At 63.1% G+C, this 115,343-nt stretch carries 91 protein-coding genes and 1 pseudogene (2 of these 92 running past the window's edge); 46 read left to right on the plus strand and 46 right to left on the minus strand.

What is annotated here, in order from left to right:
• Both KBB96_RS14555 and KBB96_RS14560 read right to left on the minus strand, forming a co-directional pair.
• On the minus strand, nt 1–172 hold the beginning of the coding sequence (locus KBB96_RS14555; RefSeq protein WP_211630173.1) for a glycine zipper domain-containing protein. 485 nt of this gene lie to the left of the window's left edge; 172 of the gene's 657 nt are visible here — the first part of the coding sequence; the start codon lies at nt 170–172; its stop codon lies off the left edge, out of view.
• 257 nt (nt 173–429) lie between these two features.
• Nucleotides 430–3,642, minus strand: a complete 3,213-nt coding sequence (locus KBB96_RS14560; RefSeq protein ID WP_211630174.1) for a protein kinase domain-containing protein — start codon at nt 3,640–3,642, stop codon at nt 430–432.
• 209 nt (nt 3,643–3,851) lie between these two features.
• Here KBB96_RS14560 and KBB96_RS14565 point away from each other — a divergent pair, with 209 nt between their 5' ends.
• Nucleotides 3,852–4,154 carry a hypothetical protein gene (locus tag KBB96_RS14565; RefSeq protein WP_211630175.1) on the plus strand — a complete coding sequence of 101 codons (303 nt, stop codon included), beginning with the start codon at nt 3,852–3,854 and terminating at the stop codon, nt 4,152–4,154.
• Here KBB96_RS14565 and KBB96_RS14570 read toward each other — a convergent pair.
• The 9 genes from KBB96_RS14570 to folP form a co-directional block, all read right to left on the minus strand.
• Nucleotides 4,151–5,113, minus strand: a complete 963-nt coding sequence (locus KBB96_RS14570; RefSeq protein ID WP_211630176.1) for a reverse transcriptase family protein — start codon at nt 5,111–5,113, stop codon at nt 4,151–4,153. The genes KBB96_RS14565 and KBB96_RS14570 overlap by 4 nt on opposite strands.
• A 175-nt stretch (nt 5,114–5,288) precedes the next feature.
• A complete protein-coding gene (locus tag KBB96_RS14575; protein WP_211630177.1) occupies nt 5,289–6,017 on the minus strand; it encodes a hypothetical protein in 729 nt (242 codons plus the stop codon).
• On the minus strand, nt 6,014–6,511 hold the full coding sequence (locus KBB96_RS14580) for a hypothetical protein (protein WP_211630178.1): 498 nt from the start codon (nt 6,509–6,511) through the stop codon (nt 6,014–6,016). The genes KBB96_RS14575 and KBB96_RS14580 overlap by 4 nt, the downstream gene beginning before the upstream one ends.
• A gap of 11 nt (nt 6,512–6,522) precedes the next feature.
• Nucleotides 6,523–9,393: an ATP-binding cassette domain-containing protein gene (locus KBB96_RS14585; protein WP_211630179.1), complete on the minus strand. Its 2,871-nt coding sequence runs from the start codon at nt 9,391–9,393 to the stop codon at nt 6,523–6,525.
• Between the two features lie 91 nt (nt 9,394–9,484).
• Entirely contained in the window at nt 9,485–10,291 is an 807-nt protein-coding gene (locus KBB96_RS14590) for a hypothetical protein (RefSeq protein WP_211630180.1), read from the minus strand.
• Between the two features lie 56 nt (nt 10,292–10,347).
• Nucleotides 10,348–10,551 carry a hypothetical protein gene (locus tag KBB96_RS14595; protein WP_211630181.1) on the minus strand — a complete coding sequence of 68 codons (204 nt, stop codon included), beginning with the start codon at nt 10,549–10,551 and terminating at the stop codon, nt 10,348–10,350.
• A 40-nt stretch (nt 10,552–10,591) separates the two neighbouring features.
• On the minus strand, nt 10,592–11,146 hold the full coding sequence (locus KBB96_RS14600; protein WP_211630182.1) for a hypothetical protein: 555 nt from the start codon (nt 11,144–11,146) through the stop codon (nt 10,592–10,594).
• Nucleotides 11,147–11,193: 47 nt separating this feature from the next.
• Complete coding sequence (locus KBB96_RS14605; RefSeq protein ID WP_211630183.1) at nt 11,194–12,033, minus strand: hypothetical protein; 840 nt, start codon at nt 12,031–12,033, stop codon at nt 11,194–11,196.
• A gap of 74 nt (nt 12,034–12,107) precedes the next feature.
• Nucleotides 12,108–12,971 (minus strand): dihydropteroate synthase, encoded by an 864-nt coding sequence (gene folP / locus KBB96_RS14610; protein WP_226373549.1) that lies wholly within the window; start codon nt 12,969–12,971, stop codon nt 12,108–12,110.
• 84 nt (nt 12,972–13,055) lie between these two features.
• On the opposite strand from folP, the gene KBB96_RS14615 reads away from it, so the two are divergent.
• The 13 genes from KBB96_RS14615 (at nt 13,056) to KBB96_RS14675 (ending at nt 27,600) form a co-directional block, all read left to right on the plus strand.
• Nucleotides 13,056–13,787 carry a superoxide dismutase gene (locus KBB96_RS14615; protein ID WP_211630184.1) on the plus strand — a complete coding sequence of 244 codons (732 nt, stop codon included), beginning with the start codon at nt 13,056–13,058 and terminating at the stop codon, nt 13,785–13,787.
• Between the two features lie 127 nt (nt 13,788–13,914).
• Nucleotides 13,915–14,988, plus strand: a complete 1,074-nt coding sequence (locus KBB96_RS14620) for a DUF3500 domain-containing protein (RefSeq protein ID WP_211630185.1) — start codon at nt 13,915–13,917, stop codon at nt 14,986–14,988.
• A 26-nt stretch (nt 14,989–15,014) separates the two neighbouring features.
• Nucleotides 15,015–15,212: a hypothetical protein gene (locus KBB96_RS14625; RefSeq protein WP_211630186.1), complete on the plus strand. Its 198-nt coding sequence runs from the start codon at nt 15,015–15,017 to the stop codon at nt 15,210–15,212.
• A gap of 121 nt (nt 15,213–15,333) precedes the next feature.
• Nucleotides 15,334–16,812, plus strand: a complete 1,479-nt coding sequence (locus tag KBB96_RS14630; RefSeq protein WP_211630187.1) for a Wadjet anti-phage system protein JetA family protein — start codon at nt 15,334–15,336, stop codon at nt 16,810–16,812.
• Nucleotides 16,809–17,438 (plus strand): DUF4194 domain-containing protein, encoded by a 630-nt coding sequence (locus tag KBB96_RS14635; RefSeq protein ID WP_211630188.1) that lies wholly within the window; start codon nt 16,809–16,811, stop codon nt 17,436–17,438. Before KBB96_RS14630 ends, KBB96_RS14635 begins: the two co-directional genes overlap by 4 nt.
• Nucleotides 17,439–17,450: 12 nt before the next feature.
• Nucleotides 17,451–20,768, plus strand: a complete 3,318-nt coding sequence (locus KBB96_RS14640) for an SbcC/MukB-like Walker B domain-containing protein (protein ID WP_211630189.1) — start codon at nt 17,451–17,453, stop codon at nt 20,766–20,768.
• A gap of 85 nt (nt 20,769–20,853) precedes the next feature.
• A complete protein-coding gene (locus KBB96_RS14645; protein ID WP_211630190.1) occupies nt 20,854–22,755 on the plus strand; it encodes a DUF4178 domain-containing protein in 1,902 nt (633 codons plus the stop codon).
• 10 nt (nt 22,756–22,765) lie between these two features.
• Nucleotides 22,766–22,915, plus strand: coding sequence for a hypothetical protein (locus KBB96_RS14650; protein WP_211630191.1), 150 nt, complete (start codon nt 22,766–22,768; stop codon nt 22,913–22,915).
• Between the two features lie 12 nt (nt 22,916–22,927).
• On the plus strand, nt 22,928–23,140 hold the full coding sequence (locus tag KBB96_RS14655) for a DUF350 domain-containing protein (protein WP_211630192.1): 213 nt from the start codon (nt 22,928–22,930) through the stop codon (nt 23,138–23,140).
• Nucleotides 23,141–23,148: 8 nt separating this feature from the next.
• Nucleotides 23,149–24,678 (plus strand): polyamine aminopropyltransferase, encoded by a 1,530-nt coding sequence (locus tag KBB96_RS14660; RefSeq protein ID WP_211630193.1) that lies wholly within the window; start codon nt 23,149–23,151, stop codon nt 24,676–24,678.
• Nucleotides 24,671–26,194 (plus strand): flavin monoamine oxidase family protein, encoded by a 1,524-nt coding sequence (locus KBB96_RS14665; RefSeq protein WP_211630194.1) that lies wholly within the window; start codon nt 24,671–24,673, stop codon nt 26,192–26,194. Before KBB96_RS14660 ends, KBB96_RS14665 begins: the two co-directional genes overlap by 8 nt.
• A gap of 54 nt (nt 26,195–26,248) precedes the next feature.
• Nucleotides 26,249–26,632, plus strand: coding sequence for an adenosylmethionine decarboxylase (gene speD / locus KBB96_RS14670; protein ID WP_211630195.1), 384 nt, complete (start codon nt 26,249–26,251; stop codon nt 26,630–26,632).
• Nucleotides 26,633–26,688: 56 nt separating this feature from the next.
• The gene (locus tag KBB96_RS14675; protein WP_211630196.1) at nt 26,689–27,600 is read left to right on the plus strand and encodes a ThuA domain-containing protein; all 912 of its coding nucleotides are present in this window, start codon (nt 26,689–26,691) and stop codon (nt 27,598–27,600) included.
• Between the two features lie 216 nt (nt 27,601–27,816).
• On the opposite strand, the gene KBB96_RS14680 is transcribed toward KBB96_RS14675, so the two are convergent.
• The 7 genes and pseudogenes from KBB96_RS14680 to KBB96_RS14710 form a co-directional block, all read right to left on the minus strand.
• On the minus strand, nt 27,817–28,473 hold the full coding sequence (locus KBB96_RS14680; protein WP_211630197.1) for an EF-hand domain-containing protein: 657 nt from the start codon (nt 28,471–28,473) through the stop codon (nt 27,817–27,819).
• 443 nt (nt 28,474–28,916) lie between these two features.
• Nucleotides 28,917–29,195, minus strand: a pseudogene (locus tag KBB96_RS14685) (discoidin domain-containing protein); the annotation flags it as partial.
• An 18-nt stretch (nt 29,196–29,213) separates the two neighbouring features.
• A complete protein-coding gene (locus KBB96_RS14690; RefSeq protein ID WP_211630199.1) occupies nt 29,214–29,570 on the minus strand; it encodes a LamG-like jellyroll fold domain-containing protein in 357 nt (118 codons plus the stop codon).
• Nucleotides 29,567–29,896 carry a hypothetical protein gene (locus KBB96_RS14695; protein ID WP_211630200.1) on the minus strand — a complete coding sequence of 110 codons (330 nt, stop codon included), beginning with the start codon at nt 29,894–29,896 and terminating at the stop codon, nt 29,567–29,569. Before KBB96_RS14695 ends, KBB96_RS14690 begins: the two co-directional genes overlap by 4 nt.
• Before the next feature lie 273 nt (nt 29,897–30,169).
• Nucleotides 30,170–31,552 carry a basic secretory protein-like protein gene (locus KBB96_RS14700; RefSeq protein WP_211630201.1) on the minus strand — a complete coding sequence of 461 codons (1,383 nt, stop codon included), beginning with the start codon at nt 31,550–31,552 and terminating at the stop codon, nt 30,170–30,172.
• 81 nt (nt 31,553–31,633) lie between these two features.
• Nucleotides 31,634–36,721, minus strand: a complete 5,088-nt coding sequence (locus tag KBB96_RS14705; protein WP_211630202.1) for a PVC-type heme-binding CxxCH protein — start codon at nt 36,719–36,721, stop codon at nt 31,634–31,636.
• Between the two features lie 204 nt (nt 36,722–36,925).
• Complete coding sequence (locus tag KBB96_RS14710; protein ID WP_211630203.1) at nt 36,926–49,018, minus strand: autotransporter outer membrane beta-barrel domain-containing protein; 12,093 nt, start codon at nt 49,016–49,018, stop codon at nt 36,926–36,928.
• 333 nt (nt 49,019–49,351) lie between these two features.
• Between KBB96_RS14710 and KBB96_RS14715 the strand changes: the two genes are divergently transcribed.
• Nucleotides 49,352–50,329: an alpha/beta hydrolase family protein gene (locus KBB96_RS14715; protein ID WP_211630204.1), complete on the plus strand. Its 978-nt coding sequence runs from the start codon at nt 49,352–49,354 to the stop codon at nt 50,327–50,329.
• A 48-nt stretch (nt 50,330–50,377) separates the two neighbouring features.
• Here the strand turns inward: KBB96_RS14715 and KBB96_RS14720 are convergent, their stop codons facing one another.
• Both KBB96_RS14720 and gnd read right to left on the minus strand, forming a co-directional pair.
• A complete protein-coding gene (locus tag KBB96_RS14720; RefSeq protein WP_211630205.1) occupies nt 50,378–51,310 on the minus strand; it encodes an endonuclease/exonuclease/phosphatase family protein in 933 nt (310 codons plus the stop codon).
• A gap of 178 nt (nt 51,311–51,488) precedes the next feature.
• Nucleotides 51,489–52,907 carry a decarboxylating NADP(+)-dependent phosphogluconate dehydrogenase gene (gene gnd / locus KBB96_RS14725; protein ID WP_211630206.1) on the minus strand — a complete coding sequence of 473 codons (1,419 nt, stop codon included), beginning with the start codon at nt 52,905–52,907 and terminating at the stop codon, nt 51,489–51,491.
• Between the two features lie 99 nt (nt 52,908–53,006).
• Here gnd and pgsA point away from each other — a divergent pair, with 99 nt between their 5' ends.
• Nucleotides 53,007–53,597 (plus strand): CDP-diacylglycerol--glycerol-3-phosphate 3-phosphatidyltransferase, encoded by a 591-nt coding sequence (gene pgsA / locus KBB96_RS14730; protein WP_211630207.1) that lies wholly within the window; start codon nt 53,007–53,009, stop codon nt 53,595–53,597.
• On the opposite strand, the gene KBB96_RS14735 is transcribed toward pgsA, so the two are convergent.
• The gene (locus KBB96_RS14735) at nt 53,586–54,356 is read right to left on the minus strand and encodes a CHAD domain-containing protein (RefSeq protein WP_211630208.1); all 771 of its coding nucleotides are present in this window, start codon (nt 54,354–54,356) and stop codon (nt 53,586–53,588) included. The genes pgsA and KBB96_RS14735 overlap by 12 nt on opposite strands.
• Before the next feature lie 143 nt (nt 54,357–54,499).
• Between KBB96_RS14735 and nagA the strand changes: the two genes are divergently transcribed.
• A complete protein-coding gene (gene nagA / locus KBB96_RS14740) occupies nt 54,500–55,651 on the plus strand; it encodes an N-acetylglucosamine-6-phosphate deacetylase (protein WP_211630209.1) in 1,152 nt (383 codons plus the stop codon).
• Between the two features lie 41 nt (nt 55,652–55,692).
• Here nagA and KBB96_RS14745 read toward each other — a convergent pair whose 3' ends face one another.
• Complete coding sequence (locus tag KBB96_RS14745; RefSeq protein WP_211630210.1) at nt 55,693–56,553, minus strand: carbon-nitrogen hydrolase family protein; 861 nt, start codon at nt 56,551–56,553, stop codon at nt 55,693–55,695.
• 93 nt (nt 56,554–56,646) lie between these two features.
• Between KBB96_RS14745 and KBB96_RS14750 the strand changes: the two genes are divergently transcribed.
• Nucleotides 56,647–58,377: a cation:proton antiporter gene (locus KBB96_RS14750; RefSeq protein WP_211630211.1), complete on the plus strand. Its 1,731-nt coding sequence runs from the start codon at nt 56,647–56,649 to the stop codon at nt 58,375–58,377.
• Here KBB96_RS14750 and KBB96_RS14755 read toward each other — a convergent pair whose 3' ends face one another.
• Nucleotides 58,378–58,965, minus strand: a complete 588-nt coding sequence (locus KBB96_RS14755; RefSeq protein WP_211630212.1) for a sugar O-acetyltransferase — start codon at nt 58,963–58,965, stop codon at nt 58,378–58,380.
• Nucleotides 58,966–59,105: 140 nt separating this feature from the next.
• On the opposite strand from KBB96_RS14755, the gene KBB96_RS14760 reads away from it, so the two are divergent.
• The 5 genes from KBB96_RS14760 to KBB96_RS14780 all read left to right on the plus strand — a co-directional run bounded on the left by KBB96_RS14760 (nt 59,106) and on the right by KBB96_RS14780 (nt 65,126).
• A complete protein-coding gene (locus KBB96_RS14760; RefSeq protein ID WP_211630213.1) occupies nt 59,106–60,056 on the plus strand; it encodes a ThuA domain-containing protein in 951 nt (316 codons plus the stop codon).
• A 183-nt stretch (nt 60,057–60,239) separates the two neighbouring features.
• Nucleotides 60,240–60,512 (plus strand): WXG100 family type VII secretion target, encoded by a 273-nt coding sequence (locus KBB96_RS14765; protein ID WP_211630214.1) that lies wholly within the window; start codon nt 60,240–60,242, stop codon nt 60,510–60,512.
• A 27-nt stretch (nt 60,513–60,539) separates the two neighbouring features.
• A complete protein-coding gene (locus KBB96_RS14770; protein ID WP_211630215.1) occupies nt 60,540–61,073 on the plus strand; it encodes a hypothetical protein in 534 nt (177 codons plus the stop codon).
• Complete coding sequence (locus tag KBB96_RS14775) at nt 61,070–61,282, plus strand: hypothetical protein (RefSeq protein WP_211630216.1); 213 nt, start codon at nt 61,070–61,072, stop codon at nt 61,280–61,282. The genes KBB96_RS14770 and KBB96_RS14775 overlap by 4 nt, the downstream gene beginning before the upstream one ends.
• Entirely contained in the window at nt 61,266–65,126 is a 3,861-nt protein-coding gene (locus KBB96_RS14780) for an FtsK/SpoIIIE domain-containing protein (protein WP_211630217.1), read from the plus strand. Before KBB96_RS14775 ends, KBB96_RS14780 begins: the two co-directional genes overlap by 17 nt.
• Nucleotides 65,127–65,179: 53 nt before the next feature.
• Here KBB96_RS14780 and KBB96_RS14785 read toward each other — a convergent pair whose 3' ends face one another.
• Complete coding sequence (locus KBB96_RS14785; RefSeq protein WP_211630218.1) at nt 65,180–65,893, minus strand: hypothetical protein; 714 nt, start codon at nt 65,891–65,893, stop codon at nt 65,180–65,182.
• 207 nt (nt 65,894–66,100) lie between these two features.
• Nucleotides 66,101–66,856, minus strand: a complete 756-nt coding sequence (locus KBB96_RS14790) for a hypothetical protein (RefSeq protein WP_211630219.1) — start codon at nt 66,854–66,856, stop codon at nt 66,101–66,103.
• A 144-nt stretch (nt 66,857–67,000) separates the two neighbouring features.
• On the opposite strand from KBB96_RS14790, the gene hemL reads away from it, so the two are divergent.
• From hemL to KBB96_RS14835, 9 genes are all read left to right on the plus strand, one after another.
• Entirely contained in the window at nt 67,001–68,290 is a 1,290-nt protein-coding gene (gene hemL / locus KBB96_RS14795; protein ID WP_211630220.1) for a glutamate-1-semialdehyde 2,1-aminomutase, read from the plus strand.
• 264 nt (nt 68,291–68,554) lie between these two features.
• Nucleotides 68,555–68,890, plus strand: coding sequence for a hypothetical protein (locus KBB96_RS14800; protein ID WP_211630221.1), 336 nt, complete (start codon nt 68,555–68,557; stop codon nt 68,888–68,890).
• A gap of 427 nt (nt 68,891–69,317) precedes the next feature.
• A complete protein-coding gene (locus KBB96_RS14805; RefSeq protein WP_211630222.1) occupies nt 69,318–69,596 on the plus strand; it encodes a hypothetical protein in 279 nt (92 codons plus the stop codon).
• Between the two features lie 45 nt (nt 69,597–69,641).
• Complete coding sequence (locus KBB96_RS14810) at nt 69,642–70,421, plus strand: SDR family NAD(P)-dependent oxidoreductase (protein ID WP_211630223.1); 780 nt, start codon at nt 69,642–69,644, stop codon at nt 70,419–70,421.
• 49 nt (nt 70,422–70,470) lie between these two features.
• Nucleotides 70,471–71,034, plus strand: coding sequence for a DUF1287 domain-containing protein (locus tag KBB96_RS14815; protein WP_211630224.1), 564 nt, complete (start codon nt 70,471–70,473; stop codon nt 71,032–71,034).
• A gap of 139 nt (nt 71,035–71,173) precedes the next feature.
• Nucleotides 71,174–71,548 carry a VOC family protein gene (locus KBB96_RS14820; RefSeq protein ID WP_211630225.1) on the plus strand — a complete coding sequence of 125 codons (375 nt, stop codon included), beginning with the start codon at nt 71,174–71,176 and terminating at the stop codon, nt 71,546–71,548.
• 63 nt (nt 71,549–71,611) lie between these two features.
• Nucleotides 71,612–73,441, plus strand: coding sequence for a hypothetical protein (locus KBB96_RS14825; protein ID WP_211630226.1), 1,830 nt, complete (start codon nt 71,612–71,614; stop codon nt 73,439–73,441).
• A gap of 24 nt (nt 73,442–73,465) precedes the next feature.
• Nucleotides 73,466–74,521, plus strand: a complete 1,056-nt coding sequence (locus KBB96_RS14830; RefSeq protein ID WP_211630227.1) for a ferritin-like domain-containing protein — start codon at nt 73,466–73,468, stop codon at nt 74,519–74,521.
• A gap of 98 nt (nt 74,522–74,619) precedes the next feature.
• The gene (locus KBB96_RS14835; RefSeq protein ID WP_264177000.1) at nt 74,620–75,117 is read left to right on the plus strand and encodes a metal-dependent hydrolase; all 498 of its coding nucleotides are present in this window, start codon (nt 74,620–74,622) and stop codon (nt 75,115–75,117) included.
• 3 nt (nt 75,118–75,120) lie between these two features.
• Here KBB96_RS14835 and KBB96_RS14840 read toward each other — a convergent pair whose 3' ends face one another.
• The 3 genes from KBB96_RS14840 to KBB96_RS14850 form a co-directional block, all read right to left on the minus strand.
• Nucleotides 75,121–75,486: a VOC family protein gene (locus KBB96_RS14840; protein WP_211630229.1), complete on the minus strand. Its 366-nt coding sequence runs from the start codon at nt 75,484–75,486 to the stop codon at nt 75,121–75,123.
• 160 nt (nt 75,487–75,646) lie between these two features.
• Nucleotides 75,647–75,967, minus strand: a complete 321-nt coding sequence (gene trxA, locus KBB96_RS14845; RefSeq protein WP_211630230.1) for a thioredoxin — start codon at nt 75,965–75,967, stop codon at nt 75,647–75,649.
• 200 nt (nt 75,968–76,167) lie between these two features.
• Nucleotides 76,168–76,821: a hypothetical protein gene (locus tag KBB96_RS14850; RefSeq protein WP_211630231.1), complete on the minus strand. Its 654-nt coding sequence runs from the start codon at nt 76,819–76,821 to the stop codon at nt 76,168–76,170.
• 192 nt (nt 76,822–77,013) lie between these two features.
• On the opposite strand from KBB96_RS14850, the gene KBB96_RS14855 reads away from it, so the two are divergent.
• From KBB96_RS14855 to KBB96_RS14865, 3 genes are all read left to right on the plus strand, one after another.
• Nucleotides 77,014–77,460 (plus strand): DUF3592 domain-containing protein, encoded by a 447-nt coding sequence (locus tag KBB96_RS14855; protein ID WP_211630232.1) that lies wholly within the window; start codon nt 77,014–77,016, stop codon nt 77,458–77,460.
• Between the two features lie 62 nt (nt 77,461–77,522).
• Nucleotides 77,523–79,040 (plus strand): proline--tRNA ligase, encoded by a 1,518-nt coding sequence (proS, locus tag KBB96_RS14860; protein ID WP_211630233.1) that lies wholly within the window; start codon nt 77,523–77,525, stop codon nt 79,038–79,040.
• Between the two features lie 95 nt (nt 79,041–79,135).
• Complete coding sequence (locus KBB96_RS14865) at nt 79,136–79,822, plus strand: LURP-one-related family protein (protein ID WP_211630234.1); 687 nt, start codon at nt 79,136–79,138, stop codon at nt 79,820–79,822.
• A gap of 109 nt (nt 79,823–79,931) precedes the next feature.
• Here the strand turns inward: KBB96_RS14865 and hemB are convergent, their stop codons facing one another.
• The 3 genes from hemB to KBB96_RS14880 are packed head-to-tail and all read right to left on the minus strand — an operon-like array spanning nt 79,932 to nt 82,661.
• Nucleotides 79,932–80,918 (minus strand): porphobilinogen synthase, encoded by a 987-nt coding sequence (gene hemB / locus KBB96_RS14870; RefSeq protein ID WP_211630235.1) that lies wholly within the window; start codon nt 80,916–80,918, stop codon nt 79,932–79,934.
• A gap of 22 nt (nt 80,919–80,940) precedes the next feature.
• Nucleotides 80,941–82,329: a cysteine--tRNA ligase gene (cysS, locus tag KBB96_RS14875; protein WP_211630236.1), complete on the minus strand. Its 1,389-nt coding sequence runs from the start codon at nt 82,327–82,329 to the stop codon at nt 80,941–80,943.
• Between the two features lie 38 nt (nt 82,330–82,367).
• A complete protein-coding gene (locus KBB96_RS14880; RefSeq protein ID WP_211630237.1) occupies nt 82,368–82,661 on the minus strand; it encodes a hypothetical protein in 294 nt (97 codons plus the stop codon).
• 105 nt (nt 82,662–82,766) lie between these two features.
• Here KBB96_RS14880 and KBB96_RS14885 point away from each other — a divergent pair, with 105 nt between their 5' ends.
• Together KBB96_RS14885 and KBB96_RS14890 are read left to right on the plus strand one after the other, a co-directional pair.
• On the plus strand, nt 82,767–83,288 hold the full coding sequence (locus KBB96_RS14885; RefSeq protein WP_211630238.1) for a hypothetical protein: 522 nt from the start codon (nt 82,767–82,769) through the stop codon (nt 83,286–83,288).
• Between the two features lie 50 nt (nt 83,289–83,338).
• Nucleotides 83,339–84,046, plus strand: coding sequence for a hypothetical protein (locus KBB96_RS14890; protein WP_211630239.1), 708 nt, complete (start codon nt 83,339–83,341; stop codon nt 84,044–84,046).
• Here KBB96_RS14890 and KBB96_RS14895 read toward each other — a convergent pair.
• The gene (locus KBB96_RS14895; RefSeq protein ID WP_211630240.1) at nt 84,006–84,605 is read right to left on the minus strand and encodes a hypothetical protein; all 600 of its coding nucleotides are present in this window, start codon (nt 84,603–84,605) and stop codon (nt 84,006–84,008) included. The two genes, KBB96_RS14890 and KBB96_RS14895, sit on opposite strands and share 41 nt — an antisense overlap.
• 86 nt (nt 84,606–84,691) lie before the next feature.
• Nucleotides 84,692–86,629, minus strand: coding sequence for a potassium transporter Kup (locus KBB96_RS14900; protein WP_211630241.1), 1,938 nt, complete (start codon nt 86,627–86,629; stop codon nt 84,692–84,694).
• A gap of 289 nt (nt 86,630–86,918) precedes the next feature.
• Between KBB96_RS14900 and KBB96_RS14905 the strand changes: the two genes are divergently transcribed.
• The 3 genes from KBB96_RS14905 to deoC are packed head-to-tail and all read left to right on the plus strand — an operon-like array spanning nt 86,919 to nt 88,810.
• Complete coding sequence (locus KBB96_RS14905; protein WP_211630242.1) at nt 86,919–87,557, plus strand: OmpH/Skp family outer membrane protein; 639 nt, start codon at nt 86,919–86,921, stop codon at nt 87,555–87,557.
• 4 nt (nt 87,558–87,561) lie between these two features.
• A complete protein-coding gene (locus KBB96_RS14910) occupies nt 87,562–88,080 on the plus strand; it encodes a hypothetical protein (protein WP_211630243.1) in 519 nt (172 codons plus the stop codon).
• Entirely contained in the window at nt 88,073–88,810 is a 738-nt protein-coding gene (gene deoC, locus KBB96_RS14915; protein WP_211630244.1) for a deoxyribose-phosphate aldolase, read from the plus strand. Before KBB96_RS14910 ends, deoC begins: the two co-directional genes overlap by 8 nt.
• A 17-nt stretch (nt 88,811–88,827) precedes the next feature.
• Here the strand turns inward: deoC and KBB96_RS14920 are convergent, their stop codons facing one another.
• Nucleotides 88,828–91,605 (minus strand): phosphoenolpyruvate carboxylase, encoded by a 2,778-nt coding sequence (locus tag KBB96_RS14920; protein ID WP_211630245.1) that lies wholly within the window; start codon nt 91,603–91,605, stop codon nt 88,828–88,830.
• A 197-nt stretch (nt 91,606–91,802) separates the two neighbouring features.
• Here KBB96_RS14920 and KBB96_RS14925 point away from each other — a divergent pair, with 197 nt between their 5' ends.
• From KBB96_RS14925 to KBB96_RS14950, 6 genes are all read left to right on the plus strand, one after another.
• A complete protein-coding gene (locus KBB96_RS14925) occupies nt 91,803–92,150 on the plus strand; it encodes an aspartate 1-decarboxylase (RefSeq protein WP_211630246.1) in 348 nt (115 codons plus the stop codon).
• Between the two features lie 78 nt (nt 92,151–92,228).
• Nucleotides 92,229–92,780, plus strand: coding sequence for a preprotein translocase subunit SecG (secG, locus tag KBB96_RS14930; protein ID WP_211630247.1), 552 nt, complete (start codon nt 92,229–92,231; stop codon nt 92,778–92,780).
• A 12-nt stretch (nt 92,781–92,792) separates the two neighbouring features.
• On the plus strand, nt 92,793–93,971 hold the full coding sequence (locus KBB96_RS14935; protein ID WP_211630249.1) for a rhomboid family intramembrane serine protease: 1,179 nt from the start codon (nt 92,793–92,795) through the stop codon (nt 93,969–93,971).
• 144 nt (nt 93,972–94,115) lie between these two features.
• Nucleotides 94,116–95,420 (plus strand): aspartate aminotransferase family protein, encoded by a 1,305-nt coding sequence (locus tag KBB96_RS14940; protein ID WP_211630250.1) that lies wholly within the window; start codon nt 94,116–94,118, stop codon nt 95,418–95,420.
• Between the two features lie 77 nt (nt 95,421–95,497).
• Nucleotides 95,498–96,754 (plus strand): C39 family peptidase, encoded by a 1,257-nt coding sequence (locus KBB96_RS14945; protein ID WP_211630252.1) that lies wholly within the window; start codon nt 95,498–95,500, stop codon nt 96,752–96,754.
• Entirely contained in the window at nt 96,751–97,422 is a 672-nt protein-coding gene (locus tag KBB96_RS14950; protein ID WP_211630254.1) for a 16S rRNA pseudouridine(516) synthase, read from the plus strand. The genes KBB96_RS14945 and KBB96_RS14950 overlap by 4 nt, the downstream gene beginning before the upstream one ends.
• A 150-nt stretch (nt 97,423–97,572) precedes the next feature.
• Here KBB96_RS14950 and KBB96_RS14955 read toward each other — a convergent pair whose 3' ends face one another.
• The 12 genes from KBB96_RS14955 to KBB96_RS15010 all read right to left on the minus strand — a co-directional run.
• Nucleotides 97,573–99,456 carry an ABC transporter ATP-binding protein gene (locus tag KBB96_RS14955; RefSeq protein WP_211630255.1) on the minus strand — a complete coding sequence of 628 codons (1,884 nt, stop codon included), beginning with the start codon at nt 99,454–99,456 and terminating at the stop codon, nt 97,573–97,575.
• Nucleotides 99,457–99,508: 52 nt separating this feature from the next.
• Complete coding sequence (locus KBB96_RS14960; protein ID WP_211630256.1) at nt 99,509–102,604, minus strand: hypothetical protein; 3,096 nt, start codon at nt 102,602–102,604, stop codon at nt 99,509–99,511.
• A 49-nt stretch (nt 102,605–102,653) separates the two neighbouring features.
• Complete coding sequence (locus KBB96_RS14965; RefSeq protein ID WP_211630258.1) at nt 102,654–103,364, minus strand: 16S rRNA (uracil(1498)-N(3))-methyltransferase; 711 nt, start codon at nt 103,362–103,364, stop codon at nt 102,654–102,656.
• An 11-nt stretch (nt 103,365–103,375) separates the two neighbouring features.
• Nucleotides 103,376–104,530, minus strand: coding sequence for a molecular chaperone DnaJ (dnaJ, locus tag KBB96_RS14970; RefSeq protein ID WP_211630259.1), 1,155 nt, complete (start codon nt 104,528–104,530; stop codon nt 103,376–103,378).
• Nucleotides 104,531–104,542: 12 nt separating this feature from the next.
• Nucleotides 104,543–105,103: a nucleotide exchange factor GrpE gene (grpE, locus tag KBB96_RS14975; protein ID WP_211630261.1), complete on the minus strand. Its 561-nt coding sequence runs from the start codon at nt 105,101–105,103 to the stop codon at nt 104,543–104,545.
• Between the two features lie 110 nt (nt 105,104–105,213).
• Nucleotides 105,214–108,579 carry an autotransporter outer membrane beta-barrel domain-containing protein gene (locus KBB96_RS14980; RefSeq protein ID WP_211630263.1) on the minus strand — a complete coding sequence of 1,122 codons (3,366 nt, stop codon included), beginning with the start codon at nt 108,577–108,579 and terminating at the stop codon, nt 105,214–105,216.
• Nucleotides 108,580–108,837: 258 nt separating this feature from the next.
• On the minus strand, nt 108,838–110,850 hold the full coding sequence (gene recG, locus KBB96_RS14985) for an ATP-dependent DNA helicase RecG (protein WP_211630264.1): 2,013 nt from the start codon (nt 110,848–110,850) through the stop codon (nt 108,838–108,840).
• A gap of 14 nt (nt 110,851–110,864) precedes the next feature.
• A complete protein-coding gene (locus KBB96_RS14990; protein ID WP_226373552.1) occupies nt 110,865–111,173 on the minus strand; it encodes a gamma-butyrobetaine hydroxylase-like domain-containing protein in 309 nt (102 codons plus the stop codon).
• Nucleotides 111,174–111,187: 14 nt separating this feature from the next.
• Entirely contained in the window at nt 111,188–111,886 is a 699-nt protein-coding gene (locus KBB96_RS14995; RefSeq protein WP_211630267.1) for a YggS family pyridoxal phosphate-dependent enzyme, read from the minus strand.
• Nucleotides 111,887–111,896: 10 nt separating this feature from the next.
• Complete coding sequence (locus KBB96_RS15000; RefSeq protein ID WP_226373553.1) at nt 111,897–114,044, minus strand: carboxy terminal-processing peptidase; 2,148 nt, start codon at nt 114,042–114,044, stop codon at nt 111,897–111,899.
• Nucleotides 114,045–114,238: 194 nt separating this feature from the next.
• Nucleotides 114,239–114,958 (minus strand): PDZ domain-containing protein, encoded by a 720-nt coding sequence (locus tag KBB96_RS15005; RefSeq protein WP_211630270.1) that lies wholly within the window; start codon nt 114,956–114,958, stop codon nt 114,239–114,241.
• Between the two features lie 51 nt (nt 114,959–115,009).
• A protein-coding gene (locus KBB96_RS15010; protein WP_211630271.1) for a polysaccharide biosynthesis/export family protein crosses the window boundary here: on the minus strand, nt 115,010–115,343 show its 3' portion. Its footprint extends 230 nt past the window's final position; only the last 334 of its 564 coding nucleotides appear in the window; the start codon falls outside the window, past its right edge; its stop codon occupies nt 115,010–115,012.

The raw sequence follows: 115,343 nt of genomic DNA on the forward strand, positions 1-115,343 counted from the left end.
CGATCAGGCCACCGAGGGCCGCACCACCAAGGGCGCCGATACCGGCACCCTGGGCTTGCGTCAGACGGCCGTCCTGGGTGTCAGCGCAACTGGTGAGAAGAAGCGAAGTGGCGCCCACAAGCGAGGTGCAGAGCATCACGGAGCGACGGGCAAGGGGATTCTTGGGGTTCATCGTTTTATATGTTAGAAACCGATAGGTTATGCTCGGAAGACCAAGCATTTGTCAATTCCGTTCGTGATGCGTTCCGGTCACGGACAAAGGGCGAATTGCAATGCACCAGTCGGGTAGCCGGAGTCGTAAGACTTCGGGCTGGGGAGATTTCCCTCTACCCCCCTACGCGCCAATTCGACTGATCGTCATCGAACTGGAGGTGCATGAAACTCCGCAGCCCGACCCAACCTGAAGTCTCACGACTTCAGCTACCTCTCTCACTCTGCCGTATTCCCCTCGCGCGCGACCTGCCCGGCATTGTCCAGGACAATGGCATCATCCACCGGCCCCGGCGAAACCTTGTTCGACTTCGCGCTGCCGCTCGCGCCATCCGCGAAGATCGCCGCCACCGAATTCCCGGTGAAGGTGCTGTTGGAAAGGTCCGCCTTCACGCCCGCGAAAACCACGCCACTGTCGCCGTGCTTCGCGAACTCACAGCGATCCACCTTCACCGCCGCGCCGCCGCCATCAGCGAACAAGCCGGTGAGACCGTTTTCGAAACGCGAGCTCTCCACCGTGATCGCCCCGCCCTTCTCGGCATGAATGCCGTGCTCGCGGTTGCGCTCAAGCTGGCAGTCGGACAGCTTCAAAATCGCGGCACTGCCGGATTCGATGCCACTGGTCTTGTTGTCGCAGATCGAGGTCTTGCCAGAAGCATTCAGGGATGAACCTTCACCGGAGACGAGAATGCCGCAACCGGACTGGCTGTTCGACACCTCGCAGCCGACCAAATGCATCCCCGCACCACCGCTGACCTCAATGCCATTGCGGCTGTTCCGCGAAACGATCGAGCCGGAGCTGATGCGAACCGTCGTGCCCGGATCGGAGGCGAGGATGCCGCAGCGGTTTTCCGAAACCGATCCCTGGTCGAGATCGACCGAGGCCCCCGCACTCGCTTGAAGACCGCACCAGCGGTTGCGCAGCACACGGCAACCGGACAGACGCACCGTGGCCTTGTTGATCATGGAAACGCCGCTGCCCATCCCGCCATCGATCACGCAACGGTCGAGCGTGGCATTCGCCCCGTCCGCCACCAGCACCAGCGGCGGCGAGCTTTCCGGGCTGCCGGTCGCCTCGCGGCGCGCATCGCGGATGACGAGGCCGGAAATCTTCACCTCCACCTTGCCCTTGATCGCGACGAGGCTGTTGGTCGCCGCGGCGTTCTCGATCACCGCGCCATCGGAAGCATTCAAGGTGATCGCCTTGGTGATGGAGATGGCTTCCTTGTAGGTACCGCCCGCGATCTCGATGGTGCCGCCGGGCGCACACTTGGCCACGGCTTCCGCCAGCGTCGCGGCCTGACCGGGAACCTTCACCTGCTTCAGCGAATTATCACTGGCAGTCGGCGGTGGCTGGGACGGCGTGGGATCGTTCCTCGTCGGAGTGGTCGTGGTCGGAACGTTCTGCTGTGGAGTGTTGGCAACCGTTTGCTTGGCCACCTGCGACGGCTTCTTGAACCACCACCATGCCACCGCACCGCCAACCCCGATCACGCCCAGCAGCAGCACCGCGGCGATGGCCACGATCAGCTTCACCGGCTTTGGCTTGGCAGGCACCGCAGTGGCGGTCGCCGTCGCACCGGCCACCGGTGGCGGCGTGGAAACGGACGCGGACGCCCCGCCCGGAAGTTGCGGCGGCTTCGCCAGCGTCTCCATGCTGCGGGCCACGGTGGCTCCGGCGGACATGCTCACCGAAGGCGAATACATCGAGCGGCTCACTGTTTCCGACGCCATGCCGGTCACGCCGGGGAGGCGTTCTTCCATCGACAGCCGATCCACGATCTCGCCGCACGAACCCGCCGGATTCAGCCCGGAAACCACCTGGCCGAGATAGCGGTTCGAGCGTTCGGAAAGACGCGGCACCGCCGGATAGGCGCGGTTGTTGAGAAACGCGGCGGGCGGCAGCGGACGACCGCCGAGCAGGTGGTAAAGGCAGGCCGCGAAGCGGATCGGCAGCGGCGCATTCACCGAGCCGCTGATGGTGCTGGCCGTTTCCCGCGAACTCTTCTCCGCGGTCACGGACGGCAGGAAGACGGCGATGGCGAAGCCGGTGGCCTCCGGTTGCTCCGGCGACTCCAGCAGGTGCAGCAGCGCCGGGTGCATCTCCATCGCATCCAGTCCATCGCGCCCCACCAGATCCAGCCCGGTGGCCAGTGCCCGGATGCGCGGCAGCAGGTCGGACGCGGGCGGCACGCCACCGAGGCGCAGCCAATCCAGCGCGTCCTTGCCGGTCAATGCGGGCCATGCGACCGAAAGCCAGCCCTCGCCGCGATGCAGCACCACCCGGCCAAGCCCCAATGCGGCCGCATGGCGCTTGAGCAGATGCCCCTGCGGCACCACCAGTTCCTCGATGGAAGGATCGGGCTTTTCAAAAAGCTGCACGTCCCAGGTCCCCTCCTCCTTCGGCGAGGTGGCCTTGAACAAAATCCGGCAACCGTCCGCCGCGGGTGCATCGACCGCCGACCACACGGTTCTCCAATCCGCGGCATCCGCCTGCTCCCAGGCATCCGCCGGGTTCTCCGGCACGGCGGGCGTGGCAGCGGCGGACTCACCGCCGATCACCGACCACGGTACCGGCTGCACCGGGAAATCGGCGGCGAAAGCGCGCTCGATCACCGCCACGGCGGCGGCACCATCGGCCGGGCGTAGCGCCGGGTCCACCTGCAGGAACGCCCCGATGGCCTCCTGCCACGCGGGCGGCAGGTTCACCAGCAGCGGCGCATAGGTTTGCGCGGCGAGGCGGCGGTCCAGCACCTGCGACAGATCGCCGGTATCGAGGTGGGAACCGGTCAGCAGCCACAGGAAAGCCGCGCCGAGCGAGAATACATCGGACGCCTTCGCGGCCTGGCCGCGGAGCTGTTCCGGCGCGGCGAAGAGCGGCGTGCCGATCACCGGATCATTGGCCGGATTGCCGGATTCGGTGTCCGTTTTCCCGGCGAGGCCGAAGTCGATGAGCTTCAGCGAAGCCGCATCGCCCTCGCGCGCGATCAGCAGGTTCGAGGGCTTGATGTCGCGGTGGAGGATGTTCTGCGAGTGGGCATGGCCCAGCGCGGCGGCGGATTGGTGGAACCACGCCAGCGCCACGGCGGGCGGTGGAGTGCCCTTCGCATTCCGGAAATCCTCCAGACTGCCGCCCTCGCAGAGATCCATCACGTAGTAGAGCAGTCCGGCGTTCTCGCCGAAATCGAGGATGCGGGCGATGTGCGGATGCGTCAGCGAGGCCGCGGAACGCGCCTCCGCCAGGAAGCTCTGGCCCTGCCGCGAATCCGCCTGCGCCCGGCGGCGCAGGATCTTCAGCGCGGCGATGGTATCGAGGTGGACATGCTTCACCTTGAGCGTCGTCCCGCCCGAGCCGGAGCCCAGGACGTCCGCCGCTCCGGAAGGGTTGGAAAGGACCTCGTAATTGCCGAATTTCTCGCCGGGTTGGACCATGATGCGCGTGGGGTGAAGCAAGCCGGAGGCCAGAGCACAGGCTTAGCGTCGCGATGCTAGCCTGCGAATGGAGCGAACGTCAATGCGGGGGGCTATTCGGAGGCCACTTCAGATGTTTATAGTTTATGCCCGCGACCTCTTTGTGGTAAGAGTCTTTCATTCGGCATCTCTACTTAAAAACAATTCCCGCCTCTTTACAGAGCATCAAGATGAAAACATATGCAATAATCTATCGCGGAGAAAAACAAGATAGAATTTACGCCATCTACGAAACAATATCAAAATTATTTAACGTCATCAGTTGTGAGTTCGATGACGGAATTTGCTTCGTAAAAACAAATGAATCGCCCGAGCGCTCACTTGAGCGCATCGCGACAAATATGGAGCTGAATTTAGCCGACACCATATACATATTCAGAATATCCAAAGAATATACCGCAGCGGGAACAACCAAAACAATACGCGCTCTCGATGCCGCTCTAGAAGAAGACAGCCAACACACTCATTCTTAAGAACCCAATCCAAATCTCTCGACTGATTTGGCATAAGACAAGTGCCCCAATGCGACATCCTCAGATTCCGGGCTCAGCTTGCCACTATTTTCAAGATGTCGCAAAGCTCGGATTCTATTGCGATATCCCTTCGTTAGACGAGGCACATCCCCACTGACGAGCAAACCGTAAACCTTAAGTCGATTGGGACGCCTTGAAAATCGGGTCTTGGAGCTGGATATCGACCATCCCGCAGCAGTCACGATTTCCAGAATCTTATTTTCGAGATCAGGAGGGGGATTTCCCCGTCCCGAAATCACAATATCGTCTGCATATCTAGTATACACCAGCTCATTGTCCAAAGAATAATTTTCAATCAAAACATCAAACTCCGAAAAACATATATTCGAGAGCACTGGACTACAAGGTGCGCCTTGAGCCAAGTTCCCATTCAGGCAAGAAAGTTTAGAAAAAAGCTCGGCTCCTTCGGCAGGAAATCCAAATTTGATCAAGCTTTGCGTAACTCGCGATTGGGCTGTCGTTTGAAAAAAGTTCTCAATGTCGGTGGAAAATACCCAGTCTTGCGAGCAATGCCTCGCAGCTCCGTCAATAGCGGATATTTTAGGAATGAACCCAACGACGGATGGGGATAATTTTAGATTATTAGCCAGATGAAAACCGGCCCATTTTTGAATTACTTTAAGGGCAACCCTTGGAGCATCAATTCGTCTAAACTTGCCATTACCCTTCGGCAAATAAAATGTCCTATAGTATCTATCAGGGTTTTTGCACATTGCGCCAATGAATCTTGGCGAATAGCCAAAAAGCACTCCCAATGTTGCTTTTGAAACAATCGGTGGAAATCCAATTTCCACAAGCGCAGACAAAGAGCTCGCAGCCGAAGAATTATCTTCTACCCCACAAGCGAGAAAAAGACGGTGGAGCGAATCGAAAGAAACAAGGAGTGGCGGTGCGTTCACGGGTCAAAAGCGAAGTGTTGAGAACTTCCGTTGAGATCCGGCGGCCATGCGGCGATCCGAACCGAAGGGGCGGTCGCCGCATGGCCGCCGGCCCTTCTGTCGTAGACCTCTGCTAATGAGGATGATGCACCCTCTCGCAGTAGAGAGATGCGCACCGCCACTCCTTGGGAAATCTCTACCATTTTTTCCTCGCTAGTTCAAGAGCCCTTTTTACATCAGAAGAACTTCTCGATCGATGAGAAGCAAAAATGTACAAAGAAGCATGAGTCGGCACATAGTTTCCCGATTCTTGCCAAATGACCCATTTCTTCTTTCGAAGCCGATCTATGACCAACAGAACTTGGGCTACCGAAATCGCGGATGATCGAGTCGACTGAAAATTCAATGCACTACATATTTTCTCCGCAGAAACAGGAGAATTCCGCAATATGATTTGGAGTACCTCTGCTTCAGCTAAATGATCTGTAAATCTTGCTTCAAAGAGGATATTCGTATTGCGATATTCAAGAGACTCGAAAACCGAGTTTGCTACTTTGGTGATTTTTTTAGTTGTTTCCTTTGTTAGCTCATCTTCATGGCAAAGCAGTGAAATCGAAACAGTTGGTTTAAAGGATCTAAGATTTTCAAGATTGATCGAATCGACTAAAATTCCAACAGCCTCTGCAATGAGTGCCCCAAGACTTTGCGTGATCGTATCGCGCAGCCTATCCGCGTGCCGAACGATCATGACTTCGGAATCAATTAACTGAGACACTTTGCTACGTAATGTCGAAATCTGCCTTTCCGTTGCTTGAACTGTGTCGTCAATGATCAAGAATGTCACTTCCGGGCCTTCTTCTATTTTAGAATTCTTATACCGACCTCGCGAAAAATCGCGAATGAATTCCCTGATAAGATCATTCATAATCCTAAGATAATTCTGCACTCGGATAGAATCCCTACATGTTTTCTCATTTCGGAGTGCAAAGTTTCTATTGTTGAGAGCTTATGATTATTCAGAATAAGAGCTCCATTTACTAATTCCGCTTTAAATTCCGGGCTATAATCAGCAATACATCTAATAGCGTAACCTGCTGTGAGTAGCTTGGCCATCTCCATGATGGAATGTTCAATTCGCCCTCTGAGTCTGCCGTATTCTTTCGCGGTGACTAAACTTTTTTTTCGAAGGTGTTCTAACTGCTCGATAGATTCCTTTTTGACACTTGATTTTAAATAATCCGGAAGGGCTTTGTGTCCGATTTTAAGCCAATTTTTATGAATATTCGGAAGAGTTGTTCTTAATTCCCAATAACAAGCGTAATAAAATCGATTGAATGCACTGCGTCCAAAGGTATCGATTTTTGCTGCCGCATCTAAACCGCTAGCATAATCTTTAAGATGTAAAGCTACGTCCAGCATCTTTCACGAAGTTAGCTCCCCGACTGCTTGAACGCCAGTCCTCCGACCGTGAGGATGTAACCCAGCAACGCCCAGGCCGCGAGGGTGAGGGCGGCGGTGGCGGCGGGGTGGAGGTTGGAGAAGATGGTGCCTTTCAGGTACATCACGTCGTCGCGCTTCTTGACGGAGTCGCGGATGATGGTCGTGAAGGTGCCGGAGACGGGGGTGGTCTCCTGCTTGTGCTGGCCGCGGATTTCCGGGTAGACCAGCAGGTTCTGCATGGACCGGTTGAAGGGCGAGATCTTGTCGTAGTCCTGGTTCAGCTCCTCGCCACGGGCCTGCCATTTGACCGTTTCCTTCGCGCCATCCGGGGTGAGGAAGACGGGGGTCTTGGTGCGGTTGGCGAAGAACGGGGTGGCGCGGCCGAAGACGTGGGAGACATCGATGAGGCGCTGGGCGGCGAAGCTGGGCACCATCTGGGAGAAGGCGCGCGCGGACTTGGTCATTTCCGGGAACGGGATGACGAAGCCGCCGAAGAGGATCTGCGGGATGAGGATGAGCGGCACCCACATGACGGCCTGGGTGGGGCTGCGGACGAGCGCGGAGATGGTGAGGCCGAGGACGACACCGATCATGGCGGCGGCGAGCAGGCCGCCGAAGCGCAGGCCGAGGGTGGTGACGAGCACCTTGCTGATAGGGATGCCGGAGAAGGTGAGCAGCTTCCCATCCTTGCCGCGGGCGCGCTCGCCATTGGTGAGCAGGAGATCGCGCGGGCCGCTTTCGACGATGTTCGGCTCGAGGTAGAACCACTTCGAGATGAGGGCTAGGCGGTTCTTGGTGCCCTCGGACGGCGGGGCCGGGGGTGCCTGTTCCTTCGGTGCGACGGCGGCGGTTTTCTTGGCGGCGGCACCCTCCTCCTCGCCCCCGACGACATCGAAGTCATCGTCATTGGCGGGCGCGGGGTCCTCCCGGCCGGCGACGGCGGTGACACGCTCGGTGAGGCGGCGGTCGAACTCGGTGCGGTTGAACTCCTCCGGGTGCCAGACGTGGCCGAGGGTGTGGGCGCAGGCGAAGAGCAGCAGCGTCTGCACGGCGGTGAGCGCGCAGAGGAACATCCCCTTGCTGAGGTAGTAGGTCTGGAGGCCGAGGCCGCAGACGCGCTCGCGGCGGAAGATCATGATTTCCCCGATGATCTGCTGGGCGGCATTCGAGCAGCCGAACCACATGGAGGCGACGACGGCGAGGAACATGCGCATGCCGATGTCATCACTGACCCAGGCGATGAGCACGGCGATGACGACGGCCTGGGCGAGCAGGAAGGCGAGGTTCAGCGGGTCCGCAATGAGGACCTTCCACTGGCGCTTCAGAAGGATGTAGAGGGAGACGAGCGAGGGCACCTTGCGGGCCTTGTCCGGCTTCACCGGGCGGGCGACGACGTCCTGGCGCGGGGTGACGGAGGCGGCGTAGGGCGATTGCTGGAAGGCCTGCTCGAGCTGCTCGCCGGTGTGCGCGCCATCGGCGAGGATGGCGTAGATTTTTTCCAACGGGGCCTCCACCTGGCCGGGGTGCACGGTTTCCCCGCCGAGGAAGTGGGCGCGGGCTTCGTCGCTGTTCCCCGCGAAGACGAGGCGGCCGTCCTGAATGAAGAGGAGGCGGTCGAAGAGGTAGGCCTTCTGGAGGACGTGGGTGGTGCAGACGATGGTGATGCCGGTGAGCGCGAGGCGCTGGAGCAAGGACATCAGGTTTTCCTCCGTGGCGGGGTCGAGGCCGGACGAGGGCTCATCGAGAAAGAGGACGGAGGGGTTCGAAAGCAGCTCGATGCCGATGCTGACACGCTTCCGCTGGCCGCCGGAGAGCATGTAGACGCGTTTGTGGCGGTGCGGCTGGAGGCCGAGCTGGTCGATGATGCGGTCGATGCGGGCCTTGATGGCGGCGAGCGGCAGATTCAGGCGCAGGCGGCCGCTGAGCAGCAGCGCGTCATCCACGGTGAGTTCCTTGTGGACGATATCGTCCTGCGGCACGTAGCCGACGCCGAGATCGCGGATGCTCTTGCGGTCCGTGAGCGGTTGGCCGCTGATGCGGACCTCGCCCTCCGAGGCGGGGACGATGCCGCAGAGGGCATTGAGCAGGGTCGATTTCCCCTGCCCCGAGCCGCCGAGAATCCCGACGAACTCGCCGGGGCGGATGTGCATCGAGACCTTGTTGAGGATGGTGCGGCCGCCGGCGCGGCGGACCAGACCGATGGCCTCGATGGTGCCGGAGGAGGCATCGTCCAGCCAGCGGAGCGAGCGGCCATCGTACTCGAAAACGTAGTAGCCGATCTGGAAGCGGTCGCCGTAGACGAGCGGAGCCTTCGAGAAGGCGGAGCCATTGAGGGTGGTGCCGAGGCGGCTGACGTCCTCGATGACGGCCTCCTTGCCCTCGATGCGGATCTTGACGTGCTCGCTGGAGACGCGGTGATCGTCCGCATCCAGATCCACACGGACGGCGGACGGCGCGGCCCCGGCATCGGCGGCGCGGCCGATGACCAGCTCGCCCTTCGCGGGCATGGGAATGGTGGTGACCGGCTGGCCGTTGTAGAGCGGCGGGGCGGGTGCGACCTGGAAGCGGATGGGCAATCCGGCGGCGCGGATTTCATCCCCGGACTGGAGCGGCATGCCGCCGGGCGAAGGCAGCAGTTCGTTTCCATTCAACCACACCGGGCCGGTATTCGGCAGCGGCCGGACGGTCCAGGTGGAGCGCGACGGCTGGAAGGCGAACTCCAAGAGCGAACCCATGTTCGGCGGCAACGCCGTGACGCGGATCTTGTCCGAGGGGGAGTTGCCTAGGGTGGCGAGATCCTTGGGGAGCTCCGCATCGAAGCGGTTGCCATTCGGATCGGTGACGGTCAGCCGGGCGAGCATGAAGAGAGGACGCGGAGGGTCTTGTTAGAGGGAGCCTGCGGCTCTGGATGACAGAGACGGAGGTCGGGCGCTTGGAAAGCGCCGCCACGGTTCAGCGGTCGAAGTCGATGATCACGTCGCGGTTGCTCGGCATCGGCTTCACCGGTGGCTGGCCCGCGGGCTTTTGCGCGGGGGGCTGCGGGGTCGGCTGCGGTTGCGGCGTGGGATTGGCCGGGCGCTGCGGCTGCGGAGCCGGAACGGTGGGTTCGTCCCAGCCGACCTGCACGGTGCGGTTCGCGCCCATCACGTCATTCGGCGTACGGTTCGGCTGCGGTTGCGGACGAGTTGGCTGGGGCTGCGGCGTGGGAGTCGGCGCGGTGCCGGTATTGTCCGCGACGGCGGGCATGGACGAGAGCGACTTGCGGAACTGGGCCGCGATTTCATCGCCGGTCGGTTCCTTCCACTCGCCCGCGGCATTCGCGACGAGCGGGACGACGATCTCGGCTTTGCGACCGTTCTTCGCGAGAATGGTGAAGCCGACCTTCGAGGAGATCGGGTAGTCCGGATCGGGGCCGGTCACGGGGAAAACCGAGGCACGGTCCACCGCGCCATCGGAGCCGAGCGACTTCGCCAGCGAGGCCTGGATGGTCTCGACGGCGGCAAGGTAGCTCTGGCGGGCCTTGGCCGGATCGGCTGCGGCCGGTGCGGAGGACGACGAAGACGAGGACGCGCTGTCGGCTTCCTTTTCCTTCTTCGAGATCTCCTCCTTGAGATTCTTCAGCGAGTCATCGCGCTGGGAAAGTTCCGCTTCCAGAAGCGAAACCCGCTCGCGCAACCCGGGATCGCCCTGGCGGTCGCAACTGGAAAGCCCACAGGCGCATACGGCGGCGATTGCCGCGATCTTGGTGGAAGCGGTCATGGCAAAGACAACCATGCCGGGCCTTTGCAGGCCCGGCAAAGAAAAGTTGTCGTTTTTCAGTTCGAGTAGGAACCGGGCTTGCTGACGGCCTCGAAGCCTTCGGCGGATTCCCGTTTCGGCTTCACCACGACGGTGGTGGTTTTGGTGGTCTTCTTCGGCTGGACCGGGACGTAGTAAACGACGTCACGGCGCGGCTCCGGGCAGGAAGTCAGGAGCATCGGAGCGACCACGGCGGAAGCGAGGATGGTGAGGTATTTCATTTGAGTAAAAGGGAAGGTTGTTTTCAAACGAGGGCGGAGATCACGGACCACCGGCCGGAGATTCCTTCGTGGTGGCGGGAGCCGTGCCACCGGGAAGAGTCGGGTCGGTCACGAGCGAGCCGTCCGGATTGGTGGTCTCGTTCTTGTCACGCACGGCGCCGCGGCGGCCGACGAGCACGGAGTAGGCACCCATGCCGTTGGTCTGGCGGAGGTGCAGGTAGACCTGCACGGTGCCGTTGTAGCCGGAGCGGAACTGGACACCGGCACGGCGCGTCGGGCGGCGGTCGTCGAGGATCAGGTTGCCCACTTCGTCATAGACGTAGATGTCGATGTCGCGGACGAAATCATCGATGCCGGCGAGGAAGACATAGTCCAGGCCGCGGCTGACGGGGACGATGAAGCGGATCAGCGTGCCACCCGCGCCGACACCACTGGTGTTGGTCGGGGCCATGGCGTAGCCGCGCTGCGTGTATTTGACGGCCATCTGGTAGGCGTCGTCTTCGGCGGAGGCCGGATCGGCGAATGCTCTGCCAGCCGGCAGGATGAGGGCGGCGAGGCCCAGGGCAAACAATGCCAGCGATGATTTGGTTTTCATGGGAGTCTACTGGATCGGGGAAAGATCGGTTCGGAGACGGGCAGGTCTTACTTCGAGACAATGCCCTTGATGCAATCGGTGGCGAGCGTCTGCAGCTCGTCCACGTTTTTCTTCGCGATCGGCTTGTCGATGCCGACGTTGACGATCTCGTGCATGCGCGGGAGCGCCGACGCGATCTTCGCCACGGAAGGTGCCTTCTTGATGTCCGCAGGCAGCTTGTCGATCTTCGCCTGGAGGGCGGCGACAAGCAGCGGCTCGCGCAGGATGTTGGAGCTGGCGTCGCTGTAGTGGGCGGAGATCAGCTTGCTGGAGTAGCGGCTGCCCTGAACCCAGCCGGTGACCATGAGCAGGGAGCTGCGCGGATCGTTCGGCTTTTCCTCGAGCTTCTTCATGATGTCCTGCTGGAGGAATCCGAGCTCGCGGAAGACATCCATCCACTTGCCTTCGTTGGCCATGGTGCGGACGCGCTTGGCGCGGGAGAGATCGATTTTTTCATCGAGCTTGTCGGCGAGCTTCTCGATGTCCGAGGCGGCCTTGCCGAGCATCTCGGCGTCCTTCGCCTGGATGGCCATCACGCCATCGGCGATGCGGATGCCGAGCAGTTCGGGAATGAGCACATCCTTGTCGGTGTACTTGTCCGGATCGACGTCCACGGCCACCGCGTTGAAAGTGCCGTTCCAGTCGATGTCCTTGGTTTTCACCAGGAGCGTGAGGGCAAGGAACTTGTCGAGCGGCGTGGGCATGGCCACTCCCTTGTCGACCGCGTTTTTGATATCAATCGGCGGATTCTTCGCGCCGGACTCCTCCTTCTGGGCCTGGACGTTGCCGATGAGGGCGAGACACGAAAGCGAGGCGGCGAGCGCCGGTGTTAGAGAACGCAAGTTCATTGCCCGATGCGCATATCATCCGGCATCCGATCAAAGCAAGATCAAAATGGTTCAGGAACGGCCACCAATCCTTGCTACTGCAATGCAAACAGCACGGTGACCGCCTGCCAGGCGGCGGCCACATTGTGTACCCGCAGCACATGCGCGCCGCGCGAAACAGAGGCGGAAATGCACGCCACCGTCCCGGCATCACGGGCAGATGGATCGGAAAGGTGAAGCACTTCCCCGATCACGGTCTTCCGCGAGACAGGGACGAGGATCGGGCAGCCGAACTGTTGGAGACGATCCAGTTCGCGGAAAACGGTGAGATTGTCATCACGCTGCTTCGCGAAGTCGATGCCGGGATCGAGAATCACCTGGGAGCGGTCGAGTCCGGCGGCATCACAGACGGCGAGTTTGCCTGCGAAGAATGTTTCCATGGAAAACATGACATCCTCCCACTGCTGGTGGAGATGAGGAATCTTCGGCTCGCCGACGCTGTGCATGACGAGCAGCGAGGCTCCGGACTCCGCGCAGAGCCGGGCATTGCGGTCATCGGGGAGGCCACCCATGTCATTGACGAGTTCGACATGGGGATCGGTGACGATGGCGGCGACGACTTCGGGGCGCCAGGTGTTGATGGAAAGCACCGGCGGCCAGACCTGAACGGCATCTCGCGGCTGGCTGCGGACGACGAGATCCTCCCAACCAGCGAGGAAGGAACGCAGACGCGCGATTTCCTCGTCCACGGAAATGGCGGTGCGGTTGGTGCGGGCGCTTTCCGCTCCGGCGTCGATGATGTCCGCGCCGTCCGCGATCTGCTGGCGGGCGATTTCCAGAGCTGCGGCGGCATCCAGCGTGCCATCGCCGCAGAAGGAATCGTCGTTGATATTGACGATGCCCATCACCAGCGGTCGCCGAGGGAAAAGGATTTCGCGGTCGCGCAGGCGCCAGATCATGCGGCGGATCCAACCAGCGGCCGGTGCGCTTGCCGAGAATCGATTCCATTTGCGCGCCTAACATCCCGCGCTAGCTTGCAGGGCATGAATCCGGAATTCAACCGCCGCACTTTCGTCAAACTCGGCGCGCTCGCCGCCGCCTCCACCGCCCTCGTTCCCGGCAAAAGCAACGCCGCCGAAGTGATCGTTCTGCCGGATCTGCCTTATGCGAAGGACGCGCTGGAGCCGCACATCGACGCGCTGACGATGGAGATCCATCATGACAAGCACCACGCGGCCTACATCGCCAAGTTCAACGAAGCTCGTGCCAAGAACGAGGAACTGATGGCCGAACCGCTGATCGACACGCTGCGGACGCTGCCCAGCATCAATGACGAGGCGCTGCGCACCACGCTCCGCAACAATGGCGGCGGCCATTGGAACCACAGCTTCTTCTGGGAAACGCTCGCTCCCGCCGACAAGTCCGGCAAGCCGTCCGACGAGCTGGCCAAGGCGATCGACAAGGCCTTCGGTTCCTTCGATGCCTTCAAGACCGCCTTCGCCGAAGCCGCCACCAAGCGCTTCGGCTCCGGCTGGGCGTGGTTGATCGCCACCGCAGATGACAAGCTCAAGGTGGTGAGCACCCCGAACCAGGACAACCCGCTCATGAAGGGCATCGTCCCGGCCGCGGACCAAGGCACACCGATCCTCGGCCTGGATGTCTGGGAGCACGCCTACTACCTGCACTACCAGAACAAGCGCCTGGACTACATCAATGCCTGGTGGAACGTGGTGAACTGGTCGAAGGTGAACGAGCGGTTCAAGAAGACCGTTTGATCGATCCACCAAACATTTTCCTGAAAACACCCGGCCACTCGCCGGGTGTTTTTGTTTCGCAAGGGAATCTTCCCGCTAGAAAACGTCGGCACGGAGCGTCTATAAGGGTCGATTGCATTCCATTGCCATGAAACCCTCCTCGAAGTCCCTCATTCCCGTGCTATGCGCGGCGGCCCTGGTCCTGCCCGCGTTCTCCGAAGTCGCGGAGGCTCCCGCGAAACCCGCACCCGCCGAGGCCAAGCCCGCCGCAGGCATTCCAATGGCTCCGGACATGGCGCGCTCCGCCAAGGCTTTCCTTGCGCTGCTGAAGCCGGAGCAACTTCAGAAGGCCACCTATCCGATGGATGCGGACGAGCGGTTGAACTGGCACTTCATCCCGAAACCCCGCAACGGCATCCCCTTCAAGGATCTCGATGAGGCCCAGAAAAAGGCGGCGCTGGAACTGCTCCACGCCGCGCTCAGCGACAAGGGCATGGCCAAGGCGGAGACGATCATGTCGCTGGAAGCCGTGCTGGCGGGCATCGAAAACAACCCGAAGCTGCGTGATGCGGGCCTTTACTGCGTGACTGTCTTCGGCACGCCCGGCGACAGCAAGGGCTGGGCTTGGCGTTTCGAGGGTCATCACATTTCCGTCAACATGACGCTTGGGGGCGGCAAGGTCGCCATCACGCCGACGTTCATGGGCTCCAATCCCGGCGAGGTCCGCGTCGAGGGCCCGAAGAAAGGCACGCGCGCACTCGCGGGAGAAGAAGACAAGGCCCGCCAACTGGCAGCGGCCCTTGCGGAAGCAGGCAAGCCGGTGGTGTTTGATCCCAAGCCGCCCTCCGAAATTCTCACCGCTGCCGAGCGCGAAGTGAAGCATTTGGAAGCAGTGGGCGTGCAGGCGTCCGACATGACCGAGGCGCAGGAACTCGTCCTCCAACAGCTTCTTGGCGAATACATCGACCGCTATCGCCCGGAGATCGCCGCAGCGGAGTGGAAGGAAATCCGCGATGCCGGGTTGGAGAAAGTCCGCTTCGGCTGGGCCGGCGGCCTGAAACCCGGCGAGGCCTTCTACTACCGCATCCAAGGCCCTACTTTCCTGATCGAAACCGCCAACATCCAGAACAACGCCAACCACATGCATACCACATGGCGTGATTTCAAAGGCGACTTCGGCCGGGATCTGCTCGCGGAGCACTACAAGGGCCACGAGGAGTAAACCGGTGATTTCCGGAAACCGCACCCATGAAACTTCACGCCGCCGGAATCGAAGCCTATGGCGAGGCGCTGACCAAGCGGGCTCATGCGATTCTGGAACCGCGCCTGGATCGGCGGCTCGCACAGCATCGGGCGGCGCGAATTCTCCCCCGCGTCGTCCGGTCGTCGTTGGCATGGATGCTGATCTGCCTTTCTCTCCAGCGGAGACTCTCACGGCTGGTTTAACCATAGGCCGGGATAGCACAATTTCTCAATCCATTCAATTTGAGCAGGTTTCGTGAAATCCCCCTCCCGGACTTGGCAGGGCGGTGGCGCGGGCTAGACTGCGCCTCCCAGCCGCTCCCGCATGTCCCGCGATTCCCTCAGCCACCGCCTCCTCGACTCGGTTTCGCGGGATTTTTTCCGTCCCCTTTCTAGGGCTTCGGCGGCGCTCTACATCGACTGCGCGGACCGGATCGCGGACACCGCCGGGGATGCCGGGCGCGTCCCGCATGCCGAAGCCATCGCGGTGATCCGCGAGACGCTGGCCGCTCATCCGGGGATCGTGCTGGATGAGGACGAGGGCGCGTCCCTCCGCGATGCCCGCCAGAAGGCCGGCCAGATTTTCAACCGGCTTTGCGATGCGGGTTGGATCGAGGATCAGCAGCTCGGCCTGCATGAACGCTGGGCGCTGGTCTCGCCCGGGCTGCGTCCGTTGCTCCGCCTGCTCCGCGAACTAGCAGAGGACGAGATCGCCGAGCTCACCACCTTCGCCGATACCGTCCGCGGCGTATGCGAAACGCTGGAGCGCGAGGACATTCTCGATCCGCTGCTGCGCACCGCCGATGAACTGCGCGCGACCGTCACTGATCTCAACGCACGTCTTGAGAACGCGGTCATCCAGCTCCACGGCGTGGAGAAACTGATCTCGATCTTCGACCAGCGCCAGCGCGCCAGCGAATCCCCCGCCGAGACGCTGCGGCTGCTCTATGCGGAGTTCGGCGCGGGCCAGCACATGGTGTGCTACGATGCCCTTCGTAGAAACGGCCTGCTGCCGCGCCTCCAGGTTGCCCGTTCCAAGGTGGGCGACAGCCGCGACCAGCCGATGGTGAAGGAACGCCTCGCCGAGGGGCTCGCCGCCCACTACGGCTGGCCAACCGATGAAGCTTACGCCCGTGCCGAGCGCGCGCTGCGTGATCTCGAGCGCCGCCTTGCCGCGATCCGTCTCGTCGCCGATGCGATCGACGCGCGCATGGCGAGCTTCAACCAGCTCTCCCAGCAACGCTACCGTTACCAGACCGAGCTGCGCGGACGCCGCCCCGAAATCATCAAGGCCTACTGCGATGCGCTCAATGCCGCGCATGCCGGTGGACGTCTCGGCGCGATGCGCGATACCGCGCCGGACTTCGCACCACTGGTGCCGGAAATGCGCTGCTTCTATGGCATCGGTTCGCTCGCCCGCACACGCCGGATGAAGACGCCCGCAGACCTTTCCTTTTCCCAAAGTGGCAACCGCGAGAATGACGAGGACGACACGCTCGCCGCGCTGCGCGAGCGCCAGCGTCTCGCCCTCACGCCCCAACGCGCCGCCCGTCTCGTGGCACGTCTCGCCGACAAGCTCGCGGCCACCACCGGCACCGATCAATTCACCGCCTCCTCGGTGGACGAGATGCTCGATCTGCTGGCCACCGCCGCCTACGACCACGCCACCACCATGGATGGAAAGACCATCCGCTGGAAGGTGGAAGGCCACCGCCGCGCCAACGGGCTCGATCCCGAAACCATCCCTCACGACGAACAAGCCGGCTGGCGCATGGAGCGCTTCGCCATCACCCGCCACGCATGAACGACTCCGATCCCAACTGGCCGCGTTTCTGGGCGGACGTGCCCGATACCGACCGCGCGCCGCTGCGCGAAATCCTCGCCGACCTGCTCGGCCGCGGCACGATCATCGGCACGGAAGGTGGCAACCGCGATCTGTTCCTGCTGGCGCGCGATCACTACCGCGAGCATCTCAGCGACTATCTCGCTCCGCTCGGGCTCGAGCTGATCGTCGATGATGACTTCTTCCTCCTCCAAGCACGCCCGCGCCCGGAGACCTGCCTGCTGCTCAGCCAATTCACCAAGGATGAAACGCTGCTCCTCCTGGTGCTGTGGCGCGCCTGGGACGATCATCGCACCACCCAGATGTCGTCCTCCGTCGTCATCACCGTGGACGATCTGTGGAACCGCTTCCGCAATACCTTCGACCAGATCGAGCCGCCGGAAAAAACCCACCTCGATGCCCTGCTCGCGCGCCTGAAGCGCCATCGCCTGATCCGCACCCACAAACCGGATGGCGTCACCCAACTCGGTGAAATGCTCATCGAGGTCCTCCCCAGCCTGCCCCGTGTGATCCCCTTCGATTCCATCGAGGATTGGCTCGCCCGCGCCGCGCTCTATCAGCCCACCGCTGAAGCCTCTTCCAATTAGTCATTTCTCTCCATGCGCGTTCATCTCAGTCGCATCCTCGCCGTGAACTGGTACGGCTACCGCCAGTTCATTGATGTCTCCGGCCTCACACTCATCACCGGAGCGAATGGCTCGGGCAAGAGCGCGTTGCTCGACCTGTTGCAGTTCGTGATGCTCGGCGAAGCGGGCAGCCGCTTCAACAAGGCAGCGGCCGGCGCAGGCAGCGGACGCACCCTGCGCGGCTACTGCCTCTGCGACACCAACACCGTCGGCAAGGACGGCCAGGAGCGTTTCCTGCGCCCCAGCGGCGTGACACTCGCCGGTCTGGAATTCGCATGGCCACTACAAGCTGGTGAACCCGAACCGCGCCGCGAGACCTGGGGCGCTCGCATCGAATACGAAGGCCCGACCGCCAAGCCACGCACGCTGTGGTTCACCGTTCCCGGGCGACTCGAAAAGGAGGACTTCCTCGCCCAACAGCTTCTCGATGACTCGATCGCCTTCCTCTCGGAGGAGGAGTTCCGCGTGCACCTGAAGCGCGATCTCGAAGGCGAGGCATGGGACCGGCAGGCCAGCTATCTCGAAGAGATGGCCTCGCGCTCGCATCTCGGCTTTGACCGGCCGCAGATGAACAAGACGCTGCCGAACTCGATGGCGTTCCAGCCGGTGGACAGCTTCGAGAAATTCATCCGCGACTATCTGTTGGAGCCGGGCCTGCCGGATGTGAAGGCCGTACGCGCCAGCGTGGATGCACACCGCCGTGCCCAGGAACGGCTCGATACGATGCATGACCAGCACCAGCGGCTGGTCCGCATCTGCGACCAGCATGCTGCCTATCACGAGGCCCGCCGCGAGGCCCGTCTCTACGCCCATCTGCGCGATGCCCTCGCCCATGAGGACAAGCTGGAGAAACTCACCGGTCATCGCACCCGCATCGATCAGCTCCGCCTTCAGAACTCCGAGCAACGGGCCGACTACGAATCCGCGGTCGCCGAACGCAACGAGCTCGACCAGCAGCTCGCCGCCGTGCGCCTCGTCGCGGGCAATGATTCACAGATCGCCCACCTCGCGCAGAACCGCAGCCGCCGCGATGAACTCGGTCGCGAGATCGACGCGCTGCGCGAAGCCGCCAAGCACGCGCGCGAATTCCTCTACGAACGCACCCAGCACTGGAAGCACTGGCTGGAACTCGCGAAGTCGCTCGGCCTTGAAGAGCCATCGCAGGCACGCGATTGGATGAAGCAGATGCAGGACACCGAGGAAGCGCCCGCCCTCGATGCCGCCGCGCGCATGACCCGCATCTATCAGATGCTCGTCAATGACGGCCAGGATCAGCTCCGCCCGCTTGAGGAAAAGATCAAGGATCTCGAAGCCCGCGAGGCCCGGCTCCAGCGCGAACTCGATGATCTCGATCGCAAGGGCAGCGCCGCTCCGTCACCATTGCTGGATGCATTGAAGTCACGCGGCCAGCGTGCCGTCGCACTTGGCCGGGTGATCGAGGTAAAGCCCGAAGCGGAACCGTGGTGGCCGCTGCTGGAGTCGCTGCTCGGCCCGAATCGCCAGGCGGTGCTCGCGGAAGATTTCACCGCCGCGTGGGATCAGGCCCAGCGCCTCGGTCACATCGATGAGCCGCTGGTTCATCCGGAGGAACTCACCAAGCGCGAAGCAAAGGCGGGTTCCGTCGCCGACTTTTTCGAAACCGCCAACGATGATGCGAAGGCCTATCTCCGTCATCTGTTCGGGGATGTCGTGGCCGTTGAGAAAGCCCGCCAGCTCGACAAGCATCCGCGCGCGCTTTCACGCGATGGCTGGCTGAAGGATCCGCCGCTGCGGCTGCATCTCCAACCCTCAAAGGAATTCACCATCGGTGAAGAAGGCTTGCGTCGTCTGCGCACGCTGCGCGAGGACGAGTTGGAGCAGGTCCGCGAGGAACTCGTGCGCCTGCGCAATGCCCGCGATGGCTGGAAGCTGTGGCTGCACCGCGGTCAGGAGTGGCACCTCGACAAGGCGGACGCGCCCAGCGGCACCGGTGGTCTTCATCAGCTCCCGCGTTTGAAGAAAGAAGCGCAGTCGCTGGATGAAACCATCCGCCTGCTCGCCACTCCGGAACGTGAGGAGACGGTGGAGAAACTCCGCGTGCTGGAGAAAACTTTCCACGGCGTGATCGAACGCATCGGCCGTCTCGATGCGACCTTGTCGAAATTCTCCCAACAGGAGCGCGAGCTGCTCGACTCCATCGCCTCGGCGGAGGAAGACGAGCGCAGCGCCCTGCACACCCGCCAGTTCAGCCGCGAGTTGCTCGAAGGCGTGCGCGAGGCGGAGATCGCCTCGCAGATCGAATCGGTCTGTGACCAGTTCCCGAAATGGCAACAGCGTATCGACGCCGCCAAGGTGGTCGCGGACACCCGCAGTCACGATGCGGAAAAGGCCCGCGACATGCGCGACATCGAACGCCGCGCTTTGGCCGAGAAGCATCCGGAAACCGCCGAGGTCTTCGATCCCGCGGACGAATCCAACGACCGCTACGAGGCACGCCGCAGGGAGCTGGAGGAACATGAACTCGAACGCTTCCGTGCCGCGGCTGAAGACGCCCGCCGCGAGTGGGAGGATCGCCTCCAGCACCAGGTGCTCGATGTGCTCAAGGAGAAGCTCGATGAAGCGGAGCGCACCAAGCGCGAACTCAATCGCGCCATGGATCACGACATCGGCGGCTGGCGCTACCAGCTCTCGATGCGCGCCGACCGCACCCACAGTGCGATCTGGACGTTGGTCGACAAGGGCCTCAATCCCGGCCTCGAACTTTTCGCTGCAGGCGGCAAGGAGGACATCGAGCGCGCCAAGCAGGCGCTGATGACCGCCATCGAGAATGCCGAGGATCCTCGTCATCAGAAGGCACTCGATTACCGGTTCTACCATCACTGGGATATCCAGGCCACCCCCACCGGCAAGGGCGAAGGCGCCGCGATCTCGCTCAACAAGAGCGCGAAGAAACAGAGCGGTGGCGAAAACCAGGCTCCGTTCTTCGTCGCCATGCTCGCCGCCTTCCAGCGCGTCTATGACATCGGCCGCAAGGAAACGCGCCAGAACCTCGGTGTGGTCATCATGGACGAGGCCTTCTCGAAGCTCTCCGGCGACCGCATCGACGCCTGTCTCGCGCTGGCCCGGAACTTCGGACTCCAGCTCATCATGGCCTTCCCCGAAGACCGCCTGCCGACGATGATCCAGCACGCCGAAACGGTGGTGCAGGCCCGCGTCGAGCGCGCCTATGATGACAAGAGCGGCAGCGTGACGAACATCGAGAACTGGTGCGTCAAGGTCGACCGTGGGAAGCTCGCCGAGGCGCTTGCGTAAGTAGGACGAGTTTCCAACTTGTGCTACTTATCTGCCCCCGTTTTCTCATTGGCCGCGCTAACAAAACCCGCCATCATGCGCGAAAATGCGCCAGTTCGATTGTCCACAGTGCGGGGCACCGGTTCCCTTTGAAACACCGGGCGCGGTGTTCGCGGTATGCCAGCATTGCCAGTCGATGGTGGTGCGCAAGGACGCCTCGGTCGAAACGATCGGCAAGATGGCCGATCTGCCGCCGGACGTCACCCCGCTGCAGATCGGTGCGAGGGGCGATCACAATGGCCGCCCATTCCGCCTGATGGGCCGTCTGCGTGTCGGCTGGACGGATGGCACGTGGAATGAATGGTACGCGGACTTCGGCGGAGACCGCTACGGCTGGATCGCGGAGACGCAGGGCTTCTTCATGATCTCGGAGGCCGCGCCGGTGCCGCCGGGTTTCAAGTTCGACAAGATCGCGATGCTCGGTCCCGAGTCGTCCATCGCGATCGGCCAGGACGCCTATCGAAAGACGGATCACAAAAAAACCCGCGTCATCGCCGGCGAAGGCGAACTGCCTTTCATCGCGAAGCCGAACGACGAATGGGTCGGCATCGACCTCGTTGGCCCGGGCCGGAAATTCGCAGGACTCGAAAGCGACGGCCCGGAAACGCGCTTCTACCTCGGTCTATCCGCCCAGCCGGAGGAAATCGCTTGGGAAGGCCTGCGCCCCGTGCCCGGTTGGAACGGTGAACCGGTACCGGTGGAGAAGCGCAATACCGACGCAGTCGGCTGTCCGGAATGCGGCGGAGTCATCCAGGTGAAGGCCGCCGGTCTGACCCAGAGTCTCGTGTGCGGTCACTGCGGTACGCTGCTGGATGCGAAAGGAAGCAAAGTCGCCGTTGCCCAGAAAATCGAAGCGGCCTCGCGCTTGGAACACCCGCCACTGCCGCTCGGCACGCGTGGAACGCTGAAGGGCATCGAGTGGGAAATCATCGGCTGCGTAAAGCGCCGTGATCAATACTCCCAGTGGACTGAAGGCCTGCTCTACAATCCATGGCACGGCTTCGCATGGCTGACCGAGTGGAACGGCCATTGGAACTACATGCGCCGCGTGCTGGAATCACCCGATCCGATGTCGCCCGTCTTTGAGGGTCGCCGCTACAAGCTCTTCGCCCGCGAGGAATCGATGGTCGTGGCGGTGGCGGGTGAGTTCTACTGGCGGGTTCGCATCGGTGAAAAATCCACCGTGGCGGACTACATCAATCCGCCACGTATCCTGTCCTCCGAGATCTATCCGGAGCTCGAAGAAGTCACCTGGTCGGAAGGCGAGTATATTTCCGGCCCGGAGGTCGGTGCCGCCTTCGGGATGAAGAACCTCGCGTTCGCCAGTGGCGTCTATCTCAACCAACCGAACCCGTGGGCGACCCGCGCTCCCACGCTGAGCCGCTACGCATGGATCGCCACCGCTGCTTTGCTCATCATCCAGATCGTCGGCATGGCCGGTGCGGGTAAGAAGGTGGTGCTCAACCAAGACTTCACCTATGAGAAGCCTGTTGCCGGAGCGCCTCCCATGCCCGCGCTGGTCTCGCCTTCATTCGATCTCGATGGCGGCCAGAGTCCCGCACGCGTGGAAGCGGAAGCCGCGGTCGACAATTCATGGATCGGCCTCGATGCCGACCTCGTCAACGAAACCACCGGCCAGACCTATCCGGCGGACATCTCCGTGGAATACTACCATGGCTACGATGATGGCAACTGGACCGAAGGCAGCCAGAAGGCGGGCAGCGACATCCCCGGCGTGCCTCCCGGACGCTACCATCTCCAACTGGCACCGGATGCCGATCCCGCACTGGCGAAGATGCCCTTCCATATCACGCTGAAACGGGGCGGCATCTTCTGGTCGAACTTCTTCCTGTGCCTCATCGCCATCTGGATCTGGCCGCTGTGGGCGAAGATCCGGAATTTCTCCTTCGAAGCCCGCCGCTGGAGCGAAAGCGATTTCACCTCATGACCTGCCGCCGATGAAACACCTCATCTACCTAGCCTGGACGGCGGCCGCCGCCGGTTACCTCTTCTTCGCCAATTCGCGTGGCTGGAGTCTCATCCACACGATGTCCCCCGCCCGTTTGTTTTCCTCGTCCGGACATGGTTCCGGCTTCCATCACAAATAAAAACGCCCCGCCATGGACCTCATCAACCTCAAGGACGTCGTCGCGTCGCTGCTCTATTCGATCATCGGCATCATCATCTTCTGCGTGTCCTTCATCATCGTGGACAAGCTCACTCCCTATGACCTGTGGAAGGAGTTGATCGAGCAGAAGAACCTCCCCCTGGCCATCGTCGTCGCCGGAGTGGGCCTCGGCCTGTGCATCATCATCGCCGCCTCCATCCACTGATCCCGCGGATGGAATCGCGCGGCATGCGCCTGCTGCTGCTGGCATCGGTCTTCACCATCGCCACCTGCGGGCTGATTTACGAGCTGATCGCCGGCACGCTGGCGTCGTATCTGCTCGGTGATTCGGTCACGCAGTTCTCGACCGTCATTGGTGTCTATCTCTTCGCCATGGGCGTGGGCTCGTGGCTGTCGAAGTTCGTGAAAGACAAGGTGCTCGCCACCTTCATCCGGGTGGAGTTCCTGATCGGTCTGATCGGTGGGTTTTCGGCGCTGCTGTTGTTCGCACTGTTCGATCAGGTGGCATCGTTCCGCGTGCTGCTCTATGGGCTGGTGTTCATCACTGGCGCGCTGGTAGGGCTGGAGATTCCGCTGCTTCTGCGATTGCTGAAGGATCAGTTGAAGTTCGAGGACCTGGTGTCCCGCGTCTTGTCCTTGGACTACATCGGCGCGCTGGCGGCCTCGTTGCTGTTCCCGCTGATCCTGGTGCCAAAACTGGGATTGGTCCGCTCTTCGTTCTTGTTCGGGCTGTTGAATGCAGGTGTCGGCCTGCTGGCCTTGCATTTCCTGCGCGCGAGCTTGGAACGCCAGCGCGCGCTGTGGGCGGGCGGCATTCTTTCCATCGTGCTGCTCGGCGCCGGCTTCGCGGGAGCCGACCACTGGCAGGCATGGGCGGAACGATCCGCCTACAACGAGAACATCATTTTCGCCCACAGCAGTCCTTACCAACGCCTGATCCTCACCCGTCATCGTGACGACCTGCGGCTCTACCTGAATGGCAATCTCCAGTTCAGCTCACGCGACGAATACCGCTACCATGAGACGCTGGTGCATCCGGTGCTGTCGCGGATCGAAAAGCCGAAGCAGGTGCTGGTCCTCGGCGGTGGCGACGGCCTCGCTGCTCGCGAGGTCCTGCGCTACCCCGCGGTCGAAGGCATCACGCTGGTGGACCTCGATGCGGAAATGACGCGGCTGTTTTCCCGACAACCGCTGCTCACCACGCTCAATGCCGGATCGCTGATCTCACCGAAGCTCCATATTGAGAACGCCGATGCCTTCACCTGGCTGGAAGAGGCAGCCAAGCGCGGCCTGAAATTCGACGCCGCAATCATCGACTTCCCTGATCCTTCGAACTTTTCCATCGGCAAGCTCTACTCGACCGCCTTCTACGAGAAGCTCCGTAGCGTGCTCTCGCCTTCCGCACTGATCTCGATCCAATGCACGTCACCGCTCGCGGCGCGGAAGTCCTTCTGGTGTGTGGATGAAACTCTGCGCGCCTGCGGCTACAGTACCGCGCCCTATCACGTCTACGTGCCATCGTTCGGCGAATGGGGATTCATTCTCGCCGCGCCTGAACCTGCCACCCTCACCGATGGATCGCCGCATGCCTTGCCGGAAGGACTGCGTTACCTCACGACGGAAACGCTGGTGCAGTGCTTCCGCTTTCCTCCGGACATGTCCGCGGTGCCCGCCGGGGTGAACCGGCTGAACAACCAGATCCTCGTGCGCCACTTCGAGGAGGAATGGGGGCGCTATGAATGACCGCATCAGCCGCCGCGTGTTTCTCGCCGGATCGCTCACGCTCGGCGCGTGCGGTCGGACCACGCGTGCCGGCGGTGATCGTGGCTGGACCGGCGGCATCGTCGGAGCCTCCCATCAAACCGGCCACCTGCTGCGGCAGGGGATGACTGGTCCACCGGTGCAGGCGGAAACCGCGGATGTAATCGTCGCCGGTGGCGGTATGTCCGGATTGATCGCCGCGCTGCGGCTCAAGCAAGCCGGACGACGCGTGAAGGTGATCGAACTGGAAGCCAACGTCGGCGGAAATGCTAGCAGCAGCCGCAATGCCACATCCGCTTATCCCTGGGGTGCCCACTATGTGCCGGTGCCGTCCGAAGACATGACCGATGTGTGCGCGCTGCTTGCGGAACTCGGTCTCGGCAAGCCCGGCGCGTGGAAGGAGGAAACCCTCTGCCACGATCCCTCCGAGCGACTATGGATCCGCGGCCACTGGCAGGATGGCCTGGTGCCATCCTATGGAATCTCTGCCGAAGAACGGCAGCAGATCGAACGCTTCTTCGCCCGCATGGAGACCTACAAGTCCCGCCGCGGCAGCGATAACAAGCGCGCCTTCGCCATTCCGGTGGATCACAGCTCGCGCGATCCGGAATTCACCACACTCGATGCGATCACGATGGCGGAGTGGCTGCAGCGCGAAGGTTTCACCAGTCCCGAGCTGTTGTGGCACATCAACTACGGCTGCCGCGATGACTACGGCGCGGGCATCTCGCTCGTCTCCGCATGGGCGGGCATCCACTATTTCGCCTCGCGGGATTCACAGGAACTTTTCACCTGGCCGGAGGGCAATGGCTGGATCGTGAACCGCCTGCGCGAACAACTCGACGGCGACATTCTCACAGGTCATCTGGTCACCCGCCTCACTCCGGATGGACGCGTGGAAGCCATCGAGGCCTCCACCGGCAAACGCCTCGCCTGGCAGGCGGATGCCATCGTCTGCGCGGCTCCGCGTTTCATCGCGAAGCATCTCGTCCCGGAACTCGCCACCAGTCCGGCTCCCGACTACTCGCCATGGATGGTGGCCAACCTCACACTCACCGGCCCCATCTCGGAAACATGGGACAATGTCCTGCGTGACAGCCGCGCGCTGGGATACGTGGTCGCCACCCACCAGAGCCTCTATCCGGCACAGGGACCGACGGTCATCACCTACTACCAGCCGCTCGATCACCTGCCGCCCCCCGCCGCACGAGAAGAGGCGCTGAAAACCAGCTACGAGAGCTGGTGTGAAAGCATTCTCACCGATCTGGAGCGACCTCATCCGGACCTTCGGGATCATCTCACCCACCTCGACATCTGGCTGTGGGGCCACGCCATGAGCCGCCCGCTGCCCGGAGTCATTCATGGCGAAACACGCGCCCGGATGCGAGAAACGCTCGGGAAAATTCACTTCGCCCACAGCGACATGAGCGGCCTGTCCATTTTTGAAGAAGCCTGCCATTGGGGTCACGAAGCGTCCCGGACCATTCTCTCCGTTTAACGACCTCCCTCATCCGATTTGAAATCTCAAATTTGATCTTTGAAATCCTCTCTCATGACCCTCGCCTGGCATACCCTGATCGACTACCACGATTGCGACTCCGCCCGCCTGACCGATCCCGGGGGCCTGCGCACCGTGCTACTGGAAGCGATCTCTGCCGCCGGAGGGACCTACGTGACGGATGTCTTCCATCAGTTCAGTCCGCACGGCCTGAGCGGCGTGGTTGTGATCGCGGAGAGCCATGTGGCCATCCACACTTGGCCGGAGCACCGGTTCGCCGCCGTGGACATCTTTTCATGCAGTCCCTCGCTCGATCAGGAAGCCGTCATTGTCCGCCTCGGCGCATGGTTGGGCGCGGAATGGCGGCGGATCGACCCACGGGAGCGGGGATTGCACGTCCACCGCGCTCCCACGGATTGCGGCAAAAAAGACGGGTAATTTTTCCCCTTTTCCCACGTAGTATCCCTCTCACAACCCACTCATCTGTTCTATTCATGCACCTGAGAAACTCCCTGCTCGCCATCGCAGGCGCGGTCACCGCGCTGCTCCCGCTCGCCAACACGGCGAAGGCCGAGGACGCCAAGAAGAAAATCGTTTTCGTCGCCGGACGTCCCAGCCACGGCCCGGGCGAACATGAGCACCGCGCCGGCTCCATGCTGCTGGCCGATCAGCTCAACAAGAGCGGCCTGCCGGTCCAGGCCACCGTGGTGGACAACGGCTGGCCGCAGGACACGTCCGTTTTCAATGGGGCTTCGGCCATCGTCATCTATTCGGACGGCGGTGGCGGTCACCCGGCTTTCAAGCACCTCGATGAACTCAAGGCCTTCGCCAAGGCCGGAGTCGGCATCGGCTGCATCCACTATGCGGTGGAAATCCCGAAGGGCGAAGCGGGCAATACTTTCCTCGACCTCGTGGGCGGCTATTTCGAGACCGATTGGTCCGTGAACCCGCACTGGAACGCCTCCTACACGCTGCCGAAGCACGCCGTTACCCGTGGCATCTCGAACTTCAGCATGCTGGACGAGTGGTACTACCACATGCGCTTCCGCGACAAGATGGCCGGTGTCACCCCGATCCTCACCGCACTGCCGGGCCCGGAAACCCTCACCCGCAAGGATGGCCCGCATGAAGGCAATCCGGAGGTCCGCGCCGCCGTGACCGAACGCAAGGAACCCCAGCACACGATGTGGGTCTACGAGCGTCCGGACTCCGTGGGCAAGGGTCGCTCCTTCGGCTTCACCGGCGGCCACTTCCACAAGAATTGGCAGAACGACGATTTCCGCCGCGTGGTGCTCAACGCCATCGTCTGGACCACCGGCCTCGAAGTCCCGGCCAAGGGCGTGCCGTCCAAGACCCCGACCGACGCCGAGATGCAGGCCAACCTCGACCCGAAGGGAAAGAAGTAAGCCGGGTTTTCCAACAGTTCTGAAACCAAAACGGCCGAGAGGAATCCCGGCCGTTTTTATTGCAATCATTCTTCGCTTGCCAAAAGCGGACAACCGGTTTCGCTCCAAGGAGCCTCTCATCCATCCATGCCCCCATGGTCCGGAATGGAGGATGGACTGCTGCTCCGCGCGAGAACGGAGATCAACGCAGAACAGGGCAATTCGCCCCGTTCTTCATCATCTGCCCTCGCGGATGAACTCCTCCAGACCAAGGCTGCCGTTCTTGTCCTTGTCGTACTTGTCAAAGAGCTGCCCTGCCTTTTCCCGCTGCTGCTCCTTCTCCGGAGCGAGGTAATCCTCTTTGGTAACGCTGCCATCCTGATCCCGATCCAGGGTTTTGAACGCGGCTTCACGGCGCGGCTTGTCCTCCGCCAGAACGTCCGCAATCGCTTGCTCGAGATTCGGGATGGGCTTGTTGCCCGAGAAGAGGAATTCTTCGAGGCTGAGCAACTTGTCCTTGTTCCTATCGAATTTCCCGAACTCCTTCTCGCCGTCGATCTTGTCCTTGCGGTCGCTCAGAAACTCCTCCGGCGCAAGCTGCCGGTCCTTGTTCTTGTCGAGCCAGTTGAAGTAGCCCATGCGTTCCAAGAGATACTTCGCCCGGCCCGGGGAAAGGATCTCCGGGCGCTTGGCATCGGCCTCGATCTGGGCGGGCGTCTGCCAGACGCGGACATAGTCAATGGTGAATGCATCCGGCAGGATGGCTTCCTCGATCTTACCGCGCCATTTCTCCACCTCGCATGACAGGATCAAGTGTTGCGGACGATCGGACATCGGCGCTTTCGTCAGGCGGCCGGTCTCCACGCCGTCGGTGATTGTACCCAGAACGCGCACCAGGCGCCCTTCGTGTTCAGAACCTTGGCGCGCGCTTCAAATCAGGGTGAGGGCGGATAGTAACCTCATGGGACGGAATCAAGTATGAGGAGAAAGCAGGCGGAGCAGGGAAAATGACATGCGCCGGTCGCTCCAAAGGACCAACCGACGCATGCCATGGTCTTCCGTGTCGACCTCCCACCGGAGCCGGACACTGGCAGGATTGCCGGGTCGGGTCATGAGCTGACCATACGAATCCGGTAGCGGGGAGGTGAGTTGGGAAAAAGTTGAGCCTATTGCAGCCGGGGTGATTTGCGCCGGCTCTGGTCCCCTTTGAACAGAACCGGCGCATGCATTGCACCCCGTGGCAGGCCTCCCCCGAGGCCCGCCACAAACCTGGAAGCCGATGCCTTGGCGGATCACGGCGATACCACCACCCGGACGCGGGCGAAGAGCTTCAGTGATCACCTGCCGGCACGCTTCAAGACTTCCAATTCGAAAACCGAATAGCCCCACACGGTCACGGGCTCCTTCATCACGACCCGCACCTGACGGGCCTTGATGGTCTGGAATCCGATGCGGGTCCGGTCGCCCCCCACCTTGGCTGCGGCCACTTGCTTCCATGTCCCGCCATCGGTCGAAATCTCCACCTCAACCCGTGCCGGACGCGCTGTTTCCCACGCGATATCGAGGGTATTGCATTCCTTCGCTTCGCCGAGATCCACCACTAGCCATTGGTCCGCCTTGGTCTGCCCGGAGGATCAGCGGCTGGATGCATCTCCGTCCACCGCTTTTTCCGGCACCAGATCATGTTCGCTGTCCGAAGCGGACGCGCTCGCCGTGTGTCCATCGGCCAGATTGTCCGGCAAGTCCAAACCCGTCGCGCGACCGATCTCCCTGGCGGTGAAAACGCGGTTGAAGACTTTCAAATTCCGGATCACTCCGACAAATGAATTGCCGTTGGGGCTGCCCAACAGGGCGAGCGGACACAACATCTGGTTGTTGCTCTCGCCGGTTTTCACGCCATTTACGAAAACCGTCGTATGTCGCTGGTCCCCCACGATGGCGATCTTCACCCACGGATCCTTCGCCGGAGCTGGCGCGTAAACGCGGCTCACGTCATCTGCAATGTGTAGGACAATGCCGGATCCTTGCCCGGCGTACCTACGGCACGCACCACACCGATCCCTTCCACCGTTTCTTTGGTCGTGGACTCCTTCCCATCCGGGCCCTTCATTTTCCGGGTTTCGATGCGCGAATAGTCCGAACAGATTTCCGCCTGCCCGGAAGAAAGGATCACTCCCCGCTTGTCCGTGACGGCCGTCTTCCGGATCTCCATCGTCAAGGTCCAAGGGCATTCCAGATCCGCCCGGCCACGGGCAAACGCGAGCGACTCCCGCGCATCCACCGAAGCGAGGACATGTTCGCCGGGCAAATCGAGCACCAGACCGCCCGCCCTTGGTGCCCCACAATTTTTCAGCGAAGACCTGCATGCTGGGAAACGCAAGGCCCGCGATCTCCGTCATGGTATAGCCCGTCGGCCCTTGATCGTTCCACACATGCAGCTTCCCTCCCAGCAACGCCGGATCTCCTTCCACCGGATTCTTCGCCGGGTCCGAGCTGATCCTCCAAGGCTGCCAGTTCTGATACACGCCGCCGTTGCTCACGCCGTAGTAGTGGGCTCCGGGAACGATGTAGGTGGCACCAGATATCCGTGTCACTCCATTCCGAGACGTTTCAGGTTTCCGGCTTTCCACTCCGCATTGAGCTCTTCCAGGGTCTTTCCGGTCCACTGTTTCCAAAGATCCTCCGAGTAGCCCGTGTGGGTGACCACGTTCATCTTGCGGATGAGATCCTTGTCATAAGTCCGCACCACCCAGTCGAGGAAGTTGGCGGTGACCCGGTAGCTGTCCGAGTATTTGGCATTGCGGACATTGCCTTTGGTGATCTCGGCTCCCTTGCTCTGCGGTTCGTAGAGGAACCAACGGATGTAGTCGGCGAGACCTTCGGTGAACCAAGTGGGGGGACGCGGGATGTTGGTCCGGCCCATGTTGCCGAACTGGACGATGTGGACGATCTCATGCACCGCGCAGCCGATCGCTTCTCCTGTCGCATTCTGGCGCATGAAGGTGGCGTTCAGCGTGATCGAGTTTCCCGTCGCATAACCGGGGACGCCCTGGGCGTGGCCGGGCAGCGTGGTGGCATTTTTCAGAGTGAAGCGGATGGTGTCCGTCGGCGTGTAGCCGTCCACCGGAATCATGCCGATGATCTTCGGATACCACTCTTCCATCACCGGCATCAGCTTCTCCTCGCACCATTTCGCCAGGTCCGGTGCCTCCGTCGCATCGAGGATGAAGTGATACTTGCCATCCTTCGAGTGATACGTGCTGACCACGCGCTCGTAGTACTTCGGCTCCGGTCCGTTGGCATCGATCACATCGATCTCGCTGAAGAAAGTGTTGCCGTGGCCGCTCGGATCCGCGTTGGCCCGGATGTCGAACAACAGATGGCGGAATTTGCCAAGCGGAGCGCCGCTTGCCGTGGCGATCGAGACCGCTTGCTGGCCCGTTCCCTTGTCGTGGGTGTCCACTTCCGTGATGAACTTCCAGCCGACGGTGGCCGGATCGACTCCCTGGCCGGGTTCGGTTTGGAAGCCTGCGGCAGCACCATCGGCACCGTAAAGCTTGTACACCTGGCCCGCACGCGGACCGGGGTGCCAGGAAAAGCTCGCCACGTTCTTCACGTCGATCACGCTTCCCAGATCCATCGTGAGACGGCCACCCGGGCCGCTGAAGAAAAAGTTGTTCCCGGGAGCGTCCTCGTCATTCGGCCCGCGCCCGTCACGGATCACATCCAGCACGCCGCAATTCGGATCCGCATTGCCGGAGACGATCTTCAACGAGGCCTTGGTGGCGGCATCGTTGGTGGCGATGCCCGGAATGCCGCCGATCTTGAAAGCGGCATCCGTGGCGCTACGCCCGGTGGTGACCTTGATCTCCGGCGCGGGGTCCGCGGCCAAGGCGGATGAAGCGGCGGCGATGAGACAGGCGGCCGTCAGACGACCGAACGGCAGGGTAACAATAGTGTGCAAATGATTCATAAGCAATGCACCGGGATTCCACCGGCGAATCGTGCAGCGAAACCGGATGGCGGTTTTATCTAACATCGCCTCTCTCCTTCTTCATTTTCCCGCGCACCACAGTACGGAGTTCTTGAGGAGCGTGCGGTATTCCGGCAGATTGTGGGCGCGCTCGTCGTGGCCGAGGGTGATGCCGACCACGCGGGATTTCGGATGCTTCACGATGAAAACCTGTGGAAAGGTCTTGCCGGTTTTCGGGCTGGTCGCGGTGGCCAGTACTGCGATGGGCGTGGCCTGCGGGTCCGGGATGTAATTGTAAAGCTCGTCCACAATCTGGAATTCCGCGGTGACGCCCTTGGTGACCGGGTGGTTGGAATTCACGACCTTCATCGGATAGGCACCGAGAGCGTCATGACCGCGGGTGCCGCCGCCGATGATCTCCTTGTTCCACTGCGGGAAATCCTCCCATGCATACCAGGTGCCTGGATGGAGGGCGACGATGCCCTTGCCGGAGTTGGCGAAATCGATCAGAAGCTTGCGGGTCTCCGGGGAGATCGCCTGATTCGCGCTCCACACAAGGACGTCCACGTTCTTGAGAATATCCGCGAGTCCGTTGGCATTCTGGGTGAAGCCAACCCAGCCCACGACTGGTTCCAGCGTGGCCTTGTCGGTGTCTCCGAAGAACTTCACGAAGTCATGCGAACTGCCACCGCCGACCAGCAGCACGCGCGGCCCCTTGGCACTGAGCGGAGGCACCGGCACGGAATCGTTGAACTGCGGCTTGAAGCCCGGCTTGGTGTTCACCGCAGCGGTTGGTGCGGGCAATGGTGCGGCGTTGGCATCCGCGAGCTCGGCGGTGATGGCGGCCAAGGTCGGCGCGGCACCGGTGGCGAAGCTTTCGATGGCGAGGCGGTCGATCGGGCCGGCGCGCTTGAGTTGCTTGCTGAAGAAGCGGATCTGGTGATCCCTGAGCACATCCACGTATTTCGAGCCTGGCACATCGGTGCGACGGTAGTAGTCGGCGAACTCGATGCCATTCTGGAACACCAGCTCCTCGCTTCCACCATCGGCGTAGAAGACGGTCACCTTCATCACGGGCGAAGGATCGCCGCCACCCTGATAGCCCCAACCAGTGACCCCACCGAGGAAATGCAGACGGTTCGCCTTGAAGCCGCCAGTCTTCACTTCAACCTTCCGCGCGAGACCTGCAGAGAACGTGCCCGCACCGCCGCCCTTCAGGACGAGGATGTTGTTGCCATTGGTGCTCTTGCCGGGATCGATGACATTGAAGGGAACCTTCTCGATTTCCTGAGTACCATACTTGCGGAACACCAACGTGTCCCCCGTGGCGGCCTGCGATTGATAGAGGCCCTTGCGCGTGTCCGCGGTGAAGACGCCACGCAGATCGAGCGTGCGATACCTCGCCGCGTCCGTTCCGCAAAGATAAGCGAGGATGTCGCGAAGCGATTCGCCGCCGAGACCTTCAAGACCTTCCGGCATCAGCGAGCGTCCGGTGTTCACGCGGCTCTTGATGTCCGCGATGCGGATTTCCTCCTGTCCGGCGAGACTCTTCAACACGAGGCTGGCGGGATTCTCGCGAGCGATGATTCCAGCATGGAAACGACCATCCTTGGTCTCGATGTTCCAAGCGGCGAAGGAAGGATCGACCTCACGGTTCGGATCAACGATGGCCGTGAGCAGTTCGGAAATGCCATGCGAACCCATGCCGGTGAGGGCCGGCCCGATGTCCGCGCCTTCGTCTCCATACTTGTGACAGATGGCGCAGGTGGCGGTGAAGAGCTGTTTGCCTCTCACCGGATCTCCAGGTTGTTCGACCACCGCCGAGAGCTTCGCGAGAATCTCGCCCTTGGCCTTCAGGGAGGGTCCCATCAGTTCATCGAGAATGGCCGAGGCACGCTTGGAGATCTCGCCATCCGGATAGGTGCGTAAGCGGGCGAGATTGGCCGGGCCGAAGATCGCCACATCGACCTGTTTCTTCGAAAGCGCATCCAGAAGGGCGAGCGCGCGGTCGCTGCGCTGGAGCAGCACTTCAAATGCGGCGGCCTGAGCCTCGGTGGGCAGCTTGCCCAGCGACGCGGCAAGAGGACCGCCAATGGGCGCGTCGCCACTGTCACCGAGAGCAAGCACCAGTTCGCGTTTGAACGCGGGGGTGCCTTCACCATTCAGGGCCTTGAACACAGCCTCCACGGCTTGCTCGGCGCGCAGATCCAGGAGCGTACGGGCCGCAGCCAGCTTCTGGTCGTCGGTGCCTCCTTCGAGACGCTTGAACAACTCCGCCGTCAACTTGGTGATGGACGGCTTGAGCACGCCCGCCTTGTCCCACTTCGCGGCGAGCGGCAGGGTGCTGCCACCGGCACCGCTGAGCAACAGCGTATCGAGCGCCTTGGCCAGCGGCGGGTTCACCTCCGGCGAAGCCTTGAGCGAACGGACGAGCGTATCGAGAATGCCACGCTTCATCGCATCGGAGGAAGCAGGCTTGGAAGCGAGGGCGATGACGAGCTTTGCCGCAGCGGCGGTATCGTTCTTTTCAGCAAGACCTTGGGCAAGCTGCGAAGCCAGTGGCGCGAGCGATGCATCCGTAGTGTCCAGCAACGCGGCGATGGCCGAGGCCGGATCGCGGGCAAGCGCGCCGAGTGCGGCACTGCGCTGGAAATCATCATCGAATTTCGCCCACTGGCTGAGGATGGCGGCGGCATCCGCATCGGTGGCGGGAACCGCGGCCACGGCACGCAGAGCGGCGAGACGCACCGGCGCTTCCGAATCTCCGATCAGCTTCAACAAGGCGGCTCCCCCGCCCTGTCCGGCGGCTTCCACCACGCCCGCGGCATTGCGGCGCACGGCGGCATCGGCATCCGTCATGACGGTCTCGATGACTCCCGGCTTGATCGCGCCGAGGCCGTGCAGCGTCCACATCGCGGCGATGCGGGTGTCGGACGACTTGCCCTTTTCCATCTGCGCCTGGATGGCGGCGATCACCTCCGGCTTGCTTTCCTGGCGGTCGATCAGCAGGCGGCTGGCCAGCAGGCGCACCGCGCGGTTCGGGTGATCCAGCGCGGCAGCGATCTGCACCGGCGTGGCCTTGGCTAGATCCGGTACGGTCAGCTTGGTGGCTTCCTTGTGATCGATCTTCCAGATGCGACCGAAGTAGTGGTCGCGGTCGGGACGCACGGCGGCGTTCACCTTGTTATGATCCGGTCCGCGGGTGTCGTTGTGAATGACGGCCTGGTTGTAGAAGTCGGCGAGATACACCGCGCCATCCGGACCCACGCGCACCTCGACGGGACGCCACCACATGTCCTTGCTGCGGATGAACTCCGTCTCCTCCCGGCCGGACAGTTTGTGGAACGTGTAGCTGGAACCTTCCGGTGTGAGACGTGCGTGGTGGACGATGTTGATCGTCGGCTCCGTGGTCAGGTAGTCGCCCTTGTATTCCGCGGGCCACGAGCCGCCGTCATAGATCACGCAGCCTGCCGCCGCGGTGAAGGAACCGACCCAGTCGATTTGTCGATAAGCCTGCTGCTCCCAGCTCATCAGCGGGAAGGTCTTCTTCGAAGGCTCGACCACGTGATAGCTCGCAGTCTTGCCGACCTTGCCGCGTGCCAGCGCGTATTCCGGCAGCACGGTCTGCATCAGCAGCTCGCCGCTCGTCGGCTGGGTCCACATCACGCGGTTGTCACCGGTGATCTCGAGACCCCAGGTATTGCCGCCCTTGGACGAGTATTGCTCGATCACCGAGCCGTCCGGCTTGAAGCGCACCACGCCGCTGCCGATCACCGGCATCTTCTCCCCCTTCGCGTTCAAGACATGGTCGGAACCACTGTAACCCTGGGTTGCATAGATCCAGCCATCCCAACCCCAGCGCGGGTTGTTGATCACCGCATGGGTGTCACCGGTGCCGAGGCCGGTGAAGAGTTTCTCCACCTTGTCCGCCTTGCCGTCATGATCGGTATCGCGCAGCCACAGGATGTCCGGGGCCTGGGTGACGATCACGCCGTCCTGATAGAAGACGAGGCCGGTGACCAGTTCGAGGCCCTCGTAAAAGACCTCCTTCTTGTCCATCACGCCATCTCCATTGGTGTCGGTGAGAATGGAAATCTTGTCGATGGCCTTGCGGTTCTGCTGGCCGGGATCGGGATCAACGCCGCCGTGATCCTTCCACTCCCTGCCGCGATAGTCCGGGCGCATGCCGCGGCGACCGTTCGGATACTCCGGAGTCTCCGCCACCCACATGCGGCCGGAGGCATCCCAATCGAAGTTCATCGGCTTGGTGATCAGCGGCTCGGCGGCGATCAGCTTGAAATTGAAATCCGGATGGACCTCCAGGTTCTTGAGCGTCTCCTCCGGCTTCTGCGGTCCACCTTCCGGATAGGTCAGCGAGCTGATCTCCTCCGGCTTGCAGAACTCATCGAGGTTCGGACGCTTGCCTGCCCATGCGATGCCACGCAACAACACCGCGCGGTAAAACGGCTTTTCAAATGTTCCCCACAAGTGGCCGGGGATGCTCACGAAGGCGCGGTAGTTGTCCTTCTCGTAAGCCCACATCTGTGGCTGGATGTCATAGACGTTCGCCTTGCCTCCTTCTGCCGGCCGCTTTCCTTCCGGAACCTTCGGCGTGTAACTGGTGGCCAGCACGCGGATGTCCGGCGAGAGATCCATGTCGTAGTAGATCTCATCATCGATGTGGAAGTTCGAAGCGCCCTTCGTGATCGGATGCTGGCCTTCGATGCGCTGGTTCTCCACGTAGTAGAGATCCATCGGGCCCTCCTTCCACTTGGTCTTTCCCTCCACCCACGAGCCGCCGATCACGGACTTCCACCACGCCGGGTCATCGGAAACCGCCGCAGTATGGATCACCACGATACCACCGCCGCGCTTGGTGAACTCCGCCAGGTTCGCCTTCTGCTCGGGTGCCGCATTGCCACCGTTCTGGGCATACATCACCAGCACGTCGGTGTTGCGGAGCTGCTCGGCGGTCGGCCAATTCTTGGCGCCGTCAACCACCATGCCACGGGAAGCGAGCAGCGGCTTCCACTCGTTGAGGAACTTATCGTGCTCGTGCGCGTTCGGTCCGTGGGTTTTGTCTCCCCCCCGGATGAAGACGCGAAGCGGCGCCGCCTGCACGGTCGCAGCCAGAACCAGTCCGATGAGGAGAATAAAGAGCCGTTTCATGATGGAAAAGCGTCTGCCGGGAAGGTCCCGATGCATTGGGTGGGATACGCGGAGTACACCGGATCGTTTCTCAAGGCGAACGATCAACAGGCACATTCATCTATCACATTTCCCCGGTGGAGGCGATGAAGGAGCCCGCTACAAAGAACAGGCCCCGGAGCATCCGCTCCGGGGCCTGACTGGCGAAATGGCTCCAGCGTCCTCTTAGAAGGTGGTGCTGACCTTCAAATTGACGGAATCCAGGTCGTAATTCTGGGCGAAGGCCTTGGTGTAATCGATACCGACACTGACCTCGTTCACGAAGATCACGTCCGCACCGAAGGACACGCTGCCCACGGAGCCGAGTTGCACCTGCAGATCCATCGGAGCCACTCCGCGCGGAGCACCGGCGAAGCCGGCGATGACATCGGTGTGGTCCGGAGTGAGGAAGTGCTGGTAGGCGACTTCCGCGTGGAGACGGAGTTCCGCTCCGGACTGGAACGGAATGACTTTACCGAACTCGATCGCGGGGCGGACCCACGCGTGGGTTTCGTTGTAGTGTCCGAGAACGAGGCTGGTGGCTCCGGCACCGGTCTCGGTGGCGGACTCGGCGCTCAGACGGGAAGCGCCGAAGTCGATCATCGGCTTGATGTAGAGCCCGTCGTTGTTGAACTCATGCGAAACGCGGACCATGGCGGTGAGGGCCTGCAGGTCGCGGTCGACATGGGTGTAGAACGGCGAGGTGACCGCACCCGAACGACGGGACTGTGCCTGGTTCCAGCTGTAGGAGAGAATTCCAGCGATCTCAGTGCCGCTGAAATCGCGCTTCACGATGGCACCGAGGCGTTCGGTGTCACCATTGGCTCTCCAACGTCCGTCATAACCGCCCGCGGTGTTTTCCTCCAGCGCGGCCGCAGCTCCGACGATCCAGCCATCCTTCAGCTCGTGCTCGAAGCCCATGGCGAAGCCATTGGAGTTCTGGCGGACGGTCTTGTAGTCATCGTAACCGTGATGGACGGTATCCGAGCTTTCGAAGTCGAACCACAGCAGGCGGCCCTTCTTGCCGTAGCGGTAGGCACCGCCATCGAAGAGGGTTTCACCGAAGCGCTGGCTGCCACGGAGAACCTCGGCCTGCTGCTCCGCGTAGAAATCCGGAGTGAGCATCGACAGGGACTCCTTGTAGGCCTGGATGGTGGGATCGTACATCAGCTTGACCACCGTGTCCGCAAGCGCGGGCGAGCTGCCGGCGTCCTGGATGCGGTTGATGTAGCTGCCGACCGTGGCGAGGTTCCGACCCAGCTTGCCTGAGGGCGAGAAGTCCACATTGTAGTCCAGGATCGCGTCCTTACCGGTCGGGTAGAGGATCTGGTAGTTGATGACCATGGAGGGAGCCGTGACGAGCTCCAGGCCATCGTTGGTGACGCCGCCGTCCGCGTGATAGAGCACCTTCTGGAAGTGGCCGGACTTGACGAGCTGCGGATTGAGCAGGCTGACATCCACCTTGCCATCGAGACTGGCGGTGCCGGTCATGTAGAGCTGGTCGATGGTTTCGGTTCCGAAGTCGAGTTCGGCGTAGGTCTTGCCGGTATCGCTCTGGGTGAAGCTGCCGGTTACATCGGTGTGCTGCGCCAGGAGCATGTTGCCCGGGAGCAGGATGCCATCGTTGACGAGCTGGTTGGCGGCGGCTCCAAGGAGGAACAGCGGACCGGGAACCATGACGCCATCAGTGTGGTTGACGAACTTGTTCGCGCCCGCGCCGAGATCGACCTGACCGAAGAAGTCCCCGTTGTTCTCGACCGTCTCACCGCCATCGGTGCCCTTCACGCTCCAGGCAGCCAGACCATCCTTGCCGGAGACGGTGCCGTTGTTGACGAACTTGTTCGCCGCGCCGCCGGAGAAGCTGACGCCGGTGCCGTTTTCACCGAAGTAGAGGAACTTGTCCGCGGCGAGATCGATTTCGATATTACCCTGCCCAGCGCCGCCCTGCGATTGGGCGAAGATGCCGACACCGCCTTCGCCATCCGCCACCATATTGCCACGCATGCGGAGGGTGATGGCTCCGGCGGAACCGGTGCCCCCGGAGCTGCCGAAGAAGAAGTCATCCACGAAACCACCGCCACCGCCGAGGCTCTGGGCGATGACCGCCACCGAGCGGTCGCCATGGACGATGACATCGCCCTTCTGGGTGAGATCGAGGATGCCGCCGTTGCCGGTGTTGGTCGTGTTCTTGACGATGGAGATGTTCGCCGGGTCGAGGTCGGTGAGGGCCAGGCCGCCGCCACCGCCGATCGACTGGAGGATCAGGCCGTGGGCGAGTTCACCCTCGGTGTAGATGATGCCGGTATTGTCGAGGGTGATGTTGCCACCATTGCCAGCGGCACCGTTCTTGCCGCCGAGGGAAAGCTCGAGGGCTTCGAGTCCGACGAGGTTCAGTTTGCCACCGCCCGCACCGATGCTCTGGTAGAGCACGCCGTAGGAGCGATCCCCGGTGGTGCCGATATCGCCCGCGGTCAGGAAGACCATGTTGCCACCATTGTTCGCGGCACCGCCATCAGCCCCGAGCGAGGCCAGAGTGACGACTGGCGGTGGGATGGAAACCGGTCCGGACGGAGCTCCGAAGGCGGCCATGGCGGACGCGGTCGGAGTGAGATCCGGAACGCGGACGACCTTCACGGACAGGTTGCCGCCACCACCGCCGATGGACTGGGCCTCGACGCCGCCGGAATCCGTGCCGGTGGTGATCACCTTGCCAGTGCGGGTGGACTTGATGTCGCCACCCGCGCTGTTGGTCGCATCCGTACTGCCGAGGGCGAGGTTGAGATCGACCGTTGCATTGGTGTTGACCACGACTTCCTGGGTGCCATTGCCGCCGCCCGCGCCGATGGATTGCAGGAGCGAACCGATGGCCTTTTCACCAGAGGTGTAGAGGTCGCCGACGTGGGTGGCTTCCACCGCGCTGGCAGCGGAGTCCGCTGCGAAGTCGGTGCCGAGTTTGACGGTGGACTTGATGAAGCCCATCACCGTGTCCACATCACCGCCATCGGGTGGGAGCTCCACGCCATCATCCCCGAGGGCGACGGCGTGCTTGCTGACGTCCAGGAACAGATCGACGTTGCCGCCGCCACCGTTGATGGACTGGCCGAGCTGCGCGGTGCTGTTTTTCCCGGACATCACGATGGTGCCGATGGTGTTGATCGTGACGGTGCCTGCGGTGCCCGCCGTGCCGTCGCGCGCGCCGAGAGCGCCTTCGATGACCAGATCGGCCGCCATCCAGGTGGGAGCGGTGAGTTCGTAGGCGGCATTGCCACCACCGCCGCGGACGGACTGGGCGAAGATGCCGTAGGAATTGTCGCCGTGGGAGATGATCGAGCCGGTGTGGTTCACCGTGACGTTGCCACCATTGCCACCGTCCCCGCCGAAACCGCCGAGGCCGATGTTCATGAATGACTTCGCCATGTCCGTCTTCGGATTGAAGAGGATGTTGCGCGAAAGGGTGGCCGCGAAGCCGCCATCGCCGCCACCGCCACCGACGCTCTGGGCGTAGATGCCATAAGCGCTCTTGCCGAAGACCTCGATGGAGCCACTGTTTTCAACGGTGACGTTGCCGCCATCGTTGCCATCACCACCAGAACCACCGAGGGCCATGGAGACCACCTTGCCGGTGTTGTCATCGGGCTTCTTGCCGAGGGCGAGATCGCCGGTGACGCTGACACCACCATTGCCGCCGCCGCCGCCGATGGACTGGGCGAGGATACCGTGGGCCTTGTAGCCGTAGGTGGTGATGGAGCCCTGGTTGTCGACGGTTACGACACCGCCGGTGCCGCCGCTGCCACCCGAACCGCCAAGGTTGAAGAGGAAGGCATTGGTGGTGGCGTCCGCGGAGGTGCCCTTGGTCGGGCGGAGCACGCTGACCGCGGTGCTGCCGGTACCACCGCCGCCGCCGATGCTCATCGCAGCGATGCCATGGGAGTAATTGCCCACGGTGATGATCTTGCCGCTGTCGTCATCGTCGTTGGTCTTGTTGGTGACGGTGACCTTGCCGCCGGCACCGCCGGTGCCACCCTTGCCGCCAACGGTGATGCTGAGGTTGTTGCCACCCGCGGAACCGGTGACATTGCTGCTCACCACGGTGGCCGCATTGCCACCACCGCCACCGATGGACTGGGCGAAGATGCCGATGGAGTTTTCCTTGCTGGTGCCGATGCCGCCGGTGTTGGTCACCACGACCTCGCCACCCACCGCGCCGCTGCCACCCTTGCCGCCGACGGTGATCATGCCGCCGTTGGTCGGATCCTTCTGGGTGTTGCGCAGGATGGCGTTGATCGCCATGCCGGAGTTGCCGCCGCCGCCGCCGAGACTCTGGGCGAGGATGCCGTGGGAGCCGACGCCATCGGTGATGACGATGCCGCCGTTCTCGACGGTCACCTTGCCGGCATACATGCCCGCACCACCTTCACCGCCGACACTGACGGAAAGCCCGTCGACCTTGGAAGTGAGGCCGCCTGCGGTGGACATGCCGCCGGTACCGCCACCGCCGCCCACGGATTGGGCGAGGATGCCGACCGAGCCGTCCCCATAGGTGCGGACCTGGGCGTTGCTCTTGACTGTCACAGTGCCGCCGTAGCCGCCGGTGCCACCCTTGCCACCGACCGCGACACCAATGGTGGCGCTGCTGAGGCCGAAGGTGTTGGCGGAACCGCCGTTGCCACCACCACCGCCGATGGACTGGGCGAAGATGCCGTGGGCGTTCTTGCCGTGGGTATCGACAAAGCCCTCGGCCGTGAGAAGAACGCTGCCACCGTAGCCGCCCTCGCCGCCTTCAAGGCCGACCGAGACGGATGCGGACTCGGCGGGGTTGTCGTCGGTATCAGGACCGGTGATGGCCACGGAGGTGGACGAACTATTGCCGCCGCCATTGCCGACGGATTGCGCGAGCATGCCGAAGGAGCCCTCGCCGTGGGTCAGCACGCTGCCATCGGAGGACAGGGTGACATCACCACCGTAACCACCGATGCCACCGATACGGCCGACGGTGATCGAACCGCCGCCACCGCTGGTGATGGCCATGGCGAGATCCATGCCGGCATTGCCACCGCCGCCGCCGATGGACTGCGAGAGGATACCGTAGGATTGTTTTCCGAAGGTCTCGATGTCGCCGACCTGGATGACGTCCACGGTGTCACCGTGACCGCCATCGCCGGGAGCGCCACCGATCGCGAGGGCGAAACCGAGCGTCTTGTTTTTCTTGGAGGGGTCCTCGAAACCGCCGTAGGTGACGGAGAGGTTGAAGTTGGCATTGCCGCCGCCACCACCGATGGACTGGGCGATGATGCCGTGGCTCTTGTCCTGCTTGGTGAGGATATCGCTGTAGTTCGTCACCTTCGCCTTGCCGCCGTTGCCCGCCTCGCCACCGGCACCACCGATCGCGAAGTTGGCCACGAAACCTCCATCGTCCGGGTTCTTACCCGCCATGGTGACGCCCGCGTTGAAATTCATGCCGGCATCGCCACCGCCGCCGCCGATGCTGGAAGCCTCGATGCCGTAGGCGTTCTTGCCGTCGGTGGTGATCGTGCCGGTGGAGGCGGTCTCGCTGCCACGGATGACTTCCGCAGCGCCTGCATGGCCGCCGCCGGAACCGGTGCCGCCGACACCCACGGAAATGGGCGAGCTGCTGCGGCTGAAGACGCCGGTGACATTCATGCCGCCGTTGCCGCCACCGCCGCCGATGGACTGGGCGGCCACGCCGCGGGCATTGTCGCCCTTGGTGGTGACGATGCCGTTCTGGGTGACCTTGACGTCGCCCGCGTCCGCGCCCTTGCCGCCGGTGCCCCCGACGCCAGCGACCACGGTGATATCCTTCTTGCCGCCCGAGTTGTCGGAGTCAGACCAGTTGAAAGCGCCGGTCACGTTGAGAGCGCCATTGCCACCGCCACCGGCGATGCTCTGCGCCATCAGGCCGTGAATCCAGTTGCCGGAGGTCGTGATGTTACCGGTGTGATCGACCGTCACATCGCCGCTGATCGCACCCGCTCCACCGGAGCCGCCGACACCGACGGTGATGGCGGGCACGGTGCTTTCCTTTGCGATGGCGATGCTGCCGCTGACGTTGAGGCCACCGTTTCCGCCACCGCCGCCGAGGCTTTGGGCCATGATGCCCGCGGAAGCCATGTTCTTGGAATCCTTCGCGGAAGCGTAGATGTCCGCGGTCGCGGTGACCTTGACGTCCTTCGCGACACCGGCATCGCCGCCGGAGCCGCCGACGCCCACCACCAGCGGGGAATCGGAAACGATGCCGCCGCTGACATTGGTGGCACCGGTGCCGCCACCGCCGCCCACGCTCTGGGCGAGAATGCCGGAGTGACCCGCGCCGTAGGCGGAAATGCTTTCGCCGCCGGTGACAAGGACGTCGACCTTGCCGGCGTCGCCACCGTCGCCGCCGTAACCGCCGACACCGACCATGATGCCGTAGGCGTCACCCTCGCCGCGGGCGAAGGAAAGGCCGCCACTGACATTGAGGCCGCCATTGCCACCACCGCCGCCGATGGACTGGGCCGCGATGCCGTTCGAGCCTTCGCCGTCTTCCTGGAGTTCGAAATAGCCGGGGGTCACCACGTGGGTCACCGGATCGGTGACGGGCGGATGATAGGTGCCTGGCAGCGCGGAAATGGTGCCGTCGTATTTCACATCCACCGCACCGGCATAGCCGCCGCCGCCGCCGAAACCACCCACGCCGATGGAAGCCGCAAGAGTCTTCGCCGGACCGGAAGAGGCCGCGGTGAAAGCGATCGTGCCAGAGACGTTGGTACCGCCGTTGCCGCCACCGCCACCGATGGATTGGGCGAGAATGCCGTGGGATTGGTTGCCCATGGTAATGATGTCTCCGGCGACATCGACGGTGACTTTGCCCGCATTGCCCGCACCGCCGCCGAAACCGCCGACACCGACCCCGATGGCCGCGCCGTTCTTGCCGGTGACGTTGACCGCGCCGGTGACGTTGGTGCCGCCGTTGCCGCCGCCGCCGCCGATGGACTGCGCCACGACACCGGAGGAGTGATCTCCGGTGGTGCCGATCTGGTTGTGGGCCGTGGTGGTCTTGATGGTGCTGGTGACATCCAGGGCATCACCGCCATTGCCACCGAAGCCGCCGACACCGATGCCGACACTGCCGCCATTCTCCTTGCTGAGGTTCACGGCGCCGCTGACGTTCAGGCCGCCATTGCCGCCGCCGCCACCCAGTGACTGGGCGACGATGGCATCGGAGTAGTCACCCGTGGTGACGGTGCCGCCGGTGACGGTGTTGGTGACGGACATGGCGTTGCCACCGTCACCACCGAGGCCGCCGATGCCGATCGCGAGGGCACCGCTGCCCTGCTTGGACGCGGTGAAGACTCCGCTGACATTGAGGCCGCCATTGCCACCGCCACCGCCCAGCGATTGGGCGAGGATGCCGGTGGAGTGGTTGCCCTGGGTCTGCACGTAGCCGGTCACGGTGTTTTCGACTTCGCCACCGTTGCCCCCCTTGCCGCCCGAGCCGCCGAGACCGAAGGCGAGCGCGCCCGCACCGGTCTTGGCCGCGGCGATCGAGCCGCTGATGGAAATCCCACCGTTGCCGCCGCCACCGCCGATGGATTGGGCCGCAATGCCGCCGCTGTCGTTGCCGACGGTGTAAACATCCCCGGTGACGCCGCTGATGACCTTGCCCGCATAGCTGCCTTCACCACCCGAGCCGCCGAGGCCGATACTGACCGCGCCGGTGCCGGTGCTGGCGAAGGACATCGCGCCGGCGATGGACATGCCGCCATTGCCGCCGCCGCCGCCGACGGACTGGGAAAGAATCCCTGCGGAGCCATCCTTGGCGGTGGAAACGCTGCCAGTCACGCTGGTGGTGACCGCGCCCGCGTAGCCGCCGGTTCCGGCGCTGCCACCGATGCTCACGCCCACCGCACCGCTGCCGGTGCTGGCACCGGAGAGAGAGGCGGTGACATCAAAGGCACCGTTGCCGCCACCTCCGCCGACCGATTGGGCGATGATACCGGCGGAGTTCTTGCCGGTGGTCATGACGTTGTTGGTGACCGTGAGATCAACGCTCATGGCGTAACCACCGCCCGCGCCGCTGCCACCGAGGCCGACGCCAACGGAACCGCTGCCGGTGCCCGCGCCAGAACCGGCGACGTTCACATTGAAGCCGCCGTTGCCGCCACCGCCACCGATGGACTGGGCGAGGATACCACCGGACTTGTCGCCGGTGGTGGAAATGAAGTCGCTGGTCTTGGCGATCACGATGCCACCATGGCCGCCGCCCGCACCGCTGCCACCGAGGCCCACGCCGATGGCACCGCTGCCGGTGCCCGCACCGGAGACGGCCGCGTTCACGTTGAAGCCGCCGTTACCGCCGCCGCCGCCAATGGACTGGGCGATGAAGGCCGTGGAATTGTTGCCCTTGGTCGTGATGGTGCCGCTGGAGCTGACGTCGACGAGATAGCCGTCACCGCCGCCCGAGCCGTTGCCGCCGAGACCCACGCCGATGCTACCGCTGCCGGTGCCCGCACCGGAGATGGCTGCGTTGATGTTGAACCCGCCATCGCCACCACCACCACCGATGGACTGGGCGAGAATGCCGGCGGAGTTTTCGAGAAGGGTGTCGATGTCGCCGGAGATGGTCGCCTTGACGTCGCCGCCGTCACCGCCGCTGCCGCCCTTGCCGCCGAGGCCGACCGCAATGGCACCACTGCCAGTACCCGCGCCGGAGCCAGCTCCGGAAACGCTGAAACCGCCGCTACCACCACCGCCACCGATGGACTGGGCCACGACCGCCGCGGAGTTTTTCCCGGAGGTGCTGACGTCGTTGGAAGCGGTGAGCGTGACTTTCTTACCATCGCCACCACCGCTGCCGCTGCCGCCGAGGCCGACATTGACCGCGCCGCTGCCGGTGCCCGCGCCGGACGCGGCGACCGCCACGCTGAAGCCGCCATTGCCACCGCCGCCGCCGATCGATTGGGCGAGCAGGCCGATGGAGTCGGAGCCCTTGGTGGTGATCTTGCCGAGAGACGTATTCACGGTGACGATGCCACCGTCATTGCCGGAGCCGCCGCTGCCGCCGAGGCCGACATTGACCGCGCCGCTGCCCACGCCCGCGCCGGAACCGGCGACGGTCACGCTGTAGCCGCCGTTGCCGCCACCGCCGCCGATGGACTGGGCGACAAAGCCCGCCGAGTGGTCGCCCAACGTATCAATCTTACCGGTGGAGGACGCGGTGACGGTTCCGCCGATGCCGCCGGTGGCACCCTTGCCCCCGAGGCCGACCGTGACCGCACCGCTGCCGGTACCCGCACCAGCCGCACCGGCTGCCACGTTGAACCCGCCGTTGCCACCGCCGCCACCCACGGATTGGATGAGGATACCGCCGGAGTTGTTCTTGGCCGTGCTGACATTCGATTGGAGATCCGCGAGGACCGTTCCGCCCGCGCCGCCGCCGCCACCCTTGCCGCCGAGGCCGATGTCGAGAGCACCCGCGCCCACGCCCGCGCCTGCGGCACCTGCCGCGATGGAATAGCCGCCGTTGCCGCCGCCGCCGCCGATGGACTGGGCGATGATACCGGTGGAGTTTTCACCGCCGGTGGTGACGGTGCCGGTGCGGGTGGCGAGCCAGACGTCGCCGCCGGTGCTGCCGGTACCCGCATTGCCACCGATGGCGAGGCTCATGGTTCCCGAACCGCCGCCGGAACCGGCGAGCGAGGCAGCGATGGAGCCGCCGCCATTGCCACCACCGCCGCCGACGGACTGGGCCAGCAGGCCGGTAGAGTTATCCTCCTGGGTGGTGATGTTGCCACCGATGCCGACGGAAACCTTGCCACCATTGCCACCGCCACCGCCTTCACCGCCGATACCGATCGCGATGGAACCGCTGAAGGCCAGCGAGCCGCTGCCTGCGGCGCTCACCGCCAGACCGCCATTGCCACCCCCGCCACCCACGCTCTGGGCGAAGAAACCGGTGGAGCGCTCGTCCTTGGTCAAAATGCTGCCGTCGAAACCAGTGGAAATGAGGGAGCCGGTGCCCGTAAAGGAACCCACGCTGACCTCACCACCCGCGCCAGCCGTGCCGCCATTGCCACCCACCGAAACGCTGAGGGAACCGGACACCGGGCCGCCCGAAGCCGCCACCGCGACGGAGTAGCCGCCATTGCCACCGCCACCACCCACGCTCTGGAGAAAGACACCCGCCGAATCGACGCCGTCGGTTTCGATGACGCTGGAGCCGGTGCCCTTGGTCAGATTGACCACACCGCCCGCGCCGCCCTTGCCGCCTTGGCCACCGACCGCGAAAGCTCCGGCGAAGCCGACGCCCACGGAAACCTGGACGGCACCGCCGCCGCTGCCACCGCCACCGCCCACGGACTGGGCGAAGACACCGGTGGAGCGATCACCGCTGGTGCTGATGAGGGACGCGTTGTTCACGTCCACGCCCTGGAGCATGACGTTCACATTGCCGCCTGCGCCACCGGTGGAGCCGGAACCACCGACGGCGACGCCTGCGAAAACACCGACGGAACCGGTGCTGCCGCCATTGCCACCGCCGCCACCCACGGACTGGGCCACGATACCGCGTGAGTCATTGCCGAGAGTCGTGATCGTGCCGCCGTTTTTCACGGTGACCGTGGAGCCGGAACCGCCGCCCGAGCCCTTGCCACCGACCGCGACCATGCCGCCGGAATTGCCGCCATCACCGCCGCCACCGCCGATGGATTGGGCCACGATGCCGCGGGAATTGTCCTGGCTGGTCGAGATGGTGCCGTAGTTTTCCACGGTCACCACACCGCCGCTGCCAGCCGAGCTGCCACTGCCACCCACAGCCACCAGGCCGCCCGCATTGGAGCCGGAGCCACCGCTGCCGCCCACGGACTGGGCGAAAATCGCATCGGAGCTGAGTCCGGTGGTGGTGATGGAACCGGTCGAACCATTGGTGACCGTCACCGTGCTGGCGCTGCCGCCATTGGAACCGGAACCGCCGAGAGCGATCAGGCCGCCGGCGGTGCCGCCAGAGCCGCCACCGCCACCGATGGACTGGGCGAAGATGCCCTTCGCCTCTTTGCCGGTGGTGAGGATCGAGCCGTTGTTGGTCACCGTCACGGTGCCGCCATTGCCACCGTTGTCGGAGGAGCCTTGCAGGGAGAGAATGAGGTTTCCGGTTGTCCCGGACGAGCCCCCGGAGCCACCGATGCTCTGAGCGAGAATCCCGTGGGCCTGCTCCCCGGAAGTGGAGATCGTTCCACCCGCCGAGTTCGTCACGGACACCGCACCGCCATTGCCACCGGTACCTGCGGAACCGCCCGCGCCGACGATGCCCCACTGGCTGCCGCCGCCGCCGCCCTTGTTGCCGACGCTGAGGGCGTAGATGCCATAGGCACCCTTGCCGGTGGTGATGATATTGCCCTGGTTGTCGACCGTGACGCTGCCGCCATCGCTGGACGCACCGCCCGATCCGCCGCCCGGAGCACCATATCCGGAGCCACCGGCACCTGCGGCACCGCTGCGGCTGTAGGCGAAGACGCCGTATTTGTCGTCTCCCGTCGTGGCGATCTGAATACCGCCGCTGTTGGTGAAGCTCACGTTTCCGCCTTTGCCGCCGTCACCGCCGTTGCGACCGCTCCAGACGGAGAGGTAGGCACTTCCACCGTTACCTCCGTTACCGCCGAGGCTGCCGATTTCGACGCCAATCTGGTTGGTGGTTGAGATGACGGTGGTGTTCGTGTTCGAGACGTTGGGTCCCGTGGCACCATTGCCACCGGAGGAAGGTGGCACGACCAGCGCACCAGCGCGACCGTTGGAACCGCCCGCACCCACCCCGACGATTTTCACGCCTGCGGCACCGCCGACCACGGCGGGGGCCACGGCTGCGGAACCCGCGGTTCCTCCGCCTGGATTAAGCAGCCCATCGATGCTCGTGTTGGTGGCCAGAGCCTGATAGGGAAGAGTGGCCGTACCATTTTTGGCCGGGTCCGGGTCCGCCGGGAAGGGAACGAGGGTCACCGTCTTGGCGGTGGTGTCCTTGCTCTGGATGGTGAAGCCCTGGGGCGGATTGTCGCCGTTGTAGATGACGTCGCCCACGGCCTTCACGAGGAAGATGTAACCGTCCGCCGTTTTCACGAAGGCCACCGTGCCTGCGGTGGGCGTGCCCGTCGGGTCTTTGATCAGCGCGGTGACCGTGGTGCTCGAAGATGTCGCCGGGTTGTTGACCGTCTGACCGAGCGTGGAGGCTTGCGAAGGATCCGGATCGGCTGCCCACGCGGTGGAGGACATCGAAATGACGACGGTGCTCATCGCAAGCGCACGAATGGCCTGTGCGCGGCCACAATCTGAGGCGAACATGGTGGTTGGGGAGGGTGAAGGGTGAGGGTGCGGAAAACGTGCAAAAATCCCCCCCGCTGAGGGACATAAGACCGACCACTGTCTAACAGGACAGGTGGTGTCAGGGTGGGGGTGAGTTTTCCTTATCAGGATCAGTGGCTTCCAGCAAAGCTGTTTCCGGACGAATATCTTATAGGTCACCGTGTTTTATAGATCACCGTGCATTTTACACTCACGTAGCTCCTACGGAGACCTTCGAGGCTTTGGCCGCGCACAACTTCCCGTCTTCAGGCGGGTTTTCCCTTCATGACCTTCCGCATCCTGGCAGCACTGCTGGTTTCCGTACTCACCTTGAGGGGTGCTTATGATCCACTCAGGGTCGCGGAAGCGAAGATCGAGTCGAAGACCTTCGACATGAAGGATACCACGCGTGACCGCGTCATCCCTGTCCGCATCTATCTTCCGGCCACATCGAAACCGGCACCGGTGATTCTGTTTTCCCATGGTCTCGGTGGATCAAGGGACAACAATCCCTATCTCGGCAACCACTGGGCCGCGCGCGGCTATGTGGTCGTCTTCATCCAACACACGGGCAGCGACGAGGCAGTGTGGAAGAACGCCCCGCTCGTCGGACGGATGGGGGAGCTGAAAAAGGCGGCCTCGTTGGAAAATCTCGTCGCGCGCGGCAAGGACATCCCGGCGGTGATTGATACCCTCACGGCGTGGAATGCGGACAGGGCCCATCCGCTTTACGGTCGCATGGATCTCTCCCACCTCGGCATGTCCGGCCATTCGTTCGGCGCGGTGACCACCCAGGTCGTGTCCGGCCAAACCTATCCACTGGGCGGAGCTTCCTTTCTGGAACCGCGCATCAAGGCCTCGGTGATGATGAGCCCCAGTCCGCCTGCCGCCGGTGACCCGGCCAAAGCTTTCAGCTCAATCAAAGTCCCCTGCCTGCTGATGACCGGCACCGGAGATACCAGCCCGATCGGGAATACCAGCGCGGAAGACCGCCTGAAGGTCTTTCCAGCACTCTCAAATGCCCCGGCATGGCAGGTGGTCTTCGACAAGGGCGTACATATGACCTTCGGTGAGCGCGATCTGCTTGGTGCCGCACCCAAAGATCCACGCTACCACCGCGCCATTCTCGCGCTCACCACCGCCTTCTGGGATGCCGAGTTGAAGAACGACAAGGACGCCAAGGCCTGGCTCAACGGCGAGGGCGCGAAGTCCGTTCTGATTCCTGCGGACAAATGGGAGAAGAACGGGAAGGCCACGCTCTGATTCCAAAGCCGATGGCAGCGGCCAGAACCAGCTCCGGACATGTCCGGGTCATGGCGCCGCATCCTCCCATTCCAGTTCGATCAGCAACGCCGCGTGATCGCTCGGAAATTTCCTCTGGGATTGCGGGATTCCCGGGTTCTCCTCCTGCTCCGGAAAAATCCGGGCCGCCGTGGGACGCAGGCCAGCGTTCCGCACATAGAGCCGGTCGATCCGAGCCTGCGCTTCTTCCTTCCCGGCATCCCCGTTCACCTTCTGCAAGGGCGACCAGGTGAGTCCCGGATGCTGGCGCACGTCCGGGAAAATCCGTCGGTAGGCATCCATGAAGCCTTCCTTCTCGAAGGCGATCGTTCCCGGAATGGGGATCACCTTGCCGCCGTGAAGATCCTTGGTCGACTCACCGAGATCCAGATGCGAGGGCGAGTTCCAGTCCCCTGCAACCAGCAAGGGCAGCTTCGTGTCCAGATGGCCGGTCTTTTTCAAGTGGGCGATCAGGTCCAAGGTTTCCTTGGTTCGCGATGACTCCTTTGTCTCGCAGGCGAGCAGCTCATCCACCGTGCTCTCCGGCCTGTCGATCAAACGTTGGCTGACATTCGCGCGGTAGTCGATCCAACAAGCCCATGCGAGGAACTCCTTACCTTCGGCGGCACGAATCCGCGCCCCGATGCCGTGATAGGAGGAATAATAGAAGGTCTCCGCGATGGGAAAACGACTGAGCACGCAGAGGTGGTCGCTGTCTCCTTGGTAGGAATGCCATCCGAGCTCCCCCGCCACCCACGGTCCCAGCTTCACCCCGAGCCTGTAGTTCTTGTAGCTCTCCTGCATCAGCACGATATCCGCCTTCGAATCGCGAATCACCTTCACGGTCTTCTCCGGCCCGTCCTCGAAGTAGTTGGCTCCGCGCTGGACGTTCCACAGCAGGACACGCAACGGTTCAGCGGCGGAGACTCGTGCGAACAAAAGCAGCGAGGTGAGCAGGGGCAACCATCGGATGATCATCGAGGAACCTACACTGGTATCGCCCCGGAATGTTTCGCTTCCGACGCAACTGCCAACCGTTTCGGCGAAAGTGCCACACCGCCCGAACAAAAAAGGAGCCGTGCGCGAGCACGGCTCCTTTGAAGTTTTCAGAGGCTGGGCCCTTGAAAAGCCCCGCCACCGATCAGCCGATGACTTCCGGCCACTCGGTGTGGAAGAACTCGCCGCGCGGCTTGTCCGTGCGCTCGTAGGTGTGCGCGCCGAAGAAGTCGCGCTGGGCCTGGAGCAGATTCGCCGGCAGCACCGCGCTGCGGTAGCTGTCGTAGTAGCCGAGGGAGGCGGAGAAGGCCGGCACCGGGATACCCGCGAGGGTGGCGGTGGCGATCACTTCGCGCCAGTTCTGCTGGAACTCGTTGAGGAGGTCGGTGAAGTACGGGGCCAGCATCAGGTTGCTGAGCTCCGGGTTGGAGCGGTAGCTGTCCGTGATGTGGTTCAGGAAGCGGGCGCGGATGATGCAACCACCGCGCCAGATGGCGGCGATCTTGCCGAGATCGAGGCCCCAGTTCTTTTCCTTGCCCATGGCGGCGATCAGGTCGAGGCCCTGCGCGTAGGAGATGATCTTGGAGGCGAAGAGCGCGTCATGCACCTTCTTCACCAGCTCGGCCTTCTCGGCGGAGATCTCGGCCTTCGGGCCGTGCAGCTTGGAGGAAGCGGCCACGCGGGCGTCCTTCATGGAGGACAGGATGCGGGCTTCCACGGCGGCGTTGATGGTGGAGATCACGACGGCGTTCTCGACGGCGTTCATGATGGTCCACTTGCCGGTGCCCTTCTGGCCGGCGGTGTCGAGGATGAGATCGACGAGCGGCTTGCCGGTTTCCGGGTCGACCTGTTCGAAGATCTTCGAAGTGATCTGGATGAGGTAGGACTCGAGGTCGCCTTCGTTCCAGTCGGTGAAGACGGTGGCGAGCTCGGCCGGGGTGAAGCCCGCGGCCTTGAAGATGTTGTAGGCTTCGCAGATGAGCTGCATGTCGCCGTACTCGATGCCGTTGTGGATCATCTTCACATAGTGGCCGGCACCGCCGGGGCCGATGTGGATCACGCAGGGCTCGCCATCGACCTTCGCGGCGATGGATTCGAAGATCGGCTTCATCACATCCCAGGTAGAGGCAGGGCCGCCGGGCATGATGGACGGACCCTTGCGGGCACCTTCCTCACCACCGGACACGCCGGCACCGATGAAGCGGAAACCGAGATCGCCGAGCCACTTGTCGCGGCGCTCGGTGTCGGTGTAGAGCGAGTTGCCGCCGTCGATGATGATGTCACCCTTGTCGAGGAGCGGGATGAGCTGCTCGATCACGGCGTCCACCGGTCCACCGGCCTTCACCATGATCATGATCTTGCGCGGGGAGGCAAGGGACTGCACGAACTCCTCGAGGGACTTCGAGCCGACCAGCTTCTTGTCCGGATGGGCGGCGACGAATTCGTCCGTGACGGAGGTGGTGCGGTTGTAAACCGAGACCTGGAAGCCGCGGGATTCGACGTTGAGGACGAGATTCTGGCCCATGACGGCCAGACCAATGAGTCCGAAATCGCTGTTGCTCATGGTGTGATGGAGTTAGGAGGCGGGCGGGGGTGTAGGACACGGATTGCTTGCAAGCAACCCCTTGTTGCGTTTTCCGAATGCATTTCCCACATTCGGTCCGTGAATCTGCCGAATGCGATCACCCTCTCCCGCCTCGTCCTGACGGTCGTTTTTGTCGTCGGAACGGGAGCCGCCGGACTACGCGGCCATGTCGTCGCGCTGATCGCCTTCACCATCGCCGCTGCCAGTGATTGGCTGGACGGCTACCTCGCCCGCAAACTGGGTCTGGTCACGCCGCTGGGCAAACTGCTCGATCCGCTGGCGGACAAAATCCTGGTCTGCGCCGCCTTCGTCTTCTTCTGCGCCAAGGACTTGTGCCCGGTCTGGGTCACCACCCTGATCATCGCCCGCGAGTTCCTCGTCACCGGCCTGCGCCAGATCGCCATCGAAGCCGGGCAGGTGCTGGCCGCCGACAATCTCGGCAAATGGAAGACCACCTTCCAGCTCACCTTCTGTATCACCGGCCTCGTGTGGCTGACCTATTCGGATATCGAAGTTCCCGGAAAAATCACCGCCTTCTGGATCAACCTCAGCCGCCCCGATGGCTGGCTGGCCCAGATCTCCCTGTGGACCGCCGTGGCGCTGACCGTGATTTCCGGTGGCAACTACCTCTGGAGCGGGCGCCATCTGTTGAAAGGTTCAGCCCGCTGACACGGCCTTCCGGACCTTCGGCGCGGACAACAGCACCGTCTCCAGCAGCGAGGCCAACCGCTCCTCCAACGCCCGCCATGGGATGGGCGAGAGGGCTTGGGAAAAGCCATGCACCGCCAGCCAAGTGGCCAACACGTGCAGGTCGTTCACGTCCCCGAGCACATCGGCATAGTCGACCAACTCCTTTTCCGGCTCCTCGCCCAAGTGATGCAGCGCTCCCAGCCAGGCCTTGATCGCCTTGCGAGCCTCATGCAGTTCCACCGCGCCGGGATCATGTCCGACCGCCTTCAAGCGCTTCTCCAGCCGCCGGGCGAGCGCCTTCCGGCCCTTGCGCACCCGCTTTTCCAAATCTTCCTCTGAAATGGCGGACAGAGCCGCGCGGGCATGCCGCAGTCTGGCCTCCGCCCACTCCACCGCCACCGGAGGCGGGCGACGTGCCGCCGATTTCGCATGCGCTTCCAGCAAGGCGCCGATCGCCGCCACGGACGGCTCTTCCGCATGCGGGCCTCCTTCCAGTTCCAGCCGCCGCCACGTGGTCCGTCTGGATACGGAATCCCTCGGAGCGCCTAGCAATCGCCCGACCGCCGCCACTGCCCGGGCGGCGGACTTCGGCACCCGCAACAGCACCAACCCGCCACGGAGGGACTTCCCTTTCTTCCGCAGGGCATGGGTTTCGTCCGTGACGTGGGCATTCGGGTTGAGCAAGCCGCGCAGCCTCTCCTCCATCACCAGGCATTCGGCCACCAGGCGGGAACGCACTTCGGAGGGGGGTCGCGGATGGCTCTCGCTCATGATGGGACAAGGGACGAAAAAATCAGCGGACGCTAACCGAAAGCTCCCGGCTTGTCAGCCACCGAAAATGCGCCGACCATTCCCCGCGTAACCTTTGTCTGTTTTTGTCCATGAAGAAAACGCTGATCAAAAACGCCCGCATTGTGTCCCCGGATCAGGAGATCGGGAACGGAGCCCTGCTTTTGGAAAACGGCCGCATCGCCGCGGTCTTCGAAGCGGGGGCCGCGCTGCCGGAAGCCGAAGTGGTGATCGATGCCGGAGGCCGCACGGCGATGCCAGGCTTCTTCGACATCCACTGCCACGGTGCCGATGGCCACGATGTCTGTGACAACACGCTGGAAGCCGTCCGCCACATCGCGAAGAAGAAGCTCCAGGAAGGAGTGACCACCTGGCTGCCCACCACCCTCACCCAGCCGCAGGACAAGCTGGAGGAAATCGCGGGCAAAATCGCCGAATACATGGCGAACCCGGAATTCACCCGCGCCCCGGGCGTCCACGTCGAGGGTCCCTTCATCAACAAGGAGAAGGCCGGTGCGCAGAACCCGGAATATGTGCGCCTGCCGAACTTCGCCGAGCTGAAGGCTTTCCACGACATCGCCCCGGCCCTGATCGTTTCGCTGGCTCCGGAAATGCCGGGTGCACTGGAAGTGATCCGCGAAGCGCGCGCGATCGGCATCACCAGCTCCGCCGCCCACACCTCCGCCACCGCCGCCCATCTCCGCGATGCGAAGGCCGCGGGCCTGACCCATCTCACCCACTTCGGCAATGCCATGACGCCGCTCCACCACCGCGAGATCGGCGCGGTCGGCACCGGCCTCATGGATGACTCGATCAAGATCGAGCTGATCTGCGACACCGTCCACCTCGCCCCGGACATGCTGAAGCTGATCTTCAAGCTGGTTCCCATCGACCGCATCCTGATGATCACCGACTCCATGGCCGCCTCCTGGATCGGCAACGGCGAATGCATGCTCGGCGGCCTGGAAGTGGTGGTGGAGAACGACGTGGCCCGTCTCAAGCACGGCGGCGCGCTCGCCGGTTCCGCACTGCTCTACAACGTGGGCCTCCGCAATGTGGCGGAGCTCACCGGCCTGCCACTCACCGAGATCGTCAAGACGACTTCGTGGAACCAGGCCCAGTCGCTCGGCCTTGAAGGCTTCGGCAAGTTGGAGTCCGGCTTCCACGCCGACATCGTCCTCCTCGATTCCGACTTCAACATCTGGAAGACGCTGGTGGGCGGTGAAGAGCGCTTCAGCGCCTGAGAGTTGTTTTCAAAGCGCGCCCGGCGAAACAACCGGGCGCGTCATGCCTTCGGAGCCTCTCCGAAGAGATCCCGCCGCCGATCTTTCAGGGGCGTAACCGTACCCTCCCCCCGCGAGCGGCGCAGGGCATCCAGATCGAGATCCGCGATGAGCAGTTGTTCGACGGCGGGTTCCGCCTCGGCGGCGATACCGTCGTTTGGAAACGCGAGATCCACCGGTGTGAAGGCTCCGCTGCGGGCGTAGTGGAGATTTGCGGCAGGCACACGGGTCAAGGTGCCGACACAACCGGCGGTGACCACGTCGATCTGGTTTTCCACCGCGCGGGCCATCGCGCAGCGGGTGACCCGAAGATGGCCGCGGCGGTCATCGGTGCAGTACGGCACTACTAGTAGTTCAATGCCGCGGTCCGCGAGCACGCGCGTCGGCTCCGGGAACTCGATGTCATAGCAGATCTGCACGCCGAACTTCACGATGCCGGTGTCCACGACCACGAGATCATCCCCGCCGCTGACATCCCACGCATGGCGCTCCCACGGCGTGATATGAAGCTTCGGCTGCTCCATGAGCTGGCCTTCCGGCCCATGAATGAAAGCAATATTGAACAAGTGCCCGTCCCGTACCACCGGCTGCGATCCTGCGACGATCCACACACCATGCTGGCGGGCGAGCCGTGTCATCTCGTCATTCACCCCGCCGGTCATTTCCGCCAAGGCGCGGATCGAATCCATCGCCCGCCGACGTGGACCCAGTGAGAGCAACGGCAGCGTGAAATATTCCGGAAAAACCACCAGATGCGCGCCATAATCCGTCACCGCGGTTTCCACGAAAAACGCGGCGCGTTCGAAGAAGGCTTCGGTGGAAGCGGGACGCTGCATGTCCCACTGGATGGAGGCGGTGCGCATGAACAGGCCCACTGATCGGGTGAAAAATCCGCCATGCCAGCAAATTTTTCCGGGACGTAGTCCCTGATCCGGGTATCCTCCAATGGCTTTTTCATGAATCACCTCGACCTGATCCTCACTCTAACAGGCGGCCTCGCCGCCGCGCTGGCGCTCGGCCTCGGCTCCCAGAAGCTGGGGCTGTCACCGATCGTGGGCTACCTGGTCGCGGGTATTCTGGTCAGCCCGAATACCCCGGGCTTCGCCGCGAACAAGGATCTGGCGAAGGAGATGGCGGAGATCGGCGTGATCCTGCTGATGTTCGGAGTGGGCCTGCACTTCCACTTCAAGGAACTGCTGGCGGTGAAACGGATCGCGGTCCCCGGGGCCATCGTTCAGAGCGCGGTGGCCACGGTGCTGAGCATGGTGGTGATGCACTATTTCTTCGGCTGGAGCTGGACGCAGGGCGCGGTGTTCGGAATGGCGATCGCGGTGGCCAGCACGGTGGTGCTCACGCGCGTGCTGGTGGACAATCACGACCTGCACAAACCGATCGGCCACATCGCGATCGGCTGGCTGGTGGTGGAGGATCTGTTCACCGTCTTCGTACTGGTGTTGATCCCTGCCGTGTTCGGCGGTGAGAGCGCCGGCGGCGGCGCGCTGGCACTGGCGATCGGTTGGACCGCGCTGAAAATCGTGCTACTGGTGGCCTTCACCTTCGTGGTCGGCGGCTGGGCGATTCCGCGGTTGCTGACGGTGATCGCGCGCACGGGTTCACGGGAATTGTTTACGCTGGCGGTACTGGTGATCGCGCTGGGCATCGCGGTGGGTGCGGCGAAGTTGTTCGGCGTCTCGATGGAGCTGGGCGCCTTCCTCGCAGGCATGGTGGTGGCACGCTCGGAATTCAGCACCCGCGCCGCGACCGATGCGCTGCCGATGAAGGATGCCTTCGGCGTGCTGTTCTTCGTCTCGGTGGGCATGCTGTTCGACCTGAAGAGCCTGCTCGAAACACCGTGGCTGGCGGTGGCGACCGTGGGCATCATCCTCATCGGCAAGCCGCTGGCGGCCATCGCCATCGCCCTGATCCTGCGCTATCCGCTGAAGACCTCGCTCGCGGTGGGCGCGGTGCTTTCGCAGATCGGCGAGTTCTCGTTCATCGTCGGCACCATCGGCAAGCAATACGGACTGCTCGATGACAAGGCCTTCAATGTGCTGGTCGCCTCCGCGATCATCACCATCACGGTGGCTCCGCTGATCTACCGTTGCGCCGGACCGCTGGAACGCCGCTTGTCAAAGATGCCGGGATTCCGCGCCTTGGCCGCACGCGCGGTGGAAACCACGGACAATCTGCCCGCCGATTCTGACGACAACCGCCGCGCCGTGATTGTCGGCTACGGGCCGGTCGGCAAGACCGTGACCCGCCTGCTGCGGGAGAACGGCTTCACCCCGGTCATCGTCGAAATGAACGTCGATACCGTGCGGACATTGCGGAGCAAAGGCATCGCCGCCGTGTATGGGGATGCCAGCCATCCGGAAACCCTGATGACCGCGGGTGCGGACAAGGCCGACATTTTCATCCTCAGCGCCTCCAGCGTGGAAATGGGCAGCGAGGCGATCCAGCAGGCGAAAAAGCTGAATCCGAAAGTGCGCGTGCTGGCCCGCACCGCCTATCTCCGCGAAGCGGACGAACTGCTCAACGAAGGCTCGGACGCGGTATTTTCCGGAGAGGGCGAGGTGGCTCTGTCGATGACCGAGAACATCCTCGAATACTTCGGCGCGACCGACGAACAGATCGACCGCGAGCGCGACCGCATCCGCCGCGATTTGTTCGCGCAGGTGGAGGCGTGATCAATCACTCCCGTGATCCCCGCCGATCTCGTCCGGCCGGATCTCCCTCAGCACCCGGCAGGGATTTCCGACCGCCACGACATTCGCGGGAATGCTCTTCGTCACCACGCTGCCCGCGCCAATCACGGTATTGTCTCCGATGCTCACACCGGGATTGAGGATCGCACCGCCACCGATCCAGACCCGGTTTCCGATGGTCACCGGCAGGGCGAACTCGACGTCCTGCGCCCGGGTGACCGGATCGATGGGATGGCCTGCGGTGTAAATGCTGACATTCGGGCCGATCAGCACTTGGTCGCCGATCGTGACACGGTTGCAATCCAGGATCACCAGGTTGTAGTTCGCGTAGCTGCCCTCGCCCCAGTGGATGTTGTAGCCGTAGTCGCAGCGGAACGGCGGTTCGATGTAGAATTTCCCGCCCGCGGAGCCGAAGAGGCCGCGGAGCAGGGCATGGCGTTCCACGACCTTGGAAGGTTCCAGCCGGTTGAATTCGAACACCACTTCCTTGGCGTGCTGGCGCTCGCCCGCCAATTCCTCGCCAAAGGAGAAGTAGGGTTCCCCGCGCAGCATCTTTTCCTTCTCGGTCATGGCCGTGAAGATGCCCGGGAAGTCCATCTCCGCCACGGAAAATACACCCGTTCCTTTGGGGGAACTGCATGGGAAAGCCGCGCAGATAGTTGCATGCGCAAATCTCTTTCCAAGCTGCCCGCACATGGTAGCCTTTTGCCATGTCGAAACGAATCGCCCTCGCTCTGGGCTCCCTCGCCATGATGGCTCTTCCGACGCTTGCCGCCGATGCCGTGAAGAAAAAGATCCTCTTTTTCTCCAAATCGAGCGGATGGGAACACGATGTGATCTCGTACAAAAACGGCCAGCCCAGCTTCGCCGAAAAGCAGCTTCTGGAATTGGGCGAGAAGAACGGTTGGGAGTTCACCTTCTCCAAGGACGGCTCGAAGTTCGGCAAGGACTACCTCAACCAGTTCGACGCGGTGTTTTTCTACACCACCGGCGACCTCCTCACTCCCGGCACCGACAAGCAGCCGCCGATGACCGCCGAGGGCAAGCAGGCGCTCTTCGACTACGTCCGCGCGGGCCACGGCTTCATCGGCACCCACTCCGCCACCGATACCTTCCACACCGACAACGAAAGCAAGAAGGGCCCGGAGCGTTTCACGAACCACGGTGACAAGGCGGACCCCTATGTTCACTTCATCGGCGCGGAGTTCATCATCCACGGCGCGCAGCAGGTCGCGAAGGTGACCGTGACCGATCCGAAGTTCCCGGGCCTCGCCGATGTGCCGAAGGACTTCAGCTTTCAGGAGGAATGGTATTCCCTGAAGGACTTCAACTCCGACATCCACGTGCTGTCCGTGCTCGATTCCCCTTCGATGAAAGGCGATCCCTACAAGCGTCCGCCATTCCCGAACACCTGGGCGCGCATGGAAGGCAAGGGCCGCGTCTGGTACACCGCGCTGGGCCACCGCGAGGACGTGTGGACCAATCCGATCTTCAAGACAATGCTGACCGGCGGCATCAAGTGGGCGCTCGGCGAAGTGAAGGCGGACATCCCGCCGAACCTCAAGCAGACCGCCCCGGGCGCGATGACCAATCCGCCCTACGTGGCCCCGAAACCGGCCGCCGAGCCAAAGCCCGCCACCGCAGGCACCCCGGCCCAGTAAGCCAGCCGGGATTTTCCCAAGGGGCACCTTCCAGCGGAGGGTGCCCCTTTTTTGACCCATCCACGGGGCAAGCGGTGGCGGTTCGCGATTTGTAAGGAGTTTGTCAAAACTCACAATCGAACTGGAAAGGAAGCAGCGGATTGCCTTGAATGTTGGAAAGGTGCCCGGAAGGCATCCACTGCCATGTCACAAGCCATCATCGACCCCGAGGAGGTCCGCCGTTTTGCCGCGGAACTGAAGCGCTTCAACGGAGACCTGCGGGAGCGTTCGTCCTCGCTGATGGCCCGTTTCACGGCGCTTGGGGAGACCTGGCAGGATCAGGAGCAGGAGAAGTTTGCCGGGGAGTTCACCCAGCTCATGAAAACGCTGAAGGCGTTCCTCGAGTTGTCCGAGCGCCACACACCCTACCTGCTGAAAAAGGCCGAGCGCATCCAGCAATACCTCGACCAGCGCTGAGCCGGGCAGGTTTCCCTCCCTCCCGCCATGTCCGACCAGACACGGATTTCCTCGATCGAGGCCTTGGAGAGCTTCCGGGGCGACCTCATCCGCTACATCAACCAGGCGCGCTCGGCGCTGGAGGAGATGGTGGGCGACGTGCGCCGCACCCGAACCTGGCTGGATACCGACCGTATCCAGCATTGGGGCATGCAGGTGAAGCGCCACACCAAGAAGCTGGAGCAGGCGGAGCAGGAGCTCTACAGCGCCACTCTCACCGACCCGAAGGGCAGCCACGCCCTTCAGAAAATGAACGTGATGAAATGCAAGCGGCTGGTGGAGGAAGCGGAGGCACGGCTCCGCGTCATCCAGCAGTGGCGGAAGCAGTTCGACAACCGCGCGGAACCCCTCGTCCGCCAGCTCGACCGGATGTTCGGCCTGCTGGGACAACAATTGCCGCGCGGGGTCGTATCATTGGGTGAAACCATCAAGGCGCTCCAGGCCTATGCCGAGACCAAGCGACCGCTGAAGCCTTCCGATTCCGCCACCGAAACCCCGACCGATCCTTCCTCCCCGTCATGAGCGTCTCCAACAGCAAAGGCCTCCTCACCGGCGCCACCAGCCAGCTCCAGGCACAATGGCTGGAAGTCCGTGCCTCCTGGCGCGACCGCAAGGCCCAGGAATTCGAGCAGGATTATCTCTCGGATCTGGAATCCAGCGTACGCGCCACCGTAAAAGTCATCGAGGATATCGAACGCCTTCTCCAACAAGTCCATGCCGACTGCGAATGACCCCATCGACCCCGGCGAGGTGCTGGGCCGGCTCTCCCGACTGAAGGACGGCGTCACCCACACCGTCGCGCGCGAACAGGAATTGATGAAATCCCGCGAGGAGCAGCGGGTGCGGGTGATCCGCCAGATTTCCGCACGCGAAAACACGGACTCACAGACCCTCAACGGGCAGGTGGAGGAATTGCGGAAGGAGCACAAGCACGCGCTCGAACTCCAGCAGGCGATCTACGAGGCACGTCGTATCAAGATCCAGAATGCCTACCACGGCAGCCGTACTTCGCTGTCCGGACGCATGCAGCTCGTGAAGGACCAGAAGGTCCGCTCCACGCACGGAGCCATGGTCGCGGACAGGCAGCGCCGCCAGAAGGAGGTGGCCGCCGCCGGGGAAAAGCACGAGGCATTCAAGAATCTGCTGGCTGGCGATCTGCAGGTGCGCGAGGAGGCGAAAATTTCGCTGAAGAAGGCGCTACGTTCCTTCGCTCCGCTGCTGCTGCGGAATACCGATATCCATGACAAGGCCGCCGTGAAAGCCGCAGCGGTGGGGACCGCGGAGGAAGTGCGCGCCGCCCTCCAGGCCGATGTGGAGGAAGCCCGCGCAGCCGCCGAGGCCGCGCATCGCCTGCCGCTGGCGAAGTTGTTCCGCTTCGTACCATGGATCGCCCTGGCCGTGATAGCGGCGGGCGTCCACTACTGGCTTTCCCGTTCCGGCACGCCGCTGATGCCGGGACTGGCCATCACGGAAGGGATCCTCGCCGCCGTGTGGCTGCTGGCACTCGGCCTTTCCTGGTCCACGGGCAGCCGCGGCGCGAAAGCACTGCAATCCGCCCTTATCAACGCGCAGGCGGCACGGGCCTTGTCCGGTGCCCGCGTGGCGGAACTCAAGGCCGAGGTCGAACAACAGGAGCACGACCAGAACTCACGGATCAGCGAGGTCTTCGGCGAAGCCGACACCGAACTCCGCAAGCTGACGGCGGAGGAAATGAAGAAGCTCGACCAGAAACACGCGCGCCTGCCTGCGAAGCTCGACAAGCTCCACCAGCGCAATCTGGCGAATCTCAATCGCCGCCATGAAGCCGCGCTCGGCATGTCCCACTCGGACTCCGCCGAAGTGGCTCTCCAGCGATCCCATGAACGCGATGACGCGATGGCGGTGATCGAATCCGCGATCAACCAAACTCTCGGCGAACTGGAGCAGCCATGGGTGGCGGAGATGGTTCCACTGAAGGAACAACTCGATGCCCTCGAAGGTCCGGCTGATGCCCGCTATCCGGATTGGACACACGACCTTTGTGAAAGCTGGGAGCCGCCTATGGAAACTCCGGCCGCGATCCGCATCGGTCGCATCGCCGTGGATCTGAACAACCTGCCCGACGGCATCCCTAAAACCCAGCGGCTCGCTCTTCCCGGCCCTCCGAAGTTCCAGGTGCCGCTGGCGCTCGGCTTCCCCCAGCACGGCTCGCTGATGATCGAGACCAACGGCGACCCCGCCGCCGCGATCGATGCGATCAATGGCATCGCGCTCCGCCTGCTGGCGAGCCTGCCGCCGGGCCGCTCGTCCTTCGTCTTCATTGATCCCGTGGGACTCGGTCGCGGCTTCGCCGGGCTGATGCACCTTTCCGACTATGAGGAAACCCTGATCACCCACCGCATCTGGACCCAGACCACCCAGATCGAGGAGCGCCTCGCCGAACTCTGCGAGCACATCGAAAAGGTGATCCAGATGTATCTCCGCAACGAGTACGCCACCATCGCCGACTACAACGAGCAGGCGGGCAGCGTGGCCGAGAAGTATCGCTTCCTGGTGATCGCCGGACTCCCGACCGCCTTCAGCGAAACGGCGGCGAAGCGGCTGCGTTCCATCGCCGCCAGCGGCGCGCGCTGCGGTGTCCATCTGCTGATCCAGTGCGACCGCAGCCAGCCGATCGAATCCTCACTCGATGAAGAACTGAAACGCGCCTGCCTGCGGGTCACGTTGGAGCGCGGCAAATTCCGCCTGAGTGATACCTCCTATGGCACCGGCGAGGTCACCTTCGACACGCCGCCATCCGATGACGATGCCAGCACGCTGATCCACCGCATCGGCCAAGCAAGCATCGACTCGAACCGCGTGCAGGTGCCGTTCTCCCAGATCACTCCGCCGGTGGAAGAACGCTGGACCCACGACACCTCCGAGGAACTGCGCGTGCCGGTCGGGCGCGCGGGCGCGAAGAAGCTTCAGATGCTCGCCATTGGCAAGGGCACCCGCCAGCACGTGCTGGTGGCGGGCAAAACCGGTTCCGGCAAATCCACGCTCTTCCACGTCATCATCACCAACCTCGCGCTGTGGTGCGGCCCGGAGCAGGTGGAGTTCTATCTGGTCGACTTCAAGAAGGGCGTCGAATTCAAGTGCTACGGCACCAAGCGCCTGCCGCATGCGAAGGTGGTGGCGATCGAGAGCGACCGCGAGTTTGCGCTGAGCGTGCTCCAGCAGGTCGATCACGAGTTGAAGCGCCGCGGCGAACTCTTCCGCAAGGCGGGCTCACAGGATCTCGCCTCCTACAACCGTCACGGCTCGCCCCTGCCCCGCACGCTGCTGTTGATCGACGAGTTCCAGGAGTTTTTCACCGAAGACGATGCGGTGGCGCAGGAAGCCTCGCTGCTTCTCGACCGCATCGTCCGCCAGGGCCGCGCCTTCGGCATCCACGTGCTGCTCGGATCGCAGACACTCGGCGGCGCCTACACGCTGGCACGCGCCACGCTCGGCCAGATGGTCATCCGCATCGCGCTCCAGTGCAATGAAGCGGACGCGCACCTCATCATGGACGAGGACAATCCGGCCCCGCGCCTGCTGACCCGTCCCGGCGAAGGCATCTACAATGACCAGGCCGGTGCTTTGGCCGCGAACAGCCCGTTCCAGATCGTGTGGCTGTCCGAGCAGGAACGCGACAAGCTGCTGGATGAAGTGGCGGCACTCGGTCGCAAGCACGCCGAATTCCCGGCGGCTCCGATCGTCTTCGAAGGCAACGCTCCGGCGGAAATCCGCGACAACGCCGAACTCGCCGCCGCACTGCGCACCCGGCCGACCACCCGCCCCGCCGCGGGCCGAGCCTGGCTGGGGGCACCGAACTCGATCAAGGGTCCGACCGAAGCGCGCTTCCAGCGCCAGAGCGGCAGCCACCTGTTGGTCGTCGGCCAATCCGGCGAGCGAACGTTCTCGCTGCTGCTGGTTTCGATCCTCTCGCTGGCCTCCCAATATCCGGCAGGCCAGGCGGAGTTCTTCATCCTTGATCCGAATGCCGCGGCTTTGCCGGGCGAGGAATCGTTCCAGCGCCTCACCGCCATGCTGCCGCACAAGGTGCGGATCGGTGGCCCGGCGGAAGCGGCCGTATTGATGACCGAACTCAATGCGACCCTCGAAAGCCGCGCTGCCGGCACTCCTGCGGATTCTCCGGAGATCTTCCTGATCGTCCGTGACCTGCAACGCTTCAAAGCGCTGCGCCCCGAGGATGACTTCCGCTTCTCGATGGATGACGACGCCTCCGCCGCGAGTGCTTCGCAGATCCTCGCGAACGTTCTCAACGAAGGCGGCCCCGCTGGTATCCACGTGCTTGCCTCCACGGACACCTGGAACAACGTCAGCCGCTGGATTCCGCGCAAGCTGATGGCGGAGTTCGAAATGCGCGTGCTGTTCCAGATGAGTGCGAACGACTCCGCCAACCTCATCGACGGCCCTGCCGCATCCGGCCTCGGCCTGCACCGTGCGCTCTTCCACAACGAGCACCTCGGCAGCGACGAAACCTTCCGCCCTTACGCGCTGCCGGACGACGAGTGGCTGGAGGAAACCAAAGCCCGTCTCCAAAACTGAAACAGCGCGGGGATCATCCCCGCGCTGCTTTGAAAAACGAATCAAGACCGGACTCAGCGGCCGCCGGGCTTCACACCCGTCTTGGCATCCAGCGCCCGGATCGCCGAAATCGTGAGGTTCTGCACCGCCTCGTCAAACGCCTGCGAAGTCGCCTTCGGATTGGAGGCGAAATGGGTCAGCGGATAGGTGTGGGAACCCGCATCGCCCACCACCTGGGTATCGAGCAGTTTTTCACCGGCGGCGGTTACCTTGAGATTCCCGGTGATCACCGGGCGCACCAGCACCTCGCCATCGGCTTTGCCGGAGCGGACATAACGGTAGTGTTCGATGGACAGGCTGACATAGTTGGGAGAAGACGACTGGATCTTGCCGCGGAAGAAGGGTTGCTGGGCGAGGTTCGTGGCGAAGGCGGTTTGGGCGCGCTTGCCGAGGTCGGTAGGTAGGTTTTGCGGTGCCTTGGCGATGGCATCGGCATATTTGCTTTCGAACATCTTCTGTTGGATCGCCTCGGCGATCTCGCTCCCGAGCGCGAGGATCGCTCCCACCGCGGCCCCCTGTCCAAAGCTGCCATTCCCCACCTGGCCGTAGTAGTGGACCTGAACATCCTGCGCACCCAGCGGAGACTGATACGCATCCTTCGCCACCTGCACCTGGGTGACCGCCACCGTGGAAAGTTTCGCCTTCTGGGATTCGGTCCACTGGGCGCACGAAGAAAGCACCAGTGAAGCAACCGCCACACATGCCAAAGTCAAATTACGATATGTCATCGCGGCGGGTTATGCCCGAAAACCCGCGCCCGTCAATTCCCAGCTGGGATGACGAGCGTGGCAGGAAGGACACACGGAACGGAATGAACGTGGAGATATGGGGCGCAGCCACGATTTCGGCACAAACCTGTAACACTCGCCCCCGCGGCTTTTCAAAGTCGCGGAGCGACTGGAAGAGTCGGAGGTCATCGGTGCCGACTGCCGGGCTCACCACCCGAACACCACCGGCGGCACGATGAGACGCACATCCCCGGCGCCGCGGCGGTTGTTCTCGCTTTCCTCGATCGCGGAAACGAAGCCATTGTCGAACTCGACGGAGGTCTTCCCCTTCTCAATCCGCGTCACGCTGACGAGCTGGCGGAAAAGATTTCCCGTATAGGGGTCACGGACGAGGGCGTAGTTTTTCTGATCCTCGTAGTCGATGTACTCCCACCGCCCGCTCTCACCCTTGCCGGTCTTTCGGACATCGGTTCTGGTGGGCTTGCCGAGCGAAGCGGCGACTTCGGACACCGTCATGCCCACGGCGACCTGGTGGTTCGCGACCAAGCGTTGGACCACGATCTGACGGCTGTAGAGCTTCTTGAGATTCTCGACGAAATTCGGGTCTTTCGAGGAGAATGCCCACGGCGGCACCCATCCGACGAGATCGTCACGGGTCCCCTTGCCGCGGACATAATAAGCGCGCTCCGTCATGGCCTCCAGCTTCACCGTCTGATCGGCGCGGATAAATCCCACCCGGTGGTTGCCTTCCTTGTCCGAGAAAACAGGCGCTTCCTTGATGATCGTCAGTTCGACCGGGCGCTTCGCGGGATCGTTGAAATAAACGACCCCCGGTTCCATCTCCAGTTTCGACTGGCGGTCTCGCTCATTGCGCTTGATGCCGCTGAAGCGCCCGCTTTGGGCGAATGCCGGAGCCGCCACCAGCAGGCAGAAGCAAAAAACGGCGGGGAGACGGAAAGCCATGGGTTTCATGATGTTGGCACCATAGGCGAGGGCGGTGAAAAGCCCAAGCTGGATTCTTGGGACGGATGCTGGGCGGGCTCCATTCATCGAAATTTCATCCACCTTGGGATTGGACGCGGCAGGTCCGGCGGGCATCCTTCCGGCATGAACTCGCCCGGCCCGCTCTCGCAGAAACTTTTCGCCACCGCCAAGGAACTCATTCCCGGCGGCGTGAACTCCCCGGTCCGCGCCTTCCGCAATGTGGGCGGCGAGCCGTTCTTCGTCCGCAGCGCCAAGGGCAGCCGCATCCAGGACGTGGATGGGAAGACCTACATCGACTACATCGGCTCCTGGGGCCCGAACATCCTCGGCCACGCCCCGGCGGTGGTGACGAACACCATCCACGAGGTGGCCAAGTCCGGCGTGTCCTTCGGCATTCCGAATCCCTTCGAGGTGGAGATGGCCCGCACCATCACCGAGTGGGTGCCCTCCGTGCAAAAAGTCCGCATGACCAGCAGCGGCACCGAGGCGACCATGTCCGCCATCCGCGTGGCCCGCGGTTTCACCAAGCGCGACTACATCATCAAGTTCGACGGCTGCTACCACGGCCACAGTGATTCCCTGCTCGTCGCCGCCGGTTCCGGCGCACTGACCCACGGCGAGCCGGACTCCGCCGGGGTGCCGAAGGCCTTCGCGGAAAAAACCATCGTGCTGCCTTACAACAATCCGGCGGCACTGGAAAAAGTCTTCGCCGAGCAGGGCGAGCAGATCGCCGCGATCATCGTGGAGTCCTATCCCGCGAATGCCGGATTCGTGCTGCCGAAACCGGGCTACCTCGACCTGCTCAGTTCCATCACGAAGAAATACGGCGCGCTGTTGATCTTCGATGAAGTGATGACCGGCTTCCGCCTCGGCAAGGCGGGCGTGCAGGGTCTCGAAAACCTCACGCCGGACCTGAGCTGCTTCGGCAAGGTGATCGGCGGCGGCCTGCCGGTCGGTGCCTTCGGCGGTCGCGCGGAGGTCATGGACATGCTCGCGCCGGTCGGCCCGGTGTATCAGGCGGGCACGCTCTCCGGCAATCCGTTGGCGATGGCAGCCGGTCTGGCGCAACTCAAGGAACTCTCCAAGGCTTCCGGCTTCCCGCGTCTGGAAGAACTCGGCGCGTATTTTGAAAAAGGCCTGCACCGCGTCTTCACCGAGCGCGGCATCCCCTACCGCCTCAATCGCGTCGGCTCGATGTTCTGCCTGTTCTTCACCGACCGCGAGATCGTGAACGTGGATGACGTGATGAAGCAGGACCTGGAACTGTTTAAGAAGTTCTTCTGGGGCTGCCTTGAGAAAGGCATCTACATCGCACCGAGTCCGTACGAAACCGGCTTCCTCTCTCTCGCCCACACGGAGGCGGATCTGGATGACACGCTGACGGTATTCGAGGAAGTGCTGAAGGGAATCTAAGTTCGTAGTTCCTCCTTCGGGAGAGTTTCTAAAACTACAGGCTCTTCCCAGCCCTTCTGAAGGAGGAACTACGAACTCTGAAAACACACAAATACGAGTGAGTGTGGCAGCAAAGGGCGTGAAGCACGCCAGAGATGCGAAGGCGATCCGGCCAAGGGAGATCACCTCACCGGCCAAATCCCTGTTTTCGTTGCTGCGGAAATGCCCGGACGATCTCTCGAAATGGGTTCGTCCCCGATCCAAGGAGTCATCACGAAGTCTCCAATGAACCGCAAACCCCAACTCGACGCCACACAGTGGGAAAAGATCGCAGGCCACTGGCCGCTTGTGATTCCAACATTCATCGCGATGGCCGCTTCATGGATTGGCCCATTGATTCTCAAGTCGGGGAATATCGGACTTGGTTTCGTACTGGAGCTCATGATCACGAGTGCCGCACTGATCGGATGGGCGAAGTTTCCAGCCTACCGGAGCGGCCGGATTTTTTCCTGGGGAACGAAAACCGTGCCCGCCTCACGGGCTTGGGCATATCGATGGGGTTGGCTGATGTTTTTGAGCGGAATGGTGCTGGCGCTGCTGCTCATCAGCATGATGGCGTGACAGTGTCGCGGAAATCCCATTCCATCGCGACATGAAGGGGTTCATCGGATTCATGAAATTCTTCGCACTCCTCGCTGCTTTCTCCATTCCGTGTGCTCTGGCTTGGTCATGCTTTGTCACCGACCGCCTCTACCACTGCCCGGACTCCCTGCCCGGGGATTATTTCTCTCCGGGAAAATGGGTGCATGATCCCGTGGTGGCCAGGAAGGATGTCATTGGGCCGGAAGCCCACCCTCAAGCGGACTCAATCAAAACGGGTTGGAGCCAAAACCAGCTCCTCGCCTTGTGGTTCACGTTTTTCGTTCCATCTACAGCAGCCAGCGCCTTTCTCGCACGTCTGCCATGGAGAGATCGACGCACCCGGTGCCTACGACCGCATGAATTTCCATTGTCAGCCTCCCACCGATGACATTGAAAGGGCCGCCGCATGTCCTTTCCCCGCAACAAAGCCACCCGCAAGAACTACAAGGACACCCAGTACCTGTGGTACATGGCCCACAAGGACGGCAAGACCGAGCTGCAGATCGAAATGACGGCGTCGGTGAACGGCCAAACCTTGATCGCCGATCTGCCACGGATCGTGAACCAGACCATGATCGAGGCGGCGATCGACTACGGCCGCAAGGCGGGCTGGACGCCGGATCAGGCCGGGCCGCCATTCCGCTGCAAGTATCTGCGCGGACAATTCACCCGACTGGAAGACTGACCCTGCGTTTTGACGCGGCCGATGAGCCGTGCTAACAAGGGCACCATGGATCTCCAACTTTCGGGCAAGACCGCCCTCGTCACCGGTTCCACCAAGGGCATCGGCCTCGGCATCGCCCGCTCCCTGGCCCGGGAAGGCGCGAACGTCATCGTCAACGGCCGCAGCGAGGCCTCCGCCAAAGCCGCAGCGGATCAGATCGGCAACGGCGCGCGCTGGATCGCAGCGGACGTTTCCACCGCCGAAGGCTGTGCTGTCATCGCCGAACAAGCCGGACAGGTCGACATCCTGGTGAACAACGCCGGGATCTTCGAGCCGAAGCCCTTCGCGGATATTCCAGACGAGGATTGGGAGCGCTTCTACCAGGTGAACGTGATGTCCGCCATCCGCCTGACCCGCGCGCTGCTGCCCGGCATGCTGGAGCGCAACTGGGGCCGGGTGATCTTCATCTCCAGCGAGAGCGGCATCCAGATCCCGGAAGAGATGGTCCACTACGGCATGACCAAGGCCGCGGAGATCGCGCTGGTCAATGGCATCGCCCGCACCACCAAGGGCACCGGCGTGACGGTGAATGCGGTGCTGCCGGGGCCGACCGCCTCCGAGGGCGTCACCGATTTCGTCGGACAGCTCGCCAGCGAGGCGAAACAGACGCCGGAGGAATTCGAGAAGGAGTTCTTCCGCAGCGTGCGCGGCACCTCGCTGCTCCAGCGCTTCGCCACGGTGGAGGAAATCGCGGACACCGTCGCCTTCATCAGCTCCCCGCTCGCCTCCGCCACCAACGGCGCGGCCGTGCGCGTGGACGGCGGAGTGTTGCTGGCGACCGCGTGAAAACACCCCGATCTTGATCATTCGACGGGCGCATGGATGTATATCATTCATGCGCTTTCTGATCGCCACCTTTCTTCTACTATCCCCGCTCCATGCCCAGAGTGGCCCGAAATTGGTGGAAGCGGCGCGAAAGCAGGTCGGTGTCACCCTCACCTACGATCCGGCGTATGTGGTGATGGGTTATCCGGGCGGTGACGTGCCGCGGGAACGGGGCGTTTGCACGGACGTGGTGGTCCGCGCCTTCCGGGACGGGCTCTCACACGATCTCCAAAAGCTGGTCCACGAGGACATGGCGGCGAACTTCGGCTCCTACCCGAAGCAGTGGGGCCTGAAGAAGACGGACAAGAACATCGACCATCGCCGTGTTCCAAACCTCCAGACCTTCTTCAAGCGCCGCGGACTGGTCCAGCCTGTCACTCAGAATCCCGGCGACTACCAATCTGGCGATCTCGTCACCTGCACGGTGCCGCCGAACCTGCCGCACATCATGATCGTGAGCGACAGGAAGACCGCCGATGGCCGGCCGCTGGTGATCCACAACATCGGCCGTGGCGCGCAGGAGGAGGACATCCTGTTCATGTTCCCCCTCACCGGGCACTACCGGTGGAAATGAGATCCGTCTCATCAAGGATGCCTTATGGCCGAAAACAGGCATATCTAACAGGACAATTTCGGCCACACTGTTAAAACTCCACAGATAATACAAAAGATCATTGCGGAGTATTGAGGTGATTTCATAGCCCATGCGGCGCATGAATCACCCTGTCGCGATGTTCGAGATCATGGCGCTGGACCAAACGCGCCTCATTTCCTTCTACAAGGAGCTTTTCGGCTGGCACGTGGAATTGAGTCCGGAGGGATTCGGCTACATCCACTTCCCACCCTCGCCACCAGCGGAACGCCCGATGCTGGGCGGGATCGGCCAGGCCAAGGCCGGCGTCCCCGGTTGGGAAAAAGGCACCGCACTCTACGTGCTGGTGGAGAACGTGGAGGACACCCTTGCCCGGGCGGAAGGGCTCGGAGGCACCATCGTGGTCTCGAGCACGCCCGTGGACCACTACGTCTTCGGCATGTTCGAGGACCCGGAGAAGAACCTCCTCGGCCTGATCGAGCCTTTCAAAACCTGACATCCCCTTTCCCGGCAGCCCGCCACGGAATCCCATCCCACCGCATATCCACCGCAACCAACCATGAGTTATCTATCCAGCCGCCTGCGACTGCACTTCGCGGGCAAATTCCAAGCCAGTGTCTCCACCGTGAACAACGATGTGAAGCACTTCGACAACGCCACCTTCAAGCCCTCCTACCAGGAACGCCAGGACAAGCTCCACATGAACGGCTGGTGGAATCCGGACGGCGACGGCGTCTGGCGCCTGCTGGGCTGCGACATCACCGCCGCCTACAATGCGGATGGTACCAAGCCCGCCACGACCGATGCGATCTACCAATGCTCGGTGGCGGATTCCGATGACAGCGCCCCGGCGAAGATCGTGGACCTCGATCCGGAGCAGCAGATGGTTTCCACCATCTTCGGCCTCCAGGTCCGCATCGCCGACGGCCACGGCAACACGCTGATGCGCGGCTTTTTCGATCCCGGTCCGTTCACCGAACTGTGGCTGAAGATCGTCGGCGGAGGCGGCGACCTCGCCATGGGTGCGATGTGGCAGTCCGTGGTGACCGCCACCGAGTGGGGCGATCTTTCGAACTCCCCTTTCCTTCAGGATCTGAAGGCGGCGGCCGATGCCAACACGGGGCTGCTGTCGATGAAGTTCAACGTCGACTGCTATTCGATGACCTGGCCAACCACCGGAGCATCCGCGGAAAGCCCTCCCGGCAGCCAGTTCTGCCGCGGCCGCATCGTCGGCACGCTGGGACCCGCCTCCGCCGCCGAGCCGAAGCATTTCATCCTCGGCCGCCAGCTCATGATCCCCGAGGCAGCCACCCAGAATCTCAATCCCTACATCAACTACTGCGCCGCGGTGGTCGATGAAACCGCCAGCGTGGTGCGTCTGGATCTCGGCAATGCGCTCCAGATCAACCCCGATGGCACCCAGGTGGACAATGGCACGCTGACGCTGTCCGTGATCCAAGGCAGCACGCCCGTGGCGCTGGGCACGATCCCCTATACCCAGCCGGGCTGGTACCAGGCCACCGCCGGAGTCGTGGAAGTGCCTGTGACCGCCGCGCAGCTCGCGATCATCGCGGACAATCCGCTGTCGCTGGCGCTGTCCGGCTACCCGGACTCGCCCACAGCCGAACCCCAGGGCGGCCTCTACGTCCGCGCCGACCTGTTCGTCTTCCGCATGAGCCCGGGTGACACCCAGGCGGTGACCTTCTACGCCACCGCCTACGGCCAGCCCTACACCAGCCAGGAGATCACCTTCGACTACAACACCAACGGTCTCCAGGCCGGCCCCACCGATCCTGATGTGGGCACACCGACCAGCGCGCTGACCTTCCCGGCCAGCATTACTACAGATACCGTAGCAGGCACCGCCACGCTGACCCTCACCGCCGCCAACCCGGGCAACCCGCGCCACTACATCGACGGGCAGGTCTACGGCGTCGGCTACGGCCTTGCCAATCAGGGTGCGCTCTATCCTTCCAATATCTGGAACTTCGTCAGCGTGCTCGTGTTCGACACCTTCGTGCCGGACAACCCGATCACCTGGTACGGCAGCATGCAGCCGATCTTCCAGCAGTATGCCAACCTCTACCCGGTGATGGCGCGCTTCGTGGACCTCGGCGACTACCTCCAGGTGGTCGGATACGCGCAGATGCTGCAGCTCGCCTTCAGCCTGCCGGAAGAAGATCCGAACGCGATGCCGGTCACGCGCGATCTCTCGCCCGCGAAACGGAAGGCCATCCTCGAATGGCTGCAGAACCCACTGGAAGGCACGCCACCAGCGACACCCAAGGCACTCGAAACAACCGTACCGGCCGCACCCACGGAAGAAGCCCTCAGCAAGGGCGGAAAGGCCGCCGCCTTCAGCAAACGCCTCGCCTTCCAGAAGCCGTAATCCCTCACCAACCCATTTCTTTTTATGATCCTTCTCAAATCGAACCTCGTCGAAAGTCTCGAAACCGGCGGCAAGCCCGCCGTGCTGCACGCCCTCCAGCAAGCGATCCAGCTCGAGCACGCCACCATCCCTCCCTATCTCTATGCGATGTATTCGCTGGGGCAGCAGACCGACAATGCCGCCGTGGCGGACATCATCGGCAGCATCGTGGCGGAGGAGATGCTCCACATGACGCTCGCGTGCAATGTTCTCAATGCCATCGGCGGGCATCCCGTGATCGATACCCCTGCTTTCACCCCGGACTATCCCGGCCCGCTGCCGGGCGGCGTGGAGAGCGGACTGATCGTGAACCTCGCGCCCTTCTCGCTCGATGTGGTGAAGAATGTCTTCATGGAGATCGAGGAGCCTCAGGACCCGAACGACTATCCGGAGACGGCTACGCTGCTTGAAGCGAATGGCCAGGCCGGCGTGACCATCGGCCAATTCTACGATGAGATCAAAAAGCAGCTCATCGCGCTGGGCGAGGACGCCTTCACCGGCGATCCCGCGCGGCAGGTGCAGCCGCCGTTTCCGGAAGGCGGCATCGTGACCGACCTCGCAAGCGCGCTGGAGGCGATCGACATCATCATCGACCAGGGCGAGGGCACCGGCACCACGCCGCTGGCCGGTGAGGATGGCGAGCTCGCCCACTACTACAAGTTCGCGGAGATCTACTACGGCCACGCGCTCATCAAGAACCCGAATGCGAAACCAACCGACCCGCCGGACCAACAGTACTACTACGGTGGCGCGCCAATCACCTACAATGCCTCCGAGATCGCACAAATCCCGACCAATCCGAAGGCGGCGGACTATCCGAGCGGCTCCGCGCAGCGTCATGCGATGGACAACTTCAACTACACCTACACCAGCTTGCTGAAAGGTCTGCACGATCTCTTCAACGGCCAGCCCGACACCTTCCGCCGCACGCTCGGCGCGATGATGTCACTGCGCCAGCAGGCGCTCGACATGATGGCCGGCACCAACCTGCCCGGACCGATCGGACCGAGCTTCGAGTATCAGCCGGTCAATCCGGCCTGATGCCGTGACATCCCGCCACCCCGCCGTGCATGGCGGCGGGGTGGTGACGGATGTGCTTTCCCTCCCATCGGCACGCAAGTCTACTGGCGGCACGCATGATGGCGGGCTTCCATTCAATGATGCCGGTGAGCGGCTGTCTCGCCGCGGAGGTGATATCCTTGCGCTTCCGGCACCGGCGCGTGTTCCCGGATTGGACGCTGCCGCTGGTCGCACTGTTTGGTGTGCTGCCGGATATCTGCTCTCCTCACATTTCGCTGGAGGACCGGCACGCCAGCTTCTCCCACTCGCTGTTGTTCCTCGCGGTGCTGGTGCCGGTGTGCGGAATGATCGCCTTCTGGTTTGAGAAAGGCATGCGCCTGCGCGTGGCCGTCGTCATCTGGCTGGCCGCAATGTTGCATCTCGCCGCGGATGCCGTTTCCGGTGGCATTCCGTGGTTGATTCCGTGGAAGGAAGAACCGCTCGGCGACTACTACCTCGAGCCCTTTACCTGGCCGATCTACGATGCGGTGTTCATCATCACCGCCTGGCTGCTGTGGCGCTGGCGGCAGCGGCTGGAAGTGAGGGCATATGAGCGGGAACTGATGTCCGCCGATTGAGGCTCACCCCACATACTGGGTGAACATGATGACGTTCCCTTCGGTATCGGCCAGCGTAGCGAGAATGATGGGTTCGCCCTCGCGTTGCTCCGGCACCTGAATGGGAGTCGCGCCCGCAACCAGCGCGGCGGCATAGGCCTGTGCCACATCCCCGTATTGAATGGAGAGCCCGGTTTGGGCGCGTGAACCATCCCCGCCGCCATGCAGCCCGAGAACCGCGTCACCAAAGCGGAGCTCCGACCAGTGCGGGGTGGTGAAGCTCTCGTCAAAACCCAGTACGTCACGATAAAAAGCCACCGCCCGGTCCATGTCCGAGGCCATGAGCACAAATTTGACCGCTTGAGGCTTCAATGTGGATGAATGAATCATGGGAAGGACCGGGAATGGATGCCTGTCTAACAGACTTGTGGGAAATATCAAAGCTTCCGCACTCATCAGGCCGAACTGGCAGCCCAGGGAGCTCCAAAACAAAACCGGCCTCCCGCGAAGGAAGGCCGGTTTTGGAAAAATCGGATCTGATGGAACCGGCTCAGGCGAGCGCGAGCAGCTTCGACTTGAGCTGGTCCTTGGTGACGTTCGCGCCGACGATCTGGTCCTTCACTTCGCCGTTCTTGAAGAACAAGAGCAGCGGGATCGAGCGGACGCCGTACTTCACCGCGAGCTCGCGGGCGTCGTCGACATTGACCTTGGCGACCTTGGCCTGGCCTTCCAGTTCAGCCGAGACCTGATCGATCACCGGGCCGATCATTTTGCAAGGGCCGCACCATTCGGCCCAGAAATCGACGAGCACGGGCTGGTCGGAATCGATGACTTCGGATTGGAAATTGGCTTCGGTAAGTTGGAGTGCCATGCGCGGAACTTGGATGCGGGGGGCGGAAACGTCAAGGGCCACCCTGCGGATGGCAGGATGGCCCTTTGAAGAGAACGGGTTACAGACCCCGCGGCTGTTCAGGACAGCGGCAGACCGTTGGCGGAAAAGGCGAAGAACGCCACCACCGCAGCCAGGATGAAGTTGAGGATGGGAAGTGCCATGGGTTTCAGGAAGGTTGGTTATTCAGCAGCGGCACCGGAAGAGAACAACTGGCCCCAGGAGCCCTGTTCCGGATTGTCCTTCGCACCGATCCAAGTGTTCGCGATCATGAGCTGGAACGCGAGAACGGCGAGCGCGGCGATGAAGCCGACCACGGAGAGGGCGTTGGCGATGCCTTCGCCACCAGCGCTTTCTTCCTCATCGTCACCGGCGAGGGTAGCGGTCTGGCCGAAGGTCGGACGCGGAGAGGAGCCGAGCGGCTGGGTGGGAGCCTGAAGCTGCACGGTGGCCTTCGGGAGAGCCACGGTCTGGCCTGCAGCGGGAGCGCCGGCACCCGGAAGCGTCGGCGAGCCTGCGGGGCGCAGGGGAATGGTCGGAGCCGGGCCCGGAGGACGCGGCGCACCGCCCGGGGCGGTCGGGGCACCCGGCACGGTGGGAGCACCGGCGGGGCGGAGAGGAATGGTCGGAGCGGGAGCCGGCGGGCGCGCCGCACCACCCACGGTCGGAGCCGAAGGAGCGGTCGGCGAAGGCGGACGAACCACCGGGGCACCACCAGGAAGGGTGGCGGCGGGAGGAGCATCGGCCGCTTTCAGGGTCACGCGGACGGTTTCCTTCTTCAGAGGAACGCTCGACGTCTGCTTCGACGGAGCCGGTTGGTTTTCATTCTCGCTCATTCAGACGCGGGTTTTGGGATTTGAGAAAGCTACTAAGACGGACCAGCGCGAAGCTGTCAAACCCCCATCTGAGGGTTTTTCAAGCCCCGGCCCGCATGGCCCCGTGGCGTGTGAACCCACGTTTGCTCCGAGAGCCCGCGAATCGCACTCCAGGACAGTGACACGATTCCCAAAATCCGGCAGGGTGATGCCATGTCTCCCGTCACCCGTTCCCGCGTCTTCGGCATGCTGTGCTTCACCATCGGTGGCGCGTGCCTGATCATCGGGATCTGCTGGCTGGTGCCGAATCTGCGGCTGGCGGCGACCGGCACCGCCGTGGAGGGGCGGATCACCGGCTTCCGGGAGATCGTCCAGAGCCGTCGCAACCACGTGGCGATCCATCCGGTGGCCGCCTATGAAGTGGAGGGAAAAGTTTATCAGGCGGAGACCCCGGCCCATACCGATCCACCGCGATTCAAGACCGGTGATCCGGTGAAAATCCTGGTGCCACCGGGCGATCCGGCGGGCGGGAAGTTCGCTGGATTCGTGGATCTCTGGCTCGGGCCGCTGGTGCTGACCGTTCTGGGATTGGTCCTGAGCGGCGTCGGCTGGTGGGGATGGAACCACCGTGTCGGCGGGGCCAGCCGGGCGGTTTGCTAGAACTTCCGTAACGCAAATTTCGCGTGCATCCCCGGGGCGAACCGGCGAAAACCCCGTCGCCCATGTCCAACGACAAGACCGCCATCACCCCGACCCGCGCCCAGGACTTCCCCGAGTGGTACCAGCAGGTCGTCCGCGCCGCCGATATGGCGGAGAACTCGGAAACCCGCGGCTGCATGGTCATCAAGCCGTGGGGCTACGGCATCTGGGAACTCATCCAGCAGCAGCTCGACCGCCGCTTCAAGGCCACCGGCCATCAGAACGCCTATTTCCCGCTGCTGATCCCGCTTTCCTATCTGGAAAAGGAAGCCGAGCACGCCGAGGGCTTCGCCACCGAGTGCGCCGTGGTCACGCATCACCGCCTGGAAGCGCAGAAGGACGAGGTGACCGGCAAGACCAGGATGATCCCGACCGGCGAACTCGCCGAGCCCTACGTCATCCGCCCGACTTCCGAAACGATCATCGGCGCGGCCTTCGCCCGCTGGGTGCAGTCCTACCGCGACCTGCCGCTGCTCATCAACCAGTGGGCGAACGTGATGCGCTGGGAAATGCGCCCGCGCCTGTTCCTCCGCACCGCCGAGTTCCTCTGGCAGGAAGGCCACACCGCGCATGAGACCATGGACGAAGCCATCGTCGAAACGCGGATGATCCACGGCCTCTACGAAGAGTTCCTCCGCGACCACCTCGCCATCCCGGTGATCCCCGGGGAGAAGACCGAGAACGAGCGCTTCCCGGGTGCCGACATGACCCTCACCGTCGAAGCGATGGTGCAGGACCGCAAGGCGATCCAGGCCGGCACCTCGCACTACCTCGGCCAAAATTTCTCGAAGGCGCAGGACATTTCCTTCACTGGTCGCGATGGCACGATCCAGCACGCCCACACCACCTCGTGGGGCGTATCCACCCGCATGATCGGCACGCTGATCATGGCCCATGCGGATGACGATGGCCTGGTGCTGCCGCCGCGCGTGGCCACCCAGCAGATCGTGATCACGCCGGTGACGCCGAAGGAAGACACCCGCGATGCGGTGCTCGCCTCCTGCCAGGCGCTGGCCAGCACGCTGCGCAACCAGAGCTTTCACGGCGAGCCGCTGCGCGTCCATGTCGATACCCGCGACATCAACGGTGGCGTGAAGAAGTGGGAATGGATCAAGAAGGGCGTGCCGGTCCGCATCGAGATCGGACCTCGCGACATCGAGACCCGCAAGGTCTGCCTCCAGCGCCGCGACCAGGCGGTGACCGCGAAGGAGTTCGCCGACAAGGAGGACTTCATCCAGCGCGCCGCCGATATCCTGCAGGAAATCCACGACTCGCTGCTCGCGAAGGCCACCACCTTCCGCGACGAGAACATCACGCCCTGCGATTCGATCGAAGCCTTCCACGCCCACTGGGGTCAGGACAACCCGGGTTGGCTCATCACTCCGTGGGCCGGTTCGCCGGAGCAGGAAGACGAGCTTTCCGGCCAGCACAAGATCTCGATCCGCTGCCTGCCGCTCGACAAGCAGGACGAACCGGACGCGCCCTGCGTGCTCACCGGCGTCCCGACGCGCGGCCGCGCGATCTGGGGCCGGAGTTATTGAGCCCGGAGAGCAAAGACATTCCTATCCTTGTTGGAGGTAGATGAGAGCCGCTTTGGGCTGACAGACGCGGCATCACGTGTTAGATCCCGCGCATCATGTCTGATGTGAACCCTTACACCACCCCGCAATCCCAGGTCGTCGCCACGCCTCCGCCACTCTCGAACGACCAGGTGACGAAGGCGCTGACCGGCCTGCAATACCCGCTCCAGCTTTCCTTCAAGGTCCTCGCTCTCGCCAGCCAAGCCACCGTGACCGATGCCGCGGGCCGCACCGTGCTCTACACGAAGCAGAAGCTCTTCAAGTTCCGCGAGCACGTGGAGATCTTCACGGACAACACCCAGTCCTCGCTGCTCGCCGAGATCAAGACCCGCAAGGTGATCGACTGGTCGGCGCGCTACATGTTCACGGATGCCCAGGGTGGCGCGATCGGCAGCGTCGGCCGCCGCGGCTGGCGCTCGATCTGGCGTGCGCATTACGAGAGCTTCAATCCGGGCGACGAGGTTCCGGACTTCTCCATCCGTGAGGAGAACCCCGGCGCGAAGGTGATGGACTCCCTGCTGGGCGAGGTGCCGCTGCTGGGACTGCTCAGCGGCTACTTCTTCCATCCCAAGTATCTCGCCAGCCGCTCGAGTGGCGAAGGAGCGATGCGACTGACCAAGGAGCCCGCGTTCTTCGAGGGCAAGTTCAAGATCGAGAAACTCACCGATCTGTCCACGCGCGAGGAGATGAACCTGATCCTCTCGTTCATGATGCTGGTGCTGCTGGAGCGCCGGAGAGGGTGAGCGGCAGCACAAGCATTCCTGCTTGTGAGTGTGGGCGGTGGAGCGCGGAGAGATCCCACGGGCTTTCTCCACGACCCCGCTCCACCCGTGCGCAAATTGGAAACTTGCGCTACCTCAACCACTCCGCCGCCTGCTTGGCGAAGTAGGTGAGAATCAGATCCGCGCCGGCACGCTTGATGCCGGTGAGGGATTCCAGCACCACCGCCTTCTCATCCAGCCATCCGGCGGCGCAGGCGCTCTTGATCATGAGGTATTCGCCGCTCACCTGGTAGGCGGCTACGGGGAGTGTCGTACTCCCGCGCAAGGTGGAGATGATGTCGAGGTAGGGACCGGCGGGTTTCACCATCACCATGTCCGCGCCTTCCGCCTCATCGAGCTGGAGTTCGCGGATCGCCTCGCGGGCGTTGCCGGGATCCATCTGGTAGGTCTTCTTGTCGCCATCCTTCGGAGCGGAATCGAGCGCGCCGCGGAAGGGACCATAGTAGGCCGAGGCATACTTGGCGGTGTAGCTGAGGATGGAAACGTGCTCGAAGCCGGAGTCATCGAGCGCCGAGCGGATCGCGGCGACGCGGCCGTCCATCATGTCCGACGGCGAAACGATGTCCGCACCGGCGCGCGCGTGGCAGAGCGCCTGGGCGACGAGGATCTCCACCGTCTCGTCATTGAGAATGTGGATCTCACCAAGACCATCGCGGGCGACCACGCCATCGTGGCCATCCGAGTTGTAAGGATCGAGCGCCACGTCCGTGATGACGCAGAGAGATGGATACGCCTGCTTCAGCGCCTCGATCGCACGTGGGACCAGACCGTCATCGTTGTAGGCTTCCTCGGCGTGCGGAGTCTTGAGGGATTCCTCGATCTTCGGGAACAACACCACGGCATGCACGCCGAGCGCGACCGCCTCGCCAACTTCCTTCACCAGACCCGGCAGCGACCAGCGGGTGACACCGGGCATCGAGCTGATCGGCGTGTCCTCCGCGTCCTCGTGGATGAAGACCGGCAAAATGAAATCCGAAGCGGACAGCGTGGTCTCGCGGACCAGCGAGCGGATCGCCGGTGTGCGGCGGTTGCGGCGGGGACGGATCGGGAAGTTCATGGGATGAAACGGAGTTGAGCCTTCAGACCGGCGTAAGTTCGTAGGAGTCTTTGGCGTCTTTCACCGCCCAGCCGAGTTCGGTGAGCTTGCCACGCAGTTCATCGGACTTCGCCCACTCCTTCGCAAGGCGGGCCTGCCAGCGTTCCTCGGCGAGGGCGCGGATGTCTTCCGGCACTTCGGCGGCGGCTTCCTCTTCGGGAAGCGTGATGCCAAGCGCGCGCAGCACGCGGTTGAACCCGGCGAGCGCCTTGGCCGCCGCTTCGCCTTCCAGCGAAGAAGCCTCGCGCATGCCAGTGAAGAGCCCACCGAGCGCACCCGGCGTGTTGAGATCATGCGAAAGCGAGTCCCACGCCGCTTGGAACGGCCCGAAGTCAACGCTGTCGAAGCGCGCTTCCGCCGGAGCCTTCGCGGCGAGCGCACGCGCGCCCTTCGCCAGTTTCGCCAGCGCCTCGCGGGCGCCGTGCAGCGAATCGAGTGTGAAATTGAGCGGCTTCCGGTAATGCGCGCCGATCAACACGTAGCGCACCTCCATCGCGGTGAAGCCCTTCGCCTCGAGATCGTCGATGGTGTAGAGATTGCCCAGCGACTTCGACATCTTGCCGCCATCCACCAGCAGGTGGGTGATGTGGAACCAATGCTCGGCGAAGTGCCCGCCGCAGGCACACTGGCTCTGCGCGATCTCGTTCTCATGGTGCGGGAAGACGAGGTCCACGCCGCCGGAGTGCAGATCGAAGGTGTCGCCGAGGTATTCCGCGATCATCGCGGAGCACTCGAGGTGCCAGCCGGGGCGACCCTGGCCCCACGGGGATTCCCAGAAGTTCTCACCGTCCTCCGGCTTGCGCGCCTTCCACAGCACGAAGTCGGAGATACTATCCTTCTCGTACTCGTCCGAGTTCGCGCGGGCGTTCTGGGTCTTGCCCAGGTCCAGCTCGCGCTGGTCGAGGCGGGAGAGTTTTCCGTAGGCGGGATAGGAGGCGATGTTGAAATAGACCGAGCCGTCCTCGGACGCATAGGCGTGCCCCTTCTCCACCAGCGTCGCGATCATCGCGATCTGCTGCGGCAGGTGCTCCACGGCACCGGGCTCCACGTGCGGCGGCTGGCAGGCGAGCTTTTCGCAATCGGCGTGGAATTTCTCCGTCCAGAAGGCGGTGAACTCCGTGAGCGACTTCCCGGCCTTCTGCGAATCACGGATCGTCTTGTCGTCCACGTCCGTAATATTCCGGACGTGAAAGGTGCGGACGCCGCTGGTTTCCAGCGTGCGGCGGAAAACGTCCTGCAGCACGAAGGTGCGGAAGTTTCCGATGTGCGCGGGACCGTACACGGTGGGGCCGCAGCAGTAGAACCGGAAGGTGGACCCGTCCAGGGGCTGGAGCTCGCGTTCGCTCCGGCTCAGGGTGTCGAAAAGCCGCATGCGCGGATGCAACGGACTGAAACGCCGATGGGCAAGTCTCAACGGCGGCGGCGCAGCACCAGCAGCAACGATGGCGCCAACAGCAGCAAAGCGGAGGGCTCCGGTACCGGCTGGATCTCCACCATCCGCTTCACCGGCATCTTGCCCGCGTCCACCACCTCGATCGGCATCATCAGCGCACCATCGGGGGCAGTGGTGAACGATACGGGTGAAACCACAGGTCCGGTCGTCAGCGCAGGCCGCCCGTCACGAACCCGACCCCACGCGGCGAAGGCAGGCAAGGCCACCAACGCCACGGCAAGCACGATCGGATGAAACGCCCGGGGAACCATGAACGCCGCCAAAGTATGAAATTTTTAAAAAATATCAATTTATTTTAAATAAATTGCAGGATTGGCGGGCTGGGGATCGAGGCTAGGGTGCCGGAGGTGATCGCGATGATACGGAACGAACGGGTCAGGCAGGTATTGGCAGCAGCGGCCATTCTCGGCGGAGTGCTGGTACTCACTCTGGGCATCCGTGCGGCGAGCTTCCTTCCCGGTGTGACGGGAGAGTTCTTCGGCATGATCACCGGCGTCCTCTCCACGCCGGTCTTCCTGGAGATTTCGTTCTTCCTCATGGGCTTCATGATCGTGCTGGCGCTCAACCACTGGCGCATGAAGAAGGAGGGCGACGAGTTCGTGTATCTCGACCAGATCCAGGAACCGGAAACCACCCATCTTCCCGACCAGGCGAAGTGGGCCATTTATAAAACCAAACCCCTGCCCGGCGAGGAGCCTTCGCTGCTGGTCCAGGCCGAGGGCGCGCTGGAAATCGGCGATCTCCAGGCTGCCGCCGATGCGGTGGCGGCGATGGAGGAAACCGAGCTTCACCTTCCCGAGACTACCGCCCTGCGGATCCGTCTCGCCCGTGCCAGCGGTCGCGAAGACCTCGCCCGCAAGCTGGAAGCCGGGCATTGAAGCGGGATTGCACCGCGCGCGGAATCTGCCATGGAAGTGCGCGAGCGAACATGATTCCCCTGCTGTTCAGTTGCGAGCATGCCACCTGCGCGGTGCCCGAGGCATGGCGCGATCTCTTCCGCGGCCATGAGGAAACCGTGGAGTCTCCTGAAGGTTGGGAACCCGGCGCGCTCAATCTGGCCCAGGGCTTCGCCATCAAGCTGCGCATCCCTCTCGCCCACGGCGATGTCACGCGCCTGCTGATCGATCTGGATGCCGCGGGCGAGGAACGCTGGAGCCGATTCTCCGCCACGCTCACAGACGCCCAGCGGACGAAGCTGATCGAACGTCATGAGACGAAACATCATGATGTCCTGTGCGCACGGGCCACGGAACTGCTGCGGCATGTTCCCGCCGTAGTCCATCTGATGGTCCATACCACGCCCGATGACAGCGGCGCGGTGGTGCTGGAAACCAGCAGCCCGGATACTCCGGCAGCCCGGTGGGCGGACACCTGGGCCCATCTGCTCCGCCAGAATCCGGAGCCGCTCCGTGTCGAAACGCGCACCGCCACACTGCCCGCTCCCACCGCTTCACTGCGCCTGTTCTTCGGCCCGGCGGCCTACTCCGCCCTCGCCCTGCGGGTATCCCAATCCTTCTTCCTGGAAGGCCGGCCCTGGCGCTGGGAAAAGCTGAAGAAACACCTCGCAGACACCCTCGCGGCGACGGCCAAGGAGCTCACTGTTTCCCAAGAATCCCCTTCGTCTCCCCAATACTGAGGCCCCGCTGCTGCTGCCAATCGATGACTGAAGGAGATGTGAAAACGCGCCGGCGCACATCGGTCTCAGCGTCCGAAGGATGGTCGAAAGTCTTTCCGGATGCCTCGCGGGCATCCTTGGTGGCAAAGTCGTTGGTCTTGTAGGCCTCGCCACCGCCCTCACGTGCGGCTTTCGTCCCATCGCGCGCGGCCATCCCGCCAAAACGGGATGACTTCTGGAAACGGCTGCCGTCGGTGTTGCCGGTGTATTCCTTCAGCTCGTAGCTCTTGTTCCCCCACCAGGATTTCTTCTGATACTCGCCGGTCTTGAATTCCTTCTTGGTCCCCGCGAAGTCGCCTTTGAAATAGGGGGAATCCCGGTCCTTCCTGTCGAAGGAGCTGCGGCGATTCCCCACGGCCTTCCAGTTGCCCTCGGAATCCTGTTTGTATCCGCCTCCGCCCGCCATGTCATCCGCCCAGGAGTCGGCGCTCCGGATCCTCGCTCCTTGGTTGGCCCGGCTGGTGACCGCCGGAGACGACGCGCTCTTATCCCCGGCGCAGGAAACGACAAGCGCGGCCACAGCCGGGAGGAGGATTCGCGAAAGCGCTTTCACAGTGCGGCACGTTGCGCCGCCGGCTCCGGCAGCGCAATCGAAAAGGCGGAGCGTTAGAGCGTCACCTGGGCACCCAGTTCCACCACGCGGTTCGGCGGCAGCTTGAAGTAAGCGGAGGCCGGAGTCGCATTGCGGAGCATCGAGGCGAAGATCGCGAGGCGGAAGCGGTGCTTCGAAGTGCAGGCCTTGCCGGTGACGATCGTCTCGCGCCCGAGGAAGAAACTGGTGCGGCCCGGATGATAACCGATTTCCGGCGGCATCCCGTCCTTCAACGCCTGGGGCACATCCGGCTCCTCGGCAAAGCCGAAACGCAGAACCACATTCAGGAAGCCCTGGCCGAGATCCTTGAACTCGAACCGCTCCTCCTTCGCCGCCACCGCCACATCCAGCGTGAGCACGTGCAGCAGGATCAGCCGCTCATGGATCACGCCGTTGTGCTTGAGATTATGCAGTAGCGGCACCGGCACGGCATCGGCCTGGCCGGTCATGAAAATGGCGGTGCCGCGGACGCGCGGGATGGTGCCGCGGGCCACCTGGTCGAGCAGGTCGCCGAGCGGGATGCGCTGGCGGGCGAACTGGATCGCGCTGCGGTTGCGCCCCCACGTCCAGGTCGTCATCAGGAACATCACCGCCGCCGCCACCACCAGCGGCAGCCAGCCGCCATCATGGATCTTCAGCGAATTCGCGGAAAGGAAGGCGACGTCCACTCCTAGGAAAATGCAGGACAGGATCGCGGCCTTGACCGGCGACCACTGCCAGATCTTGCGGGCAGCCACCCAGAACAGCACCGATGTGGCTGTCATGGTCAGGGCGATCGCAATGCCGTAGGCGGCGGCGAGGGCCTCGGAGGACTGGAAGATCACCACCAGCAGCACGCAGGCGATGGCCAGCAGCCAATTCACCATCGGCAGGTAGATCTGACCCTTTTCCGTCACGGAGGTGTGGAAGATGCGCAGGCGTGGCAGGCAGTTGAGCTGGATCGCCTGGGCGGTGAGCGAAAAGGCACCGGAAATGAGCGCTTGGCTGGCAATGATGGTCGCGAGCACGGCGAGGATCACCAGCAGCAGATTCAAGCCCGGGAAGCGTGCGGGATCGATCAGGTGGAAGAACGGCGAGGCGTTCTCTCCGGACATGATCTCCGGGGAGCGCTCAAGCAGGGCGGCCTGGCCGAGGTAGTTCAACACCAGGGCCGGGCAGACGATCGCCCACCAGGCCATGCGGATCGGGCGGCGGCCGAAGTGACCAAGGTCCGCATAGAGCGCCTCGCCCCCGGTGACCGCGAGGAAGACCGCCGCAAGCAGCGGCAGGCCATGACGCCATTCGACCACCAGGAATTTGATCGCAGTGGTGGGCAGGAGCGCCTTGAGCACCATCGGGGTCTGGAGCAGCGAAACCGTGCCGGTGATCGCCAGCACCGCGAACCATGTCAGCACGATCGGGCCGAAGAGTTTGCCAACTTTCGCCGTGCCAAAACGCTGGATCGCGAACAGACCGATGAGGATGATGCTGGCGATCAGCGGAATGAGGTGCTCGCTTTTCGTAATCGCGGGGACCGCTTCCGTGAGCGGCTTCACCGTTTTCAAACCCTCCACGGCGCTGAGAACCGAGATCGCCGGAGTCAGCATCCCGTCCGCATAGATGAGCGCCGCGCCAAAGAGGCCGAGCATGAAGAACCATTTCTGGTTCTTCTCCCCGGGCACCGCATTGCGGATCAGCGCCGCCAGGGCGAGCACTCCGCCTTCACCACGGTTGTCGAGGCGCAGGATCATCCGCAGATACTTGAGGCCCACGATGAACAGCAGCGACCAGACGATCAACGAGGCCGCTCCGATCAGATTGAAGGGATTGACCGGTGCGCCGTGTCCGCTGAGGAAGCATTCCTTGAATGCGTACAGCGGACTCGTGCCGATGTCCCCGAAAACCACTCCCAATGCTCCCAACGCGGCAGCCACCGGCCAGCGCGACGTCGTCCCAGATTCAGCCTGACTCATTCGGCGGTTTGGTTCTTTAAGCGTCCGCTCCGCACAGGGGGCGGACACGCGCCGATGAGCATCCAACCTAACCGGAAAAGCAAGCGAATTTGCACAAGCCTCTACTTATAAAATAGTTGCAATATTGGAAGTGACTTTGAGGCTCCGTGGTGATTCGCGCGGGAGAAATCCTATCCGCGCTCCCAGCATCCACCCGACCCTAACAGCGGATTTCTCTCTTTCTCCGGGAACTATGAGCTTGGGGGGGCTCGACACCCGCCGTTTCCAAGTGCATCCTAGCGCCAGATCCATGACCCGATTGATCGCCACTCTCATCGCGCTGACCACGCTCGGAGCCGCCGCCGCGCCTCCCAAGGTCGCCTTGGTCCGCATCACCGATCTCTATCGGGACCTGCCCTCGACGAAGACGGAAATCTCCGGGTTCGATGCCCAGCGCGAGGACATCATGAAGGACCGCCGCGCCGAGGAGCTGCGCAAGCTGGTCGAGGAACTCAAGTCGCTGCAGGCGGACATCCAGAAGGAGGGCAGCGCCAGCGATCCGGGACGCCAGAAGCTTCTCAAGGACTATGAAACCAAGGTGGCGGCGATGAAGAGCCTCCAGCAGGAATTCGAGAATTTCAAAAACGAGCGCACATTGGAAATCAACCGCGAGATGGTGAAGACGATGCGTGCCTCTTTTGAGCGGATCACCAAGGAGGCACGTGCGGTCGCCGAGAAAAAAGGCTTCGATTGGCTGATCGACAGCTCTGGAAACACAAATACCGGCCTGCCCGTCGTTCTCTACTCGAAGAACGCGCCCGACCTGACCGCAGAGGTGCTCGCCGCCTTGAACACCTCCACCACCGGAACCCCTTCTTCCGAAGCCGCCGCTCCGCAAACGCCGCCAGCGACCCCCACACCCAAACCTGCTGCCAAGCCAGCCCGTTGACACCATGGAAACACTCAAAGCCATCCTTCAGGAACGATTCACCTGGGGCCTGCTGCTGGGCCTGCTGATCGCCGGATTCATCTGGAAGTCCGCCTTCCACGCCAAGCGCAACCTCTCCAAGGAGAACAAGCGCATCGCCGACGAACACCGCGATCTCACCAGCCACCTCAACACCCAGCTCAAGATCAACGCCAGCGGCAACCAGACGCTGCAAACCGAGCTGGAAGACCTGAAGAAGCAGAACGAAACGCTGCGCATCAACCTCGCCGCCCTCCAGCAGAAGCCCGGGCAGGCCGAACTCCGCCAGCTCCAGATCACCGAGACCGCCGTGCGGCTGATGCGCGAGCAGGCGCCCGGATTCGCCCCCGCATGGGAAAAGGCCATGCGCCAGGCGGAGAGCGATCTCGCCTCCGCGGACTCCGGACTCAAAAAGCTCGTCCGCCGCGTGATCCCCGGCCTCGGCAATTCCAGCTCCACCGCCAGCGCGCCGCTTCTCGTCACAGACGAAAAAGCCGATGGTTGATCCAGCCCGCCTGATCGGCCTGCTCGATCTCACCACCCTCGGCTCCACGGATACGGATACGGACGTGCAGGCGCTCGCCGCACGGGCGATCACTCCGGTGCCCGGTCGCCCGGACATCCGCTGTGCGGCGGTGTGCGTATGGCCGAACTTTGCGAGCGTTGCGGCGGAATCGGTGAAGGGAAGCGGCTTGGACATCGCCTGCGTGGCCGGTGCGTTTCCGTTTTCCCAAGCGCCCTTGGCCGTGAAAGTCGCCGAAGTGGCCGCTGCCGTCGCAGCCGGTGCCACCGAGATCGACATCGCCATCCACCGCGGGCTCTTCCTCTCCGGCCGCCACGATGAACTGCGCGCGGAGATCGCCGCGATGAAGGGAGCCTGCGGCTCCGCTCACCTCAAGGTCATCCTGGAAACCTGCGACCTGCCGGATGACACGGCCATCCGCGTCGCGTGCCGGATCGCTCTCGAAGGCGGAGCCGATTTCCTGAAGACCTCGACTGGCAAGGGGAAATACGGAGCCACCCTCGCCCACACCCGCGTCCTTCTCGAAGAAGCCACGGCGTGGACCGCAGCGAGCGGCAAGGCCATCGGCGTGAAACCCGCCGGTGGCATCCGTACACATGCGGAAGCGAGCGCTTACTTCGAGCTCGCTTCGGAGTTCTTCCCCGAAGTCCGTGCGGAGAATTTTCGCATCGGAGCGTCCACGCTACTGGATGATCTGATCGCAGCACTCTGACTGGGAGCATTTCCCGATCAACCCGTCGTCCGCAGACCGGAAGCGATGGCGTTGATCGAAAGCAGCAGGTCCGGCAGCAATGCATCGGCATCATGCTGTTTCCCGGCGGTGAGCAGTTCGCGCCACTTCCGCAACAGCACGATCTGGCGGTGATGCAGGACCTTCAGCGGAGCCTCGCGGATGTCGAGGGTCTTCGCCATGCGCGGACGGCGGTCCGCCATCTCGCCATCGAACAACTCGGCCAGCAGCACGCGGGTGCGTTCGAACTCGGCATCGATGATCTCAAGGAACCGCGTCCGCAGCTTCTCATTCGTCACCAGCGCGGCATACTCGTGCATCAACTTGAGGTTCGCGGAAGCCAGGTTGGTTTCGACGTTGGTGAGAACGTAGGTGAGGAAGGTGGAGTCCGGCAGCGCGGCCTTCAACTCGGCGAAACCGGCCGGGTCTTCCTTCTTGAGCGCTTCCAGACCGGAGCCGACACCGAACCAGCCCGGCAGGTAGTAACGGGCCTGCGTCCATGAAAACACCCATGGAATGGCACGCAGATCGGAGATGGAATGCCCCTGCTTGCCTGTTCGGCGGGCGGGACGGGAGCCGATGCGCGCGTGCTCCAGCGCATCGAGCGGGGTCGCCTGACGATAAAAGGTGATGAAGTCCTCGGCGTGAAGCAGGGCCTGATACGCCTCCTGGCTGGCCTTCGCGAGGCGCGGCATGAAGCGCTCGCACGGGTCCTGTTGCTTCCTGCCGAAGCGGTGGCGGGCGGTGGTCACGGCGGCACCCGCGAGGAGAAGCTCAAGATTGTAGGTGGCATTCGCGAGGTTCGCATACTTCTGCGCGATCGTTTCCCCCTGCTCGGTCATGCGGAAGTGGCCGGACATCGCGCCATGCGGCAGCGAGGCCATGAACCAATGCGTCGGGCCAGCACCGCGGGAGATCGTGCCGCCGCGGCCGTGGAAGAAGCACAGCGGAATGCCGTGCTCCTTGCCGGTCCGCGTCAGGGCTTCCTCCGCTTTGTGGAGCGCCCACTGCGCCGCGAGAATGCCGCAGTCCTTGTTGGAATCGGAATAGCCGAGCATCACCTGCTGCGTGGAGAAGACCTCGCTGGTCCCCATGAGGAACGAACGGCTGCGGCGGGTGAACGGATGCTCCAGGAACGCGGCGAGGATGTCCGGCGAGCGGTCGAGGTCATCCATGGTCTCGAACAACGGCACCACTTCCATCGGGCAGGCGAGCCCCTCGGGAGTCAGCTCCATCAGGCCGGCCTCACGGGCGAGCAGATAGACCCCGAGCAGGTCGGAAAGCTGGCGGGTCATCGAGATGATGAGCGCGCCAAGGCCCGCGCCACCCCATGCCAGACGATGGCGGACGAGCACGCGGTAGCAATCCAGCACGGCGGACGCTTCATGCCCGGCGACGATCCCCTCATGCAGGAACGGGCGTGTCGATTGGAGTTCCTCGTTGAGGAAAACGAGACGTTTTGCCTCCGGCCAGTTCGGATAATTTTCACCATCCGGCACGTGCGCGGCGGTGAGGAGTTGGGCGATCGCCTTGTCGTGGAATTCAGAGTTCTGGCGGACGTCGAGCGTGGCCAGATGGAATCCGAACATGTCAATCTTGTGGCGCAGCGGGCGGATGTACTGGTCTTCCACCAGATGGCAGCCCGCATCCTGAAGCGTGCGCGAGAGCAGATCGAGATCCGCGGTCAGTTGGTCCACGGTGACATAACCCAGCTCGCCCTTCGCCTGAAGGCGCAGGCGCAGTGCGATCAGCGCGGAAAGCTGGCGCCACGGTTCCTCCAAGTGCCGGTCGAAAATTTCCTTCACCGCTTCCTCCGCACCGAAGCCGAGGACGAACGACAACTCATCGATGCGCGCCTGGAGATCATCCGGCGCGGGCGAGAGATGGCGGGAAAGCGTGAGCTGGGTGGAGAGCGCGGAGAACTCGCGGTGCAGCAATTCGAAGGCTGCCTGCCGGAGTTGGATCAAGGCGGTCTCCGTGACCTGCGGTGTCACCAGCGGATGGCCGTCGCGGTCGCCGCCGATCCAGGTGCCGAACGAAAGCCGTGGGATGTTTCCGGCGGCGTTGAGCGCATCCATCGGATAGCCGGCATCGCGCCAAGCCTCGGTGAAGTGCAGGTCGAGGCGGTTCACCGCATCCGGGAAGAGGTCGCGGAGATAGTGGATGGAATTCCGCAGTTCGCTGATGATATCCGGACGGACGAGGTGGATCTCCGCGGTGCGCCACAGCGTTTCGAGGGTCGTCACCATGTGCTGGCGCAGGCGGCGGCGTTCGCGCTCCGTGTATTTCGGATACTCGTTGCGGACGAGATCGTCATAGAGCGCGCGGTGGCGTTCGCGGATGCTGGCGCGTTTCGCCTCGGTCGGGTGAGCGGTCAGCACCGGCTCCACCTCCACGTCGCGCAGCACATCGAGGATTTCATTCGGACCCAGGCCCAGGTCCCGCAGATCGCGAAGCGCCTGCGGCCACAGTCCGCGGATCGACTCGGCCCCGAGCACATTCTCGCGCTCGCGGCGGATCGCAGCGGCCACGCGTTCCTCGACCATGTTCAGGAGCTGGAAGCCGATCGAATAAAGCTGCGGGATGCCCGCGGGCGGATTGGCATCATCCGGCACCGTGCCCGACCACGGCAGGTAGGGCAGAAGGGCGGTCTCGCCGGTCGATTCGAGCGCCTCGCCGAGGCAGCCGATCAAAAAGGACAGCGTCTCGTCGATCAGGTCGAAACCTTCAAGTCGGAGTTGTTCGCGGGTGGGGGTCAAGGTGGCCGTTCCGGTCATGCGCGCGGCCACTCAAGCACGAAGCGGGCCGAATGGGAAAGCGAAGCCTTGGAGATTCCGGAAACCGGCCGTCCCCGGAGCCTCCGGATCGTCATAAACGATGCGGCGTCAAACGCTTCCGCCCCGCCCGGCAGACCACCTTCCGGGAACCTTGCCGCTTGACGCCGGGCCGCGAGGGGGTTTCCTTCCCGCGCGCCATGCTCCGCCAGTTCCTCAAGTCCAAGATCCACCGCGCCATGATCACCCACGGCGACGTGGACTATGAAGGCAGCATCGAGATCCCGACGGACCTCATGGAAGCCGCAGGCCTTTGGGAGGGCGAAAAGGTGCTGGTGGCCTCGATCACCACCGGCAACCGCCTCCAGACCTACGTCCAACCCGGCCCTCCAGGACTTGGCCACATCATCATCAATGGCGGCGCCGCCCACCGGATCAAGGTCGGCGAGCGCGTGGCCATCATGGCCTTCTGCCTGTCCGAAACCCAGGTGATCGCCAAGAAACTGGTCCTTTCCGAAACCAACGAAATCCTCCGCCAGGGCCGCTGAGCCCTCGGAAATCCCCTGTTTTTTCGCCACAACTCCCCGCTTTACAAGGTGGGGACCGCCTCCCATAGTCCCGCGCCCATGATTCTCGCTGACATTCCTTGGCTCAACCTCAGCATCAACCTGCTGTTGGTCATCTTCTTCTTCGTCTGCGTGATGATGGTGCTGCTGATCCTGATGCAGCGTCCGAAGCAGGAAGGTCTGGGCGCCACTTTCGGCACCAACGTGACCGATCAGGTCTTCGGCGCACGTACCACCAATGTTCTCCAGCGCGGCACCGTTTATCTGGCCACCGCTTTCTTCATTCTCGCTCTGACGCTCGCGATCCTCATCGGTCACCGCAATGCCAAGAACACGCTGATCGACAAGAACGCCAAGGAAGCCCCGGCCCCGGTTGCCGAGGCTCCAGCCGCGCCTGTCGCTCCGGTGGTCCCCGCTCCGACCGAGGCTCCGGCTCCCACAACCGCCGTGGCTCCTCCGGTCGAAGCGCCGAAAACGGGTGACGCGCCGAAGAGCGAGGAAGCTCCGAAGACCGAGACTCCGGCCCAACCGGCCGCTCCGGCTGACGCCCCCGCCAAGCCTGCCGAACCTGCGGCTCCGGCAAACGGCGGAGAAAAACCCGCCGACCAGTAACGCTTTCCCGGCGTGACCGACACGCCCGAGATCCCCGATGACGCCCCGGTGTGGGCGCGCGTGGATGCATTCTCCGAAGCCCCGGATGGCTGGGGCTGGACGGATCGCAAGGGCGGCCGGCACCCGGTGGGATCGCTGGAAGAACTCGCCATCTCCATCCGCGAAGATCGTTCCTCGGCAATCGATCTGGTCTGGACTCCGGCAAGCCCGCGGATGGTCGTGCCGGAAGAGGTGCCGGAATTGTTCCATGCCTTGTTCGCCGCGCGCCGCCGCTGGGCCGCCGCTGATCTGGAACACTCGCTCGGCCAGCTCAAGATCTTCGGGGCGGGCGTGGTGGTGACCGTCGCCATGGCGATCTGGAAGGACCAGCCGCTGCTGAAGTCCGCCAACATCGGCATGGCGCTCGTGCTGTTCGTCATGTTCGCGCTGATTCCTTGGTACCAGGCATGGAAGCGCGGGCGCGAACTCCACCACTGGTCCCCGGGAGGAATGGTCGCAGCGATCCCACCGCTGCGCTTTGAGACGTGGCTGGATCTCCAGCGCGCGCCATTCACCAAGTGCCTGCTGGTGTTGATGACCCTCACCGGTCTCGCACAAGTTTTCAGCCTTGGCTCCATCGACTCCGCCGGACTGGTGAAAAGCGCCTACTTCCAAGGCCAGACCTGGCGGCTCTTCACCGCCCCGTTCCTGCACGGCAATCCAGTCCACTGGTTCCTCAATATGGCCGCTCTGCTCTATCTCGGCAGACGCGTCGAAGTCTTCGCCCGCTGGCCGCATCTGGTGATGGTGTTTCTCTTCACCGCTTGGGTCGGAAGTGAGGCCTCGGCCCGCTTTTTCGAATCCACCTCGGTGGGAGCGTCCGGTGGTCTGATGGGCCTGCTGGGTTTCCTGCTGGTTTTCGAAACCCTGCATACGCGCCTGGTTCCGCGCTCCTCAAGGCGGCGCCTGCTGGCGGGCGTGGTGCTCACCGGAGTCATCGGCCTGATCGGCTACCGCTTCATCGACAATGCCGCGCACGTCGGCGGGCTCATCGCAGGCTTGGTCTATGCGGCGATCGTGTTCCCGAAATCCTCCTCGCCGCACCGCCCGCAAAGCACGCTCACGGATCGGATCGTCGGCACGCTTGCGTTGGCCGCCACCGTCGGCTCCGCCGCCTTGACCGTCTGGAAAGTGCTGGGTCCGAGGAGTTGAGGCTTTAGCCGAGGAGGGCCTTTCCCAGGGGGCGGAGTCTGGTGAATGCTTTCACTATTCCGCTTTCCACTTGATAACTCCCACAAGCCTCCGGCTCCCTCTCAAGGCCCTCCTCGGCTAAAGCCTCAACTCCGCTTCATTTCCATGCTTCCCGACCTCATCACCCCCGTCCCCGGCCCTCGTTCGCAGCAGCTCGCCGCGCGGCTCGGCGAGGTCGAGTGCCGGAACACCACCTTCCGCTCACCGGAGTGGCCGGTGTTTTGGGAACGCGCGGAGGGCGTGAACGTGTGGGACGCGGATGGCAACCGCTACCTAGAGCTCACCAGCGCCTTCGGCGTGGCGACGCTCGGCCATGGCTTCACCGCGGAAGCCGTCCGCCACCAGTCCCGCGATCTCCTGCACGCGATGGGCGATGTCCATCCGGCCCGCCTCAAGGTGGAACTGTGCGAACGCCTGAGCGCGATCACTTTCGAAAGCTGGACCGGCGGCAAAGGCAAAACCCTTCTGGGCAACTCCGGCTTTGAAGCCGTGGAGGCGGCATTGAAAACCGCCGCGCTTGCCACCAGACGCACGGGCATCCTCGCTTTCGAAGGTGCCTATCATGGACTCGGCTACGGGGCTTTGCTCGGCGCGGGCATCCCGTGGTTCCGCGAGCCATTCGACAACCAGCTCGCCCGCATCACCACCCTCCTCCCCTTCCCGGCGGATGAAACGGGGCTCGATGCCTTCCGGTCCGCGCTCGCAAACGTGGATGGCCACGATATCGGCGCGGTACTGGTCGAGCCGATCCAAGGCCGCGGCGGCATCATCATCCCGCCTCCATCGTTCCTGCGCGAACTCCGCGAATGGTGCGATCAAACCGGCGCATTGTTGATTTTCGACGAGATTTTCACCGGCCTGAACCGCACCGGAAAACGCTTCGCCTGCGAGTGGGACGGCGTGGTGCCCGATCTGGTCTGCCTGGGCAAGGCGCTCAGCGGCGGCTTCCCGATCTCCGCCTGTGTCGGCAAAGCCGCAGTAATGGATGCCTGGCCGGAAACCCATGGCGAGGCGCTCCATACCAGCACCTTCCTGGGCAATCCGCTCGGCTGCGCAATGGCCATCGCCGCACTCGATGAACACCTGAAGCCCGCCACGACCGCAGCCGCAGCGGATCAAGGAACCGCGCTACACACGGCTCTCATGACTCTCTCCGGAGAACCCTTCGTCACCGCCGTCCGAGGCCGGGGATTGCTCCAAGCCATCGAACTCCACCACCCGGACGGTCGCCCGGCAGGCGATGTAGCCATCGGGATCGTGCAGGAATTGCTCCAGCAAGGCGTGCTGCTGCTGCCGGAAGGACCCACCGGCCACGTACTGGCATTCAGTCCCCCGCTGGGTCTGGATGCCGGGGAAATTGGATTCGCCGTCGAATGGCTCCGCCAATCCCTGCGGCGGAAAAATAAGTGACACAGGTGTCCGGTAACGCTTTCCAAGGACAGGTTCTTTTGTCGTCCGTCTCAGTTTCATCCAGTCCTTTCCTCCGTATGAAAACCCAGGCCTCCCTCGCGCTGGCTTTTGCCTTGCTCGCGATTCCCATCCACGCCGAACCGGCCGCACCTCCAGCCATCGATGGCACGCTCACGGACGGCACCCTTTTCGCCAAACCGATCAAGGACCTGATGCCGTCCACCGGCGGCTTCGCATGGCTGAGCGACAAGAAGGACGGCCTTCGCGCAAACGCCAACCGCTGGACTCTCTTTGGAGAAAAGACCGGTGAAATCGTCATCCGCGGCGATGACACGAAGACCACCTCCGTCAGCGTATCCCTCTACAATCGCGGCGATGACGGGGAAATTTCCGTGAAGGATCTGGAGGGGCGTTTCGAGGATTGGAAGAAACGCATCAGCACCGGCCTCGGCAATCCGGGTGAGGTCTATGCCCAGCGCAGCGCGGTGAACCTCAAAGGCTGGATGTGGAAAAAAGACAAGTCCGCGTGGCTTCTGGAATCCTCGGTCAGCCGCGGTGATGGCGCGCCGCAGGCCGAATTCCTGCGGCTCCGGCTGGCCTCGCTCGACACCGCCAGTGCCAAGGCGCAGGTGGTGAAGCGCGCCAGCCTCACCGACCACATCGTGAAGAAGGACACCGGCGATGTGTATATCGACGGCGTGCCGATGGTGGACCAAGGCCAGAAAGGCTACTGCGCCGTCGCCACCGCCGAGCGCGTGGCCCGCTACTACGGTCTCGAAGTGGACCAGCATGAGATGGCGCAAGTGGCAAAGACCGGCGAGAACGGCACCAGCATGGCCGAGATGGAGGAAGCCCTGAAGCGGATCACCGGCCGCCTCCACATCAGCACCACCAAGCGTTTCGACTACGACGCGAAACAATACGAGGAAGACGTGCGGGACTACAATATCGCGGCAAAGCGCGAAGGGGCCGCCAAGTTCGAACCCAATCCGAACGTGCTCGACGTCTCCTCCCTTCAGCAGAATGTGAAGCCGGAGGTGTTCCTGGCCGCGAAGGTGAAGCAATCCGGCTACAAGCGCTTCCTCGCCCGCATCCAGGAAGCCGTGGACAAGGGCATCCCGGTGAGCTGGTCGCTCCAGCTCGGCATGTTCAAGGAAGCGGGCCTGCCCCAGACCCACGGCGGCCACATGCGCCTCATCATCGGCTACAACACCAAGACCCAGGAAATCATCTACTCGGACTCCTGGGGCGCCGGCCACGAAATGAAGCGCATGCCCGCGGGTCAAGCATGGTGCATGACGATGGCTCTCTACACGATGGCCCCCACCTGGTGAAGCTCGACCGTCTCCTCGCCAAGCACCAGTCGATGGGCCGCAACGAAGCGCGCCGCCGGATCATCGGCGGCCGTGTCCGTGTGGATGGAGAGACGGTCACGAGCCACGACCGGGAGATCGACCGCTTCACCCGCGTGGACATGGATGGTGAAGTCGTCCGGGAGCCGGAGCGGTTGCTGCGCATCCTGCTGCACAAGCCAGTCGGCGTGGTCAGCGCCACCGTGGATGCGGAGCACACGACCGTGATCGACCTCATCGATGACCCGGACAAGCACACGCTGCACATCGCCGGGCGGCTGGATCGAAATACGTCAGGTCTCGTACTTCTGACCAATGACGGCCGCTGGTCGAAGCGGCTGATGAACCCCGAACACAAGGTGGACAAGGTGTATCTTGTCGAAACCCGCGATCCGATTCCCGATGATGCCGTGGAAGCCTTCGCGCGCGGCTTCTATTTCCACACCGAGGATCTCACCACCCTGCCCGCGGAGCTGGAGATTCTCGGCGAACGGAGCGCCCGCCTCACCCTGCACGAAGGCCGCTACCATCAAGTAAAGCGCATGTTCCACCGCATCGGCAACCGGGTGACCGCGCTGCACCGCGTGAGTATCGGGGACATCCGCCTGCCGGAGAATCTCAAACCGGGGGAGTGGCGGTTTTTGAAATAACTCTCCCGTTCACTGTAGCTGAAAGCTCTGCTTTCAGAATGTAGGGGGAAGCTCCAGCTTTCCCTCTTCGGGGGAGGGGCTCGTTCCGCCTTCCCGACACCGCCAACTGGGGCTGGCGGTGTTCATTCAAAAGCGGAGCTTTCGACTACATCAATGCCGCTGCTGCTCGAGCAGCAGGCGGAACAGATCGTGCGACTTCTCCAGTTCCGCGAAGGTGCCGTCACCGACGATACGACCGCCTTCAAAGACCAGGATGCGGTCGGCGATGCGGATGGTACTGAAACGGTGCGCGATGATTAGGGTCGTACGGCCACGGGCGAGAGCAGCCAGTTCCTGCTGGATGCGGGCTTCGCTCTCGGAATCGAGCGCGCTGGTGGCTTCGTCCAGGATCAACACCGGAGCATTGCGAAGGAAGGCGCGGGCGATCGAGATACGCTGCTTCTGGCCACCGGAGAGTTGGGCACCGCGCTCGCCAACCTGCGTCTCATAGCCATGCGGCTGCTGGACGATGAAGTCATGCGCGTTGGCCTGGCGGGCGGATTCCAGCACCTGCTCCTTGCTCGCACCTTCACGACCAAGACGGATGTTCGCCTCGATGGTGTCCGAGAACAGCACGGCCTCCTGGGGGACCAGCGTGATGTGATCGCGGAGATCTTTTTTCCTCACCTCGCGCAGGTCCGTGCCATCGAGGCGGATGGAACCCGCAAGCGGATCATAGAACCGCGGCACCAGACTGGCGAAGGTGGTCTTGCCCGCACCGGAAGGTCCGACGAGGGCAACGATCTGGCCGGCGGGGATCTCGACATTGATGTCCTTCAACGCCGGAGAATCGCCATAGGAGAACGAAACTCCATGGAAGGTGATCGCACCGTTGACATTCTCGATCTTCGCCGGAGCCACCGGATCCGGCGTGCTTTCCGGTGCATTGAGGATTTCCTCCAACCGGTCGAGCGAGACACCGCCCTGCTTGAGGCGGTTGTGTACTTCGCCGAGTTTTTTCATCGGGTCGTAGCACATGTAGAGCGCGGCCACGAGCGGGATGAAGGCTTCCAACGTGAGGTGCTGGCGCGCGCCGTAGAACAACGCCGCGGACACCACGATGGCGGAGACGAACTCGATCGCGGGCGGCGCGAGGAAACGGTACTTGATGACCTTCAGATGCAGCTTCGTCCAACGGGCAAGGCCGGAAAGGAAACGGCCCGCCATCAGATCCTCCAGATTGAACGCGCGGATCTCGCGGGCCGCACCGAGCGTCTCGCTGAGGACGGCGGTGTTGTCCCCCTGGGTCTTCTGCATCACGGCGGCGCGGAGCATGAGCTTCTTGCCGACGAGACGGATCGGCAACACGCAGATCGGAATGCTGATCAGGCACAGCAGCAGGAAGAACGACTCCTTGCTCTGCCAACTGCTGTAGGCAAGGAACCCCAAGGCGCTGACGAGCGTGAGCGGCTGCTTGATGATGTCATTCGCCACGGTGGTGACCACCATGTTCATCATCTGGGTATCCCCCATCACGCGGCTGATCAGGTCACCGGTCTTCTTGCCGCTGAAGAACCCGAGCGGCAGACGCTGGAGCTTGTCGAAGACCTTCTGCTGGATGTCCTTCAGCACTTCCAGGCCGCACTGGGTGGTCCAATAGACGTTCAGAAATCCGGCGGCTCCGCGGATCAGGAAAGCAATGGGCATGACCGCGCAGGCGGCGATCAACAGCCAGGTGCCCGCATTCTCCTTCCCGGCGAAGTCCTCAAAACGGACGGCGATCTCCTGCTGTTTTTCGGCTGTCTTCAGCTTGCCCGGAAACGCCTTCTCGATGATCCGGGTGGCCTCCTCCTCACCCTTCGCCTCCACGAGCGCCTCCCGCGCATCCAACACCGACTGCGCCTGCCCGAAGATCACCGGAAACACCGTGCTGAGCAAAAACGGCATGCCGAAGCCGCTCGCAGCCGCATAGATCACCCCGGCGATCATGGACGCGGCAAAGCGTCCTTTCACACGCTTGAGCAGCGCGAAGTAGGGTCGGAAGCGTTCGAACATCGGGCGGGAGCATCGGGGCCACCCGCCCGGGTAACAAGCCGGAATAAGACCCTCAGGGTTTGGTGATTTTCCACCTCAGGAAACGCTTTTTCGCGGATCCATTGACCATCGTGGCCTTCAAAACACCTCCGGTCCTGGTGATCGTGATTCCGGAGTTCGACCAGGTGGTCATGTCAAACGACCATTCCGCGCCATAGATGATGTCGCTCCGGTCCGCGGCCAGCGGACGTGACAGGGAGATCGTCACGTCGGCCGGGTTCAAGACCAGGGAATCGACCAAGGCTCCGTTCTTCACCAAGGGATCGAGCGAGAACGCGTATTCCAGCCAATTCGGGATGCCATCTCCATCGGAATCGATGGTATCCGGCACTCCCACCAGGCTGGGATATTCATATGCCAGCCATCCCGCGAAACCGGTGAGAGCAGGCGTATTGGTAGGCACCACCACGAGAGTCTGGCCCCATACTCCAGGCGAGGCTCCATTCATGGCGCGGATGCGCAGGCGGTAGCTGGCACCAGCGACAAGGCTTTCGCCGGCTGAAGCCACATTCAATCGGAACGAGGAGGCATTGCCCGGCAAGCTGGTCACGTTGATCGTGGACAGAGTTGTCGAATTGCTCACCGCGATGTCATCGATCCAGGCGCCGGAGAGCGCCGCCGAGGTATTGCCGGTGTCCGAGGTGGAGAGAATCGCCGAGCCCACATCATTGCGGAACGCGAAGCGCAAACGGATGGTCTGGCCTGCATAGGAAGCGAGGGAAACGGATTGGGCCGCGAAGATATTGGCACCCGTGATGGGATCCGAAGTGGTGGCGGACAGGGTCGCCGCCAGACCCGGCTGGTTCCACACCGAGGTCCATGTGGTGCCGCCATCCGTGGAGACCTCCGCATGAATGAAGTTCGTCTTCAGCATGCGCCCGCGGTGGCTCGCGAAGGTAAGATTGCTGGTCGCCGTCGGCACGATGTTCCGGTCGACGGTGAGCGTATCCAGCGTGTCGGTGGCGTTGTCCACACCGAGACGGAACGAGTTGGTCCCGGTTTTCTTGTACTTGGTGCTGACCAGCGAATATCCGGTGCCGGTGCCATCGATCACCTGTGGAGCCGGAGATGTCTCGGCGCCTTCCGTCCAGGTTCCCGATCCCACCCGTGCCACTTCAAGTTGATAGCTGGTCGGAGCGCCTTCCGGCGTGAAGGCATACGTCGCTCCGGTCACCGGTGGCGCGGTGGGGCCGGTCAGGGGCAGCGGCGGCTGCGGAACCACGGCGGTGTAGCCATTGTAGGCCATCCAGCGGCCACCCATCATCGCCCGTCCGCGCAGCCACCAGGTATCGCCCGGGACCAGGGACTCGCCCACGGCGGCGGAGTTGAAGGTGACCTGCGTGGCGGGTGCGGCCGGAGCAAGCGCGGCCTTCTTCTCCAGCCACCTGCAATTCGTCACGCTGATGTCATCCAGATAGACCCCGGTGGTCGTGCCCGGCGTGTTTCCTACGGTGTAGATCGTACCACCGGTGGCGGGCACATAGTAGAGGCGGAACCGCACGCGGGCGATGCCTGACGTCGGAAGATCGAACGAGGCGGTGCTGAACGCCGGATCGATGCCATTGCCGCCGTTGTATTGGAGCGTGGTGAGCGCGCTCCATGTCACGCCGCCGTCCAGGGAGGTCTCGACGTTCATGAACATGTTCGCGGTCATCTGGCCGCGCTTGTAGGCGAAGTTCAGCTTGGATCCTGCGGCCAGCACGATGTCACGATCGATCTCAAAGCTCTGGTCCGGAGCGCCACCCGTCACCGGATCGTAGGACGTCGGCAGCGTGAGGCGGAATGCCTTCGCGCCGGTGTTGTGATAGGTGGTGGAGATCAATGGAGCCGCCGCGCCATTGGTGGTGCGGTCGATGACCTTCGGAGCCGGGGAATCCTCCGCGCCCTCCGTCCAGGTCGCCGGTTGGAGCTTGAAGCAACCCACTTCCACCGCATCCGAGAAATCCGGACGGGAGAAGGAATAGGTGGCGGAGCCGGTCGCCGGTGGAGTCGCCGTGCCCAGCACGGCGATCGTCTCCGTCATCTTCTCCGGATTCATGAGAGTGACGGAGTACGTGTAGGAGGCGATATGGCCGCTGGGGATATCGAAATTCGAGACCTTCACCTTGAAGGTCGTATCGGAATTCACCGCCTTCACCGCGACCGCGGTCGGAACCTTCCAGACGATGGCATTGTCTCCGTATCCGGTAGCAATGGAAACCACCCCCCAGCTTCCATCCCGGACGAGCTCCACGTCATTCGCGTCATACATCTGCACGGTGGTCAACCCCGTGAATGTGGCGCCGGGATAAGCGAGCGACCAATACGGCGAATTCAACTGGGCCGGGAAGTAGCCCGCCGCCGGGTAGGGCACATAACGGGCGGCGGCGGCGGTATCCGATTCACCAGTGATCTGGGCGACGTAAAGGGTGTTGGTCGGAGCCTTCGGACCACCCGACTCTTCCGTCTTCAGGCCCGGGGTATCCCCGGTGGCGAAGTTGGTGGATTGCACGCGCAGCAGCCAGCGACGGTGTCCGACCGACGTATTCCATGCCGAAACTCCGGAGGTATCCTCGCGCACGTAGGCATCAATCGCGCCGGGACCGAAGAACCCGTTCGCGAGGTCGCCATAATGATTGCCGTTCCACGCCACGGCGGACCAGCCCGCGAGATTGTTCGCCGGCGCGTGGTTCATGGCACTGTTTCCATTCCGCGCGATGAGCATGGCCGAGGCCTGCGCCGCCGCCGACTTCAACGTGGTCAGGGGAGGAGCCGCCGTATCTCCGGCCGTGAAGGCGATGGTCGAAGAAGTATTGAGCTGCACCGACGCGGGCACCTTGCACAAGGCCCGCACGAAATTCACCCGCCGCTCCACATCATTGGCGAAGACGGTGGCCACCGTGCCCGGCGCACCGGTGGTATAACTGCCGGTCCAGCCGATGCGGCTCTGGTAGCCTTCCGACTCCTTGTAAACGGACTGCCAGAACGACACCACGTCATTGCGCTGCGAAATATCGACGGAATAGCCGTCAGTACCCGGTGCGGTGCCATTCCCCGTCCACGCCTGTGCAACGGGAATTGTTCCGATCACGGCGGCCAACGGCAGCCAAGCACCCCGCGAAAAATTCATGCGGACTTCTAGAAGGTCCGAGCCTCTTGAGCAACAGCCGTTAGCTGTCTTACGCGAACTCGTAACGCAGCGCGGAAAGTGCGAAAAGCGCGGCGGTTTCGGTTCTCAGGACCGTCGGCCCCAATGTGACGGGCAAAAAGCCCGATTCCAGCGCCGCCGCGGTTTCTTCCGGGGTGAAATCCCCCTCGGGTCCCACAAGCACGGTCGCCGTATGAGAATCCGCTGCCGCTCTCACCGTCTCGCGCATCGGCTTCGCACCGGGTGCCAGCGAAGCGATCAAACGGAGACCTTCCGTGGAACTTGTGAGCCATGGCTGGAAGTCCATCGGCTCCGCGACTTCCGGCAGAAAATCCGCTCCACATTGCTTGCAGGCCTCCAACGCCACCCGCCGCCACTTGTCGGCCTTGCCATCGCCCGGCTGCACGATGGTGCGCCGGGTGACCAAAGGCTGGATCGCGGCCACGCCGAGCTCCACCGCCTTCTGGACGACCAGGTCCATGGTCTTCCCCTTCGGGATGGCGACGGCCAGGATCATCGCCGGTCGCATCCGTGGCAGCGTGATGCTTTCTTCGAGCGTGAGGCGCACACGGTCGCGGGCCACCTCTTTCACCACGGCATCCGCACGGCGACCGCCACCATCAAACACGATGACGGTTTCCCCGGCGCGAATGCGCATCACCTGCGAAAGGTGCTTCGCTTCATCGCCGGTGAGCCACGCCTCCTCGTTCCACGAGTCCGGGGAAAGAAAGAAGCGTGGCACGGTGGTGAAGATCAGAGATCGAAGAAGCGACGGGCCTTCTGGAAGAAGGACTCCTGCATCGGCGAATTGTGCTCGCCGATGGACTCGGAGAACGCGCGCAGCTTTTCCTGCTGCTCGGTGCTCAGCTTCGTCGGCACCTCCACCTGGGCTTTTACATGCAGATCGCCGCGGCGACCGTTGGAAAGCGCGGGCATGCCCTTGTCGCGGAGGCGGAACACGGTGCCACCCTGCGTGCCTGCGGGAATTTTGATCGAAAACTGTCCGTCGAGGGTCGGGATCTTCAGCTCACCGCCGAGGGCAGCGATGCTGAAGGGCAGCGGCACTTCGCAGAAGAGATCGGAACCATCACGATCAAACACGTCGTGATCCTTCACATGGAGGAACACGTAGAGATCACCCGCCACACCGCCACGGACACCGGCATCACCATTGCCGGAGGAACGCAGGCGCGTACCGGTATCGACACCTGCCGGGATGCGGATCTTGATGCGGCTGTCACGCTGGACGCGGCCCTCGCCCTTGCAGGAACCGCAGGGATCGGCCACCACCTCGCCCGCGCCACGGCATTCCGGGCAGGTCGATTGCTGGATGAAAATACCGGCCTGGCGGGCGACCACGCCGCGGCCGCCGCAGGTGGTGCAGGGACGGGTGCCGCCGCTGCTCTTCGAGCCGCTGGAGTGGCAGGTATCACAACCAGTGAAACGTTCGATCTCCAGCTCCTTCTCCACGCCGCGCGCCGCTTCCTCAAGCGAGATTTCCAGATCGTAGCGCAGGTCGCTGCCGCGCTGCTTGCTGCCCTTCTGGCGACGGCCGCCGCCACCGCCGAAGAACTCCTCGAAGCCACCGCCAAACGCGGAGCCGAAGACCTGCGAGAACAGGTCCATCGGATCGTGGAATCCACCACCGCCGAAGCCGCCGCCTCCAAAACCACCGCCGCCTCCAAAGGCGGCATGGCCGTAGCGGTCATACGCGGCGCGCTTGTCCGGATCGCTCAGCGCCTCATAGGCCTCGCCAAGCTCCTTGAACTTCTCCTCGGCTTCCTTGTCCCCCGGATTCTTGTCCGGATGGAACTTCACCGCGAGCTTGCGGTAGGACTTCTTGATTTCCTCTTGGGAGGCATCCCGGGACACGCCCAGGATTTCGTAGTAGTCACGTTTTCCAGACATGGTGGACATGGCTCAGGCTCCTGGGGTGGACGGGGCTTTCGCAACAATCACGCTTGCGGGGCGCAACAGGCGGTCGCGCAGGCGGAAGCCACGGCGGGTGACGCGCAGCACGCGGCCTTCCGGCACGGCGGTGGTTTCCTCCTGGCTGACGGCTTCGTGGACGTTCGGGTCGAAGTCCTTCCCTTCCGCCGGGATCTCTTCCACGCCTTGGGAAGAGAGAAAATCGGCAAGCTGGCGGCGCACCATGTCCATGCCGATGTAGATCATCGAGCCCTGGTCCTTCGAGGCGGCCATCATGCCCATTTCGAAATTGTCGATCACCGGCAGGAGCTCCTCCAGCAACCGCTGGTTGGCGAAGCGCATGGCATCCTCGCGCTCGCGGGCGGCGCGCTTGCGGAAATTCTCAAGGTCGGCGGCGGTGCGGAGGGCGGTTTCCTTCCATTTCGCGGCTTCGGCTTCGAGTTGCTCCCAAGGATCGAGCTGGGCCGCTTCGGCAGCGACATCCGGGGTGGCGGAGGACACGTCCTCAAGGACTTCCCCACCGGTGGCGGCCTGGTCGTTGTCGGAATTCATGGCGCTACCTGTATTCACGGCGGGGCCGCCGTCAACCCCCGTCCGGGTACGAAAAAGGCCGCCGTCCTCGTCCGGGACGGCGGCCAAAGGATCCGTGGCCGGTGAAATGCTCAGAAGTTGTAGTTCAGTCCGACCGATCCGCCGTGGCTATCCAGACCCTCGCTGTCCGTGGAAATTTCCCCGCGGTAGCCCACATCCAGCACCAGGTTCGGAGCCAGGCTGATGCCCGTGCCGGCCGTCAGGAGGATGGCGGAATTCAAATCCGGCCCGACCACCGAGAACGGCGCACCGTTCGGCAGGAACGCCACGGCACTGTTGCCACCATCCTCGAATTCATGCGCGTAGGCCACGGAGGCATAGGGACGGAACGTGCCGCAGTTGCCCTTGATCCGGTAGCCGATCAACCCGCGCAGGGAATCCACGCTGTAGTCGCCGACTCCGATCGGGAAGCCACCGCCGGTGTTGAAGCCATCGACATCCACGTTCTGGTATTCAAGCCCCACGAACGGACCATGCCTGAAGGAACCGGCATCGAAGGTATAGCCGACGGTCCAGAGTGCCTGGATGCTGGTGGCATCCAGGCTGCCGCCGCCGACACCGGGGAGCACGCCTCCGAAGGCACGCGTGGCATCGATGCTGTGACTGCCATAGCCGATCAAGGCATCCGAGTACCAGCCGGTGGACCTGCCGAGGGTGGCGTAGATCGCGCCACGCAGGCTGTCGATGTCGGAGCTGCCGCCGGTGTAGTCGAGATCGCTCTTCGATCCATTGAGCAGCACTCCGAGCACGAAGGATGGCGAGACCCGGTAATCGATGCCCACGGTGAACGACGCCACATTGCCGTCGAAGTCCGAGAGAGCGGTGGGGCCGCTGTAGTCCTGCCAGTCATACGACAGCGAACCCCATACATTGAACGGACCGCCCGAGGAAACGGACGCAGGTGCGGAGGGAGCGAGAGCGCCCTTCGCGCTGACCTGGGTGCGATAAAGACCGCTTCCCTCATCGCTGTCCCGGAGCCCGGAAAGGCGGTCCGAGATCTGGCGGTGCAGGCTGTAGTCGGTATTGATCACCGAGCTGGTGAGCGCCAGATAGGTGGCGGGATCGAGCGCGGCCAAGGTCGCTTGCACCGTGGCCAGGTTCGAATAGTCGAGCGAGGCGATGAAGTCCTGCACCAGCGGGTTCGGAGAATTCACCGAGGCGTCCAGCGCCGCACCGAGCGAAGCTTGGTTCGCGGTAATGCCCGGGAGCCCCGCGAAGTTGTGCTGCACGGTGAGCACGATGTTCGTCCCGCCGTCCGCAAGTGCGGCGGTGGTGAAGAAGTTCGTGAGCACGGTGGTGGTGGAGTTCACGCCGCTCTCGGTGGCGAGGAACGGGCCATTGTCCACGATGTTGCCATTGAACTGGACACCGAGCGCCCCCATCGTGCCGAAGTTGGCGATGCCGGTGGCGCTGTCCACCACCGTATAGGTGCCGTTTCCGATCGCCTGGTTGATGTTGGTGGCGGAGATGCGGATGTTCGCGCCATTCACGTTGTAGGTGTTCGCGCCGCCGGTCTGGACGATGAGGTCGCTGTTCACGCCGTTGTTGATGGCGGTCTGCGGCGCCACGTCCCAGCGGATGAAGGTCCCGGCACTGTGGGTGACATTGCCGGTGAGATTGAGCTGGCCGATGGCATTGGTCGGCACGGCATCCAGCGTGATCGGGACGCTGCCCGCGCTGAAGCCGCCGCCGGTGAGGGCGATGTTCGCATCCCAGGTGCCGGTGCCACCGAGAGCGGAGCCGCCGGCATTGATCGTGGCCTGGGACACGGTGTTGCCATCGACAGCACCATTGATATAGAGACCGCCGCCGGTGATGCTGACCGTGTTGACGTTGGCCCCGCCGTTGAGGAAGGCCACACCAGCGTTCGACTTGTTGATGGTCTCGGTGAAGGAGACCAGTCCGGTGACCCGGATCGTCGCGCCGCCGATCGCCGTCTGGCCGTTGATCAGGTTCAGCGTGTCGTTGCCGAGGCCCATGTTGATCGCACCGGTGACAAGCGAGCTGGAGGCCCCGGAGGTCAGGTTGATGATGTCGGCGCCACCGCGGGTGACGATGTTACCGGTGACCGTTGAACCGGAGTTCAGGTTCAGCGTGTCGATGCCGGAGATCGCGCCGTCAATGGCGGTGCCGCCGGTGCCGGTAACCACGCCGCTGTTGGTGAGGACGAAGGTGCCCGCCCCCGCGAAGGCCTCGATGCCGACGTTGCCCAGGATCGTGCCGGTGTTCGTCACCGTGGAGCCATCGCTGACACGCACGCCCGCGCCCGAAGTGCCGCCGACAAAACCGGCGTTGATGACGGTGGCGTTGTCATCGAGCCAGATCCCGTTGACGGCACCGGAGATGAGGTTGCCGGGGAGGCCGACGTTCTGGACCACACTGTTGTCCAAGCCGTGGACACCATCGTTGACAAAGCCGTGGACGACACCGCCATTGATGATGAAGAGATTGTCCCCGCCGGTGATACCGGTGCCGCCGGTGCCATTGATCACCCCGTAGTTGTCCACGTAGAGGTTGAAACCGCCGCTGGCACCATTGACGCTGCCGTTGATGGCACCGCCGCTCGCGTTGGTGATGAATCCGGAGGCACCGACCTTGATACCATCACCGCCGTTGCCGACGACGGTGGCGAGATTCTGGTTGGTGATGGTGAAGTTGTCCCCGGCGAGGATACCGTTCACCGCGCCGCTGATGCCCCCGCCGAAGACGGGATTGGACATCACGAAGTTCGTGTTGTTGTAGACGAACGCGCCGTTGCCAAGTTTCAAGCCGTTGCCCACGCCGCTGCCGGTGATGGCGCCGTTGTTGGTGATGCTGGCCCCATTCGCGGCATTGATGCCGTCACCATTGAGGCCGGTGAAGGTGCCGCCCACTTCATTGACGACGACCAACCCGTCCTGGACCAGCGCGCCATTCGTCTGGCCGCGGATGATACCGCCGGTGTGGTTGGTGATGCCCACGCCATTGCCGCCCTGCACACCATCCGCGCCCACCGCGGTGAGGCCCTCGATCAGACCGGAATTCACCACGGTGCCGCCGGGCAGCATGAAGTACACGCCGTCATCGTAGCCGATGATCTTGGCTCCGGAGTAGTTCGTGATGAGGCTGCCGCCCTTCGCGTGGATGCCCTCCGCGCCGGTGGAGCTGAACGTGCCGTAGTTGTTCACGATCACCACGTTGGCGTTGGAGTCGATCCCGTGCAGGCCACTGACGCTGCCGGAGTTGTTGATCGTGTAGTTGTCGGACGTCACCTCGATGCCGTCCATGATCCCCGGATCCCCGATGAGGATCGCGCCGGCCTGGATGGTCACCGTGTAGGGAGCGGTGGTGCCACCGCTGGCATTGATGGAGTCCGCGGCTGGAAGGCCGCCGTTGTAGTTGGAAGGAACGAAGACATTGCCCGGGGTATCGGGATTGATCGCCGCCGCGTGCAACATGGCAGGGAAGACAATCAGCGAGGGTAAAGCACTTGTCGCAAAACGAAGGAACTTCGGTTTCATATTTTCTTCAGGGTAAGGGATAACCCGGCCGCCACAGGGCCACCGGGCCAAGCATGGGAAATGCCGCGACGCCGCTTGGAGAACCCGCCAAAACGCCATCACAGCATCGTTTACCTATCTCAACCCTAACAGAATCAGGCCTACAAAATGTAACTTTTGACTTATCCGCCTATAAAAAGGTGCAAATCGCACTCTTCAGGCGATCAGGACCGCCAGCTTGGCAAAGCCGCCCTCCAACCGTGGATCCACGTGGATGACATGCCCGGCCAGCGCCCTCGCCTCGCGGATGAGGGCCACATCGGACAGGAAATCGATGAACTTCAGGTCCGCCATGCCGCTCTGGGCCGTTCCCAGCACATCGCCCGGCCCGCGCAAACGCAGGTCCGCTTCCGCGATCTCGAAGCCATCCGCCGTGCCCTCAAGCACCTTGAGCTTTTCGAGCGCCTCCGGGCTTTTCCCGTCCGTGAGCAACACGCAGTAGCCCTTGTGGCCGCCACGGCCGATGCGCCCGCGAAGCTGGTGAAGCTGGGCCAGGCCGAACCTCTCCGCATGGTGCAGGATCATCACGCTGGCATTCGGCACATCCACACCGACCTCGATCACCGTGGTGGCGATGAGTGCGGCCAGTTCACCGTCACGAAAACGCCGCATCACGCTTTCCTTGTCTTCCGGCGGCAGCTTGCCATGCAACAGGCCGATCTCCCGGCCCGGCAGGCGCTTCCGCCATTTCTCAAAGGCTTCGGTGGCCGACTCCGCCTTGAGGGTGTCACTCTCCTCCACCAGCGGATAAACCAGATAGGCCTGCCGTCCTTCATCAAGCTGGCTTTTGACGAACCCGGTCACGTCCGTCTGCTTCGGGTTCACGCGCAGGGCGGTGACGATCCGACCGCGTCCGGCGGGTTTTTCATCGAGCAGGGAAATATCCAGATCGCCGTAGATGGTCAGCGTGAGCGTCCGCGGAATCGGCGTGGCGGTCATCACCAGCACATCGGGAATGGAACCCTGATCCACCAGCCGGCCACGCTGGGCAACGCCGAACTTGTGCTGCTCATCGATCACCACCAATCCGAGATCCTTGAAGGCCACCTTGTCATACAGCAGCGCGTGGGTGCCGATCACGATCTGCGGCTCGCCTTCGATCGCGAGGTGGGTGGACTCTTCCTTGGCTGCGGTCAGCAGGGTGATGCGCACGCCCAACGGTTCCAGCCAGCGGCGGAAGGTGAGGAAGTGCTGCTCCGCGAGGATCTGGGTGGGTGCCATCAGCGCGGCCTGCGCACCGGAGTCCACCGCCAGCAGCATCGCCGCCATGGCGACGAAGGTCTTACCCGCCCCCACATCGCCCTGCAGCAAACGGTTCATCGCCCGCGGTGAACGCAAGTCCGAGACGATCTCCTTGATCGAGCGCTTCTGCGCGCCGGTGAGATCAAAGGGCAGGCTTTCATAAAAGCGCTTCAGCAGTGTGGTGCGTGTGCCTTGCACGCGGCCTGAATGCTCATCATGCCGCGCGCGACGCCATAGCACGTTGAGCTGAAGCGTGAAAAATTCCTCCAGGGCAAAGCGCCTCCGCACCACCGAAGCCTGCTCCGCTGAATCGGGGAAATGCACCAGCCGGAACGCCTCCGCCCTCGGCATGGAAGGATCGACGTCATACACCCACGCCAGCGAGGCCGGATCGACCTGATGCAGCATGAGATGGACGATCTCGCGCAAGCGCCGCTGCGGAATGCCGGAGACATTCTTATAAATGGGAACGATGCGCTCCAGGTGGATCGAGGGGCCGTCATCCTCGCGGAGAATTTCGAACTCCGGATGGTCGATCACCAGCCGGCCGTTGGAATCCTTCACCTTGCCATAGACGATCACCTCATGGCCGCTGGCGACCATCTTGTGGATGAACGGCATGTTGAACCAACGGCACGTCACCTTGCCGGAGCCGAATACTCCGCCACTGCCGTCCATCACCACCGCTTCATAGAAACGCCTCCCACCAAAGCCACGGAGGGACGCATCCACCACGGTGCCGCGCAGACACACCGGCACACCGGAAGCCTGCACCGGGAACGCATCGAAGCGCCGCCGGTCTTCATGACGCCGTGGCAGCCAGTCCAGGATATCCGCCGGAGTCCGCAACCCCGCCGCCGCCAAGGCCGCGACCTCCTTGGCCGGAAGCACCGGCAGGGAGGAGAGGTCGGCATCGGCGGAGATCATGGAGAAGAGCTGGCTTATTCTCCGAGCAGCGACAACTGCCGGAGGTAATCGAAACTATAAAGACCGGTGGCATGCCCGTCCCCCCAACCGAACTGAAGCGCGTAGCCGCCGATAGGATCGATCTTCACCAGATCGAACGCACGCGGACCGAGCTCCACCACCGGCTTCACCACCCGACCGAGCGCATCGGGCTCACCTTGGCAGGACGCGCATGGACATGCACGGCGCAACATCGGCAGCGGCAGATACAGCTCCTCTCCATCCGCAAACGCGATGGCGAGTTCGTTTCCGATGACGGTGGCTTGGGCAAAGGCGGAGGCCATGCACGGAGCATGAATCATCCCAGCTCGCCGTCCACCCGATAGGCACGCCGGCCGAAAATCGCGGAGCCAACCCGCACGAGCGTCGCGCCCTCCTCGATGGCTTCCTCATAGTCCCCACTCATGCCCATGCTGAGATCCGGCAGCACCACACCGGAGGAACCGGCGAGCCGATCACGCATTACGCGCAGGGCGGAGAACCACGGACGCGCGTTGCCATCATCGGGTGGAATGGTCATCAAGCCACGGATCTCCACGTGCTTCAAAGCGAGCAGGGCTTCCATCTCCCGCTCCAATACAACGGGTTCGAAGCCACCCTTGGAAAGCTCCCCCGCCGCATTCACCTGGAGAAAAACCTGCGGCCTCAATCCAAGCTCCGCCGCGACCTGATCGGTGTAGGCGGCGAGCCGGAGCGAATCGATCGCATGGATCGCTTCGAACAGCGGCAAAATCTTCCGCACCTTGTTCCGCTGCACGCCACCGATGAAATGCCAGCGCAAGCCGGACGGGGAAGCCGCGATCTTCGGCTCCGCTTCCTGCAAGCGGCTCTCGCCGAACAAGGATTGCCCGGCGGCAGCGGCATCCGCCACGGACTCCGCCGGAAACGTCTTCGACACCGCGATCAGCGCCACCGATGACCGCTCCCGGCCCGCCCGCCGGCATGCCGCCGCGATGCGGGCCTCCACCGCCGCAAGATGCTCCGCCACCTCCGACATCACACGATTCTCAGCGGACGTCCGCCGTGGGCTTGATCATGCCAGCCATGCGGGCGTTTTCGGTGATATCGACCAGATCCTTGAGAACCATGAGGCCTTCCCGCTTCACCGGATCCATGCCGCTGGGCCAACGGGGCGTGTCATCCAGATCCTCGGTCTTGTCCTTGGCCTTGCGCATGAAGCCCTCGTCCTCCACGGATGGATCGTAGGCGTGGATGTCCGCGCCCTTTTCGATGTCCTCCAGCGAGAGCTTGTAGAACTTGAAGCGCGCGGAGTCCTCGTCCTGCTGCTTCTTGAAACGCTCCCTGCGCTCGATGTTGCGGGTCTTCTGGGTGCTGTCCGCCTCATCCAGCTCTTTCTTGCGGGTGGCGATGTTCAGCGAAACCTTGTTCTCGGCCTGGCGGGTCTTGGCCTTGGTGACATCCTCGGTCACATAGGCGAAGTCCTTGCTGGCGGTGACACGGGTCTTGCTCAATTCCTGCAAGCGAGGGAGGAACAGATTGGCCTTCGGCATCTGGTTGAAATCACCGGCCGGGCGGATGCGATCGTGCGGCAACGCATGATCGAGGAATTTCTCCCCGATCTCCACGGCGTCCGCAAGACTCGGCAGCACCACGTCCGAGGCGACCCCCTCAAGCTGGGTCGAGGAACCGGACGGGCGGTAGAACTTCTGGATGGTGACTTTGAGGAATCCGGCACGATCGCGGGCCGCGAAGAACGGCAGCATCTTGCCGATGTCCATCGGCTGCTGGACAGTGCCCTTTCCGAAGGTGGAGGAATCGCCGACGATGACAGCGCGGTTGTAGTCCTGGAGCGCACCGGCGAGAATCTCGCTGGCGGAAGCGCTGCTCTTGTCGATGAGCACGACCATCGGGCCGTCATAGAGCGGCTTGCGGTTGTCCGCGTCCTTCACCTGGACTTGGCCGAGGGTGTTCTTCACCTGCACCACGGGTCCGCGGTTGATGAAGAAGCCGGTCATGCGACGCACTTCATCGAGCGAGCCGCCGCCGTCGTTGCGGAGGTCGATGATGAGGCCGTCGATCTTTTCTTCATTGAGGCGCCCAAGGATGCGCTCCACGTCCACCGAACAGCGGGTGGTACCTTCATCGAAATCCGCGTAGAACGAAGGCAGCGTGATCCAGCCGAGGCGGCGGGGAGTTCCTCCGGGCTGCTTCATCTCGATGATCTCGGCGCTCGCCTGCTCGTCCTTCAGCTCCACCTTGCCACGGGTGATGGTAACGATCTTGGCCTCGCCGCGGGCACCACCGGCCGGTTCGACCTTGAGGCGGACCGTGGTGTTCTCCTTGCCTCGGATCAGATCGACCACCTTGTCGATCTTCATGAACATGATGTCCGTCATCACGCCGGAGTTGATGGAATCGACGGCGACGATGCGGTCGTTGAGCTTGATGTTGCCTTCGCGATCCGCCGGCCCATTGACGACGATGCCGGTGATCTTGGTGGCGCCGTCCTCCTCGGCCTGGAGCAAGGCCCCGATGCCGACGAGCTCGTTCTTCATGCCGTCCTTGAACCGGTTCATCTCCCGGAAGCTCATGTAATCGGTATGCGGATCATAGGACCGCGCCACCGCGCTGAGGAAGTAGTTCGCGATCTCCTCGTCATCCACGTCATCCTTGATGCTGTGGAGGAAGCGGTCGTAGCGGAGCCTGATCTTCTCCTTCGGCTCGCGGTCGCCCTTGGTCGGGTCCGGCTTGCCCTGGTCGGCCGCCATTTTCACGAGCATGTCGCGGCGCAGGGTCTCGGCGAGGACGGCCTCGCGGATCTGCTGGCGCCAGATCGACTTCGCCTCCACTTCGGTCTTCGGCCAAGGCGCATCCTTGCGGGAGCGCATGATCGTCTCATCCTTGCTGAAATCGAAATCCGGACCGGAAAGCATCTCCTTCGCATCCGCCACGCGGGCTTCCACCCGGGCCTGAAAGGTGTGGTAGATGTCCTGGGCCGGCTTCATGCTCTCGTTCTGCAACAGCATGGAGTGCAGCTTGTCCCCGTAGTCCGCCTTGAAGCGGTCCACGTCCTGCTGCGTGAAATAGACACGGCCGTAGTCGAGATCCCGGAGATAATCCTCAAGGAACTGCTCGCTGAGCTTCGCATTGAACGGCAACCGGGAATAGTGGCTGTTCTGGAGCAGGATGGCCATCTGGCGGCCAACCTCGTTGAAATCAGCCTTTTGGGCACACGCGGTGCTCGACACTGCGGCGGCCATAACGGCCATAACCGACCTGCGGATGCGGATGATACTCATGGGTGACAGCACGACGTGCGGTATTTGCGGAGTCGCGTCACCTTGCCACAAGGGGGCAAGATGTCGATTTTTTAAAAGAGTGGAATCCCCTATTTCCGGGCCTTCCGCTTCTCCAGCCAATCCTGGAAATAAGCCTCCTCGGCCTCGCGCTGGAGCCGTCCGGCATCCGGCATGTCCCCGAATGGAAGCAGCCGCTCCACCTCCGGCGGGCGGCGGTCCAGCGTGACCTCCACATCCGCCACCGCATTGCCACGGAGCACCTTCAAGGTGATCTTCGAGCCTGGTTTGCGCGCGCGAATCCACTTCTGCAAATCCTGCACCGCATCCGCATCCCGCCAAATCCGGTCCCCAGCCCCGACGATGAGGCCTCCAACCGGCAGGCCCGCTTTCGCCGCAGGTCCACCCGGCACCACAAAGGTGATGCGGACCCCGAACCGGTTCCCGGCATCCCCGGGCACGACCGCCGCCACCGCCTGCATCATGATGCCGATGTAGCCTTCCCCCTCCCTCCGGTAAGTGTCCATGACCATCTCACGCAACGCGCCAAGGCAGCGCCGCCGGATTTCCGGGTCCGTCTCGGTCGTGGCATGGCGGTAGAGCCATTCCATCCCTTCCTTCGGCCTTCTCCGCCCCCACGCAAGGAGGGCATCCTGACCGCCCTGACGCTCCTTGAAGTCCTCAGCCGCCAGGCGTTTGAGGACATCCGCGGGAGGCCCCGCCTCGGGCGGTACGGCCCACCCCACCATGGGTCCGGCTCCCACCATCAGCAGGAGCCACAACCAGCTTCGGTGGCAGGACACGATGCGCATGGCCGTACATGAAAAAGCACCGATCCCGTGGGACCGGTGCCTTCGAGAAGCTCAATTTCCCCAGATGTTCTTCTCGGGAACTTCAATGGTGTCGCTCTGCTCAAGAACGAAGCTTTTGAACTGTTCCTGCTTCAGGTCGAGTTTCCTCACCTTGCCGCCACGGGTCAGGAGCACACGGTTGATGGCTCCGAACTCATCGGCACCTCCGGCCTGCTGGATCGCCTGGTAAATCGTGAGGCCCGCAACAAATTCAACCTGTCCGGAACGGCGCACGCGACCGCCCACATGGACGACCTGCTTGGCAAGGGTCTGCTGCGAGGAGGCGATGACGTTGACACTGGGACTGGTGTAGATTTCAGCCGCCTTGTAGGCCGCCGCAATGCGG

Source organism: Luteolibacter ambystomatis, assembly GCF_018137965.1.
GTDB lineage: Bacteria > Verrucomicrobiota > Verrucomicrobiia > Verrucomicrobiales > Akkermansiaceae > Luteolibacter > Luteolibacter ambystomatis.

Excerpts from the sequence above, each read along its gene's own strand:
- KBB96_RS14560 (WP_211630174.1), bottom strand. The coding sequence starts at position 3,642 with ATGGTCCAACCCGGCGAGAAATTCGGCAATTACGAGGTCCTTTCCAAC.
- KBB96_RS14565 (WP_211630175.1), top strand. The coding sequence starts at position 3,852 with ATGAAAACATATGCAATAATCTATCGCGGAGAAAAACAAGATAGAATT.
- KBB96_RS14575 (WP_211630177.1), bottom strand. The coding sequence starts at position 6,017 with ATGAATGATCTTATCAGGGAATTCATTCGCGATTTTTCGCGAGGTCGG.
- KBB96_RS14580 (WP_211630178.1), bottom strand. The coding sequence starts at position 6,511 with ATGCTGGACGTAGCTTTACATCTTAAAGATTATGCTAGCGGTTTAGAT.
- KBB96_RS14585 (WP_211630179.1), bottom strand. The coding sequence starts at position 9,393 with ATGCTCGCCCGGCTGACCGTCACCGATCCGAATGGCAACCGCTTCGAT.
- KBB96_RS14590 (WP_211630180.1), bottom strand. The coding sequence starts at position 10,291 with ATGACCGCTTCCACCAAGATCGCGGCAATCGCCGCCGTATGCGCCTGT.
- KBB96_RS14595 (WP_211630181.1), bottom strand. The coding sequence starts at position 10,551 with ATGAAATACCTCACCATCCTCGCTTCCGCCGTGGTCGCTCCGATGCTC.
- KBB96_RS14600 (WP_211630182.1), bottom strand. The coding sequence starts at position 11,146 with ATGAAAACCAAATCATCGCTGGCATTGTTTGCCCTGGGCCTCGCCGCC.
- KBB96_RS14605 (WP_211630183.1), bottom strand. The coding sequence starts at position 12,033 with ATGAACTTGCGTTCTCTAACACCGGCGCTCGCCGCCTCGCTTTCGTGT.
- folP (WP_226373549.1), bottom strand. The coding sequence starts at position 12,971 with ATGATCTGGCGCCTGCGCGACCGCGAAATCCTTTTCCCTCGGCGACCG.
- KBB96_RS14615 (WP_211630184.1), top strand. The coding sequence starts at position 13,056 with ATGAATCCGGAATTCAACCGCCGCACTTTCGTCAAACTCGGCGCGCTC.
- KBB96_RS14620 (WP_211630185.1), top strand. The coding sequence starts at position 13,915 with ATGAAACCCTCCTCGAAGTCCCTCATTCCCGTGCTATGCGCGGCGGCC.
- KBB96_RS14625 (WP_211630186.1), top strand. The coding sequence starts at position 15,015 with ATGAAACTTCACGCCGCCGGAATCGAAGCCTATGGCGAGGCGCTGACC.
- KBB96_RS14630 (WP_211630187.1), top strand. The coding sequence starts at position 15,334 with ATGTCCCGCGATTCCCTCAGCCACCGCCTCCTCGACTCGGTTTCGCGG.
- KBB96_RS14635 (WP_211630188.1), top strand. The coding sequence starts at position 16,809 with ATGAACGACTCCGATCCCAACTGGCCGCGTTTCTGGGCGGACGTGCCC.
- KBB96_RS14640 (WP_211630189.1), top strand. The coding sequence starts at position 17,451 with ATGCGCGTTCATCTCAGTCGCATCCTCGCCGTGAACTGGTACGGCTAC.
- KBB96_RS14645 (WP_211630190.1), top strand. The coding sequence starts at position 20,854 with ATGCGCCAGTTCGATTGTCCACAGTGCGGGGCACCGGTTCCCTTTGAA.
- KBB96_RS14650 (WP_211630191.1), top strand. The coding sequence starts at position 22,766 with ATGAAACACCTCATCTACCTAGCCTGGACGGCGGCCGCCGCCGGTTAC.
- KBB96_RS14655 (WP_211630192.1), top strand. The coding sequence starts at position 22,928 with ATGGACCTCATCAACCTCAAGGACGTCGTCGCGTCGCTGCTCTATTCG.
- KBB96_RS14660 (WP_211630193.1), top strand. The coding sequence starts at position 23,149 with ATGGAATCGCGCGGCATGCGCCTGCTGCTGCTGGCATCGGTCTTCACC.
- KBB96_RS14665 (WP_211630194.1), top strand. The coding sequence starts at position 24,671 with ATGAATGACCGCATCAGCCGCCGCGTGTTTCTCGCCGGATCGCTCACG.
- speD (WP_211630195.1), top strand. The coding sequence starts at position 26,249 with ATGACCCTCGCCTGGCATACCCTGATCGACTACCACGATTGCGACTCC.
- KBB96_RS14675 (WP_211630196.1), top strand. The coding sequence starts at position 26,689 with ATGCACCTGAGAAACTCCCTGCTCGCCATCGCAGGCGCGGTCACCGCG.
- KBB96_RS14700 (WP_211630201.1), bottom strand. The coding sequence starts at position 31,552 with ATGAATCATTTGCACACTATTGTTACCCTGCCGTTCGGTCGTCTGACG.
- KBB96_RS14705 (WP_211630202.1), bottom strand. The coding sequence starts at position 36,721 with ATGAAACGGCTCTTTATTCTCCTCATCGGACTGGTTCTGGCTGCGACC.
- KBB96_RS14710 (WP_211630203.1), bottom strand. The coding sequence starts at position 49,018 with ATGAGCACCGTCGTCATTTCGATGTCCTCCACCGCGTGGGCAGCCGAT.
- KBB96_RS14715 (WP_211630204.1), top strand. The coding sequence starts at position 49,352 with ATGACCTTCCGCATCCTGGCAGCACTGCTGGTTTCCGTACTCACCTTG.
- gnd (WP_211630206.1), bottom strand. The coding sequence starts at position 52,907 with ATGAGCAACAGCGATTTCGGACTCATTGGTCTGGCCGTCATGGGCCAG.
- nagA (WP_211630209.1), top strand. The coding sequence starts at position 54,500 with ATGAAGAAAACGCTGATCAAAAACGCCCGCATTGTGTCCCCGGATCAG.
- KBB96_RS14745 (WP_211630210.1), bottom strand. The coding sequence starts at position 56,553 with ATGCGCACCGCCTCCATCCAGTGGGACATGCAGCGTCCCGCTTCCACC.
- KBB96_RS14750 (WP_211630211.1), top strand. The coding sequence starts at position 56,647 with ATGAATCACCTCGACCTGATCCTCACTCTAACAGGCGGCCTCGCCGCC.
- KBB96_RS14755 (WP_211630212.1), bottom strand. The coding sequence starts at position 58,965 with ATGACCGAGAAGGAAAAGATGCTGCGCGGGGAACCCTACTTCTCCTTT.
- KBB96_RS14760 (WP_211630213.1), top strand. The coding sequence starts at position 59,106 with ATGTCGAAACGAATCGCCCTCGCTCTGGGCTCCCTCGCCATGATGGCT.
- KBB96_RS14765 (WP_211630214.1), top strand. The coding sequence starts at position 60,240 with ATGTCACAAGCCATCATCGACCCCGAGGAGGTCCGCCGTTTTGCCGCG.
- KBB96_RS14770 (WP_211630215.1), top strand. The coding sequence starts at position 60,540 with ATGTCCGACCAGACACGGATTTCCTCGATCGAGGCCTTGGAGAGCTTC.
- KBB96_RS14775 (WP_211630216.1), top strand. The coding sequence starts at position 61,070 with ATGAGCGTCTCCAACAGCAAAGGCCTCCTCACCGGCGCCACCAGCCAG.
- KBB96_RS14780 (WP_211630217.1), top strand. The coding sequence starts at position 61,266 with ATGCCGACTGCGAATGACCCCATCGACCCCGGCGAGGTGCTGGGCCGG.
- KBB96_RS14785 (WP_211630218.1), bottom strand. The coding sequence starts at position 65,893 with ATGACATATCGTAATTTGACTTTGGCATGTGTGGCGGTTGCTTCACTG.
- KBB96_RS14790 (WP_211630219.1), bottom strand. The coding sequence starts at position 66,856 with ATGGCTTTCCGTCTCCCCGCCGTTTTTTGCTTCTGCCTGCTGGTGGCG.
- hemL (WP_211630220.1), top strand. The coding sequence starts at position 67,001 with ATGAACTCGCCCGGCCCGCTCTCGCAGAAACTTTTCGCCACCGCCAAG.
- KBB96_RS14800 (WP_211630221.1), top strand. The coding sequence starts at position 68,555 with ATGAACCGCAAACCCCAACTCGACGCCACACAGTGGGAAAAGATCGCA.
- KBB96_RS14805 (WP_211630222.1), top strand. The coding sequence starts at position 69,318 with ATGTCCTTTCCCCGCAACAAAGCCACCCGCAAGAACTACAAGGACACC.
- KBB96_RS14810 (WP_211630223.1), top strand. The coding sequence starts at position 69,642 with ATGGATCTCCAACTTTCGGGCAAGACCGCCCTCGTCACCGGTTCCACC.
- KBB96_RS14815 (WP_211630224.1), top strand. The coding sequence starts at position 70,471 with ATGCGCTTTCTGATCGCCACCTTTCTTCTACTATCCCCGCTCCATGCC.
- KBB96_RS14820 (WP_211630225.1), top strand. The coding sequence starts at position 71,174 with ATGAATCACCCTGTCGCGATGTTCGAGATCATGGCGCTGGACCAAACG.
- KBB96_RS14825 (WP_211630226.1), top strand. The coding sequence starts at position 71,612 with ATGAGTTATCTATCCAGCCGCCTGCGACTGCACTTCGCGGGCAAATTC.
- KBB96_RS14830 (WP_211630227.1), top strand. The coding sequence starts at position 73,466 with ATGATCCTTCTCAAATCGAACCTCGTCGAAAGTCTCGAAACCGGCGGC.
- KBB96_RS14835 (WP_264177000.1), top strand. The coding sequence starts at position 74,620 with ATGGCGGGCTTCCATTCAATGATGCCGGTGAGCGGCTGTCTCGCCGCG.
- KBB96_RS14840 (WP_211630229.1), bottom strand. The coding sequence starts at position 75,486 with ATGATTCATTCATCCACATTGAAGCCTCAAGCGGTCAAATTTGTGCTC.
- trxA (WP_211630230.1), bottom strand. The coding sequence starts at position 75,967 with ATGGCACTCCAACTTACCGAAGCCAATTTCCAATCCGAAGTCATCGAT.
- KBB96_RS14850 (WP_211630231.1), bottom strand. The coding sequence starts at position 76,821 with ATGAGCGAGAATGAAAACCAACCGGCTCCGTCGAAGCAGACGTCGAGC.
- KBB96_RS14855 (WP_211630232.1), top strand. The coding sequence starts at position 77,014 with ATGTCTCCCGTCACCCGTTCCCGCGTCTTCGGCATGCTGTGCTTCACC.
- proS (WP_211630233.1), top strand. The coding sequence starts at position 77,523 with ATGTCCAACGACAAGACCGCCATCACCCCGACCCGCGCCCAGGACTTC.
- KBB96_RS14865 (WP_211630234.1), top strand. The coding sequence starts at position 79,136 with ATGTCTGATGTGAACCCTTACACCACCCCGCAATCCCAGGTCGTCGCC.
- hemB (WP_211630235.1), bottom strand. The coding sequence starts at position 80,918 with ATGAACTTCCCGATCCGTCCCCGCCGCAACCGCCGCACACCGGCGATC.
- cysS (WP_211630236.1), bottom strand. The coding sequence starts at position 82,329 with ATGCGGCTTTTCGACACCCTGAGCCGGAGCGAACGCGAGCTCCAGCCC.
- KBB96_RS14880 (WP_211630237.1), bottom strand. The coding sequence starts at position 82,661 with ATGGTTCCCCGGGCGTTTCATCCGATCGTGCTTGCCGTGGCGTTGGTG.
- KBB96_RS14885 (WP_211630238.1), top strand. The coding sequence starts at position 82,767 with ATGATACGGAACGAACGGGTCAGGCAGGTATTGGCAGCAGCGGCCATT.
- KBB96_RS14890 (WP_211630239.1), top strand. The coding sequence starts at position 83,339 with ATGATTCCCCTGCTGTTCAGTTGCGAGCATGCCACCTGCGCGGTGCCC.
- KBB96_RS14900 (WP_211630241.1), bottom strand. The coding sequence starts at position 86,629 with ATGAGTCAGGCTGAATCTGGGACGACGTCGCGCTGGCCGGTGGCTGCC.
- KBB96_RS14905 (WP_211630242.1), top strand. The coding sequence starts at position 86,919 with ATGACCCGATTGATCGCCACTCTCATCGCGCTGACCACGCTCGGAGCC.
- KBB96_RS14910 (WP_211630243.1), top strand. The coding sequence starts at position 87,562 with ATGGAAACACTCAAAGCCATCCTTCAGGAACGATTCACCTGGGGCCTG.
- deoC (WP_211630244.1), top strand. The coding sequence starts at position 88,073 with ATGGTTGATCCAGCCCGCCTGATCGGCCTGCTCGATCTCACCACCCTC.
- KBB96_RS14920 (WP_211630245.1), bottom strand. The coding sequence starts at position 91,605 with ATGACCGGAACGGCCACCTTGACCCCCACCCGCGAACAACTCCGACTT.
- KBB96_RS14925 (WP_211630246.1), top strand. The coding sequence starts at position 91,803 with ATGCTCCGCCAGTTCCTCAAGTCCAAGATCCACCGCGCCATGATCACC.
- secG (WP_211630247.1), top strand. The coding sequence starts at position 92,229 with ATGATTCTCGCTGACATTCCTTGGCTCAACCTCAGCATCAACCTGCTG.
- KBB96_RS14940 (WP_211630250.1), top strand. The coding sequence starts at position 94,116 with ATGCTTCCCGACCTCATCACCCCCGTCCCCGGCCCTCGTTCGCAGCAG.
- KBB96_RS14945 (WP_211630252.1), top strand. The coding sequence starts at position 95,498 with ATGAAAACCCAGGCCTCCCTCGCGCTGGCTTTTGCCTTGCTCGCGATT.
- KBB96_RS14955 (WP_211630255.1), bottom strand. The coding sequence starts at position 99,456 with ATGTTCGAACGCTTCCGACCCTACTTCGCGCTGCTCAAGCGTGTGAAA.
- KBB96_RS14960 (WP_211630256.1), bottom strand. The coding sequence starts at position 102,604 with ATGAATTTTTCGCGGGGTGCTTGGCTGCCGTTGGCCGCCGTGATCGGA.
- dnaJ (WP_211630259.1), bottom strand. The coding sequence starts at position 104,530 with ATGTCTGGAAAACGTGACTACTACGAAATCCTGGGCGTGTCCCGGGAT.
- grpE (WP_211630261.1), bottom strand. The coding sequence starts at position 105,103 with ATGAATTCCGACAACGACCAGGCCGCCACCGGTGGGGAAGTCCTTGAG.
- KBB96_RS14980 (WP_211630263.1), bottom strand. The coding sequence starts at position 108,579 with ATGTTGCACGCGGCGGCGATCAATCCCGATACCCCGGGCAATGTCTTC.
- recG (WP_211630264.1), bottom strand. The coding sequence starts at position 110,850 with ATGATCTCCGCCGATGCCGACCTCTCCTCCCTGCCGGTGCTTCCGGCC.
- KBB96_RS14990 (WP_226373552.1), bottom strand. The coding sequence starts at position 111,173 with ATGGCCTCCGCCTTTGCCCAAGCCACCGTCATCGGAAACGAACTCGCC.
- KBB96_RS14995 (WP_211630267.1), bottom strand. The coding sequence starts at position 111,886 with ATGTCGGAGGTGGCGGAGCATCTTGCGGCGGTGGAGGCCCGCATCGCG.
- KBB96_RS15000 (WP_226373553.1), bottom strand. The coding sequence starts at position 114,044 with ATGGCCATCCTGCTCCAGAACAGCCACTATTCCCGGTTGCCGTTCAAT.
- KBB96_RS15005 (WP_211630270.1), bottom strand. The coding sequence starts at position 114,958 with ATGCGCATCGTGTCCTGCCACCGAAGCTGGTTGTGGCTCCTGCTGATG.